90 protein-coding genes and 1 riboswitch are annotated in these 115343 nt (G+C 72.0%); of the genes, 53 read left to right on the top strand and 37 right to left on the bottom strand.

Features of this window, described 5'->3' with window-relative positions; translation table 11 throughout:
• Window positions 1-35: 35 nt before the first annotated feature.
• The 7 genes from ACFWZH_RS19080 to ACFWZH_RS19050 all read right to left on the bottom strand — a co-directional run bounded on the left by ACFWZH_RS19080 (window position 36) and on the right by ACFWZH_RS19050 (window position 14390).
• The gene (locus ACFWZH_RS19080; protein ID WP_384431988.1) at window positions 36-1517 is read right to left on the bottom strand and encodes a maltokinase; all 1482 of its coding nucleotides are present in this window, start codon (window positions 1515-1517) and stop codon (window positions 36-38) included.
• Between the two features lie 326 nt (window positions 1518-1843).
• Window positions 1844-3562, bottom strand: a complete 1719-nt coding sequence (gene treS, locus ACFWZH_RS19075; protein ID WP_384431986.1) for a maltose alpha-D-glucosyltransferase — start codon at window positions 3560-3562, stop codon at window positions 1844-1846.
• Window positions 3559-5562 carry a maltotransferase domain-containing protein gene (locus ACFWZH_RS19070; protein WP_384431983.1) on the bottom strand — a complete coding sequence of 668 codons (2004 nt, stop codon included), beginning with the start codon at window positions 5560-5562 and terminating at the stop codon, window positions 3559-3561. The genes treS and ACFWZH_RS19070 overlap by 4 nt, the downstream gene beginning before the upstream one ends.
• A gap of 683 nt (window positions 5563-6245) precedes the next feature.
• Window positions 6246-7877 carry a M4 family metallopeptidase gene (locus ACFWZH_RS19065; RefSeq protein WP_384431980.1) on the bottom strand — a complete coding sequence of 544 codons (1632 nt, stop codon included), beginning with the start codon at window positions 7875-7877 and terminating at the stop codon, window positions 6246-6248.
• A gap of 287 nt (window positions 7878-8164) precedes the next feature.
• On the bottom strand, window positions 8165-10441 hold the full coding sequence (locus ACFWZH_RS19060) for a M4 family metallopeptidase (RefSeq protein ID WP_384431977.1): 2277 nt from the start codon (window positions 10439-10441) through the stop codon (window positions 8165-8167).
• Window positions 10442-10767: 326 nt separating this feature from the next.
• The gene (locus ACFWZH_RS19055) at window positions 10768-12603 is read right to left on the bottom strand and encodes an ABC transporter ATP-binding protein (RefSeq protein ID WP_384431974.1); all 1836 of its coding nucleotides are present in this window, start codon (window positions 12601-12603) and stop codon (window positions 10768-10770) included.
• Window positions 12600-14390, bottom strand: a complete 1791-nt coding sequence (locus ACFWZH_RS19050; RefSeq protein WP_384431971.1) for an ABC transporter ATP-binding protein — start codon at window positions 14388-14390, stop codon at window positions 12600-12602. Before ACFWZH_RS19050 ends, ACFWZH_RS19055 begins: the two co-directional genes overlap by 4 nt.
• A gap of 345 nt (window positions 14391-14735) precedes the next feature.
• On the opposite strand from ACFWZH_RS19050, the gene ACFWZH_RS19045 reads away from it, so the two are divergent.
• Entirely contained in the window at window positions 14736-16325 is a 1590-nt protein-coding gene (locus ACFWZH_RS19045) for an FAD-dependent monooxygenase (protein WP_384431968.1), read from the top strand.
• 67 nt (window positions 16326-16392) lie between these two features.
• On the opposite strand, the gene ACFWZH_RS19040 is transcribed toward ACFWZH_RS19045, so the two are convergent.
• From ACFWZH_RS19040 to glgX, 3 genes are read right to left on the bottom strand one after another with little or no spacing between them, the layout of a single operon-like run.
• A complete protein-coding gene (locus ACFWZH_RS19040; RefSeq protein WP_384431965.1) occupies window positions 16393-18291 on the bottom strand; it encodes an ABC transporter ATP-binding protein in 1899 nt (632 codons plus the stop codon).
• Window positions 18288-20141: an ABC transporter ATP-binding protein gene (locus ACFWZH_RS19035; protein ID WP_384431962.1), complete on the bottom strand. Its 1854-nt coding sequence runs from the start codon at window positions 20139-20141 to the stop codon at window positions 18288-18290. Before ACFWZH_RS19035 ends, ACFWZH_RS19040 begins: the two co-directional genes overlap by 4 nt.
• Window positions 20142-20196: 55 nt before the next feature.
• Complete coding sequence (gene glgX, locus ACFWZH_RS19030) at window positions 20197-22452, bottom strand: glycogen debranching protein GlgX (RefSeq protein ID WP_384431959.1); 2256 nt, start codon at window positions 22450-22452, stop codon at window positions 20197-20199.
• 248 nt (window positions 22453-22700) lie between these two features.
• On the opposite strand from glgX, the gene ACFWZH_RS19025 reads away from it, so the two are divergent.
• The 7 genes from ACFWZH_RS19025 (at window position 22701) to ACFWZH_RS18995 (ending at window position 29288) form a co-directional block, all read left to right on the top strand.
• Entirely contained in the window at window positions 22701-24035 is a 1335-nt protein-coding gene (locus ACFWZH_RS19025; RefSeq protein ID WP_384431956.1) for an Ig-like domain-containing protein, read from the top strand.
• A 171-nt stretch (window positions 24036-24206) separates the two neighbouring features.
• The gene (locus ACFWZH_RS19020) at window positions 24207-25448 is read left to right on the top strand and encodes an Ig-like domain-containing protein (protein WP_384431954.1); all 1242 of its coding nucleotides are present in this window, start codon (window positions 24207-24209) and stop codon (window positions 25446-25448) included.
• 94 nt (window positions 25449-25542) lie between these two features.
• A complete protein-coding gene (locus tag ACFWZH_RS19015; protein ID WP_384431951.1) occupies window positions 25543-26310 on the top strand; it encodes an enoyl-CoA hydratase/isomerase family protein in 768 nt (255 codons plus the stop codon).
• A gap of 264 nt (window positions 26311-26574) precedes the next feature.
• Entirely contained in the window at window positions 26575-27114 is a 540-nt protein-coding gene (locus tag ACFWZH_RS19010; RefSeq protein WP_384431949.1) for an ATP-binding protein, read from the top strand.
• 109 nt (window positions 27115-27223) lie between these two features.
• Complete coding sequence (locus tag ACFWZH_RS19005; RefSeq protein WP_384431946.1) at window positions 27224-27631, top strand: hypothetical protein; 408 nt, start codon at window positions 27224-27226, stop codon at window positions 27629-27631.
• A 50-nt stretch (window positions 27632-27681) separates the two neighbouring features.
• Window positions 27682-28449: a DsbA family protein gene (locus ACFWZH_RS19000; RefSeq protein ID WP_384431943.1), complete on the top strand. Its 768-nt coding sequence runs from the start codon at window positions 27682-27684 to the stop codon at window positions 28447-28449.
• Window positions 28446-29288 (top strand): cytochrome c biogenesis CcdA family protein, encoded by an 843-nt coding sequence (locus ACFWZH_RS18995; RefSeq protein WP_384431940.1) that lies wholly within the window; start codon window positions 28446-28448, stop codon window positions 29286-29288. Before ACFWZH_RS19000 ends, ACFWZH_RS18995 begins: the two co-directional genes overlap by 4 nt.
• Window positions 29289-29378: 90 nt before the next feature.
• Here the strand turns inward: ACFWZH_RS18995 and dgt are convergent, their stop codons facing one another.
• The 4 genes from dgt to ACFWZH_RS18975 form a co-directional block, all read right to left on the bottom strand.
• A complete protein-coding gene (gene dgt / locus ACFWZH_RS18990; RefSeq protein WP_384431937.1) occupies window positions 29379-30704 on the bottom strand; it encodes a dGTP triphosphohydrolase in 1326 nt (441 codons plus the stop codon).
• 109 nt (window positions 30705-30813) lie between these two features.
• The gene (locus ACFWZH_RS18985) at window positions 30814-31167 is read right to left on the bottom strand and encodes a hypothetical protein (RefSeq protein WP_384431934.1); all 354 of its coding nucleotides are present in this window, start codon (window positions 31165-31167) and stop codon (window positions 30814-30816) included.
• A 197-nt stretch (window positions 31168-31364) separates the two neighbouring features.
• On the bottom strand, window positions 31365-32195 hold the full coding sequence (gene nadE / locus ACFWZH_RS18980) for an ammonia-dependent NAD(+) synthetase (RefSeq protein WP_384431931.1): 831 nt from the start codon (window positions 32193-32195) through the stop codon (window positions 31365-31367).
• A gap of 108 nt (window positions 32196-32303) precedes the next feature.
• A complete protein-coding gene (locus tag ACFWZH_RS18975; RefSeq protein ID WP_384431928.1) occupies window positions 32304-32858 on the bottom strand; it encodes a GH25 family lysozyme in 555 nt (184 codons plus the stop codon).
• A gap of 301 nt (window positions 32859-33159) precedes the next feature.
• On the opposite strand from ACFWZH_RS18975, the gene ACFWZH_RS18970 reads away from it, so the two are divergent.
• The gene (locus ACFWZH_RS18970) at window positions 33160-33927 is read left to right on the top strand and encodes a response regulator transcription factor (RefSeq protein WP_384431926.1); all 768 of its coding nucleotides are present in this window, start codon (window positions 33160-33162) and stop codon (window positions 33925-33927) included.
• A gap of 115 nt (window positions 33928-34042) precedes the next feature.
• Window positions 34043-35425 carry an ATP-binding protein gene (locus ACFWZH_RS18965; RefSeq protein WP_384432158.1) on the top strand — a complete coding sequence of 461 codons (1383 nt, stop codon included), beginning with the start codon at window positions 34043-34045 and terminating at the stop codon, window positions 35423-35425.
• Window positions 35426-35489: 64 nt separating this feature from the next.
• Here ACFWZH_RS18965 and ACFWZH_RS18960 read toward each other — a convergent pair whose 3' ends face one another.
• Together ACFWZH_RS18960 and ACFWZH_RS18955 are read right to left on the bottom strand one after the other, a co-directional pair.
• Window positions 35490-36467 carry a M56 family metallopeptidase gene (locus tag ACFWZH_RS18960; protein ID WP_384431923.1) on the bottom strand — a complete coding sequence of 326 codons (978 nt, stop codon included), beginning with the start codon at window positions 36465-36467 and terminating at the stop codon, window positions 35490-35492.
• On the bottom strand, window positions 36464-36892 hold the full coding sequence (locus ACFWZH_RS18955) for a BlaI/MecI/CopY family transcriptional regulator (protein WP_384431920.1): 429 nt from the start codon (window positions 36890-36892) through the stop codon (window positions 36464-36466). The genes ACFWZH_RS18960 and ACFWZH_RS18955 overlap by 4 nt, the downstream gene beginning before the upstream one ends.
• 305 nt (window positions 36893-37197) lie before the next feature.
• Here ACFWZH_RS18955 and ACFWZH_RS18950 point away from each other — a divergent pair, with 305 nt between their 5' ends.
• The gene (locus ACFWZH_RS18950; RefSeq protein ID WP_384431917.1) at window positions 37198-37914 is read left to right on the top strand and encodes a phosphatase PAP2 family protein; all 717 of its coding nucleotides are present in this window, start codon (window positions 37198-37200) and stop codon (window positions 37912-37914) included.
• Window positions 37915-38052: 138 nt separating this feature from the next.
• Window positions 38053-38364, top strand: coding sequence for a hypothetical protein (locus ACFWZH_RS18945; protein ID WP_384431914.1), 312 nt, complete (start codon window positions 38053-38055; stop codon window positions 38362-38364).
• 58 nt (window positions 38365-38422) lie between these two features.
• Here ACFWZH_RS18945 and ACFWZH_RS18940 read toward each other — a convergent pair whose 3' ends face one another.
• The 7 genes from ACFWZH_RS18940 to gcvT form a co-directional block, all read right to left on the bottom strand.
• The gene (locus tag ACFWZH_RS18940; protein WP_384431910.1) at window positions 38423-39259 is read right to left on the bottom strand and encodes an aldo/keto reductase; all 837 of its coding nucleotides are present in this window, start codon (window positions 39257-39259) and stop codon (window positions 38423-38425) included.
• 102 nt (window positions 39260-39361) lie between these two features.
• Complete coding sequence (gene rfbB / locus ACFWZH_RS18935; RefSeq protein ID WP_384431907.1) at window positions 39362-40351, bottom strand: dTDP-glucose 4,6-dehydratase; 990 nt, start codon at window positions 40349-40351, stop codon at window positions 39362-39364.
• A gap of 351 nt (window positions 40352-40702) precedes the next feature.
• On the bottom strand, window positions 40703-42085 hold the full coding sequence (locus ACFWZH_RS18930; protein WP_384431904.1) for an L-serine ammonia-lyase: 1383 nt from the start codon (window positions 42083-42085) through the stop codon (window positions 40703-40705).
• A 105-nt stretch (window positions 42086-42190) separates the two neighbouring features.
• Window positions 42191-43843, bottom strand: a complete 1653-nt coding sequence (locus tag ACFWZH_RS18925) for an APC family permease (protein ID WP_384431901.1) — start codon at window positions 43841-43843, stop codon at window positions 42191-42193.
• Window positions 43844-44084: 241 nt separating this feature from the next.
• Entirely contained in the window at window positions 44085-45344 is a 1260-nt protein-coding gene (gene glyA / locus ACFWZH_RS18920) for a serine hydroxymethyltransferase (protein WP_384431898.1), read from the bottom strand.
• A gap of 28 nt (window positions 45345-45372) precedes the next feature.
• The gene (gene gcvH / locus ACFWZH_RS18915) at window positions 45373-45750 is read right to left on the bottom strand and encodes a glycine cleavage system protein GcvH (protein ID WP_384431896.1); all 378 of its coding nucleotides are present in this window, start codon (window positions 45748-45750) and stop codon (window positions 45373-45375) included.
• A 130-nt stretch (window positions 45751-45880) separates the two neighbouring features.
• A complete protein-coding gene (gcvT, locus tag ACFWZH_RS18910) occupies window positions 45881-47008 on the bottom strand; it encodes a glycine cleavage system aminomethyltransferase GcvT (RefSeq protein WP_384431893.1) in 1128 nt (375 codons plus the stop codon).
• Window positions 47009-47160: 152 nt separating this feature from the next.
• Window positions 47161-47256, bottom strand: a riboswitch (glycine riboswitch).
• Window positions 47257-47479: 223 nt separating this feature from the next.
• Between gcvT and ACFWZH_RS18905 the strand changes: the two genes are divergently transcribed.
• From ACFWZH_RS18905 to ACFWZH_RS18865, 9 genes are all read left to right on the top strand, one after another.
• Window positions 47480-48208 (top strand): AAA family ATPase, encoded by a 729-nt coding sequence (locus tag ACFWZH_RS18905; RefSeq protein ID WP_384432155.1) that lies wholly within the window; start codon window positions 47480-47482, stop codon window positions 48206-48208.
• Between the two features lie 110 nt (window positions 48209-48318).
• Window positions 48319-49116, top strand: coding sequence for an enhanced serine sensitivity protein SseB (locus tag ACFWZH_RS18900; RefSeq protein ID WP_384431890.1), 798 nt, complete (start codon window positions 48319-48321; stop codon window positions 49114-49116).
• 62 nt (window positions 49117-49178) lie between these two features.
• Window positions 49179-49979 carry an enhanced serine sensitivity protein SseB C-terminal domain-containing protein gene (locus ACFWZH_RS18895; protein WP_384431887.1) on the top strand — a complete coding sequence of 267 codons (801 nt, stop codon included), beginning with the start codon at window positions 49179-49181 and terminating at the stop codon, window positions 49977-49979.
• A 449-nt stretch (window positions 49980-50428) separates the two neighbouring features.
• Window positions 50429-51427: an ABC transporter permease gene (locus ACFWZH_RS18890; RefSeq protein ID WP_384431884.1), complete on the top strand. Its 999-nt coding sequence runs from the start codon at window positions 50429-50431 to the stop codon at window positions 51425-51427.
• Window positions 51428-51520: 93 nt separating this feature from the next.
• Window positions 51521-53272: an ABC transporter substrate-binding protein gene (locus ACFWZH_RS18885; RefSeq protein WP_384431881.1), complete on the top strand. Its 1752-nt coding sequence runs from the start codon at window positions 51521-51523 to the stop codon at window positions 53270-53272.
• Window positions 53273-53350: 78 nt separating this feature from the next.
• Window positions 53351-54361, top strand: coding sequence for an ABC transporter permease (locus ACFWZH_RS18880; protein WP_384431879.1), 1011 nt, complete (start codon window positions 53351-53353; stop codon window positions 54359-54361).
• Window positions 54358-55473 (top strand): ABC transporter ATP-binding protein, encoded by a 1116-nt coding sequence (locus ACFWZH_RS18875; RefSeq protein WP_384431876.1) that lies wholly within the window; start codon window positions 54358-54360, stop codon window positions 55471-55473. Before ACFWZH_RS18880 ends, ACFWZH_RS18875 begins: the two co-directional genes overlap by 4 nt.
• Window positions 55470-56576 (top strand): ABC transporter ATP-binding protein, encoded by a 1107-nt coding sequence (locus ACFWZH_RS18870; RefSeq protein ID WP_384431873.1) that lies wholly within the window; start codon window positions 55470-55472, stop codon window positions 56574-56576. Before ACFWZH_RS18875 ends, ACFWZH_RS18870 begins: the two co-directional genes overlap by 4 nt.
• 96 nt (window positions 56577-56672) lie before the next feature.
• Entirely contained in the window at window positions 56673-58103 is a 1431-nt protein-coding gene (locus ACFWZH_RS18865; RefSeq protein WP_384431870.1) for a M1 family metallopeptidase, read from the top strand.
• Window positions 58104-58118: 15 nt separating this feature from the next.
• On the opposite strand, the gene ACFWZH_RS18860 is transcribed toward ACFWZH_RS18865, so the two are convergent.
• Window positions 58119-58754: a trimeric intracellular cation channel family protein gene (locus ACFWZH_RS18860; RefSeq protein WP_384431867.1), complete on the bottom strand. Its 636-nt coding sequence runs from the start codon at window positions 58752-58754 to the stop codon at window positions 58119-58121.
• Window positions 58755-58848: 94 nt separating this feature from the next.
• Here ACFWZH_RS18860 and ACFWZH_RS18855 point away from each other — a divergent pair, with 94 nt between their 5' ends.
• From ACFWZH_RS18855 to ACFWZH_RS18830, 6 genes are all read left to right on the top strand, one after another.
• On the top strand, window positions 58849-59697 hold the full coding sequence (locus ACFWZH_RS18855; RefSeq protein WP_384431864.1) for a thioesterase family protein: 849 nt from the start codon (window positions 58849-58851) through the stop codon (window positions 59695-59697).
• A gap of 138 nt (window positions 59698-59835) precedes the next feature.
• Window positions 59836-60273 (top strand): CU044_2847 family protein, encoded by a 438-nt coding sequence (locus tag ACFWZH_RS18850; protein ID WP_384431861.1) that lies wholly within the window; start codon window positions 59836-59838, stop codon window positions 60271-60273.
• An 8-nt stretch (window positions 60274-60281) separates the two neighbouring features.
• Window positions 60282-62456 carry a trypsin-like peptidase domain-containing protein gene (locus ACFWZH_RS18845; RefSeq protein ID WP_384431859.1) on the top strand — a complete coding sequence of 725 codons (2175 nt, stop codon included), beginning with the start codon at window positions 60282-60284 and terminating at the stop codon, window positions 62454-62456.
• Between the two features lie 43 nt (window positions 62457-62499).
• A complete protein-coding gene (locus ACFWZH_RS18840; protein WP_384431856.1) occupies window positions 62500-63513 on the top strand; it encodes an AAA family ATPase in 1014 nt (337 codons plus the stop codon).
• Window positions 63510-67934 (top strand): SAV_2336 N-terminal domain-related protein, encoded by a 4425-nt coding sequence (locus ACFWZH_RS18835; RefSeq protein ID WP_384431853.1) that lies wholly within the window; start codon window positions 63510-63512, stop codon window positions 67932-67934. The genes ACFWZH_RS18840 and ACFWZH_RS18835 overlap by 4 nt, the downstream gene beginning before the upstream one ends.
• A 513-nt stretch (window positions 67935-68447) precedes the next feature.
• Window positions 68448-69917 carry an amino acid permease gene (locus ACFWZH_RS18830; RefSeq protein WP_384431850.1) on the top strand — a complete coding sequence of 490 codons (1470 nt, stop codon included), beginning with the start codon at window positions 68448-68450 and terminating at the stop codon, window positions 69915-69917.
• Window positions 69918-70083: 166 nt separating this feature from the next.
• On the opposite strand, the gene ACFWZH_RS18825 is transcribed toward ACFWZH_RS18830, so the two are convergent.
• The gene (locus tag ACFWZH_RS18825) at window positions 70084-70926 is read right to left on the bottom strand and encodes an alpha/beta fold hydrolase (RefSeq protein WP_384431847.1); all 843 of its coding nucleotides are present in this window, start codon (window positions 70924-70926) and stop codon (window positions 70084-70086) included.
• 150 nt (window positions 70927-71076) lie between these two features.
• Between ACFWZH_RS18825 and ACFWZH_RS18820 the strand changes: the two genes are divergently transcribed.
• Window positions 71077-72246, top strand: coding sequence for a cysteine desulfurase family protein (locus tag ACFWZH_RS18820; protein WP_384431844.1), 1170 nt, complete (start codon window positions 71077-71079; stop codon window positions 72244-72246).
• Between the two features lie 38 nt (window positions 72247-72284).
• Here the strand turns inward: ACFWZH_RS18820 and ACFWZH_RS18815 are convergent, their stop codons facing one another.
• Complete coding sequence (locus ACFWZH_RS18815) at window positions 72285-73007, bottom strand: N-acetylmuramoyl-L-alanine amidase (RefSeq protein ID WP_384431841.1); 723 nt, start codon at window positions 73005-73007, stop codon at window positions 72285-72287.
• Between the two features lie 54 nt (window positions 73008-73061).
• Between ACFWZH_RS18815 and mnmA the strand changes: the two genes are divergently transcribed.
• A complete protein-coding gene (gene mnmA / locus ACFWZH_RS18810) occupies window positions 73062-74192 on the top strand; it encodes a tRNA 2-thiouridine(34) synthase MnmA (RefSeq protein WP_384431838.1) in 1131 nt (376 codons plus the stop codon).
• Window positions 74193-74208: 16 nt separating this feature from the next.
• On the opposite strand, the gene ACFWZH_RS18805 is transcribed toward mnmA, so the two are convergent.
• The 6 genes from ACFWZH_RS18805 to ACFWZH_RS18780 all read right to left on the bottom strand — a co-directional run bounded on the left by ACFWZH_RS18805 (window position 74209) and on the right by ACFWZH_RS18780 (window position 77665).
• Entirely contained in the window at window positions 74209-74637 is a 429-nt protein-coding gene (locus ACFWZH_RS18805; protein ID WP_384431835.1) for a type II toxin-antitoxin system VapC family toxin, read from the bottom strand.
• A complete protein-coding gene (locus tag ACFWZH_RS18800) occupies window positions 74634-74912 on the bottom strand; it encodes a hypothetical protein (RefSeq protein WP_384431832.1) in 279 nt (92 codons plus the stop codon). The genes ACFWZH_RS18805 and ACFWZH_RS18800 overlap by 4 nt, the downstream gene beginning before the upstream one ends.
• Window positions 74913-75123: 211 nt before the next feature.
• Window positions 75124-75375, bottom strand: a complete 252-nt coding sequence (locus ACFWZH_RS18795) for a hypothetical protein (protein ID WP_384431829.1) — start codon at window positions 75373-75375, stop codon at window positions 75124-75126.
• A gap of 96 nt (window positions 75376-75471) precedes the next feature.
• Window positions 75472-76323 (bottom strand): hypothetical protein, encoded by an 852-nt coding sequence (locus ACFWZH_RS18790; protein WP_384431827.1) that lies wholly within the window; start codon window positions 76321-76323, stop codon window positions 75472-75474.
• 275 nt (window positions 76324-76598) lie between these two features.
• Window positions 76599-76853, bottom strand: coding sequence for a DUF397 domain-containing protein (locus ACFWZH_RS18785; protein WP_384431824.1), 255 nt, complete (start codon window positions 76851-76853; stop codon window positions 76599-76601).
• Complete coding sequence (locus tag ACFWZH_RS18780) at window positions 76850-77665, bottom strand: Scr1 family TA system antitoxin-like transcriptional regulator (protein WP_384431822.1); 816 nt, start codon at window positions 77663-77665, stop codon at window positions 76850-76852. The genes ACFWZH_RS18785 and ACFWZH_RS18780 overlap by 4 nt, the downstream gene beginning before the upstream one ends.
• 87 nt (window positions 77666-77752) lie before the next feature.
• On the opposite strand from ACFWZH_RS18780, the gene ACFWZH_RS18775 reads away from it, so the two are divergent.
• The 14 genes from ACFWZH_RS18775 (at window position 77753) to gatB (ending at window position 93915) form a co-directional block, all read left to right on the top strand.
• Complete coding sequence (locus ACFWZH_RS18775; RefSeq protein WP_384431819.1) at window positions 77753-78064, top strand: hypothetical protein; 312 nt, start codon at window positions 77753-77755, stop codon at window positions 78062-78064.
• A gap of 159 nt (window positions 78065-78223) precedes the next feature.
• Window positions 78224-78946 (top strand): VC0807 family protein, encoded by a 723-nt coding sequence (locus ACFWZH_RS18770; RefSeq protein ID WP_384431816.1) that lies wholly within the window; start codon window positions 78224-78226, stop codon window positions 78944-78946.
• Window positions 78947-79313: 367 nt separating this feature from the next.
• Window positions 79314-80690, top strand: a complete 1377-nt coding sequence (gene gdhA, locus ACFWZH_RS18765; RefSeq protein WP_384431813.1) for an NADP-specific glutamate dehydrogenase — start codon at window positions 79314-79316, stop codon at window positions 80688-80690.
• A gap of 137 nt (window positions 80691-80827) precedes the next feature.
• Window positions 80828-81370 carry a TIGR00730 family Rossman fold protein gene (locus ACFWZH_RS18760; protein WP_384431811.1) on the top strand — a complete coding sequence of 181 codons (543 nt, stop codon included), beginning with the start codon at window positions 80828-80830 and terminating at the stop codon, window positions 81368-81370.
• An 86-nt stretch (window positions 81371-81456) separates the two neighbouring features.
• Window positions 81457-82146 (top strand): SDR family oxidoreductase, encoded by a 690-nt coding sequence (locus tag ACFWZH_RS18755; RefSeq protein WP_384431808.1) that lies wholly within the window; start codon window positions 81457-81459, stop codon window positions 82144-82146.
• A 207-nt stretch (window positions 82147-82353) separates the two neighbouring features.
• Window positions 82354-82725, top strand: coding sequence for a MarR family winged helix-turn-helix transcriptional regulator (locus ACFWZH_RS18750; protein WP_384432152.1), 372 nt, complete (start codon window positions 82354-82356; stop codon window positions 82723-82725).
• A 138-nt stretch (window positions 82726-82863) separates the two neighbouring features.
• On the top strand, window positions 82864-84285 hold the full coding sequence (locus ACFWZH_RS18745) for an MFS transporter (protein WP_384431805.1): 1422 nt from the start codon (window positions 82864-82866) through the stop codon (window positions 84283-84285).
• Between the two features lie 97 nt (window positions 84286-84382).
• Complete coding sequence (locus tag ACFWZH_RS18740) at window positions 84383-85396, top strand: methionine synthase (protein WP_384431802.1); 1014 nt, start codon at window positions 84383-84385, stop codon at window positions 85394-85396.
• Window positions 85397-85427: 31 nt separating this feature from the next.
• Window positions 85428-87644 carry an NAD-dependent DNA ligase LigA gene (gene ligA, locus ACFWZH_RS18735; protein WP_384431799.1) on the top strand — a complete coding sequence of 739 codons (2217 nt, stop codon included), beginning with the start codon at window positions 85428-85430 and terminating at the stop codon, window positions 87642-87644.
• Between the two features lie 156 nt (window positions 87645-87800).
• Window positions 87801-89909, top strand: coding sequence for a putative bifunctional diguanylate cyclase/phosphodiesterase (locus tag ACFWZH_RS18730; RefSeq protein ID WP_384431796.1), 2109 nt, complete (start codon window positions 87801-87803; stop codon window positions 89907-89909).
• Between the two features lie 430 nt (window positions 89910-90339).
• On the top strand, window positions 90340-90636 hold the full coding sequence (gene gatC / locus ACFWZH_RS18725; protein WP_384431793.1) for an Asp-tRNA(Asn)/Glu-tRNA(Gln) amidotransferase subunit GatC: 297 nt from the start codon (window positions 90340-90342) through the stop codon (window positions 90634-90636).
• Between the two features lie 5 nt (window positions 90637-90641).
• Complete coding sequence (gene gatA, locus ACFWZH_RS18720; RefSeq protein WP_384431790.1) at window positions 90642-92135, top strand: Asp-tRNA(Asn)/Glu-tRNA(Gln) amidotransferase subunit GatA; 1494 nt, start codon at window positions 90642-90644, stop codon at window positions 92133-92135.
• Entirely contained in the window at window positions 92132-92374 is a 243-nt protein-coding gene (locus ACFWZH_RS18715) for a hypothetical protein (protein WP_384431787.1), read from the top strand. Before gatA ends, ACFWZH_RS18715 begins: the two co-directional genes overlap by 4 nt.
• Before the next feature lie 32 nt (window positions 92375-92406).
• Window positions 92407-93915, top strand: coding sequence for an Asp-tRNA(Asn)/Glu-tRNA(Gln) amidotransferase subunit GatB (gene gatB / locus ACFWZH_RS18710; protein WP_384431784.1), 1509 nt, complete (start codon window positions 92407-92409; stop codon window positions 93913-93915).
• Between the two features lie 397 nt (window positions 93916-94312).
• Here gatB and ACFWZH_RS18705 read toward each other — a convergent pair whose 3' ends face one another.
• Window positions 94313-94834 (bottom strand): hypothetical protein, encoded by a 522-nt coding sequence (locus ACFWZH_RS18705; RefSeq protein WP_384431782.1) that lies wholly within the window; start codon window positions 94832-94834, stop codon window positions 94313-94315.
• 288 nt (window positions 94835-95122) lie between these two features.
• On the bottom strand, window positions 95123-96856 hold the full coding sequence (locus ACFWZH_RS18700; protein ID WP_384431779.1) for a chitinase: 1734 nt from the start codon (window positions 96854-96856) through the stop codon (window positions 95123-95125).
• A 359-nt stretch (window positions 96857-97215) separates the two neighbouring features.
• On the opposite strand from ACFWZH_RS18700, the gene ACFWZH_RS18695 reads away from it, so the two are divergent.
• The 5 genes from ACFWZH_RS18695 (at window position 97216) to ACFWZH_RS18675 (ending at window position 104330) form a co-directional block, all read left to right on the top strand.
• On the top strand, window positions 97216-99456 hold the full coding sequence (locus ACFWZH_RS18695) for an MMPL family transporter (protein WP_384431776.1): 2241 nt from the start codon (window positions 97216-97218) through the stop codon (window positions 99454-99456).
• A 112-nt stretch (window positions 99457-99568) separates the two neighbouring features.
• On the top strand, window positions 99569-100213 hold the full coding sequence (locus tag ACFWZH_RS18690; protein ID WP_384431773.1) for a hypothetical protein: 645 nt from the start codon (window positions 99569-99571) through the stop codon (window positions 100211-100213).
• 146 nt (window positions 100214-100359) lie between these two features.
• The gene (locus ACFWZH_RS18685; protein ID WP_384431770.1) at window positions 100360-100548 is read left to right on the top strand and encodes a hypothetical protein; all 189 of its coding nucleotides are present in this window, start codon (window positions 100360-100362) and stop codon (window positions 100546-100548) included.
• A 74-nt stretch (window positions 100549-100622) separates the two neighbouring features.
• On the top strand, window positions 100623-103727 hold the full coding sequence (locus tag ACFWZH_RS18680; RefSeq protein ID WP_384432149.1) for an AAA family ATPase: 3105 nt from the start codon (window positions 100623-100625) through the stop codon (window positions 103725-103727).
• Between the two features lie 108 nt (window positions 103728-103835).
• A complete protein-coding gene (locus ACFWZH_RS18675) occupies window positions 103836-104330 on the top strand; it encodes a hypothetical protein (RefSeq protein ID WP_384431767.1) in 495 nt (164 codons plus the stop codon).
• Here ACFWZH_RS18675 and ACFWZH_RS18670 read toward each other — a convergent pair.
• The 3 genes from ACFWZH_RS18670 to ACFWZH_RS18660 form a co-directional block, all read right to left on the bottom strand.
• Window positions 104269-104406, bottom strand: coding sequence for a DUF6191 domain-containing protein (locus ACFWZH_RS18670; RefSeq protein WP_384432146.1), 138 nt, complete (start codon window positions 104404-104406; stop codon window positions 104269-104271). The two genes, ACFWZH_RS18675 and ACFWZH_RS18670, sit on opposite strands and share 62 nt — an antisense overlap.
• A 152-nt stretch (window positions 104407-104558) precedes the next feature.
• On the bottom strand, window positions 104559-105746 hold the full coding sequence (locus tag ACFWZH_RS18665; protein ID WP_384431764.1) for a PQQ-dependent sugar dehydrogenase: 1188 nt from the start codon (window positions 105744-105746) through the stop codon (window positions 104559-104561).
• Window positions 105747-105867: 121 nt separating this feature from the next.
• Entirely contained in the window at window positions 105868-106914 is a 1047-nt protein-coding gene (locus ACFWZH_RS18660; protein WP_384431761.1) for an aldo/keto reductase, read from the bottom strand.
• An 88-nt stretch (window positions 106915-107002) separates the two neighbouring features.
• On the opposite strand from ACFWZH_RS18660, the gene ACFWZH_RS18655 reads away from it, so the two are divergent.
• The 5 genes from ACFWZH_RS18655 to ilvC all read left to right on the top strand — a co-directional run bounded on the left by ACFWZH_RS18655 (window position 107003) and on the right by ilvC (window position 114962).
• The gene (locus ACFWZH_RS18655; RefSeq protein WP_384431759.1) at window positions 107003-107980 is read left to right on the top strand and encodes a 2-hydroxyacid dehydrogenase; all 978 of its coding nucleotides are present in this window, start codon (window positions 107003-107005) and stop codon (window positions 107978-107980) included.
• A gap of 290 nt (window positions 107981-108270) precedes the next feature.
• Window positions 108271-111219 (top strand): putative bifunctional diguanylate cyclase/phosphodiesterase, encoded by a 2949-nt coding sequence (locus ACFWZH_RS18650; RefSeq protein ID WP_384431756.1) that lies wholly within the window; start codon window positions 108271-108273, stop codon window positions 111217-111219.
• Window positions 111220-111426: 207 nt separating this feature from the next.
• On the top strand, window positions 111427-113286 hold the full coding sequence (locus ACFWZH_RS18645; protein ID WP_384431753.1) for an acetolactate synthase large subunit: 1860 nt from the start codon (window positions 111427-111429) through the stop codon (window positions 113284-113286).
• A gap of 41 nt (window positions 113287-113327) precedes the next feature.
• Window positions 113328-113852, top strand: a complete 525-nt coding sequence (gene ilvN, locus ACFWZH_RS18640) for an acetolactate synthase small subunit (RefSeq protein ID WP_384431750.1) — start codon at window positions 113328-113330, stop codon at window positions 113850-113852.
• 111 nt (window positions 113853-113963) lie between these two features.
• A complete protein-coding gene (gene ilvC, locus ACFWZH_RS18635; RefSeq protein ID WP_384431747.1) occupies window positions 113964-114962 on the top strand; it encodes a ketol-acid reductoisomerase in 999 nt (332 codons plus the stop codon).
• Window positions 114963-115343 lie beyond the last annotated feature (381 nt).

The raw sequence follows: 115343 nt of genomic DNA, 5'->3' as shown, positions 1-115343 counted from the left end.
CTCCTCGGGGTGGTGGCGGGCGACGGGCGGGCGGATCACGGCGAGTCGTACGGGTGGGCCCCCACGGCCGGCTCCCCGCCCGCCGCCAGCCGCCGGACGGCGGCCATCGGGACGGCCAGCCAGTCGGGCCGGTGGCGGGCCTCGTAGAGCACCTCGTAGACGGCCTTGTCGGTCTCGTAGGCGCGCATCAGTTCGGGCGCGGAGCGCGGATCGAGCCCACCGGCCTCGGCGTAGCCCCGGCAGAAGGCGGCACGGGTGCGCCGCGCCCACTCCAGCGCCCAGGGGTCCCCGCCGGCCGGCCCGCCGCGCGCCGCGTAGTCGAAGGAGCGCAGCATCGCCGCGACATCGCGCACCGCCGGCTGCGGCCGTCGCCGCTCGGCCAGCGGGCGGGCCGGTTCGCCCTCGAAGTCGATCAGCGACCAGCGGCCCTCGTCGGCGGAGCGCAGGGTCTGCCCCAGGTGCAGATCGCCGTGGATGCGCTGGGCGGCCCAGCCGCGGCCGTCCCGGCCCATCGCGGCCAGCGCGTCGAAGGCGGTGCGCAGCCGGGTGCGGTAGGGCTGCAGCACGGGCACGGCGCGGGCGGTGGCCTCCAGCCGCTCGATCATCTGGGCCGCGATCACCTCCAGCTGCGGGCGGTGCAGCTCGGTGGTCGGCAGCGTCTGGGCGAGCGCGGTGTGCACCTCCGCGGTGGCGTGCCCGAGCGCCCGCGCCGAGCCGGTGAAGTCGGCGCGTACGGCCAGCGCGCCCCGGGCCAGCTGCCAGCCGTCCGCCGACCCCGGCAGGAACGGCTGGAGCACGCCCAGCGTCGTCGCCTCGCCGCTCTCCTCGGGGGTCGCCGACTCGAACCACGCGGCGGGCGCCGGTACCCGCGCGCACTTGGCGTCCGCCAGCGCTCGCGGCAGCTCCAGATCCGGGTTGACGCCCGGCTCGACCCGCCGGAAGACCTTCAGGATGAACGAATCGCCAAAGACGATGGAGGAGTTGGACTGCTCGACGGCGATCGGCCGGGCCGGCAGTCCGGTGGGGATGTCCACCCGCGGCTCGCGGCAGAACCGCAGCCCGCCGAGCCGCCCCGGTACCCGCAGCCGCTCCAGCAGCAGCCCGCACAGCCGGTTGTCCAGCAGCGCGTCGTAGACCGTACGGCCGCGCAGCGGACCGCCCCCCGGCCGGCCGATCACCGCCGGTGCCAGCTGCGGTGCCGGCGCCGGATGCACCCCCAGCAGGAGCTGGTAGCAGTCGCCGCCGGCCGGTGTGCGGCTCGGCGGGGCGCTCTGCTGGGCACGCACGAGCAGCTGCAGCAGCCCCGGAGTGGTGCCCGCGCCGGTGCACGGCAGCAGCTCGGTGGCCGAGAGCAGCGTGAACCCGGTCAGCGGCCGCCCCTTGCCGGCGAACCAGCGCTGGCGCGGCACCCACTCGGCGAGCAGCGGGGCCAGCGAGGACAGCAGATCGGGGGCGGTCACGAGCGGGCGGCGGTCAGGGGTGTTACGGGTGGCACGGGTCGGGGCGGTGTCCGACATGGCGTCGCGTCCTTTCCCCGGGCACACGACAGGTAGGGCAAAGTGTCCCGGAATGCGGCCTTCACTATGCGGTGGCGCGGTGGCGGTACCCCCGTACGGAGGCGGTGCGGGTCCCCCCGAAGGGAGCGGCTTGGGGAGTGTCTTCGGCGTGCGCGCTTCCGCCGTGCGGCGGTCACCCTCCCGAGCCGGGGGGACCGGCGATGGTTCGCCCGGCCGTGCGGTAGTAGGGAGACTGCCCGAGCGAAAGGTCGAAAAACGCCCGTACGCGCCATGCGGCCGCGTACGGGCGGGATGCTCGGCGCCCGTGCCCGGTCAGGGCCCGGGTACTAGGCGGAGTTCTTGCGCAGTCGGAACCAGTAGAAGCCGTGGCCCGCCAGCGTCAGCAGGTACGGCAGCTCCCCGATGGCCGGGAAGCGGACGCCGCCGATGAGCTCCACCGGATGCCGACCGCTGAACGAGCGCAGGTCCAGCTCCGTCGGCTGGGCGAACCGCGAGAAGTTGTGCACGCACAGCACCAGGTCGTCGTCCGCGCCGCCGGTGCCCGGCGACTCCCGCAGGAAGGCCAGCACCGCCGGATTGGTGGAGGACAGCTCGGTGTAGCTGCCGAGCCCGAACGCCGGGTTCTGCTTGCGGATCTCGATCATCCGGCGGGTCCAGTGCAGCAGCGAGGAGGGGGAACTCATCGCCGCCTCGACATTGGTGACCTGGTAGCCGTAGACCGGGTCCATGATGGTCGGCAGGAAGAGCCGGCCGGGGTCGCAGGAGGAGAACCCGGCGTTGCGGTCGGGCGTCCACTGCATCGGGGTGCGTACCGCGTCGCGGTCGCCGAGCCAGATGTTGTCGCCCATGCCGATCTCGTCGCCGTAGTAGAGGATCGGCGAGCCGGGCAGCGACAGCAGCAGGGCGGTGAAGAGCTCGATCTGGTTGCGGTCGTTGTCGAGCAGCGGGGCCAGTCGCCGGCGGATGCCGATGTTGGCGCGCATCCGCGGGTCCTTGGCGTACTCCGCGTACATGTAGTCGCGCTCTTCGTCCGTGACCATTTCCAGGGTCAGCTCGTCGTGGTTGCGCAGGAAGACGCCCCACTGGCAGCCGGACGGGATCGCCGGGGTCTTGGCGAGGATCTCCGACACCGGGTAGCGCGACTCGCGGCGCACCGCCATGAAGATGCGCGGCATGACCGGGAAGTGGAAGGCCATGTGGCACTCGTCGCCGCCGACGGCGTAGTCGCCGAAGTAGTCGACGACGTCCTCCGGCCACTGGTTGGCCTCGGCCAGCAGCACAGTGTCCGGGTAGTGCGCGTCGATCTCGGCCCGGACCCGCTTGAGGAAGGCGTGCGAGGCGGGCAGGTTCTCGCAGTTGGTGCCCTCCTCCGCGTAGAGGTACGGCACCGCGTCCAGCCGGAAACCGTCGATGCCCAGGTCCAGCCAGAACCGCAGGGCGGAGATCATCTCCTCCTGGACCGCCGGGTTCTCGTAGTTGAGGTCCGGCTGGTGGGAGAAGAACCGGTGCCAGTAGTACTGCTTGCGGACCGGGTCGAAGGTCCAGTTGGAGGCCTCGGTGTCGACGAAGATGATCCGCGCGTCGGCGTACTGCTTGTCGTCGTCCGCCCAGACGTAGTAGTCGCCGTACGGGCCTTCCGGGTCGGCGCGCGACTCCTGGAACCACGGGTGCTGATCGCTGGTGTGGTTCATCACCATGTCGATGATGACCCGCATGCCGCGGTGGTGCGCGGCGTCCACGAACTCGACGAAGTCCGCCAGGTCGCCGAACTCCGGGAGCACCGCGGTGTAGTCGGCGACGTCGTAACCGCCGTCCCGCAGCGGGGATTTGAAGAACGGCGGGAGCCAGAGACAGTCCACCCCCAGCCACTGCAGATAGTCGAGCTTGGCGGTGAGGCCCTTGAGGTCGCCGATGCCGTCGCCGTTGCTGTCCTGGAACGAGCGCACCAGGACTTCGTAGAAGACGGCCCGTTTGAACCAGTCGGGATCGCGGTCCTTCGCCGGGGTGTCCTCGAACGTGTCGGGGACTGGCTCATTGACGATCAATTGGGTGACCCTCCGATCGGTGAGGACGGTCGCAGCGACAGCACATGGGCGGGCGCCGGTGAGCGGCCCGGCTCCAGGCGCACATAGTTGTCCCTGCCCCAGTGGTAGGTATCGCCGGTGAGCTCGTCGCGCACCGGGAAGGACTCGTGCCGGCCGAGGCCGAGTTCCGGCATGTCCAACGACACCGTCGCCTCGTGGGTGTGGTGCGGGTCGAGGTTGACCACCGTGAGCACCGTGTCGGACCCCTCGCCGTGCCCGGCGCGTTTGGAGAACGCCAGCACGGCCTCGTTGTCGACCTGGTGGAAGCGCAGATTGCGCAGCTGCTGCAGGGCAGGGTGCCGGCGGCGGATGCGGTTGAGCGCGGTGATCAGCGGGGCGATGGTGCGCCCCTGCTTCGCCGCCGCATCCCAGTCGCGCGGCCTGAGTTGGTACTTCTCCGAGTCGCGGTACTCCTCGCTGCCGGGGCGTACCGGCGTCGACTCGCAGAGCTCGTATCCGGCGTAGACGCCCCAGGTGGGGGACAGGGTGGCGGCCAGCACGGCACGGATCTCGAAGGCGGGGCGGCCGCCTTGCTGGAGGTAGGCGTGGAGGATGTCCGGGGTGTTCACGAAGAAGTTGGGCCGCAGATAGGCGGCGGACTCGCCGGACAGCTCGGTGAGGTAGTCGGTCAGCTCCTGCTTGGTGTTGCGCCAGGTGAAGTACGTGTAGGACTGCTGGAAGCCGACCTGGGCGAGGGTGTGCAGCATGGCCGGGCGGGTGAACGCCTCGGCGAGGAAGAGCACGTCCGGGTCGGTGCGGTTGATCTCGCCGATCACCTTCTCCCAGAACGCCACGGGTTTGGTGTGCGGATTGTCCACCCGGAAGATCCGTACGCCCTTGGCCATCCAGAAGCGCAGCAGCCGCTGGGTCTCGCGGACGATCCCGCGGAAGTCGGCGTCGAAGGCGACGGGGTAGATGTCCTGGTACTTCTTCGGTGGGTTCTCGGCGTAGGCGATCGAGCCGTCCGGGCGGTGGTGGAACCACTGCGGGTGCAGGGTGACCCAGGGGTGGTCGGGGGAGCACTGCAGCGCGAAGTCCAGGGCCACCTCCATCCGCAGGTCGCGGGCCGTCCGCACGAAGTGCTCGAAGTCCTCGAAGGTGCCCAGGTCCGGGTGGAGGGCGTCGTGGCCGCCGGCCGCCGAGCCGATGGCCCAGGGGGAGCCGACGTCGTCCGGGCCGGCCGAAAGGGCGTTGTTGGGGCCCTTGCGGAAGGAGGTGCCGATGGGGTGGACGGGCGGGAGGTAGACCACGTCGAAGCCCATCGCGGCGACCGCCGGCAGCCGTTCGGCGGCGGTGCGCAGGGTGCCGCCGACGGCCGTGCCGGCCGGGGTGACGACGGCGCCCTCGGAGCGCGGGAAGAGCTCGTACCACGAGCCGTACAGGGCCCGTCGGCGCTCGACGACCAGCGGCATCGGACGTGAGACGGTGAGCAGTTCGCGCAGCGGATGGCGGTCCAGCGACTCGACGACCTCGGGGGAGAGCGCCGTGGCGAGGCGGGCGGCGGCGGGCAGGTCCGGGTCGCGCAGCGCGTCGACGGCGGCCAGCACCGCCTCCCGGCCCTCGCTCTTGGGGACGTCGACGGCCGCCCGCTCGTGCAGTTCGGCGCCCTCGGCGAGCACCAGCTCGGTGTCGATACCCGCCGGGATCTTGATCGAGGCGTGCTTGCGCCAGGTGGCCAGCGGGTCGGACCAGGCCTCGACGGTGAAGGTCCAGCGGCCCTCGATGTCCGGGGTGACCTCGGTGCTCCACCGGTCGGTGCCGGGCGCCCGCTCCCGCATCGGGTTCCAGGGGCCGCAGCGGCCGGCGGGGTTGCGCAGCACCACATTCGCCGCGACCGCGTCATGGCCTTCTCGGAAGACCGTGGCGGAGACCTCGAAGGTCTCGCCCACCACGGCCTTCGCCGGGCGGCGGCCGCAATCGATCTGCGGGCGGATGTCCAGAACAGGGATGCGACCGATCATGGGCTCACCTGGGCTTGTGATGCTTTGCGGGATTTTGTCCTTTGTATCCGTTTCACGGCAGGGGAACCGGGTGCGGGCAGGTGCGCTCCAGCCCGCTTTCACTCGGCTGGCGGATGGCACGGCCGGCCGGGGTCCACTCGGTGAGCCTTCCCTCGTGCGGCGGCTCGGAAATCCGATGGAATGTGAACTACCGGTTCGTAACCACGGGTCTGCCGTGACCCGGCGGACACGCGCCCGCCCGTTCGCGGGCGGCTGCGCGGGGGCGCTGACACGGTCGGCGTTCGCCTCCTCAACTCGGTGCGATCACAGCGGAGTTGCGGTGTGCGGATGTCCGGTGTCGCGCAAGCCTCCCCCTAGGAGGGAGTACGTACAAGAGCGCATGAGGGGGTGGAATCGGCCATATCGGCGGACTCGGCGGTAGCAACGCGCGGCAGAGTGTGGGGCTAGCACTCAACTCCCAGGAGAAGATGGGGAGTTGAGTGAGAGGTTGGGGGCGGGTCGGCCGGCAGTCGCGCCCCTGGGGGTGGCCGGGTCCCGGCGGTCGGCTCCCCGGGGGTGCTGCCCGGACCCCGCCACCCGCGCCGGCACGCGCGAAGGCGGTGCCCGGAGAGACTCCGGGCACCGCCTTCGTTCTTCCGGGGTCACCTCACCCCGGGACGATCAGCGCCTGTGGGCGTACCGCGTCACTTGACGGCGACACCGGTCCAGGCGGCCTCGACACCCTTGACCTCGGCGCTGTCCTTGCCGTAGAGGTCGGTGGCGGCCTTGACGGTCGCCTCACGGGCGGCCTTGTAGTCCGTGTTCGAGGTCATGTACTCGGTCAGGGCCTTGAACCAGATCTTCTCGGCCTTGTCCCGGCCGATGCCCTCGACCTTCTTGCCGTCCGCCGTCGGGCTGTCGTACTTGACGCCGTTGATCTCCTTCGCGCCGCTGCCCTCGGACAGCAGGTAGAAGAAGTGGTTGGCGACGCCCGAGGAGTAGTGCGGGTCGAGACCACCGGTGTTGGAGTCCCAGTTGTCCTGCGACTGGCCGTCCTTGCTGGGCTTGTCCATGTAGCGCAGCGGGGAGCCGTCACCGTTGATGTCGATCTTCTCACCGATGAGGTAGTCGCCCGGGTCCTTGTCGTTCTTGGCGTAGAACTCGACCGAGGTGCCGAAGATGTCCGAGGTGCCCTCGTTGAGGCCGCCGGACTCACCGCTGTAGGTGAGGTTGGCGGTCGCGGAGGTGACACCGTGCGACATCTCGTGGGCCGCGACGTCGATGGCGGTGAGCGGCTTCTTGTTGCCCTCGCCGTCGCCGTAGGTCATGCAGAAGCAGCTGTCGTCCCAGAAGGCGTTGACGTAGCTGTCGCCGTAGTGGACGCGCGAGGAGGCACCCTTGCCGTCGCCCTTGATGCCGGCGCGACCGTGCACGGTCTTGTAGTAGTCCCAGGTCTCGGCCGCGCCGTAGTGCGCGTCGACGGCCGCGGTCTGCGGGTCGTCGGGCTTGCCGGTGCCCCACTTGTCGTCCTCGTCCGTGAAGGCCTTGCCGTCGCCGGACTCGCCGTTCTCCAGGTTGGTGGTCTTGTGGCCACCGCGCTCGCCGTCGGTCAGCGTGAAGCCGTTGCCCTCCTTGGAGGTCCCCAGCTCGACGCTGCCGCTGTACTCGCTCTCGCCCTTGCCGGTGTGGATCTCGTCGTACTGGAACAGCTTCTTGCCGGTGTTGGCGTCGGTGATGACGTGCATCCGGCTGGGGGTGCCGTCCTTCTGGACGCCCTTGACGACGGTGTCGTAGGCGAGGACGGGGCTGCCGGAGGCGGCCCAGACGACCTTCTTCGGGGACTGCGCGTCGGCCTTCTTCGCGGCGAGCGACTTCGCGGCGGTGCCCTGCGCCGACTTCGCGGCGGCCTGCGGGGCGATCTTCGCCGTGGTGGAGGCGACCTTGATGGTCTTGTCCGTCGACTTGGTCGTCGACTTGACCGCGCCGCCCTTGGCGGTGTGCACGATCAGGTCGCCGCCCAGGACCGGCAGTCCGGCGTAGGTGCGGTCGTAGCGGGTGTGCGTGGTGCCGTCGGCGTCCTTGACGACGTCCTTGACGACCAGCTTCTCCTGCGAGCCGAGACCGAGCGCCTTGGCGGTCTGCGCCTTGGTGGCGCCGGCGTCGCGCAGCAGCTCCGCGCGGTGCGAGGCGCTGAGCTGGAGAGGAGAGGCGTCCTTCTTGGCGGCCGGGGCCGGCGAGGCGCCGGCGGTGCCGACGGTGATGCCCGCGGCCAGCAGGGCGGCGGCCGCGAGGGCGCCACCGGTCACACGGGTCTTACGAGATATGCGGGGGGTCACGCGTGCTCCTTCAACTTTGCCAAGTGGTGGGGGTGCAAAGCGATGCGGGTGTGACATGCGTCGGGAAGACTGCCATTCGAACGCGTGCATGTCAGGAGTTTGTTCACAGGTTGGCTGAAATTCGTTCGTAGAGAGGTGATCGCTGTTCGCATAACGGAGTCGGGCGCCGCCCCCGGAGATCCGGGGACGACGCCCAAGGTGCCTGTATGGAAGGCGAGTTGTGGAGCGGCGCGAAACGCCTGCCCGCCTATGTCATACGAAGATGACGCCTGAGTGCTGTGGCGAGGTCAGAACGTCAGCTTCCAGCCGTTGATGTAACCGGTGTCCTGAGAGTAGACGTCCTGGACCCGCAGCTTCCAGGTGCCGCTCGCCGCCTTCGAGGAGGCGTTGACGGTGTACGTCGTCTTCACGTCGGCCGCGGAGTCGAACGCGCTGGAGTTCTTCAGCCGGTAGGCCGTGCCGTCCGGGGCGATCAGGTCGATGACCAGGTCACCGCGGTAGGTGTGGACGATGTCCACGCCGACCTTCAGCGAGCTCGGCGCGTTGCCGCTGCGGCTGACGGTGATCGGCGAGGTGACCGCCGCGCCCGCGTCCGGGATCTGCACGTCGTCGGCGTTCTCGAAGACGCTGCCGCCGCCGGCCGGGTTGACCGTCCAGGTGAAGGACGTCGTACCGGTCTTCTTCGCGGCGTCGGTGACCGTCACCGTCACACTGCCGGTGCCGGCCGTGGTCGGCGTACCGGAGATCAGACCGGTGTTCGCGTCGATCGACAGCCCGGCGGGCAGCCCGGTCGCCGTGTACGACAGCGCGCCGGCGGTCCCGCTGGTGGCCTTGATCTGCAGGCTCGCCGCCTGGCCCACGGTGCTGGTCTGGTTGCCCGGGTTGGTGACGCTCACCGCGCCGTCCGGGACGCGGGTGCCGACGTTGACCGCCGCCCAGGTGTTGGCCACGGTGTTGTACGACGCGCTGCCCTGGCCGAACAGGTCCGCCGCCGCCTTCAGGGTGGCGGTGCGGGCGCCCGCGTAGTTGGTGTTGGCGCTCATGTACTGGCTGAGCGCCTTGAACCACACCTTCTCGGCGTTGGCCCGGCCGATGCCCGGCACCGGCAGGTTGTCGAAGGTCGGGCTGTCGTAGTGGACGCCGCCGATGTCCTTCGGGCCGCTGCCCTCGGACAGCAGGTAGAAGAAGTGGTTGGCGACACCGGAGGAGTAGTGCACGTCCTTGTTGCCGACGTTGCTCGACCAGTAGTCGGCCGAGGCGCCGTCCTTGCTGGGCTTGTCCATGTAGCGCAGCGGGGAGCCGTCGCCGTTGATGTCGATCTTCTCGCCGATGAGGTAGTCACCGGGGTCGGAGGCGTTGTTGGCGTAGAACTCCACCGCCGTGCCGAAGATGTCGGAGGTCGCCTCGTTCAGACCGCCGGACTCACCGCTGTAGGTGAGGTCGGCGGTGGCGGCCGTGACACCGTGCGACATCTCGTGGCCGGCCACGTCGATCGACGTCAGCGGGTGGCTGTTGCCGCTGCCGTCGCCGTAGGTCATGCAGAAGCAGCCGTCGTCCCAGAAGGCGTTGACGTAGCTGTTGCCGTAGTGGACGCGGGAGTAGGCGCCCACGCCGTCGCCCTTGATGCCGCTGCGGCCGTGCACGTTCTTGTAGTAGTCCCAGGTCACCTGGGCGCCGTAGGCCGCGTCGACACCGGCGGTCTGGGCGTTCTGCGGCGTACCGTCGCCCCAGGTGTCGTCGGCGTCGGTGAACAGCGAACCGGTGCCCGACGAACCGTGGTTGAGGTTGTACGTCTTGTGGTTGCCGCGGGTGGGGTCGGTCATCGAGAAGTTCGGCGCCGAGCCGGATGTCCCGATGGTGACCTTGCCGCTGTACTCGCTGTTGCCGACGCCCTGTTCGATCCCCTGGTACTGGAAGATCTTGGCGCCGGTGGTGGCGTCCGTGATGACGTGCAGCTCGTTGGGCGTGCCGTCCTCCTGCAGCCCGCCGACCACGGTCTCGTAGGCCAGGACCGGCTTGCCGTCGGCGACCCAGACCACCTTGCGCGGCGCCTTGGCGGCCTCGGTCTTCTTCGAGCCCAGGGCCCGCGCGGAGGTGACGGCCTTCGCCTCGGCGGTGGCCGGCTCGATCTTCGCGGTGGTGCCCGCCACCTTGAGCTGCGAGCGGACGGCCTTGGTGACGCCCTGGAACGTGCCGCCCTTGCTCGTGTGCACCACGAGGTCGCCGCCGAGGACCGGCAGCTTGTCGTAGGTGCGCTCGTAGCGGGTGTGCACGGTGCCGTCGGCGTCCTTCGAGACGTCCTTGACGACCAGGCGCTCCTTCGCGCCGAGCTTCAGCTGCCGCGCCGTCCGGGCGGTGGTGGCGCCGGCTTCCCGTATCAGCTCCGCACGCTGGGACGGGGACAGCTTGACCGGCAGTGCGCCGGGGTCGGGTACGGCGTGCGCGGTGCCCGGCCGCGGGGCGGCCGCCGTGCCGGTACCGGCCTGTACACCGACGGCCAGCATCGCCGTGACGGCGACCAGCGCGCCGGTCGCGACGGCGCGTCTATGGGGGGTGCGTCTCACACTGACTCCTTCTGCGGTGGCCGCTACGTGACGGTGCGGCCGAGGGGGACCGGGCGGCGAACGGCCGTCCGGGCAGAGCGAGGCAGAACTCATGGAGCGTGTGGGGGGAGACGTACGCACAAAGGTGCTTGACGTACTCGTGGAACGGGGGGTGGAGCCGGCCGTCGCGAGGCGTGGTGCCGTGGGGGCCGTGCGGCGGTTGCGGGGAAGAGTCCCACCACAGCCCGCCGGTTGTCAGGCTCCGATCAACTAATTGGCCGGAAAACGTCCGTTGCGCGGAATCGGCGTCCGTTTTCCGGACGATCCGTGCCCGTTCCCGCCCGGCCTCACCCGGCCGCGGTCCGCCCGTGCCAGGAGCGCCACAGGGCCGCGTAGGCGCCGTCGGCCGCCACCAGGTCGTCGTGGGTGCCCAGTTCGGTCAGCCGGCCGTTCTCCAGCACGGCCACCCGGTCCGCGTCGTGGGCGGTGTGCAGCCGGTGGGCGACGGCGATGACCGTACGGCCCTTGAGGACGGCTGCCAGCGCGCGCTCGGTGTGCCGGGCGGTGCGCGGGTCCAGCAGCGCGGTCGCCTCGTCCAGGATCACGGTGTGCGGATCGGCCAGCACCACGCGGGCCAGGGCGAGTTGCTGCGCCTGCGAGCCGTCGGGGCGGTGCCCGCCGGGGCCCAGCTCGGTGTCCAGGCCGGCCGGCAGCTCCGTGCACCAGTCGGCCCCCACGGCCGCCAGCGCGGCGTGCAGTGCGGCGTCGTCGGCGCCGGGCGCGGCGATCCGCAGGTTGTCGCGGACGGTCCCCAGGAACACATGGTGCTCCTGCGTGACGAGGACCACCTGGCGGCGCAGCACCTCGGGGCCCAGCTCGGCGATCGGCACCCGTCCGACGGTCACCGAACCGCCGCTCGGCGCCTCGATGCCGGCCAGCAGCCGCCCCAGGGTGGACTTGCCGGCTCCGGAGGGGCCGACCAGGGCTATCCGCTCGCCGGGGCGGATGGTGAGGGTGACGTCGTGCAGCACGTCGCGGCCGGGGGAGGCGGGGGCGCCGTCGCCGCCGGGCCTGGCGCCGTAGGCGTAGCGGACGGCCGTGACGTCGATGCGGTCGTCGGCCGGGACAACGGCGGGCGAGGGGGCGGACTTCGGGGTCGACGGGGCCTCGCGCAGCCCCTCGACGCGGGCGAAGGCGGCACCGCTGCTCTGGAGCTGCTCCACCCACAGCAGGATCGTGGCCAGCGGCTCGGCCAGCTGCCGCAGGTACAGCGCCGCGGAGACGACCACCCCCAGGCTGAGCCCGCCCCGCCCGTGCAGCACCCCGCCGACCAGCAGCACCCCGACCACCGGGAGGACGTAGGAGACCTCCACGGCGGGCAGCAGCACACTGCGCAGGAACAGCGTCCTGGTACGCGTACGCCGGCACCGCTCGATCGCCTGCTCGCTCGCCGCCCGCCGACGCTCCTGGAGCCCCAGCGCCTCGACGGTCCTGGCACCCGCCGCGGTGGCCGCCAACAGCTCGGCCAGCGCCGAGGTCGCCGCCCCCTCGGCCAGATACGCGCGGTGGGCCCGGCGCAGATACCACCGGACCGCCAGCAGGCCGCTCAGCAGACCCAGCCCGCACGCCCCGAGCAGGGGATCGAGCACCACCACCGCACCGAGCAGGAACAGCGCCTGCACCGACGCGATGAACACCTCGGGCGCGGCGTCCCGCAGCGTCCGGGCGACCGAGGTGACGTCCGTGGTGCCACGGGCCGTCAGATCACCGCTGCCGGCCCGCTCCACGGTCGCGGCCGGCAGCGCCAGCGCCCGGTCGACGAACTGCTCGCGCACCCGCGCCACGGTCCGCTCGCCGAAGCGGTGCCCGACGTACCGGGCGTACCGCGCCAGCAGCAGCTGCGCCAGCGCACACACCACGATGACCAGTGCCAGCCGGTCGACCGCGGCCACCCCGCCGCCGTCGCGCACCGTGTCCACGATCCGGCCGAGCAGCCACGGACCGGCCAGACCGGCGCCGGCGGCCAGCGCGTTGAGCGCGAGCATCAGGGCGAACGCCCGCCCGTCCAGCCGGATCAGGCTGAGCGCGGCCCGTCGGGTGGTGGCACGGTCGGCGACCGGCAGGGCCGCACCGCCGGGCAGGTCGTCGCCGCCTCGCGCGGGCCGGGTGGTGACCGCCGTCATCGTGCGCTCTCCTCTGCCAGGGACGCGGGCGGGGGCCCCGGGGCGCCGCCGTGTTCGTCGCCGAGTGTGCCGTCCTCGCCGCGCGCCACCAGACGGCGGTAGGCGGGCTGTTCGTCGAGCAGCCGGCGGTGGCTGCCGACGGCGGCGACCTTGCCGCCGACGAGGAAGCACACCGTGTCCGCCCGGTCGAGCAGCAGCGGTGAGGTGCTGGTGACGACGGTGGTACGGCCCGCGCGGGCGGCGTGCAGCCGGCCCGCGACGGCCGCCTCGGTGTGCGCGTCGAGGGCCGAGGTCGGCTCGACGGCCAGCAGCACCTCGGGGTCGGCCAGCAGCGCCCGCACCAGGCGCAGGCGCTGGCGCTGCCCGCCGGAGAGGTTGCGGCCCTGCGCCTCGATCGGCGAGCCGAGCCCGTCCGGCAGGCCACGGACGATGTCCTCGGCCAGCGCCGCATGGACGGCGCGGTCGATCACCGCGCCGGCCGGATCCCGGCGCCCGCCGATCACCTCGCGCAGCGTCCCGGCGAAGAGGTCCGCCTCGTTGTCCGCGACCAGGATGCGGTCGCGGACCTGCCGCAGCCCGATCTCGTCGAGGCGTACCGCACCCCAGGTCGCCGCGGAGTCCGCGAACCGGCCCAGCCGGTCGAGCACCGCCGCCGACTCGGCCGGGCGGGCGGCGACCAGCGCGGTCAGCAGCCCGGGCACCACCTCCACGCCGGACTCCGGATCCCGCAGCACGGCCGGCCCCTCGGGCGCCCGCCCCGCCTCGTCCCCGCCCCCCGCACCGCCTGCCGGGTCCGGCTCCCAGCGCAGGAAGCGCACGACCCGCCGGGCGGCGACCAGGCCCCGCGTCAGGTCGTAGCCGCCCTCGATGAAGAACGACACCGGCACCACCAGCGCCGCGGCATACCCGTAGACCGCCACCAACTCGCCGACGGAGATGTCACCTCGGGCGGCCATCCGCGCCGCGAGCCAGGTCACCGCGGCCAGGAACAGTGTCGGCAGGCCCACCCCGAGCGCCTGGATCCAGCTGGTCGTCGCGCCGACCCGATAGCCCTCGCGCCGCAGCGCCTGCGTATCGCGCCGGTAGCGGTCGGCGAACACCTCCTTGCCGCCCAGGCCGCCCAGCACCCGCAGCCCGCCGACCAGGTCCGTCAGCCGCGCCGCCAGCCCGCTCTGCCGCTCGCGATAGCGCGACTCCGCCCCCTGCAGCCGGCCCAGCAGCGGCCCGACCAGCACGGCGAGCAGCGGGACGCCCAGCAGCACCACCGCGGCGAGCAGCGGGGAGACGCCCAGCATCAGGACGGCGACGACCCCGTACGCCAGCACCGCGCCGACGCCGGGCCCGGTCATCGTCAAAGTCTGGCTGATCACCGCGACATCGCCGATGCCGATCGTGACGACCTCACCGGCCGTCACCTTCCGCGGCAGCGCCGCGCCCAGGCGCAGGGTGTGCGCCACCACGGCCCGCACCGTGCGGAACGTGGCGTCCATCCGGATCCTGGTCATCGTGCGATGCCGCAGCATCCCCAGCCAGGCGTTGAGCACCCCGACCCCCAGCAGCACCGCCGTCCACCCGACGAGCGCCGGCATCCGCCCCGGCGCCAGCCCCTCGTCGATCGCCCGCGACAGGACGTACGGCGGCAGCATCAGCCCCACCATCCACAGGCTCCCGTACGACGCGCCCGCCGCGACCCGCCACCGCTGACTGGTCACCAGCCACCACAGATACCGTCCGGCGCCGCGGTGGCGGGGCGCTCCCGTGCCCGGCTCCGCCGAGGTGTCCACCATCCCCGTCCCCCGTCTTCGTCCCTGCCGAGTCGGCCGATGCCCGGACCCTAACGCGTGCGAGAACACTGCGATCCGCACAAGAGGGCCCATCACGCCCCGCAGCGGGGGGGGGGCGGCCTCCGGCAGCGGGTCGGCGCGGCGGGCCAGGCCGACGAGGGCGTGCAGCGGGCCCTGGTCCGCGCCCGCCGGTGACGCCCGACGGCGTTCGGGTGTACCTCGACGCGCGGACGTTGCGGCCGGCCGCCGAGTGCGGATGATGGGCCTCATGGAGGTGCGGACCCTCGTCGCGGGCGGCGGGCTCGGCTGCGACCCGCCGGTCGCCGGGAGCCGGCCGAGGACCTCGCCATGCCCGTAGCGGACGCCCGCACGGAGGTGTTGATCGTCGGCGGCGGGCCGGTCGGGCTCACCGCCCGGGCGCTCCTGGAACGCTGGGGTGTGCGGGCACTGCTGGTCGAAAAGCACCGGGAGTTGTCGCCCTTTCCGCGATCCCGGCTGGTCAATGTGCGTTCGATGGAGATCTTCCGCCGGCTCGGGCTGGCTGCCGGGATCACCGCCGCCGCGTTCGCCCCCGAGTACGGCCGCATCCGCTTCCGCGACACCCTCTCCGACCGCGACTTCGCCACCGCGGCGATGGTCGGGGTGAACGCGCCGGTACCCGAGAGCCCCGTGACCGGTGTCGTCACCTCGCAGGACCGGTTGGAGCCCCTCCTGCTCGGCGCGGCGGACGCACCGGTGCGGTTCGGGTCCGAGCTGATCGACCTGGCCGAGGAGGCCGACGGTGTCGTGGCCCTGCTCGTCGACCGTCGCAGCGGTGACCAGACCCGCGTCCGCGCCCGCTACGTACTCGCCGCCGACGGCGCGAACTCCACCGTCCGGCAGCTGCTGGGCATCGACACCACGGGCCCCGGAGCGCTGGGGGACGTCACCACCGTCGTGTTCGACGCCGATCTCCGCCGCTGGTGCGCCCGCCGGCCCGCCGGGGTCTACTTCACCGCGCACGGCTCGTTCCTCCCGCTCTACCCGGAAGGAGGCTGGGCCTGGTTCGCCCCCACACCCGAGGACCCCGCGCGCGCCGACTGGCCCGGCTTCGTCCAACGCGCCCTCGGCCCCGGCGCCGGGGTACGGGCCGAGGTGCTGCGGGTCCAGCACTGGGTGATGAACGCGTTCGTCGCCGAACGCTTCGGCCATGGCCGGATCCTGCTGGCCGGCGACGCCGCGCACGCGATCCCCATCCTCGGCGGGCTGGGCATGAACGCCGGCGTCGCCGATGCGCACAACCTGTGCTGGAAACTGGCGGGCGTGCTCCACGGGTGGGCCGGACCGGGCCTGTTGGAGAGCTACGAGACGGAACGACGACCGGTCGCCCACCAGACCCTCCGCCAAGCAGTGGCCAACACCCAGCTGCTGCTCCAGGTGCAGGACCGGCGCCGCGCACAGCTCCGAAGCGGCGAAGTGACCCCGACCCGGATCGAACTGCCCTGGTCGGAGGAGTTCTTCGCCCAACTCGGTCTCGTGCTCGGCGTCTCCTACCGCTCCGACGCCGTCCTCGGCGACCACGGCACCCCGCCCGAGCCGTCCGACAGCGGCACGGACTACCTCCCCACCGCAGAGCCGGGCCGCCGCATGCCCCACCTCTGGCTCACACCCGACAGCTCCACGCTCGACACCCTCGGCGAATGGTTCACCCTCCTGACCCCGGACCCCGTCCACTGGGAGCGGCAGGCCACCGCCACCACACCCTGGCCGCTGCGCATCGAGCCGCTTCCGCACGAGCACCTCGACCTCTGCGGCCTCCGTCCGCACGGAGCGCTGCTCGTCCGACCCGACGGCCACATCGGCGCCCGCTGGCGCGACCGTCCACCGAGCGCGGCCACCCTCCACCACGCCCTCACCGCGATCACCCGCTCGACGCCCCCGGACGGCCAGGCACCCTAGGAGTCGCGGATCCTCCACGACCGACCGTCACCCCACCACTCCACCACTCCACCACCCCACCACCCCACTACTCCACGCTGTCCCGCCATGTGCGGTGCAGCTCGGCGAACCGGCCGCGGTCGGCGATGAGCCGGGCCGGCGGGCCGTCCTCGACGATCCTGCCGTCGGCCATGACCAGGACCCGGTCGGCGATCTCCACGGTCGACAGGCGGTGGGCGACGACCAGGGCCGTGCGGCCCCGCAGGACGGTGTCCATGGCGGCCTGCACCGCCCGCTCGCCGGGGATGTCCAGGGAGCTGGTCGCCTCGTCGAGGATCAGGACGGCGGGGTCGGCGAGCAGGGCGCGGGCGAAGCCGACGAGTTGGCGCTGCCCGGCCGAGATACGGCCGCCGCGCTTGCGGACGTCGGTGTCATAGCCGTCCGGCAGGGCGGTGATGAAGTCGTGGGCGCCGATGTGCTTCGCGGTGCGTTCGATCTCCTCGCGGGTGGCGTCCGGCCGGCCGATGGCGATGTTGTCGGCGACCGTCCCGGTGAACAGGAACGCCTCCTGGGTGACCATCACCACGCTCCGGCGCAGCTCGGCGGTGGACAGCTCGCGCAGATCGACGCCGTCGAGCAGCACCCGGCCCTCGGTGGGGTCGTAGAAGCGGGCCAGCAGCTTGGCGAGGGTGGACTTGCCGGCGCCGGTGGCGCCCACCACGGCGGTGGTCGTACCGGCCGCCAGGGTCAGATCGAAGTGCGGCAGCACCTCGCCGCCCGTGCGGTAGGCGAAGCGGACACCGCGGAAGGCGACCTCGCGCCCCGGCCGGCCGCCCGCCGGGGCCGGCAGCGCGGTGGGTGCCGCCGGCTCCGGGACGGTGGCCGGCTGGGCCAGCAGGCCGGCGATCTTCTGCAGCGAAGCGGCCGCGGACTCATAGGAGTTGAGGAACATCCCGAGCCGGTCGATGGGGTCGTACAGCCGGCGCAGGTACAGCACCGCGGCGGCGAGCACGCCGAGCGCCAGGTCTCCCGTGGCCACCCGGTAGGCGCCCCACAGGACGATCGCCGCCACCGCGGTGTTCGCCACCAGCCGGGAGGTGACGACATAGCGGGCCATCTCCAGCAGCGCGTCGCCGTTGACCCGTTCGTGGCGGTGGTTGAGCCGGTCGAACACGGCGTCGTTGAGCCGCTCGCGGCGGAACGCCTGCACCGGCCGGATGCCGTTGAGGGTCTCGGCGAACTTCACGATGAGGTCCGCCATCGCCGTGGACTTCGCGCCGTAGACCCGGTGCGTGCGGCGCCGGTAGGAGCGGACGAGGAGGTACAGGGGCGCGCCGGAGGCCAGGGCGGCCGCGCCGAAGCCCCAGTCCAAGGCGACCAGGGTCACGGTGATGTAGACCGCAGCGAGGGCGATCGTGATCAGCTCCTGCAGCCCCTCCTCCAGGAGCTCGCGCAGCGACTCGACGTCCGTCGTGGCACGGGAGATCAGCCGCCCGGACGTGTAGCGCTCGTGGAAGTCCAGGCTCAGCGCCTGCCCGTGCCGGAAGATCCGGCCCCGCAGGGCGAGCAGCACGTCCTGGCTGACCCGGGCGGAGAGCTGGATGAAGCCGAACTGCAGCCCGCCGGACGCCGCGGCGCACACCGCGGCCGCCAGCCCGACGGCGATCAGCGGCCCGAACCCGCCCGCCCGCACGGCCGGCACCGCGTGGTCCAGCGCATAGGCGACCAGCAGCGGCCCGGCCTGCACGGCGGCCTGCTGGAGGAGCAGCAGGACGGCCGCCGCCCAGACGCGGGGGCGGTGCGGGGCCAGCAAGGAGGCGAGGAGCGAGCGGGCGGCGCCCTTGGGGGCGGGCAGCCGGTCGTGTGCGAAGGAGTCGGCGGGCTCGGGCGACTGGGGTGCCTGCGGTGGGTGTGGCGGCTGCGGCTGATGCGGCCCCGGGCGCTCCTCGGGGTCGTCGGACGGGAGGCCGGGCGTGGTGGTCGTCATCGGGCGCCCTCTTCCTCGCCGGACATCAGAGCGGCGTACTCGGGGTGGTCCCGGAGGAGTTCGTGGTGGGTGCCGACGGCGGCGATCCGGCCGCCCGACAGCAGCGCGACCCGGTCGGCGAGCAGGACCGTGGACGGGCGGTGGGCGACCACCAGCGCCGTGGTGCCGGTCAGGACCTGGCGCAGCGCCGCCTCCACCGCGGCCTCGGTGCGCACGTCGAGGGCCGAGAGCGGATCGTCGAGGATCAGGAAGCGGGGCCGGCCGACGACGGCGCGGGCCAGGGCGAGCCGCTGCCGCTGCCCGCCGGACAGGCTCAGGCCCTGCTCGCCGACCTGGGTCGCGGCGCCCTCCGGGAGCGCACCGACGAACCCGTCGGCCTGCGCCACCTCCAACGCCCGCCGCAGATCCGCCTCCTGGGCGTGCTCCGCGCCCATCAGGACGTTCTCCGCGGCGGTCGCCGAGAAGAGCGTCGGGTCCTCGAAGGCCACCGCGACCAGGGAGCGGGCCTCGTCCCGGCCGATCGTCGCCAGGTCCCGCCCGTCGAGGGTGATCCGGCCGGCGGTGGGGTCGTACAGCCGCGGCACCAGCGCCGTGAGCGTGGTCTTTCCGCTGCCCGTCGCCCCGACCAGCGCCATGGTCTCGCCGGGGCGGATGTGCAGGGTGACGTCCTTGAGGGTGGGCGGGCTGTCCGGTGCCGCGTCGGGGTAGCGGAACGCGACACCGGAGAAGGCCAGGCCGCCGAGGGGGCCGCCGCCGCGGTCGCTCCCGTCGTCCCCGTCCCCGTCCCCGGCCTCGTTCTCGTCCCCGGCCTCGTTCTCGGCCACGTCGTCCGTGACCGCCGGCTCGTCCATCACCTCGAAGTAGCGCTCCGTGGCCGTCGCCGCCTCGCTGCTCATGGCCAGCAGGAAGCCGATCGACTCCACCGGCCAGCGCAGCGCCAGCGCGGTCGACAGGAACGCCACGAGGGTGCCCGCGGACAGCACGCCGTCGGCCACCTGGAGCGTGCCGAGCACCAGGGCGCCGGCGATCGCGATCTCCGGCAGCGCCGTGTTGACCCCCAGGATCCAGGCCAGCAGCCGCGCCTTGCGCAGCTCGGACGTGCGCAGCGAGCGGGTCAGCTCCTTGAAGGCGCGGGCCTGGCTGCGGTGCCGTCCGAAGCCCTTGATGACGCGGATGCCGAGCACCGACTCCTCGACCACCGTCGTCAGATCGCCCAGCTGGTCCTGGGTGCGGCGGGCCGCGCGCCCGTACTTCGCCTCGAAGACCGAGCACAGCACCATCAGCGGCAGCACCGGCGCCAGCAGCACCAGCCCCAGCGTCCAGTCCTGGGCCAGCAGCACCACCCAGCCCACCAGGATGGTCACGCCGTTGACCAGCAGGAACGTCAGGGGGAAGGTGAGGAACATGCGCAGCATCTGCAGGTCGGTCGTGCCCCGCGACAGCAGCTGGCCCGACGGCCAGCGGTCGTGGAAGGCGACCGGCAGCCGCTGGAGACGGCGGTAGAGCGCGGCACGCATCGCCGCCTCGACCCCCGCCAGCGGGCGCGCCACCAGCCAGCGCCGCAGCCCGAACAACAGCGCCTCCGCGACACCGAGCAGCAGCAGATATCCGCCGCCCAGCCACACCCCGCCCGCGTCGCGCTCCGCCACCGGACCGTCCACCAGCCACTTGAGCACCAGTGGAATGACCAGGCTCAGGCAGGAGGCGACCACCGCCACGAACGCGGCGGTGAACAGCCGCGCCCGCACCGGGCGCACGAAGGGCCACAGTCGCCACAGCGTGCGCACTGCGGAGCGTCGGGGTAAGTCGGTCCGGTCGGTCTGCTGCGTCGTGAGCGCGGTGTCAGCCATCACCCGCGAGCGTAAGGCGCACCACTGACAACGCTCCTGTGAATTTCCGCCCGCCTCAGCCCGGCACCGCCCGGAACAGCAGCACCGACCGCCCGCCGAGCGTGATCGTGCCGCCCGCCGCGTACGGCGGCTGCGCCGGCCCCGGTTGGTCCGTGCGGGCGGTGTCGACGAGGAGTTCGTACTCCCGTGCCCACGGCGGACCGGGCAGGACGAGCGGGCGGGGCTGGGCGGCGGCGTGCAGGACGGCGAGGAAGCTGTCGTCGACGATGCGGACGCCCCGGGCGTCGCGCTGGGAGATGTCGTTGCCGGAGAGGTACATGCCCAGGGTCGCTCCCGGGGTGTACCAGTCCTTCTCGGTCATCTCCGTCCCGTCCGCGGTGAACCAGGCCAGGTCGCGCAGACCGCCCTGCCGGTGCGGGCGACCGGAGAAGAACGCCCGGCGGCGCAGGACGGGGTGCGCGCGGCGCAGCGCGATCAGCCGGGCGGCGAGCTCGGCCAGCGGCCGCCATTCGGGGTCGTCCAGCAGCGACCAGTCCACCCAGCTGGTGGGGTTGTCCTGGCAGTAGGCGTTGTTGTTGCCGTGCTGGGTGCGGCCCATCTCGTCGCCGGCCACCAGCATCGGCACACCGGTGGACAGCAGCAGTGTGGTCAGCAGGTTGCGCAGCTGGCGGTGGCGCAGCGCGGTGACCTCCGCGTCGTCGGTCTCGCCCTCGGCGCCGCAGTTCCACGACCGGTTGTCGTGGGTGCCGTCGCGGTTGTTCTCGCCGTTGTCGGCGTTGCGCTTGTGCTCGTAGGTGACCAGGTCGCGCAGGGTGAAGCCGTCGTGCGCGGTGATGAAGTTGACCGAGGCGTACGGGCGGCGGCCGCCCCATGCGTAGAGGTCGCTGGATCCGGAGAGCCGGTAGCCCAGGTCGCGTACGTCGTGCTGGGCGCCGCGCCAGAAGTCGCGGACGGTGTCGCGGTAGCGGTCGTTCCACTCCGTCCACAGGGGTGGGAAGGCGCCGACCTGATAGCCGCCGGAGCCCACGTCCCACGGTTCGGCGATGAGCTTGACCCGGCGCAGTACGGGGTCCTGGGCGATCACGGCCAGGAACGGGGAGAGCATGTCCACGTCGTGCATGGAGCGGGCCAGCGCCGCCGCCAGGTCGAAGCGGAAGCCGTCCACGCCCATTTCGGTGACCCAGTAGCGCAGCGAGTCGGTGATCAGCCGCAGCACCTGGGGCTGGACGACGTGCAGGGTGTTGCCGCAGCCGGTGTAGTCGGCGTAGCGCCGGGCGTCGCCGGCCAGCCGGTAGTAGCCGCGGTTGTCGATGCCCCGTAGCGAGAGCGTCGGCCCCAGCTCGCCGGCCTCCGCGGTGTGGTTGTAGACGACGTCGAGGATCACCTCGATACCGGCGTCGTGCAGCGCCCGCACCATCCGTTTGAACTCGCCGACCTGCTGCCCGCGGGTGCCGGTGGCGGCGTAGCCGGCGTGCGGCGCGAAGTAGCCGATGGAGTTGTAGCCCCAGTAGTTGCGCAGCCCCCGGCGCACCAGATGGTCCTCGTGGGCGAACTGATGGACCGGCAGCAGCTCGACGGCGGTGACGCCGAGCCGGACCAGGTGTTCGAGGGCGGCCGGGTGCGCCAGTCCCGCGTAGGTGCCCCGCAGATGCTCGGGGATACCGGGGTGGCGCATGGTGAAGCCGCGCACATGCAGCTCGTAGAGGATGGAATCCGGCCAGGGCGTCTTGGGGCGCCGGTCGTCGCGCCACTCGTCCTCGCCGCCCTCGTCCCCGGCGTCCCCGCCGACCACGACGCCCTTGGGGACGTAAGGGGCGGAGTCGCGGTCGTCGCGTACGGTGTCCGCGATCTGCTGCTGCGGCCAGTCGCGGACGTGCCCGTAGAGCCGGGCGGGCAGTGCGACGCCGGCGCCGGCCGGCTCCGTACACGTCCCGAAGTCGCCGTCCACGGCCCTGGCGTACGGGTCCAGCAGCAGCTTCGCGGGGTTCCAGCGGGCCCCGCTCCAGGGGTCCCAGCGGCCGTGCACCCGGTAGCCGTAGCGGTGGCCGGGGCGGATGCCGGGCAGGAAGCCGTGCCAGATCTCATGGGTCAGCTCGGTGAGCGGATGGCGGGTCTCGCGCTCCTCCTCGTCGAACAGACACAGCTCCACGGCCTCGGCGCCGCCCGCCCACAGGGCGAAGTTGGTGCCCGCGACGCCGTCGGGCCCGGTGCGGTAGCGGGCCCCCAGTGGCGTCGGGCTGCCGGGGCGGACGTCCGCGGGTGGGGCGAGTGGTTCGTCCGCCACCGCCTCCTGCTCGGGTGCGCTCGACACGTGCCGGCCTCCTGCGGCTCATGGCTCGGTCGGGCGGTCCCCACCGGAGGGCGCCCCAGCGGCAGCTGGGGGCCCCGGCCGTGCGTGTGTCTCCGCCCTCCCCGTTGTTCTTCCCGCAACCGGGCGTTGCCTCACGCTTCCCGGCGCGGCGGCTCATTGTTCTGTCCATGCCTTGTCGGGAGATGTCCCTGACATTCCGTTACGCGGCATACCTCCCGACCCGGGGATCATCCGTCACAATCCGGTGTATGACCGTCCATCACCAGGGCCGAGCAGGAGACCGAGCGACGAGCCGCGGCGGCGTCCGTGTGCGGGCCCGGACGCCGGCCCGGGTGCGGGACCGGTCGGGCCGTCGGGGCGGTTCCCGCACCACCCGCCGGCTGCGTGCCGCGCTCGCCGCCGTGGCCGGGCTCGCCGGAGCGGTGGCGCTGGCGGGCTGCGCGGACTCGGTGCTGTTCGACAGCGGCCCCCCGCGCACCGTGGAGGAGATGATCCGCATCGTCCCGCACGACGGCGCCCACGGCGTGCGGACCGACGGGCGGTTCGAGATCCGGGTGCCGCAGGGCCGGCTGGAGCGGGTGGAGGTCAGCCGCGACGGGGACGCCGGCCGGCAGTCCGTCGCCGGCCGGATCTCCTCGGACGGCACGGTCTGGCGCCCGGCCTCCGGCCCGCTCCAGCCCGGTGCGCAGTACACCGTCGACGCGGTGGCGCTGGACGAGGCGGGGCACCGTGCGGCCCGCCACACCACCTTCACCACGGCCCTGCCCGCCCGGCGCGTCATCGGCCGCTTCTCGCCCCCGAGCGACACCACGGTCGGCACCGGCCTGATCTTCTCGATGGTCTTCAACCGGCCGGTCACCGACCGGGCGGCCGTCGAACGGGCCGTCCAGGTGAGCGCCCGGCCCGCCGTACCGGTCTCCGGCCACTGGTTCGGGCACCGGCGGCTGGACTTCCGGCCCCGCGAGCGCTGGCGTCCGGGCACCGAAGTCACCGTGCAACTTCGGCTGCGCGGGGTGAAGGCCGGACCGGACACCTACGGCACCCAGCACCGGACCGTCCACTACCGGGTGGGCCGGGACCAGGTCAGCACCATCGACGCCGCGCGGCACACCATGACCGTACGGCGCGACGGCCGGGTGGTGGCGGTGCTGCCGGTCACCGCGGGCGACACCCAGAACCCCACGTACAACGGGCGGATGGTGATTCTGGAGCGCCATTCGGTGACCCGGATGGACGGCGACACCGTCGGCTTCGGCAGCGAGTACGACATCGCGGACGTGCCGCACGCCATGCGCCTCACCAGGTCCGGGACCTTTCTGCACGGCAACTACTGGGCGCGCCCCGAGGTCTTCGGCGGCAGGAACACCAGCCATGGCTGCGTCGGCCTCAGGGACATCAAGGGCGGTGGCCGCGGCACCCCGGCGGGCTGGTTCTTCGGCCAGTCGGTCGTCGGCGACCTGGTGGTGGTCCACAACTCCCCGGAGCGCACGGTGGCGCCCGACAACGGCCTGGGTGGCTGGAACATGCCGTGGGAGCAGTGGCGGGCCGGTTCGGCGCTGGGCCGACCCGGCGGACATCCCTAGGGCGCGCACGCGTCCGCCAGTACCTCCGAGCACCCTCGCACTTGGGACTGAACGGTGACATCCGCGGGGAGTTCACTGTCATCGCGGTGTGGTTACCTAACGGCAAGCGCGCGGCTGCGGGCAGACGCGTGCGGGCGACCGCGGGCCGTGCGAGGGGGAAAGGGGCCGATCGTGAACGTCCAGCCGAATCCGGGGGTGCCGGCTCACCGGCGCCGGTGGCCACGCGGGGGCCGAGGCCCGCTCACACTTCTGCTCGGTGCGACGCTGCTGCTGGTGAGCGGGTGCGGCGGGGACGACACCGACGACCGCGGACCGGCCGGCAAGGCCGGCGGGGACAAGGCCGCCTCCCGGGCCACGGTGACGATTGCGCCCAAGGACGGCGCGGACGACGTCGCCACCAGTGGCGCGCTGAAGGTGACCGCCGAGAACGGCCGGCTCACCTCCGTCCGGGTCAAGGACGGCAAGGGCAACGAGGTCGACGGGAAGATATCCGGCGACGGCACCCAGTGGCGGCCCAGCGGCCATCTGGGCGCCTCGACGGAGTACACCGTCGACGCGGTCGCGGTGGACCGCCAGGGACGGGAGGCCGCCGAGCACGCCGGCTTCACCACCCTCGTCCCCAAGAACACCTTCATCGGCAGATACAGCCCCGAGAACGGCCAGCAGGTCGGCGTCGGGATGCCGGTCTCGATCCACTTCACCCGCGGCATCACCTCCCCCAAGGCCGTCGAGGACGCCATCAAGGTCACGGCCCGGCCGTCGGTCCCGATCGAGGGCCACTGGTTCGGCAACGACCGGCTCGACTTCCGCCCCGAGAAGTACTGGGCACCGGGCACCAAGGTCACCCTCAAGCTCGACCTCGACGGCGTCGAGGGCCGGCCCGGCGTCTACGGCACCCAGGCCAAGGAGGTCTCCTTCACGATCGGCCGCAGCCAGGTGAGCACGGTCGACGCCAAGTCCAAGCAGATGACCGTGGTCCGCGACGGCAAGAGGATCAAGACCATCCCGATCACGTCGGGCGCGCCGGGCACCGAGACCTACAACGGCAAGATGGTGATCAGCGAGAAGCACGTGGTGACGCGGATGAACGGCGACACCGTCGGCTTCGGCGGCGAGTACGACATCAAGGACGTACCGCACGCCATGCGGCTGAGCACGTCCGGCACCTTCATCCACGGCAACTACTGGTCGGGCCGGCCGACGTTCGGCACGCGCAACGCCAGCCACGGCTGTGTGGGCCTGTTCGACCAGCGCGGCGGCGGCGACGGGTCCACCCCGGCGGCCTGGTTCTTCCGCAACTCCCTCGTCGGCGATGTCGTCGTGGTCAGGAACTCGCATGATGAAACGATCCAGCCCGACAACGGCTTCAGCGACTGGAACATGTCCTGGGAGCAGTGGAAGGCCGGCCCGTAGGGGCGGACGCGCCGCATGACCCGTTGGGGCCCGGTCCCGCACTGTGACCAAGTGCACCGGGCCCCACTTCGTTAACGGGGACTAACCTTCCACCATGACTGTGAATCTCGAGGTCGCCGACGGCGTCGGCACCATCCGCCTGGACCGCCCGCCGATGAACGCACTGGACATCGCCACCCAGGACCGGCTGCGCGAGCTGGCCGAAGAGGTCACCCGCCGCGACGATGTGCGCTCCGTCGTCATCTGGGGCGGCGAGAAGGTGTTCGCGGCCGGCGCGGACATCAAGGAGATGCAGGCCATGGACCACACGGCCATGGTCCTGCGCTCCAAGGCCCTGCAGGACTCCTTCACCGCCGTGGCCCGGATCCCCAAGCCGGTGGTCGCCGCGGTCACCGGCTACGCGCTCGGCGGCGGCTGCGAGTTGGCGCTCTGCGCCGACTTCCGGATCGCCGCCGACAACGCCAAGCTCGGCCAGCCGGAGATCCTGCTCGGCCTCATCCCGGGCGCCGGCGGCACCCAGCGGCTGGCCCGCTTGGTGGGCCCGTCCAAGGCCAAGGACCTGATCTTCACCGGCCGCCACGTGAAGGCCGAGGAGGCGCTCACCATCGGCCTGGTCGACCGGGTCGTGCCGGCCGCCGAGGTCCACGCCCAGGCGCACGCCTGGGCCGCGCGGCTGGCGGCCGGTCCGGCGCTGGCGCTGCGCGCCGCGAAGGAGTCCGTCGACGCGGGCCTGGAGACGGACATCGACACCGGGCTGACGGTGGAACGCAACTGGTTCGCGGGGCTGTTCGCGACCGCGGACCGCGAGATCGGGATGCGCAGCTTCGTCGAGGAGGGGCCCGGCAAGGCCAAGTTCCTCTGAAACCTCTGGTGTTGGCGGGACGAATGAGGTTTGGCCGGGACTAGATGCCTCGTGTGGGCGAATTGCGGAAAACTTAATTGCGCCTTAAGGCAGCCTTGTTGACAGGTCTTGCCAAGTCTGCGATGGCCGAGCGTCAGCGCAGGTCAGGGCGTAAGTCCCGGAACCTTAAGCGGCGTTGGCAGATGTCCCGCAGGGGGTCCGGAACCGGCGATTCCGGGCAATGGATTCCGCCGGTTCCGCCCCCGTGACCGCCAAGTAGCAGCCATGATGGGGGGCATGGCGGGCCTCGAAGGAATGGAGCAGCCGCGGCCGCGGAGCGATCCGGCCGCCGCACGGTGGGACCTCCCCGGTGCGGACCGGAAACCGGCTCCGGCCCCCTGCGGCCCGGCGTCCGCGGCACTCGACCTCGTCGGCGACCCGAACATCGGCGAGGTCCGACTGCCCTCCCGCCCCCAGTCCGCCGGCATCGCCCGCCGCCTGACCGCCTCCGTACTCCTGCGGCAGTGGTCCCTCACGCCCCAGCTCGCCGAGCACGCCGTCCTGCTCGTCTCCGAGCTCGTCGGCAACGCCGTGCGCCACACCGGCGCCCGCACCTTCGGACTGCGGATGCTGCGCCGCCGCGGCTGGATCCGCATCGAGGTGCGCGACCCGTCCCGCGGCCTGCCCTGTCTCATGCCCGTCCAGGAAATGGACACCAGCGGCCGGGGCCTCTTCCTCGTCGACAAGCTCTCCGACCGCTGGGGCGTGGACCTGCTGCCCCGAGGCAAGACCACCTGGTTCGAGATGCGGGTCACCGAGCGCTGAGCAGCGGCTTTCGCGCGCCTGCGGCCGTGCGCCGGTCGGGGCTCGGGTCATCCGGCGACGGTCCGTAGGATGGGTTGCTCATACGCGCGGACGGTACGGAGGGAGGGACATGCACGCCATGCGCCGGTCGGCTGCGATGACGTTGCTGCTCCTCCTCGCGGTGGCCTTCGGGCCGCTGCTGTGCCGGGCCGGCGGGGACCAGGCCTGGGCGGGCGGCCGCGCCGCCGGCGCCGAGCGGGTGTGGCACGCCGTCGCCCAGGAGAGCCGGGCCGTCGACGGCCCGGCCGACGTCTCGGTGGCCGACGCGCCCAAGAGGTGCTCGGACCGGCACGCGCCCGGCCCCGAGGAGTCCGCCCCGCCGCCCGCGTCGCACCGCGGTGAGCCACTGGCCCCCGCGACCGTCGGCCCGGGGCCGCTCGCCGCCGATCTGCCCGCGCAGTTCGCGCTCGCCCGGCCGCCGACGGACGGCACCTCCGCCGTCGACCACACCGCGCTCCTCCCCGTACTGCGGATCTAGGCCCCGACGTACAAGGCCGCCATCCCTCTTCGTACGTCTGGAGCTTCCGCATGCCCACTTCCGCCTCACCCACCCGCAAACTCGCCGCCGTAGGCGCGGTCGTCGCCCTCGTCGTGGCCGTGATCGCCATCGGCATCGCCGTCGGCAAGGCCGTCGAGGGCGGCCGCGACACCGGCGAATCGGGGGCCGCCGCCTCCACCGGCTCCCAGGGGGACGCCGCACAGCAGAAGATGTTCGACGACCTCGCCGAGAAGACCAGCCGGCGGACGGCCGGCGATCCGCTGGCCGTCGGCAAGAAGGACGCCCCGGTGGTCCTGGTCGAGTACGCCGACTACGCGTGCTCGTTCTGCGGCCGCTTCACCCGCGAGACCCAGCCCGAGCTGGTCAAGAAGTACGTCGACGCGGGCACCCTGCGGATCGAGTTCCGCAACTTCCCCGTCTTCGGCGCCGACTCCGAGCGGGCCGCCCGCGCGTCGTGGGCCGCCGGGCAGCAGGGCAGGTTCTGGCAGCTGCACGACACGCTGTACGCCAAGACCCGCAAGGGCGGTGACCTGGCCGAGGACAAGCTCGTCGAGCTGGCCCGCGCGAGCGGTGTGCCGGACCTCGACAGGTTCCGTACGGACCTGGGCAGCGCGGGCGCCGAGCGCGCGCTGAAGAAGGACCAGGACGAGGGCTACCGGCTCGGCGTGCAGTCCACGCCGTCCTTCCTGGTCAACGGGCGGCCGATCAGCGGGGCCCAGCCCACCGAGGTCTTCGCGCAGGCCGTCGAGGACGCCGCGGCGAAGGCGGGTGCGAAGGGCTCGGGGGCCGGCGAGTGACCACCGACATCGGCTACCTCGCGGCGTTCCTGGGCGGGGCGCTCGCCCTGCTCAGTCCGTGCAGCGCGCTGCTGCTGCCGGCGTTCTTCGCGTACTCCCTCGCCACTCCGGGCCGGCTGCTGGCCCGCACCGCGGTGTTCTACCTCGGGCTGGCCGCCACGCTCGTGCCGCTCGGGGCGGCCAGTACGGCGGCCAGCCGGCTGTTCAACGGCCACCGCGAACTGCTGATCGCCGTCGGCGGCTGGGTCGTCATCGCGATGGGCCTCGCCCAGATCCTGGGCCTGGGCTTCGCCTCCCGGCGCGCCCAGGCGGCGGCGGCCAGGATCACCCCCCGCTCCGCCGTCTCGACCTTCCTCCTGGGCTGCGTCTACGGCCTGGCCGGCTTCTGCGCCGGCCCGATCCTGGGCGCGGTGCTGACGGTGACCGCGGTCAGCGGAAACGCCGTGTACGGGGCCTCGATGCTCGCCGTGTACGCGCTGGGCATGGCACTGCCGCTGTTCGTCCTGGCACTGCTGTGGGACCGCTTCGAGCTCGGCACCCGGGGCTGGCTGCGCGGCCGGGAACTGACCCTCGGCAGGCTGCGGCTGCACACCACCTCGCTGCTGTCCGGGGTCTTCTTCATCGGCATCGGTGTGCTGTTCCTGCGCTTCAACGGGACCAGCGCGCTGCCCGGGATCCTCGACGCGGACACCGAATTCCGGGTCGAGGAATGGGCGCGGCGGATCAGCAACGGCGTACCGGACTACGTGCTGATCGCGGTGGGGGCGCTGCTCGTCGCCGGGGTGCTGGGACGGATCGCGCTGCGACAGGAGCGAAAGCCGCGCGACGGGGCCGAGTAGCCGCGCGGCGCGCAGTGGCCGCGGGCCGGGGCGGACGGCGGCGGGCCGGGGGACGAGGCGTCCGTCGATGTCCCCCGGCCCCGCCCCGCCTCACCGCCACACGTTGTCGCTCACCGAGCCCAGGCCCGTGCCGGACAGCCGCCGGTGCAGGGCCAGCGCCTGGTCCTCGGTGAGCGAGGCGACATGGTCGGCCGCGGCGCGCAGCCGGTCGCCGTGCAGCGCCAGCTCCTCGGCGCGGTCCGGCGGCAGCAGTTCGGGGGCGTCATGGCTCCAGCGCAGCAGCTCGCCGACGATCCGTCGCTTGCCGTGCTGCTGGGTGGCCAGCGCGGGCCGGTCGATGACGTAACACCACACCAGCTCCTTGAGCAGATCGCAGGCGGCCCGCCGCTCCGGCGGGATCACCAGCCGCGCCCCGTAGCGGATCGCCGCCGCGCCGCCCACCTCCAGCTCGATCCCCCGGGTGAAGTACGAGATCAGATCGGCGGTGCGGCGGTTGACCGCGACCGCGTCCTCCTGGCTGCCGCTGTACGGGGCGGGCACCGCGAGCCGTTTGCCGATGTCCGCCATCAGCACCAGCGCCGCCTCCCGGTCGAAGGCCTCACCCGAGCGCGCCCGCTTGGCCTGCACATAGTCCAGGAAGCGGCGGGTCTCGCGCTCGGTCTCGCCGCCCGCGGCACCGTCCGGCGGAAAGAGCGCGGCCAGCGGGATCAGGCCCGTGCGGTAGAAGTCCTCGACGTCGTGGCAGGCGTAGGTGACGTCGTCCGCCCAGTCCATGACCTGCTCCTCGACCGGTACGGCGAGATCCGCGCGGCCGGCCCGCACCCAGGAGAACGCCTCCCGGTCGGCGACGTACACGCCCCACTTCACATGCCGCGCCGGGTCCTGGTCGACCGGCGCCCGCTCCCACGGGTACTTCGTGGCGGCGTCCAGGCAGGCACGGGTCAGATGCAGTCCGCGATGGCCCGGGTACTTGTGGGCGGCGAGGAAGGTCAGCACCCGCAGGGTCTGGGCATTGCCCTCGAAGCTGTCCAGCACGCCGTCGGCGAAGTGCAGCTCGTCCATCGTGGTGCGCAGCGCCATCTCGCCGGCGTGCCCGAAGGGCGGATGGCCGATGTCATGGGCCATGCACGCCGCCTCGACGAGCGCCGGGTTGGGGCCGCCGTACCGGCGCTCCAGCCGCTCCGCCATCCGGCGGCCGAGCTGGGCGACCTTCATCGAGTGCGTCAGCCGGGTGTGGTACGCGCCCAGCTCGGCACTCGCCACGACCTGGCTCTTGCCGGCCAGCGCCCGCCACTGCGTCGAGTACAGGATCCGGTCCACGTCGTGCTCGAACCCGGACCGCTGCCCGTCGTCGGGCACCCGTCGGCGCAGGGAGTGCTGCTCAAGGTCCTCATCGCTGTATGTGGCAGGTCGCATGCGCGGATGGTAGCCCTGCCCGGCCGCGGGGCGTCCGTCCCGCCGCCGGTCAGCCGCGACTGTGGCGGGACGGACGCCTAGGGCGTGTCCGATGGGTCATGGCCGGGTCCTAGGCGCTGAGCCGTCGCCGCCAGCGCGGATGCGGGCGGGTGTGCGGCCGGATGTGCGGGTGGTGGGCGTCGGCGCGGCGCCGGCGGTCGTTGCAGAGCAGGCACTTGCCGTATCCCGGCGGGAGGGGGTCCTCCGGGTCGCCGTACAGCGGGTCGACCGCGCCGCCCGGATGGAGGGCGCAGCCGGTCGGGCCGGTCTCGGCGCCCAGCGAGCTGGCGGCGGTCAGCGCCTGCCGGAGGACGTCGACGAGCTGGTCCGCGCCCTGCCGGGTCGGCGCGGACTGCAGAGTGGAGGCAAGGTCGGAGGCGGTGGTCAGCGCGGTCTGGAGTTCGCGCAGGTTTGCGTAACCCATGTCCTGGAGCGTAGGCGGACCCACTGACAGTTGATCTTTCGATCTCACTTCGCGGCTTCCCATGGCCGCATGCATGCCCGCCCCGGCCCATGATTTAGCACCGGGACGGTGACCGTCCCCTTGCCGGCTCATGACATGTCGGGTGGGGCGCCCGGTCGCCGGGCGGGTCACCCGGCGACCAGGCGCCCACCGGCGTCTCAGGGCGCGATCGGCAGGGCCCGCTTGTGCTCCGTGAGGCGGTAGCGGCGGACGATGGCCTCGAAGGCGGTGGCCTCGACCGGCTCGCCCTCCAGGAAGTCGTCGATCTGGTCGTAGCTCACGCCGAGCGCGACCTCGTCGGGCTTGCCCGGGTCGAGCGTCTCCAGGTCGGCGGTCGGCACCTTCGTCACCAGTTCCCGGGGGGCGCCCAGCACGGCCGCCACGGCGCGCACCCGGCGCTTGGTGAGCCCCGTCAGCGGTACGACGTCGGCCGCGCCGTCACCGAACTTGGTGAAGAACCCGGACACCGCCTCGGCCGCGTGGTCGGTGCCCACGACCAGGCCGTCGTGAGCCCCCGCGACCGCGTACTGCGCGATCATGCGCTGGCGGGCCTTGATGTTGCCCTGGACGAAGTCCTGGTGGTGGGCGTCGCGGAAGGTCAGTCCGCCGTCCAGCGCGGCCTGCAGCGCCGCGTCGCTCGCCGGGCGGATGTCGACGGTCAGCTCCCGGTCGGCACGGATGAACTCCAGCGCCCGCTGGGCGTCCTTCTCGTCCGCCTGGACGCCGTACGGCAGCCGCATCGCGTAGAACGTCGCCTCGTGCCCGGCGCCGCGGGCCCGCTCCACGGCCAGCTGGCAGAGCCGGCCGGTGGTGGTGGAGTCCACACCGCCGCTGATCCCCAGGACCAGCGAGCGCAGGCCCGTGGAGGTCAGCCGCTCTGTGAGGAAGGCCACCCGGCGCTCGATCTCCTGCTCGGCGTCGAAGGACGCGGTCACCTGGAGATCCCGGGCGATCTCCTGCTGCAGGGCCTTGGACGCCGGGTCGGTCACGAGTGCTCCTCTTGTTCTCCCGCCGCGCCGCGTGGTGTGCGGCACGGCCTGTCGCCTGGTGCGTACGCGCGGTTCCTGGAATATGTGAATCCGCGTGCCGGTAGGAAATTATGCCGGGTGCGCCCACTTCTTCAGGGCGGCCTTGCTGGAGAAGTCCGCCACGTCCTTGTCCAGCGGCCGGTCGGTGTACTGGTGGATGCGCCACTTCGCCTTGATCCGGGGGTGCCCGGCGGAGACGTAGTCGGCGATCCACAGGCCGTCGGCCGCGTAGGACGTGGTGTCGTGGTTCAGCCAGAAATCGCGGTTGCAGTAGAGCATCACGCGGTGTGTGGGGCGGAGCTTCTTCACCTCGACCAGGAACTGGTCCTTCTGTGCATTGCTCGCATAGGTGCCCTCGCCGGTGCGCTCCCAGTCGCAGGCCAGGATGTCGCCCTGGACCGACGCGCACTTCTCGACGAAATACCGGGCCTGGGCGGCGATATTCCCCGGCCACAGAAAGTGGTAGAAACCGACCACGCAGCCTGCTTTACGGGCCTTTGCGGCCTGAGCGTTCTGGTGCGGATTGATGTAGGACCGGCCTTCGGTGGCCTTGACGAAAACGAAGTCCAGTCCCTCCGCGGAATACGAGGTGTTGTAGGAGCTGACATCGACACCGTGCAGCATGAACGGCCTCCTGCCGATCGGACCTGCGGATTCGAAGCGCCAACTGGTCGAACTGGTCTCTGCGTTACGTTCTGTGTGCCCCGTGCGATGCGGTTTTGTTCCCGTTCGTGCCGTCCAGTTCGTTCCAGCAGTTCAGCATGTTCGTCAGTCAGGACGCCAGATCGTGGTGGGGAAGTTCCTTACGGCGCAGGCGTATTGAGGACGCGGAGGAAATCCGCCGGCGGCTTCGGACGGCCGCGGACCGGTGGTGCGGCCGCGACCGGCCCGCACCGCGCCGCCGGGCCCTTGGCAGACTTGCCGGGTGACCCGTTCCGTACTGCTCGCCGAGGACCACCGGCCCATCCGCACCGCACTGGCGCGCGCCCTGACCCTGGAGGGGTATCAGGTCACCGCCGTCGCCGACGGCATCCAGGCGCTCGCCGCCGCGCACCGCGAGCGGCCGGACGTGATCCTGCTGGACGTGATGATGCCGGGCATCGACGGGCTGCAGGTGTGCCAGGCGCTGCGGGCCGAGCGGGACCGCACCCCGATCCTGATGCTCACCGCGCGCGCCGGGACGGCGGACCGGATCGCCGGGCTGGACGCCGGGGCCGACGACTATGTGGTCAAGCCGTTCGAGGTCGAGGAGGTCTTCGCACGGCTGCGGGCGCTGCTGCGGCGGACGGCGGAGCGGGCGGAGGGCGGCACCGACGCGTCCGACGACGCCGAGGCCCCCGCCGGTGCCGAGGCCGCGGCAGGCGGGGCGGAGGACGCCCGGGCGGCCGGCGGCGGGGTCGTCGAGGCGGCCGATCTGCGGATCGACGGACCCTCGCGCCGAGCCTGGCGCGGCGGGCGGGAGCTGGAGCTGACCCGGACCGAGTTCGCCCTGCTGGAGCTGCTCGCCCGGAACGCCGGGACCGTGCTGGACCACTCGACGATCTACGACCGGATCTGGGGCTACGACTTCGGGCCGGGCTCCAAGAACCTCGCGGTGTACGTGGGATATCTGCGGCGCAAGGTCGACGTGCCGGGCAGCCGGCCGCTGATCCACACCGTGCGCGGGGTCGGCTACGTCCTGCGGGCGGACTGAGGTGTCCGTGCCACGGCGGCGCGGCCGTCCGGCCGGCTGGCCGCGTACCCCCGAGCCCGCCAGTCTGCGCACCGCCTTCGCGGTGTCGTTCGCCACCGGGGCCGCGGCGGTCAGCATGCTCGTCGGAGCCTTGAGCTACGACGCGGCGGCCCGGCTGGTGCGGGTGGACGAGAAGTCGGTGTTCTCCGAGGTCGTACGGGATCTGCGCACACAGGTCCGGGAGAGGCCGTACGGGCCGGGCGACTACGCCAGCTCCCACCCCGACCGCGACGGGCCGCGCGACGACCTCACCCGGCCCACCCGTACGGAGGTGCAGATCCTGGGCGCCGGCGGCCGGATCGTGGAGCCGGGGAGCCCGGCCCTGCCCGTGGGCGCCGCGGAGCGCCGGATCGCCATGGACGAGCGGGCCGGCTCGCACACCGGGCGCGAGGCGGACCTCGGCGACGGGGAGTACCACGTCGCGACCGTCGCGCTCGGCGGCGGCCGCGGGGCGGTCCAGGTCGCCCGGAAGTCCAGCGGGACCGAGGAGCTGCTCTCCGCGCTCCAGCACCGCACCGCCCTGCTGGCGGCCGCGGTCATCGCGCTGTCCGGCGCGGCCGGCTGGTGGCTGGCGCGCCGGATCACCGGCCGGCTGGTGCGGTTGACCTCGGTCGCCGAGAGCGTGGCGGAGCACGGACGGCTGGACGTCCCGGTGCCGGTGGCGGGGCGCGACGAGGTGGCCCGGCTGGGGCGGGCCTTCGACGAGATGCTCGGGCGGCTGGCCGGCGCGGTGCAGGACCAGCAGCGGCTCGTGCAGGACGCCGGACATGAGCTGCGCACCCCGCTGACCTCGCTGTGCACCAACATCTCGCTGCTCAAGCGGTTCGACGAGCTGCCGCCGGACGCCCGCGAGGAGCTGCTCACCGACCTGGCGGGCGAGGCCAGGGAGCTGAGCGGTCTGGTCGACGAGCTGGTCGACCTGGCGGCCGGACAGCGCGCCGACGATCCGCTGTCCGAGGTGAGCCTGGCCGAGGTCGCGCAGAAGGCGGCGGCCTCGGCCCGCCGCCGCACCGGCCGCGAGATCACCGTACGGAGCCTGCGTCCGGCGCTGGTGGAGGGGCGGTCCGCCGCGCTGAACCGGGCGCTGAGCAATCTGCTGGAGAACGCCGCGAAGTTCGACGCGGGCGGGACGGAGCCGATCGAGGTCGTGGTCACCGGCGCCCGCATCGAGGTCCTCGACCGCGGCCCCGGCATCGCGGAGGCCGACCTCACCCGGGTCTTCGACCGCTTCTACCGGGCTCCGGCCGCACGCGGCCTGCCCGGCTCCGGCCTGGGCCTGGCCATCGTCCACGAGATCGCCACCGCCCACGGCGGCCACGCCTTCGTCACCCACCGCCCGGGGGGCGGCGCCGTCCTGGGCTTCACGGTGGGCCGAGGGAAGGGGGCGGGCACGGGGGTCGGCGCGGGCGCGCGCCCCTGGACCGGTCCGCCGCCGGTGGCGCGGAACATCCGGATGTGACCGGGCGGCGGAGACGACCGGGTGGCGGAGTGAGGCGGGCGGCGGGTCGCGCCCGCCTCACTCCTCAGTGCGCCGCCGACTGCGCCTGGGCCGGCCGTGCCTGGGCCACCTCCACCGTCTCGTGCAGGTCGGCGGCGGCGTCCAGGGCGGCGGCCGCGGACAGCGAGACGCAGAGGAGCAGGGCCGCGGCGATCAGACGGCGGCCGCGCGGGCCGGTCCGTATCGGAGGGTGGCCGGGCGGCCGGCCGGGGGCCAGCAGGGCGGCGACCCGGCGCGGCACCGGGCCGGCCGTGGCGGCCAGGAGCGTGCGGGGGCGGTGCGGCGCCGGGGCGTACGGACGGGCGGCGAGGGCCGCGCGGCCGATGGCGCGGGCGGTGATCCGGCGGTCGCCCACCTGGGACGCCGCCGACTCGTCCGCCCAGCGCTCCAGCGCATAGCCGAGCGGTGCGCGCAGCGAGCGGAGCAGCGGATGGCAGGCCGCGGCGAGCGCGGCGGCGAGTTGGAAGAGATGGTGCCGCCCCGCGAGATGGGCGCGCTCATGGGCCAGCAGCGCCGCCCGCTCGGCGGGTTCCAGCGCCCGCAGCATGCCGTCGGTGACCACCACCCGGCCCGGCCGGCCCGGCAGGGCGTACGCGTCGGGCGCGGGGTCCGGGAGCACGCACAGGTCGCCGCGGACGGGGTGGGCGTCGGTGGCCCGCCGGGCCGTGCGCAGCTCGGTGTGGTGCCGGCGGGCGCGGTCCGCGACGGCGATCGCGCAGAGGGCGAGCAGGGCGCCGGCGAGGCAGGCGGCGGGGATCGACACGGCGGGATCGCCGCCGAGCAGCGGGAGGGAGAGATGGCCCAGGGCGGCGACCGGGGGCAGCCGCAGCGCTCCGGCGGCCAGCAGCAGGCCCAGCGCCACGGTCGTGCAGCCGGCCAGGGCCAGGGAGCAGCCGGTCAGCAGCCAGGCCGCGGTGCGCGGCGGCAGCGACTCGGCCAGCCGGCGGGCGGCCGGCACCGCGACCAGCGGCACCAGCAGCGGAATCCACACGGCGACGATCACGGCGCGCCCCCGGGGTCCGGCCCGGACCCGGCCGCCGGCCCCGCCGGGCCGGTGTCCTTGGCCCCCTCCAGCAGGGAGCGCAGCAACTGCTCGTCCTCATCGGTCAATTGGGAGACGAAGCGGGCGAGCGCGGTGCCGCGGTCGTCCTGCTTGTCCAGCTCGCTGCGCATCCGCCGGGCGGTCAGCCCCGCGGAGTCCTGTATGGGCGAGTACGCGAAGCCGCGGCCGGCCCGGGAGCGGGAGACCGCGCCCTTGTCGTGCAGCCGGGTCAGGATCGTCGTCACGGTCGTGCGGGCCAGCCGGCCGCCCAGCGCGCTCTGCACCGCGGCGGGGCTCAGCGGCCCCTCGGCCGCCCAGAGCGCCGCGAGCACGCTCGCCTCCAGCTCGCCTGAAGGGCGCCGCTGGGCGGGTGATGTCTCCGACATGGAACGCCCTTCACCGGTTCGTCGTCTACAGTGCCGTAGACCGTCTACGGGGCTGTAGTCGGTCGGGCCGGCCGCTCGACAGGCCCGCAACCCATTATGGGAGGGGCCACCGACATGGCCGCAGCCGCCACATCCGCGCAGGTGAGGGGCCGGCTCACGGGCGCCGCCCGGTCCGCCGGCGGCCTCGGCGCCGGCGCGCCGCCCACGGCTCCCGGCGCCCCGCATCCGCCCGCCGGCGCCGCCGTCCGCACCACTCGGCCGCACCCCCAGGCGGCCCCGCGGTGACGGCGCCGGGGCGGGGTCCGGTGGCGGAGCCGGAGCCGCGTCCGGTACCGGGCCCGCGCCCCCGTACCGGCCCGCTGCTCGCCGTCGCCGCGATCTGCGCGGCCCTCTTCGCCGCCGCGGCCGTCACCGTCTCCGTACGTCACGGCGCCCCCTTCGCCCCCGAACGGGCCGCCGTCCGCTGGTCCGTGGCGCACCACGGGGAGCCGGCGCTGTCGCTGGCCCGTGCGCTGACGGACACCGGGGGCGGCCCGATCCCGTATCTGGCGGCCGTGCTCGCGGGGCTGCTGGCCGGCCGGGGCACGCTCGACCGGATCCGCGCGGTCGCGTACGCCGTCGTCGTCCTCGCCGTGGGCCAGGCGATCCGTTTCGGCCTGATGCAGCTGCTCACCCGCCCCCGTCCACCGGTCACCGACTGGGCCCAGGCCGCTTCCGGTTACGCCTTCCCCTCGGGCCACGCCACCACCGCGGCGCTGGCGGCCGGGATCCTGGCCTGGGGCATCGCGCGCCGCGCCCGCCCCGCGGTCGCCCGCACCTGGTGCGCGGTGCTCGCCGTCTGGGCCGCCGCGGTCGGCCTGACCCGCCTCTACCTGGGCGTCCACTGGCCCGTCGACGTCCTCGCCGGCTGGTTCCTGGCCGCCGCCCTGCTCGCCCTCGCCCTGCTCCTGGAGCCGTACGCCGTCCCGCGCCCGGCCGGGCGGGGGGACCCGCCACCGCCCGGCATTCCCATGAACGGCTGACGATCGGTCCAGGTCTTCCCCAAGGCGGCATGGACGCCGCCCGCACCGAGCACCACTGTCCTGGGAGCCGGGACCGACGCGATCGCGCCACCGGCACCGCCACGGCCCGTACCGCCGCACCACCAGGGGGACATGCGCATGAACCAGCCGTTCGACGCCGCCATCCCGCACCCGCCGGCCGACGAGAGCGCCGCGCCGCCCGTACGCCGCCACCGCCGCTGCCCGGCCGCCGCGGCCAAGGATCCCGCCCCGTGCGAGGGGCCGCAGGACGCCGCCACCATCGTCGACCGGCACGGGAAGGAGGTCGCCGGCTGCGTCCAGCACTGCGCCCGGCTCCTGGCCGGCCTCGAAGGCGCCCGCGTCCACCCCTTCGTCCCCGCGCACCACGCCCTGGACATCTACTCCCGGGCCCGCGAACTCCCGCCCTTCGCCTGGGAGATCGGCCGGTAGACCGCCCTCGGCGCGCTCCGGTCACCCGGCCGGGCCGGCTGGCCGGAGCCGGTGTTGCTCACCGCGGCCGGAGCCGGTCGAGCCGCTGCCACTGATCCCTGGTCATCCGCAGGTCGGCCGCGGCGACGTTCTCCTCCAGGTGGTCGATCGAGCCGGTGCCGGGGATCGGCAGCACGACCGGCGAACGGTCGAGCAGCCAGGCGAGCGAGACCTGTGCCGCGGTGGCGCCGAGTTCGGCCGCCACGGCGGCGATCTCGCCGGTCGCCGAGGCCACCGAGGGATGGACCGGCCGCCAGGGCAGGAAGGCGATGCCCGCCGCGGCACAGGCGTCGAGCACGGCCTCGTGCTCGCGATCGAGCATGCTGTAGCGGTTCTGCACGCTCACCACATCGATGATCTTCCGGGCCTCTTCGAGCTCGGGGACGGTGACCTCGGACAGGCCGAGGTGGCCGATCTTCCCCTGGACCTGGAGTTCCCGCAGCGCCCCGAGCTGGTCGGCGAGCGGCACCTCCGGATCGATGCGATGGAGCTGGAGGAGTTCGAGGCGCTCGACCCTGAGCCGGCGCAGGCCCTCGTCGACCTGCTCCCGCAGGAACTCCGGTCGGCCGTGGGGCCCCGCTTCGCGGTCGCCGGTCGGTGGTGCGATCCCGACCTTCGTCGTGACGAGCAGGTCGTCCGGGTAGGGGTACAGCGCCTCGGCGAGCAGCTCCTCGTTGGCGCCCCACCCGTACAGATGCGCGGTGTCGATCAGCGTGACACCCAGCTCGACGGCGCGCCGGGCCACGGCGACGGAGGTCTCCCGGGCCGGCCCGGGAGCGGTGGGCAGGCGCATCGCCCCGAACCCCAGCCGCCGAACGGTGCGCTCACCGCCGATGCTGAACGTGCTCGATGCCATGGGTCGGTTCTGCCCCTCGCTTGCGGTCGTTCATGATCACAGCGTCAACTGCCCACGATAGCAATCCGGTTGAACGGCGATCACGGCTTGCATGTCGGGCGTTCACGCCGCCGCGTCCGTGCGGGGTCCCCTGAGCGGTTCCCACCAGTCGCGCCGGTCGACGTACCACTGGACGGTGGCGGCGAGACCGTCCTCGAACGAGACGCCCGGCGCGTAGCCGAGGCCGCGCAGCCTGGCGTCCGACAGGGAGTAGCGGCGGTCGTGGCCCAGCCGGTCGGCGACCCGCTCGACGCGGCCCCAGTCGGCATCCACCGCCCTCAGCAGGCGCTCGGTCAGATCGTTGTTGGTCAGCTCGGCGGTGCCCGCGATGTGGTAGACCTCCCCGGGCCGGCCGTGCTCGACGACGGTGTGGATGCCCCGGCAGTGGTCGTCCACATGGATCCAGTCGCGGACGTGGCGCCCGTCCCCGTAGAGCGGCACCGAACCCCCGTCGAGCAGGCTGGTCACGAAGAACGGGATGATCTTCTCCGGATACTGGTACGGCCCGTAGTTGTTGCCGCAGCGCGTGATCGACACCGGCAGACCGTGGGTGCGGGCGTAGGCGAGGGCGATCAGGTCGCCGCCCGCCTTGGCGGCCGCGTAGGGCGAGTTGGGCGCCAGCGGTGCCGACTCGTCCCAGGAGCCCTCGTCGATGCTCCCGTACACCTCGTCGGTGGATATCTGGACGACCCGTTCCACGCCCGCGTCCAGGCACGCCTGCATCAGCGTCTGGACGCCCTGGACGTTGGTCCGTACGAACTCGTCCGCACGGGCGATGGAGCGGTCGACGTGCGACTCCGCCGCGAAGTTGAGCACCGCCCGGTGGCCGGGGACCAGCGACGCGAGCAGTCCGGCGTCGCAGATGTCGCCTTGCACGAACGTGTGCCGGCCCCCGACCGGCGCCAGGTTGGCGGGGTTGCCCGCGTAGGTGAGCTTGTCCAGGACGGTGACCTCGGCGTCCTCCCACCCCGGATACGCCCCGCCCAGGAGCGAGCGCACATAGTGCGACCCGATGAAACCGGCCCCGCCGGTGACGAGAACGCGCTGCGCCATGCCTCGAACCGTTCCTTCCTCGCCGATCGGCGCCGGCATCGCCGCGTCCGGGCTCGGCCGTTCTCCTCGCCGCCGACCGCGACCTCGTACGCCGGCAGCGTATCCACGAACAACTTCCGCCCGTCCGGCGTCAGGGGAGCCGGCGCCTTGCGCCACGCGGCCACGCCCGGGGCGAGCCGGGCGGTGATCGCGGGGTGCTGATCGGCCGCGAGGGCGTCGCCTGCGCGGTGGCCTGACGCGCCCGCGCGCCGGGCAAGCATGCGTCGGCCCTGATCGGCGCCGAAGGGAACAGCGCTGATCAGGGCCGGGTGGGACGTCGCGGGCAGGACCCGGGGGGCTCCCGCTAGGACCTCAGCATTCGATGATGTTGACCGCGAGGCCGCCGCGGGCGGTCTCCTTGTACTTGACGCTCATGTCGGCGCCGGTGTCCTTCATGGTCTTGATGACCTTGTCGAGGGAGACGTGGTGGCGGCCGTCGCCGCGCAGGGCCATGCGGGCGGCGGTGACGGCCTTGACCGAGGCCATGCCGTTGCGCTCGATGCAGGGGATCTGGACGAGACCGCCGACGGGGTCGCAGGTCAGGCCGAGGTTGTGTTCCATGCCGATCTCGGCGGCGTTCTCGACCTGTTCCACCGAGCCGCCGAGGACCTCGGCCAGGCCGCCGGCGGCCATGGAGCAGGCGGAGCCGACCTCGCCCTGGCAGCCGACCTCGGCGCCGGAGATGGAGGCGTTCTCCTTGAAGAGCATGCCGATGGCGCCGGCGGCGAGCAGGAAGCGGACGATGCCGTCCTCGTCCGCACCGGGCACGAAGTTGAGGTAGTAGTGCAGGACGGCCGGGATGATGCCGGCGGCGCCGTTGGTGGGGGCGGTCACGACCCGGCCGCCGGCGGCGTTCTCCTCGTTGACGGCCATGGCGTAGAGAGTGACCCACTCCATGGCGTGGGCCTGCGCATCGCCTTCGGCGCGCAGTGCGCGGGCGGCGGTGGCGGCCCGGCGGCGGACCTTCAGCCCGCCGGGCAGGATGCCCTCGCGGGACATCCCGCGGGCCACGCAGGCCTGCATGACCTGCCAGATCTCCAGCAGCCCCGCGCGGATCTCCTCCTCGGTGCGCCAGGCCTTCTCGTTCTCCAGCATCAGCGCGGAGATGGACAGGCCGGTCTCCTGGGACAGGCGCAGCAGCTCGTCGCCGGTGCGGAAGGGGTACTTCAGCACGGTGTCGTCGAGCTTGATGCGGTCCTCGCCGACCGCGTCCTCGTCCACGACGAAGCCGCCGCCCACCGAGTAGTACGTCTTCTCCAGCAGCGGGGCGCCCGCGGCGTCGTAGGCGTAGAGGGTCATGCCGTTGGCGTGGTACGGCAGGGCGCGGCGGCGGTGCAGGATCAGTTCGGTCGACTCGTCGAAGTCGATCTCGTGATCGGTGCCTATCTCCGCGCCCAGCAGCCGCAGCCGCTTGGTGGTGCGGATGCGCTCCACCTCGTCGTCGGCGCTCTCCACATCCACGGTGCGCGGGGAGTGGCCCTCCAGGCCGAGGAGGACGGCCTTGGGGGTGCCGTGCCCGTGGCCGGTGGCGCCGAGGGAGCCGAAGAGTTCGGCGCGCACCTTGACCGTCTGGGCGAGCAGGCCGTCCTTCTTGAGCCGTCCGACGAACATCCGGGCGGCGCGCATGGGGCCGACGGTGTGGGAGCTGGAGGGGCCGATGCCGATGGAGAAGAGGTCGAAGACGGAGATGGCCACGGTGGCGGACTCCCTTGTCTGCTCGTGGTGGACGGTGGAGCAATGGGGCAGGAGGTACGTTTCTGCGCCGTTTGTCGAGCGTAACCCGGACCCGGCGCGGTGCCGTCAGACGGAAGCCATCGGGCGTTGGTCCTCGGGCGTAACAGTGGGTTGCGGAACGGATACACCGGTGGAGAACGAGCCGGTCAGGCCCGCTGTCCGCGCCCCGACTCCGGCGCGTACGGCCCAGAAGTAGAAGGCCGGGGCCGAGAGCGCGACCAGGGCGATGTCCAGGCCGCCGGGGATGATGCCACGGCCGCCGAAGTCCGGGCTGCCCAGCGCCGACAGCGCCGCCATCCAGACCAGGAAGAGGACCATCCACCAGGCCGGCGCGAACTGCCGCGCCAGCCGGGTCTCGCCCTTGCGCCGCAGCACCAGCGCCGCGATCGGCACGGACACCAGCGTCAGCACGGCGACCTTGCCGGTGTCCGGCCACTTCGACCAGTACAGGGCGCAGGCGGCGAAGGTGAAGGTGAGGGGGCACAGGAACCCGGCGGCGGGGAGCCGGAAGGGGCGCGGCAGCTCCGGCTCGGTCCGGCGCAGGACGCCCACCGCGATCGGGCCGATCAGATACGAGATGACCATGGCCGCCGAGACCACCCCGGCCAGCGCCTGCCAGCTGCGGCCGACGGTGAGCAGCAGCAGGACCGAGAAGCCGAGGTTGAGCCACATCGCGGGGCGTGCGGTGCCGTAGCGCGGGTGCACGGCCGCCAGCTTCCTGGGGAAGAAGCCGGTCTCGGCGAGATTGGTCACCATGTACGCGGCCGAGGCGACATTGGCGATGTTGGAACCGGCCGGCGAGATGAAGGCGCCGAACTGCAGCAGTGTGACCACCCAGTGCAGCATCAGCAGCTTGGCGAGGTCGGCGAACGGCGAGCTGAGGTTCACGCCCTGCCAGCCGCCGGCCCGCTGGAGCTGCTCGGGAGGCACGGAGCCGAGGTAGGCGGTCTGCAGCGCCAGATAGATCACCAGGCCCAGCGCGAGCGCGCCGACCAGGGCGATCGGGATGGCCCGGCCCGGGTTCCTGGCGGCCCCGCCGAGGTTGACCACGGCCTGGAAGCCGTTGAAGGCGAAGATCACGCCGCAGGTGGTGACGGCGGTGAGCACGGCCGGCCAGCCGTACGGGGCGAACCCGCCCTGCGAGGTGAAGTTCGAGGTGTGGAAGCCGGAACCGATCAGTGCCAGGACGGCGAGCACCGGGATGGCGAACTTGACCAGGGTGAGCACGGTGTTGGCACGGGCCAGCAGCTGGACCGACCAGTAGCAGGTCAGCCAGAGGGCGACGGTCAGCGCCAGTGCGGTGCAGATGCCGGAGAGGGTGAGCTGATGGGTGGCCGGGTCGACCAGACCCTTGGCCCAGTCGAAGCTCCAGGACGTCATGTACTGGGTGGCGGCGATCGACTCGATCGGGATGAGCGAGGCGACCGCGATCCACACGGCCCAGCCGGTGAGGAAGCCGAGCACCGGGCCGTGGGAGAGGTGGCCGTAGCGGGCCATGCCGCCGGGGATCGGGTAGGCCGAGCCGACCTCCGCGTAGGACATCGCGATCATGCCGATGAACACGGCGCCGATCACCCATGCGACCAGCGCCGCGGGGCCCGCCACCTGGGCGGCGGCACCGGCGCCGAAGAGCCAGCCGGAGCCGAAGATCGAGCCTATGCCGATCATGATGAGGGCGAAGAGGCTGAGCCCCTTGCGCTCGCCCGCGCTCATGTCCATGGGATGTGTCGTCCGTCCTGCCGTCGAGAAGTGCCCCCTTCACGGAGGAGGGGCGGCTGCATCTGCCGTGGGTCACCTTATTTCTCGCGAATCACCGGATTTTCCACGTGATTTCGCGAAAGGAGGGAGAAGAACAGGCACACAGACGGTGAGCCCGGGACCAACGGCCCCGGGCTCACGGCCCGTTCGGCCTCCGCGCCGCCGGTGACCGGCGGCGCGGAGGATCACCGCATGAGACGCGTCACAGCGACGGGTACAGCGGGTACTTGTCCGCGAGCGCCGTGACCCGGGCCTTGAGGGACTCGGCGTCGTAGGCGGGCTTGAGGGCCTCGGCGATGATGTCGGCGACCTCGCGGAAGTCCTCGGCCTGGAAACCGCGGGTGGCCAGGGCCGGGGTGCCGATGCGCAGGCCGGAGGTGACCATCGGCGGGCGGGGGTCGTTGGGGATCGCGTTGCGGTTGACGGTGATGCCGACCTCGTGGAGGCGGTCCTCGGCCTGCTGTCCGTCGAGTTCGGAGTCGCGCAGGTCGACCAGGACGAGGTGGACGTCGGTGCCGCCCGACAGGACGGAGACGCCGTGCTGCTTGACGTCGTCCTGGACGAGGCGCTCGGCGAGGATCTTGGCGCCTTCGAGGGTGCGCTGCTGGCGCTCCTTGAAGTCCTCGGAGGCGGCGACCTTGAAGGAGACCGCCTTCGCCGCGATGACGTGCTCCAGCGGACCGCCCTGCTGACCGGGGAAGACCGCGGAGTTGATCTTCTTGGCGAGCTCCTGGGTGGACAGGATGACGCCGCCGCGGGGGCCGCCGAGGGTCTTGTGGGTGGTGGTGGTCACGACGTGGGCGTGCGGCACCGGGTTGGGGTGCAGGCCCGCGGCCACCAGACCGGCGAAGTGCGCCATGTCGACCATGAGGTACGCGCCCACCTCGTCGGCGATCCGGCGGAAGGCGGCGAAGTCGAGCTGGCGCGGGTAGGCGGACCAGCCGGCCACGATCAGCTTGGGGCGGTGCTCCTTGGCGAGGCGCTCGACCTCCTCCATGTCGACCAGGTTGGTCTTCTCGTCGACGTGGTACGGCACGACGTTGTACAGCTTGCCGCTGAAGTTGATCTTCATGCCGTGGGTGAGGTGGCCGCCGTGGGCGAGGTTGAGGCCCAGGATGGTGTCGCCCGGCTTGATCAGGGCGAACATGGCGGCGGCGTTGGCCTGTGCGCCGGAGTGCGGCTGGACGTTGGCGGCCTCGGCGCCGAAGAGGGCCTTGATGCGGTCGATCGCGATCTGCTCGACCACGTCGACGTGCTCGCAGCCGCCGTAGTAGCGGCGGCCGGGGTAGCCCTCGGCGTACTTGTTGGTGAGGACGGAGCCCTGGGCCTCCATGACGGCGACGGGGGCGAAGTTCTCCGACGCGATCATCTCGAGGGTGGACTGCTGGCGGTGCAGCTCGGCGTCGACGGCGGCGGCGACGTCGGGGTCGAGCTCGTGCAGGGAGCTGTTGAGAAGCGACATGAGTCTTCCTGGGGAGAGGGGTCCGGGATCAGCCGGCGGCGAAGGCGGTGTACTCGTCGGCCGAGAGCAGGTCCTCCGGCTCGCCGCTGACCTTCACCTTGAACAGCCAACCGCCCTCGAACGGGGCGGAGTTCACCAGCGAGGGGTCGCCGACGACATCCTCGTTGATCTCGACGATCTCGCCGTCCACGGGCGAGTAGAGATCGCTGACGGACTTGGTCGACTCCAGCTCACCGCAGGACTCGCCCGCCGTGACCGTCGAGCCGACCGCGGGAAGCTCCACGAAGACCACATCGCCGAGCGCGTTGGCCGCGTGCTCGGTGATACCGACCGTCGAGACGCCCTCCACGGCGTCCGTCAGCCACTCGTGCTCCTTGCTGTAGCGCAGCTGCTGGGGGTTGCTCATGGCTCGATTCTCCTGTACGCGAGGGTGTGATCGTGCATGGGGGCGCCTCCCCGGGCGAAGTCCGGGGGAGGGTCTTGCACAGTGAGACACGCGGGCGCGCGCCACTGCCGTGCCTGCCGTGGGCGAACCGCTACTTCTGCCGCTTGTAGAAGGGCAGCGCGGTGACCTCGTACGGCTCATGGCTTCCACGGATGTCCACGCAGACACCCTCGGTGCCCGGTGTGGCGTAGGCCGCGTCGACGTAGGCGATGGCGATCGGCTTGCCGAGCGTGGGGGAGGGGGCCCCGGAGGTGACCTCGCCGATGACCGTGCCGTCGGCCGTGACGACCGGGTATCCGGCGCGCGGAACCCGGCGGCCCTCGGCGATCAGGCCGACCAGCTTGCGCGGCGGGTCGGTCTCGGCGCGCTCGGCGGCCGCCGCCAGCGCGGCGCGGCCCACGAAGTCGCCGTTGTTGGTGGTCTTCTCGAACTTCACGACCCGGCCCAGGCCCGCGTCGAACGGCGTGGTGGCGGTGGTCAGCTCGTGCCCGTACAGCGGCATGCCCGCCTCCAGGCGCAGCGTGTCGCGGCAGGACAGACCGCAGGGCACCAGACCGGCGTCCTTGCCGGCCGCGGCCAGCGCCTCCCACAGGGCCACCGCGTCCGCCGGTCGCACGAACAGCTCGAAGCCGTCCTCGCCGGTGTATCCCGTACGGGCGATCAGCGCGTCGACGCCGGCGACCGTGCCGGGCAGCCCGGCGTAGTACTTCAGGCCGTCCAGATCGGCGTCGGTCAGCGCCTTGAGGATCCCCGGGGACTGCGGGCCCTGCACCGCGAGCAGTGCGTAGGCGTCCCGGTCGTCGCGGATCGCGGCGTCGAAGCCGCCCGCTCGCGCGCTCAGCGCGTCCAGCACCACCTGGGCGTTGGAGGCGTTGGCGACGACCATGTACTCCTGGTCGGCGAGCCGGTAGACGATCAGGTCGTCCAGGATGCCGCCGCCGTCCTCGCAGATCATGGTGTAGCGGGCGCGGCCGGTACTGACGCCGCCGATGTTGCCGACCAGCGCGTAGTCGAGGAGGTCGGCGGCCTGCGGGCCGGTGACGGTGATCTCACCCATGTGGGAGAGGTCGAAGAGACCGGCGCGGGTGCGGACGGCGACGTGTTCGTCGCGCTCGCTGCCGTAGCGCAGCGGCATGTCCCAGCCGGCGAAGTCGGTCATGGTCGCGCCGAGCGCGCGGTGGGTGGCGTCCAGCGCGGTGCGGCGGGGGGCATCTGTCATGGTTCTGGGCTCCCAGGCATGGGTGACAAGACGTTCTCCCCATCTGTCATCGGAACCTGAGAGGTTCACCGGGATCCCGCGAACGGACCCGGTTTGCACCTTGGGTGGAGCCGCCCCATGCAACCGGGCAGTGGCTCGCTTTTCAGATCTGCCTCGCCCGCGCGGTATAGGGGCCTGAGAGATTCAAGGGAGGACTTGCTCCTTCGGCGCCCCGCCGTGGCGGCCGGGGACTCTCCCGCGCGGATTCAAGCGGCCGGTATGGAGTTGGCGGTGCACGGACGAGCTTCAGACGTGCACGTGGCGGCCACATCATTACACGGGAACGCCGGATCGAGGAGCCCCGGTCGCCGCCCGGTCCAGGAGCGGGCCCGCCACGCCGACAGATCGGACAATCGCCTTGATGGCCATTACCTTTTCTTGACACTCTGCGGGTAAGGGACGGACTCGGACCGGAACTGGACGGGGAGGGCGATCACGGTGCACAGGGAAGCGGCATTCGCGGCCACTTCAGGGGTCGTGCCCCCGGGCGCGCCGGTGGCGGCACCTGCCGCCGCGCCCCCGGCCCGGCGCGCGGCGCGGTCCGTCGTGCGGCCGGGGCGCGGTACTCGGGTGATGGACCTGCGCGGCCGCAGGCGTGCCCGCGGCACCGCGGAGCTGCGGTTCGCCGCCGGCGACCTGGTGGTGGTCTCCGGACTGCCGGGCAGCGGCAAGAGCACCCTGATGCACCGGGTGGTGCCGTCGTCGGACGGCCGCGGCACCGTGGTGCACCGCATCGATTCGCAGGACGTCCGCGAGCGCTGGGCGCGCGGCAGGCTGCGCCGGCTGCCGTACGGGCTGTACCGCCCGCTGGTGCGGGCCGCGCACTATCTCGCGCTGGGCCGTGCGCTCGCGTCGGGGGACAGCGTGGTGGTGCACGACTGCGGAACGCTGGCCTGGGTGCGCCGCTGGGTCGCCCGGTCGGCGGCGCGCGGCGGGCGCGGGCTGCATCTGGTGCTGCTCGACGTGCCGCCGGAGGTGGCGCGGTCCGGCCAGGAGGCGCGCGGGCGCGGGGTGTCGGGGTACGCCTTCGCGCGGCACCGCAGGGCGGTGGGCCGGCTGGTCGGCGCGGCGGAGACGGCCGGGCCGCCGAAGGGGTTCAGCTCGGTGGTCCTGCTGGACCGGCGGGCGGCGAGCGCACTGAAGACGGTCGCCTTCCACTGAGCGGACTGCGGCTTCCGGGCGTGCCGTACCCCGCCCCCGTATGAACCGCCTGCGGTATTTCTCGTCTAGGGTCGATGGGCGATGGGCGTGGTCGGAACGGGTGGGTACGGATGAGTCTTTCGGAGCAGGGGATACCGCAGCTGGCGTGGCCGGCGAACGAGCTCGAAGAGGTGCTCGCCGCGTCGGTCGGGCATCCGGGCGCCGGCGGCCGGATCGTCGAGGTACTGGGCCGCAGCCGGGTGTGGGTGCCGCTGCCCAACGGCGGTGGCCCGGAGAGCGCGGGCCCGGGCGCCCGCGGCCTGGACCTGCCCACCGTCGAGATCGGCGGGGTGGCCCATGTCCCGGTCTACAGCTCCGAGCAGGAGTTCCTGCGGGTGGTCGGCTCGCACATGTCCTTCACCGTCGCCCCGGCCGGGGAGTTCGCCCGCGGGCTGCCGCCGAGGATCGGGATCGCGGTCAACCCGGACGGCACGGTCGGGGTTCCGCTGCCGCCGCCCGCGGTGGCCGAGCTGTGCCGGCAAGGTCGCCACGGTGGCGAGGGGCTGCCGAGCGGCGGGCGGGTGCGGCTCTTCGAGCCGGACTGGCAGGAGGAGCCGGTGGACTTCCTTGCCGCCGCCGGACTGGAGTTCTCCGGTGCCGGAATTGTCCTGACTGCCCGGCGTGCCCTGGCTAGTGTCGAGGGCGACACGCCCACACTGTTCGTCGGTGTTCAGCTCGCGGTGGACCCTGCCGCGCTGCACGACGGCACCGCCCGCGAGACGGTCCTTGCGGCCCTGGGGCGTGCGCTCGGCGCGGTCCCGGTGCCCTGGCCGGTGCAGTTGGTGATGCTCGATCTCGCCCACGGCGACCCGGTCGCCGACTGGATGCTGGAGCGCGTGCGGCCCTTCTACTCTCGCGACCACTCGTAAGCTGGTTGGATGACGCGCGGGCGCACCCACACGTGCCCTGCCGAGATGAAGGGACGGACCACGTGAGCGCGGGTGCGCATCAGGGGCCGGCGGCGGCCGGAGCGCTGGAGCAGCTGCTCCAGCAGGTCTCGCCCGGCCGTTACGACGCCTATGAGGCGCTGCTGCAGGCGCTCGCCGCGGGCCAGGTCTGGATGCTGCTGTGGCACGGCCGGGCCGGCTCCCCCGACGCGCAGTACGGAAACATGGAGGTCGACGGCCTCGGCTACGCGCCGTGCGTGACCTCGGCGCCCGAACTCGCCGCCTCCGGCTGGAATCGCGACCACGAGGTCGTCAGCGGCCTGGAGATCGCCGGCGCGCTCTTCCCGGACCGCTGGGGCCTGTGGCTGAACCCGCACGCCCCCGGTGGCGGTGTCGGCATCCCCTGGCTGGACCTGCGCCGTATCGCCGGCGGCCTCGACCGGCTGCCGGCCGGTCCGCTGCGGATCTCCGAGCCGGTCATCGACATCCCGCAGTTCTACGCCCTGCTGGCCCAGAACGCCCACCGCACCCCCGCCGTACGGTCGTTGCGCCGGGCCTGGGTGCAGCCCGCGCTCGGCGCCCCGTATCTGGCGGTCGGGCTGGATCTGTACGACACCGGCCAACAAGCGGTGGATTCGGCCCGGTTGATGATCCAGCAGTCGATCGGTGCGGTTCCGGACGGATTGCCGGTCTCCACGGTCGCGATGAACGACGACTACGACCCGGTCGCGATGTGGATGCGGGCCTGTGCGCGGCCCTTCTTCGACCGTGACGGCTACGTCCAGCCGCAGGGCCAGCCGGCCCCCGCGCCCTCGTACGGCTACGGCTACCCGCGCCCTTACTGACCCGCCCGCCGGCCGCCCGGCCGGGGTCCCTCGGCGACGCCCTCCGGTGACGGAGCGGGTCGTCGAGGCGCCGGTTCCGGGGTGAATTCGCCCCGTATTCCCCACGGTTGAGGTCCTCTCCCGTGGACATTCGCCCCGCTCAGCCCGAACGTGCGTCCGTATAACGGAAAGCCGTGGAGCACATCACAGTTGCGCATCCTTTCCCGGTCAGGGCTGGTGACTGATCGCGAAGGGGATGAAGACTCCGGAAACACCGAGGGCCTCGGTCCTTTGTACGAGCGTCATCGAGCGTCATCCCATACGGCGTCGCGTGAATCTCCGACTTCCACTGTGTGAAGTTCCGCGATGCCCGCAGTACTTGCACCGAATTGCACCAGTGATGTGAATCAGGCCGCTTTTGCGGCGGGGCAGGGGCCGGCCATCGTCGGCCGAGAGGGGTCAAGGGCACCGTGACCGCACCGATCGAGACCACCGGGGCGGCTGCCGAGGCGCAGCCGGAAGCGGTGCTGAAAGGCGTGGAGGGCAAGCGCATCGAAGGGCGCTCGCTCGGCCAGATCGCATGGCTGCGCTTCAGGCGGGACAAGGTCGCGGTGGCGGGTGCCATCGTTGTCATCCTGCTCGTCGTCCTCGCCGCGCTCTCGCGCCCCCTCCAGGCCCTGCTCGGCCTGGACCCCAACACCCCCAACCAGTCGCTGATCGACCCCAACACCACGCTTCCCAAGGGGGACTTCGGCGGGATGAGCGGGGACCACCCGCTCGGCGTGGACCCCAAGTTCGGCCGCGACCTGCTCGCCCGGATCCTGGAGGGCTCCTGGGTGTCGCTGATCGTGGCGTTCGGCGCGACGCTGCTGTCGGTCGCCATCGGCACCGTGCTGGGTGTGGTCGCCGGCTTCTACCGCGGACGGGTGGACGCCTTCATCAGCCGGATGATGGACGTCTTCCTGGCCTTCCCGCTGCTGCTGTTCGCCATCGCCATCTCCGCCTCGCTGCAGGGCGGCGCCTTCGGCCTGGAGGGTCTGCCGCTGCACATCTCGGTGCTGATCTTCGTGATCGGCTTCTTCAACTGGCCGTACATGGGCCGCATCGTGCGCGCGCAGACGCTGTCGCTGCGCGAGCGTGAATTCGTGGACGCCGCCCGCGGCATGGGAGCGCGCGGCCCGTTCATCCTCTTCCGGGAGCTGCTGCCCAACCTGGTGGGTCCGGTCATCGTCTACTCGACGCTGCTGATCCCCTCCAACATCCTCTTCGAAGCGGCCCTGAGCTTCCTGGGCGTCGGCATCCAGCCGCCCCAGGCGTCCTGGGGCGGCATGCTCAACCAGGCCGTCAAGTACTACGAGGTCGACCCCCAGTACATGATCGTCCCCGGCCTCGCGATCTTCGTCACCGTGCTCGCGTTCAACCTGCTCGGTGACGGCCTGAGGGACGCGCTGGACCCGCGCAGCCGTTGACGGCCCGCCGGGCGCCGGCGCCCACAAATCTCCACCGCCAGTGAAGTTTTGACGTGTGAAGTTTCTCGACGAACGAAGGGGACACGGACCATCATGCGAAGGTCAGTTCCGGTCGCGGCGATAGCGGCCATCACCAGTGCGGGCCTTTTGCTGGCCGGCTGCAGCGGGGGCAAGGGTTCCTCGGACGGCTCGTCCGAGGCGAACGCCGCCACCAAGGGCGTCGTCAACGCCTCGGACGCGAAGGGCGGTACGGTCAACTACGCGATGAGCGACGCCCCCGAGTCGTTCGACCCGGGCAACACGTACTACGCCTTCATCTACAACTTCAGCCGGCTCTATGCGCGCCCGCTGACCACCTTCAAGCCGGGCCCCGGCACGAAGGGCAACGAGCTGGTCCCCGACCTCGCCGAGGAGATGGGCAAGCCCAGCGACGGCGGCCGGACCTGGACGTACAAGATCCGCAAGGGCGTGAAGTACGAGGACGGCTCCGCGGTCACCGCGCAGGACGTCAAGTACGCCGTCGAGCGTTCCAATTTCGCGCGCGACACCCTCTCGCTGGGCCCGAACTACTTCCAGCAGTTCCTCAAGGACAACGAGGGCGGCTACAAGGGGCCCTACAAGGACAAGAGCAAGGAAGGGCTCAAGTCCATCGAGACCCCGGACGACCACACGATCGTCTTCCACCTCAAGAAGCCGTTCGCGGAGTTCGACTACCTGGTCAGCGCCCCGCAGACCGCTCCGGTGCCGAAGGCCAAGGACAAGGGCGCGGACTACACCAAGTCCGTGCTGTCCACCGGCTCGTACAAGTTCGAGAGCTACGAGGAGGGCAAGCAGCTCACCCTCGTGCGCAACCCGCAGTGGTCCGCGAAGAGCGACCCGCTGCGCAAGCAGCTGCCCGACAAGATCGTCCTGAAGCTGAAGGTCGCCCAGTCGACCATCGACAAGGACCTCCAGTCCGGCAACACCCTGGTCGACCTGGCCGGCCGCGGTGTGGACGGCCAGACGCAGGCCCAGCTCCTGACGGACCCCAAGGAGAAGGCCAACACCGACAACGCGCTCGGTCAGCGCCTGGTCTACACGGCGATCAACACCAAGGCGAAGCCGTTCGACAACCTGGAGTGCCGCAAGGCCGTCGAGTACGCGATCGACAAGAAGGCCGTGCAGACCTCGCTCGGCGGCCCGATCCGCGGTGAGCTGGCCTCCACGGTCCTGCCGACCGACATCGACGGCTACCAGAAGTTCGACCTGTACCCGCAGAAGTACAACGGCGACAAGCTGGACCTGACCGAGGCCAAGAAGCACTGGGACAAGTGCGGCGCCGGCAAGACCACCACCACGATCCTGGCCCGCAACGACCGCCAGGACGAGGTCGACGCGGCCACCTCGGTCATCGAGTCGCTGAAGAAGATCGGCATCACGGCCAAGATCCAGTCGTACCCGACCAGCAAGTACTTCTCGGACTACGCCGGTGTGCCGGAGTTCAACAAGAAGAACAACGTCGGCCTGATCATGATGCAGTGGGGCTCGGACTTCCCGACCGGCTACGGCTACCTGCAGCAGATCCTCAACGGCAAGGCGATCAGCAAGTCCGGTAACACCAACCTGTCCGAGCTGGACGACCCGGAGATCAACAAGCTGCTCGAGACCGCCATCGCCAACACCGACAAGGCGGCCCGCGAGAAGGCGTACGCCGAGATCGACAAGAAGACGATGGAGCAGGCGGCGCTGGTCCCGCTCACCTACTTCAAGGTCCTGATGTACCGCTCGCCCAAGGCCACCAACCTGGTGTCCACCTCGGCCTTCAGCGGTCAGTACGACTACCTCAACATCGGCGTCAAGAAGTAGCAGCCCTGGAAGGCAGGTGAAGGCATTGGTGTCCGCGGGCCGGTTCCGGCCGGCCCGCGGCGCCGACGCCGCATCCCCGTGTTCTCGTACATCATCCGCAGGTTGATCAGCGCAGTGATCCTGCTGCTGATCGTCAGCGCGGTCACTTTCGGCATCTTCTTCCTGCTGCCGAAGCTGGCCGGGCAGAGCACCGACCAGCTTGCCCAGCAGTACATCGGAAAGGCCCCCACGCCCGCGGACATCGCCGCGGTCAAGAAGAACCTCGGCCTGGACAAGCCCGTGTACGAGCAGTACTGGGACTTCCTCAAGGGCATCTTCGTCGGCGTCGACTACAAGTTCGGTCCGGAAGCGGCCAAGTGCCATGTGCCGTGCTTCGGATACTCCTTCAAGACCCACATCGAGGTGTGGCCGGAGATCCAGTCCCGGCTCCCGGTGACGCTCTCGCTGGCCGCCGGCGCGGCCGTGCTGTGGGTCGTCTCCGGTGTCGCCACCGGCGTGCTCTCCGCACTGCGCCCCGGCTCGTTCTTCGACCGGATGGCGATGGGCGTCGCGCTGGCCGGCGTCTCCCTCCCGATGTTCTTCACCGGCGCGCTGGCGCTGGCCCTGTTCACCTACCAGTGGCCGATCTTCGAACGCAGCGACTACGTACCACTGCTGGAGGACCCGTTCCTGTGGGCCCGGACCCTGGTCCTGCCCTGGGTCACCCTGGCCTTCCTCTACTCCGCGCTCTACGCCCGGCTCACCCGGGCCGGCATGCTGGAGACGCTGAGCGAGGACTACATCCGTACGGCCCGCGCCAAGGGCCTGCGCGAGCGCAAGGTGGTGGTGCGGCACGGTCTGCGGGCCGCCCTCACCCCGATCATCACGGTCTTCGGCATGGACCTGGGCCTGCTGCTCGGTGGTGCGCTCATCACCGAACAGGTCTTCTCGCTCAAGGGAGTCGGCGCCTTCGCGGTCGAGGCGATCAACGCCAACGACCTGCCGAACATCCTCGGCGTCACCCTGCTCGCCGCGTTCTTCATCGTCATATGCAATCTGGTGGTGGACGTTCTGTACGCCGCCGTCGACCCGCGGGTGAGGCTCTCGTGACCGACTCCTCCGAGGACAAGACCGTAGAGAAGTCCCAGAACGCCGCGGCCGCCACCGAGGCGGGACCGCAGCCGGCGGCCTTCCTCCAGGTGCGGGACCTCAAGGTCCACTTCCCCACCGACGACGGCCTGGTGAAGTCCGTCGACGGGCTGACCTTCAGCCTGGAGAAGGGCAGGACGCTCGGCATCGTCGGCGAGTCCGGCTCCGGAAAGTCGGTGACCTCGCTCGCCGTCATGGGCCTGCACCGCGCCTCGCGCCAGCAGCGCAGCCGGGTGCGGATGTCCGGCGAGATCTGGCTGGACGGCAAGGAGCTGGTCTCCGCCGATCCCGACGAGGTGCGCCGGCTGCGCGGCCGCGAGATGGCGATGATCTTCCAGGATCCGCTGTCCGCGCTGCACCCCTTCTACTCGGTCGGCAAGCAGATCATGGAGGCCTACCGGGTCCACAACGACGTGGACAAGAAGACCGCGCGCAGGCGGGCGATCGAGATGCTCGACCGGGTCGGCATCCCGCAGCCCGACAAGCGCGTGGACGACCATCCGCACCAGTTCTCCGGCGGTATGCGCCAGCGCGCCATGATCGCGATGGCGCTGGTCAACAACCCCGAGCTGCTGATCGCGGACGAGCCGACCACCGCCCTGGACGTCACCGTCCAGGCGCAGATCCTGGACCTGATCCGCGATCTGCAGAAGGAGTTCGGCTCGGCGGTCATCATCATCACCCACGACCTCGGGGTGGTCGCCGAGCTCGCCGACGACCTGCTGGTGATGTACGGCGGGCGGTGCGTCGAGCGCGGCCCGGCCGAGAAGGTCTTCTACGCGCCGCAGCACCCCTACACCTGGGGCCTGCTCGGCTCCATGCCGCGCATCGACCGCGACCAGACCGAGCGGCTGATCCCGGTCAAGGGCTCGCCGCCCAGCCTGATCAACGTCCCGTCCGGCTGTGCCTTCAACCCTCGCTGCCCGTACGCGGATGTGCCCAAGGACAACCTCACCCGTACGGTCCGCCCCGAACTGCGCGAGGCCGGCGGGGGAGGGCACTTCTCCGCCTGCCACATGGCGCCGGAGGAGCGGGAGCGTATCTGGACCGAAGAGATTGCGCCGAAGCTGTGACCGAGACGACTGACGACCAGAACAACGAGATCCCGCTCCAGAAGGGGCCGAAGGCCTCGGCCGCGGCCGAGCAGCGCGCCGCCGACCCCGAGCCGCTGCTCAGGGTCCGCGGTCTGGTGCGGCACTTCCCGATCACCAAGGGCCTGCTCAAGCGGCAGGTCGGGGCGGTGCAGGCGGTCGACGGCATCGACTTCGACGTACGGCCGGGCGAGACGCTCGGCGTCGTCGGCGAGTCCGGCTGCGGCAAGTCGACGATGGGCCGGCTGATCACCCGGCTCGACGAGCCGACCGGCGGTTCGATCGAGTTCCAGGGCACGGACATCACCCATCTGTCGCCGGGCAGGCTGCGCCCGATGCGCCGCGACGTGCAGATGATCTTCCAGGACCCGTACGGTTCGCTGAACCCCCGCCACACCATCGGCGGGATCGTCTCCACCCCCTTCCGCCTCCAGGGCGTCGAGCCCGAGGGCGGTGTGAAGAAGGAGGTGCAGCGGCTGCTGGAGCTGGTGGGACTGAGCCCGGAGCACTACAACCGCTATCCGCACGAGTTCTCCGGCGGTCAGCGCCAGCGCATCGGCATCGCCCGCGCGCTCGCGCTCAAGCCCAAGCTGGTCGTCGCCGACGAGCCGGTCTCCGCGCTGGACGTGTCGATCCAGGCGCAGGTCGTCAACCTCATGGACGACCTCCAGGAGGAGCTGGGCCTGACCTACGTCATCATCGCCCACGACCTCTCGGTCATCCGGCACGTCTCGGACCGGATCGCGGTGATGTACCTCGGCAAGATCGTGGAGCTGGCGGACCGCAAGGCGCTCTACGAGACGCCGATGCACCCGTACACCAAGGCGCTGCTGTCCGCCGTGCCGGTGCCCGACCCCAAGCGGCGCACCCAGCGCGACCGGATCCTGCTCAAGGGCGATGTGCCCTCGCCGATCAACCCGCCCTCCGGCTGCCGGTTCCGTACCCGCTGCTGGAAGGCGACCGAGGTGTGCACCACCACCGAGCCGCCGCTGGTCGCGCTGCGGACGGGGCACCAAGTCGCCTGCCACCACCCGGAGAACGCGGCGGAGCCCGCCGCGGCCGGTAAGGCGTCAAGTGATCAGTAACACCTGAGGGCTTGGGAAAATCCCGGGCGAAACCGGCCGGGAGAGTGCAGAGTTGGCGCGATTGTTCCCTCATTCGCGTGTTCGAAAGGACGGCTCATGGCACTCTCCCGTTCCGTGCGTCGCACTCCCCGCCTGCTCGCCCTCGCCACCGCGGTCGCCTCGGCCGCCACCCTCGCCGCCGCGCCCGGGGTGTCGGCCGCCGCACCGGGTGCCTCGGGCGGTGCGCCCGGCGTCGGCGACCCGTACTTCCCCAAGCTGGGCAACGGCGGCTACGACGCCCTGCACTACGACCTCGGCGTCAGCTACGACCCCGAGAGCGGCCTCCTGGACGGCCGCACCACCCTCAAGGCCAAGGCCACCGAGAGCCTTCGCTCCTTCGATCTCGACCTGCACAAGCTCACCGTCGACGCGATCAAGGTGAACGGGCGCAAGGCCGCCTTCACCAGATCCGGGGACGAGATCACCGTCACCCCCGCCACCCGCCTGCGCAAGGGCGAGCGGTTCACCGTGACGGTGACCTACGGCGGCATACCGAAGCCGCTCAACGGTCCCATCCTGTTCGGCTCCGACTACGGCTGGATGAAGACCAAGGACGGCGTCTTCGTCGCCTGCCAGCCGAACGCCGCCTCGACGTGGTTCCCCTCCAGCGACCACCCGGGCGACAAGGCCACCTACGACATCCGCATCGACGCCCCCAAGGGGCTGACCGGCGTGTCCAACGGCCGTCTGGTCTCCTCGCGGGTCAAGGGGGACCGCTCGTACTCCCACTGGCGCGAGACCAAGCCGATGGCGACGTACCTGGCCACCGCCACCATCGGGAAGTTCGACGTGCGCACCGGCACCACCCCGGGCGGCATCCCCGTCTACGTCGCCACCGACCCCACGCTGCCCACCGGCAAGGTCGATGTCTACGGCGTCACGGCCGAGGCCACCGACTACTGGTCGAAGGTCTTCGGTCCGTACCCCTTCGAGGAGACCGGGGCCATCGTCGACGACATGCCCGACGCCGGCTTCTCCCTGGAGGTGCAGTCCAAGCCCGTCTACTCGGCGGTCCGCAGCGAGTCGACCATCGTCCACGAGCTGGCCCACCAGTGGTTCGGCGACTCGGTGTCGGTGAAGACCTGGCCCAACATCTGGCTGAACGAGGGCTTCGCCACGTACGCGCAGTGGCTGTGGGAGGAGCACAAGGGCCGCACCAGCGCCCACGACTCCTTCCTGAAGTCCTACGGCTCCCGTCCCGCCGACGACCCCTTCTGGAAGATCAAGGTCGGCGATCCGCAGCGGGACACGATGTTCGACGACGCTGTCTACCAGCGCGGCGCGATGACGCTGCAGATGCTGCGCGAGCGCATCGGCGACAAGGCGTTCTTCGACCTGCTGCCCACCTGGACGCGTCAGCACCGCTACGGCAACGCGGAGATCTCGCAGTTCATCACGCTGGCCGAGAGGATCTCGGGGCAGCAGCTGGACGATCTCTTCGACACCTGGCTGTACACGGGCAAGAAGCCGGCGCTGCCCGGCAAGTAGGCACCGCGGGCCGGGTCAGTCGGTGTGCTTCTGGCCCGGCCTCGGCCGCAGCTGCTGCGGCCGAGGCAGATGCAGCCCCAGGTAGACCGCGCCCATCCGGAGTGCGAAGACCACCCCCGCCGAGACCGCCGCGGCGGGGGTGGCGCCGACGCCGAGGTGGTGCAGCAGCAACAGGCAGCAGGCGCCCGCCATCGCGGCGATCGCGTACACGTCCTCGCGCAGCAGCAGCGGGGGGAACTCCCCGCACAGCACATCGCGGATGACCTCGCCGGCGACGCCGGTCAGTACGGCCAGGATGATCACGGCGAGTGGGGTGGCGCCCGCCTGGATGGCGGCGCGGGCGCCGATCACCGTGACGACGGAGAGTCCGATCGCGTCGACGACCAGCAGCGATTTGCGCGGCAGCGTCCAGAAGCGCAGATAGATCATGGTGCCGACGCCGACACAGATGATCACCGTCAGCAGCACCCAGTCGTGCGTCCAGTACAGCGGCTGCCGGTTGAGGATGAGGTCGCGCAGCGTCCCGCCGGAGATGGACGCGGCGAAGGCGAGCACCAGGCCGCCGAAGGGGTCCATGTTGGCGCGGTAGGCGGCCAGCACACCGCTCGCCGCGAAGGCCGCGACGCCGACCAGGTAGAGCACGTGAAGCATGGCGACATCATCGCAGGGCCGGACGGACCGCTTCCGGTGCGGTCGTCAAAACTGACACTACCGGTCGGTAACTATCCGGTGTAGCGTGCAACCCATGGCTCTGGTGACGCTTGGCAACAGTGAGTTCGACCGCGACACGGCGGTCACCCGTCGCGCCCCGGGCGTCTATGACGCCCACCTCTCCGCCGGCTGGACGATCATCCAGGCGGTCAACGGCGGCTACCTCCTCGCCCTCATGGGCCGCGCCCTGGGCGACGCCCTCCCGCACCCCGACCCGCTCTCGGTCACCGCGCACTACCTGACCGCCTCCGTCCCGGGCCCCGCCGTCATCCGCACCGAGGTGGTCCGCACCGGCCGCACGATGTCGACCGGCACCGCCACCCTCGTGCAGTTCGCCGACGACGGCAGCGAGGTCGAGCGGCTGCGGGTGCTGGCCTCCTACGGCGATCTCGACGCGCTGCCCGACGACGTCCGTACGACCGCCAAGCCGCCCGCCATCCCGCCGTACGAGCACTGCCTGGGTGCCGACAGCGCCCCTGGCGAACGCCCCGCCATCCCCGGGAGCACCGCGATCGCCGACCGGCTCGCCATCCGCCTGGACCCGGCGACCGCCGGCTGGGCCGTCGGCGCCCCGTCCGGCAGGGGCGAGATGCGTGCCTGGTTCGGCCTCGCCGACGGCCGCGACCCCGACCCGCTCTCCCTCCTGCTGACCGTCGACGCGCTGCCGCCCACCGCCTTCGACCTGGGCATCTCCGGCTGGGTGCCCACCGTCGAACTGACCACCCACGTCCGGCGGCGCCCGGCCCCCGGCCCGCTGCGGGTCGCCATCACCACCCGCAACATGGCGGGCGGCTTCCTGGAGGAGGACGCGGAGGTCTGGGACAGCGAGGACCGACTGGTGGCGCAGTCGCGCCAGTTGGCCAGGGTCCTGCTCGCGGAGTAGGCGCGACGCGCCTGCCCGCCATGTACCGCGCCGCCCCCTATGGAACCCCCTTTTCGCAGGTGGCCCCCGGTGCCGAAGGGTGGAGTGTGACGCAAAAGTGCGCGCGTTGGCCCTGCGCCTCATGTCAGACTGATCGTCATGGGGGACGTGGCACTGAAGTTGGATGACGGGACCGTCGTGTGGCTGCGGGCCGAGGAACCGGTCGCCAAGAGCCCTTCGGGCGCGGGCCGGTCCGTGCACCCTGACGACGGCGCCGACGGTGAGCTGGAGCTGCCCGACGCGTTCGGCTCCGCCCAGCCGGTCAGCGTGGACAGCCGGATGGGCCGCGCGCTGACCCGCGGCGGGGAGGTCCTGGAGGAGGCCCTGCGTCCGCTCGGCGGCGTCCTCGGCCAGATCCACCGCTCGATCGCCAGTGGCGAACACCGCCCGGACGAGGTCACGGTGGAGTTCGGCGTCACCCTCGGATCCGATCTGCGCCTGGGCGTGTTCTCCGGTAACGGCGAGGCGAGCTTCACGGTCTCCGCCACCTGGAACCTCGGCCGGGACCCGGGGGAACCGGGCGGGGCGACACCATGATCGCGGGCGTGGGTCCGGACACCCCGCTCCAGCTGTCCTTCGCCTCCGTGCGGCACGGCGAGCAGGCCGTCGGCGCGGGCGTACTGGTCGCCGAGCGACTCGTCCTGACCTGCGCCCATGTCGTCAACAGCGCACTGGGCAGGGAGCGTTTCACCCAGGACCTCCCCGACCGGAGCGAGACGGTCACGCTCAGGCTGCCGCATGTCGCGGCCGGCGCGGACCTGTCGGCCCGGGTCGTGGCGGAGATGTGGGTGCCGCCGAGGGCCAAGGCGGCCGGCAACGACCCCGTCCGGCCCGGACGGTTGCCCTACCACGGCGACCTCGCCGTACTGGAGCTGACCGACGCCCCGCCCCCGGGCGCCGAGCCGGCACCGTTCCTGCAGCACAACTACGCGGGCGAGACCATCGCGTTATGGGCCAGCGGCAATCCGCTGCCCACGGTCCGCGCGGTGCCCCGGGTCTCGGCGCCGCCGTGGATCGCGCTGGACGTGCTCGGCGGCGCCCAGGTCACCGAGGGGTTCAGCGGCGGGCCGCTGTGGGACCGCGAGCGGCAGGCCGTCGTCGGCCTCGTCGCGGCCGTGCACCGTGCCCCGGAGTCCGCCGCCCCCGGGTCGTCGCCGGCGACGATGTACGCCATCAGCGTCCCCGCCATCGAGGCCGAACTCCCCGCGCTGCCGCCCTCGGCGGTGCCCACCGCCCGCCGCGGCGTCCAGCAGCTGCTCACCGCACTGGAGCGGGTCCTCAAGGGCCGCGAGGCGGTGCTGGCCTGCGAGCAGCGGCTCGCCGCCCGGCTCGGCAGGCCCTCCGCGGGCCCGGCGGCCGACCTCGAACGGCTCGTCGGCCTCGCCGTGGGCGTCCGCCGCGGCATCCCCGAACTCCTCGACCTGGTACGGGACTACGAACCCCCCGCCCTCGCCGCCCCGTACGACCCCCATGCCCGACCCGGCCTCTACGGCGCCCGCGAGGACTGGGAACGGCTGCGCCGCGCCGCCCATACGGTCCGCCCCGGCGAGTACCTGACCACCCGCCAGCGCCGCGACCTGTCCGGCCTGCTGGCCCACTGCACACGTACCGACCCCCGGGCCCTGCTGGAACGGGTACTCCCGCACGCCCCGGAACTCCCCGCCGTCGCGGGCCTCGCCGACACCATGGACGCGCTGGAGGGCTTCAGCTCCACGACCGGCGCGCCGGTGCCGCCGCTGCTGCAGGCGGTGGTGCGGATCAGCGTCGAGGAACGCGCGGCCGGCGAGGTCTATCCGGCCGAGGACCTGGACGCCTGGGTCGAGCGGGTGGCCGCCCGCTCGGGGGTGGACGAGGCGGCGGTCAGCCAGTTCCGCGCCGACGTGGAGGCCACCCGGTCACCGGTGCGCACCCCCGGGGCCGCGCCCGCGGCCCCCGGCGCACGCCCCGCCGCCGCCCCGCCGCGCGTCCAGGTGGAGCTGCTGCCCACCGCCACGGGACGTCGCTTCACGTACCAGATCTGGACCTTCGCCGACGGCCAGGCGCACCGCCTCGCGCTGGTCCGGGACGCGGAGGCGGGCAGCGAGCAGGTCGTCGACGACATCCGCCGGGTGCTGCGCACCGAGGTCAGGGAGGACCCGGAGACCGCCCTGGTGGAGTACTTCCTGCCGTCCGCCTGGCTCGGCCTCGACGTCGACTCCTGGGAGTCGCCCGACAGCGACGAGGACGGGCCGTTCGCACCGGGCATCACCCGCCGGGTGGTGGTGCGCACCACCGAGCGCTCCCGGGAGAGCTACGCGGGCTGGAAACAGCGCACCGCGGCCCTGCCGCACGCCAAGCGCCTGGTCCTCGACCACCGGCACACCGACCGCAAAGTGGCCCGCGCCCAGCTGGAGGTGCACCGCGACGCCGGGACGGTGATCGTGTGCTGCGAACCGCACCACCACGGCACGCTGCTGCGCCAGTGCGTCCAGGCGGGCGTGCACACCGTGCTGTGGCATCGCGCCGAACACGGCGAGCACATCGCCCAGGACCTGCTGGCCCTGGTCGACGGCACGGACCACACCGAGGTCCCCGAAGCGGTGCGCCTGGAGCGGGCCAAGGCCGTGGCCGAGCCCGAGAGCGCCGCCCTCCACGGCCGGCGGCTGTCCCTGCTGTACGACGCCCCGGACCACCGTCCCCCGCAACTCGCCCCCGACGCCTGGGTGTTGACGCAACCATGAACACCTGTGCGTGGACGCACGCCACGAACGAGGAGAACCCGCGGTGACCGGACAGAGCGCAGCTGGCGCCCCCGACGGCCTGGTGCCGGAGCCGGAGGACTGGTGGGTCTTCCGCGGCCCCTCGGAGCTGCCCGCCCCGCCACCGTGGCGTCGCTTTCCGGCCACCCGCGGCGCGGCGGCCCAGGCGCCCTACCTCCTGGAGCGCAACGAGATCTCCGTCGTCAACGCCGCGCTGCATCTGCACCGCCCGCTGCTGGTCACCGGCCGGCCCGGCGCCGGCAAGAGCTCGCTGGCCCGCGCCGTCGCCGACGAGCTGGGCCTCGGCGACGTACTGCGCTGGTCGGTCAACAGCCGCTCCACGCTCCAGGACGCCCTCTACCGCTACGACGCCGTGGGCCGGCTGCGCGAGGCCTCGCTGCGGCGCGAGCGCGAGGCCCCCCGCGGCTCCGGCCGCCGACCCAGGGCCCGGCACGCCACCGCGGCCGGCGACATCGGCCAGTACCTGCGCCTGGGCCCGCTGGGCAGCGCACTGGCCGCCGACCGCCCCCGGGTGCTGCTCGTCGACGAGCTCGACAAGGCCGACATCGACCTGCCCAACGACCTGCTCGTCGTCCTGGAGGAGGGTGAGTTCGAGATCCCGGAGCTGGCCCGGCTGCCCGAGCACCAGCAGGAGGTGCAGGTCCTGCTGAGCGGAAGCCGCGAGCGGGTCGCGGTCCACCGCGGAGTGGTGCGCTGCGCCCACTTCCCGATCGTCATCATGACCAGCAACGGCGAACGCGACTTCCCGCCCGCGTTCATGCGCCGCTGCGTACGCCTGGACCTGCCGGAGCCGACCGGCGACCGGCTGCGCAAGATCATCGAGCACAATCTGGGCGAGGAGGCGGTGGCCGCCGCCGAGGACCTCATCGAGGTCTTCCACCAGCGCGCCAAGACCCAGACGCTCGCCACCGACCAGCTGCTGGCCGCCGTCCACCTGCGGATCAGCGGCGCCGACCTCACCAAGGAAGAGCTCCTCGCCGCCGTCCTGCACCGCCTCGACGAGCCCATGGCGCCATGATCGACCCATTGCGACAGGCGATGTCGGCCGCCGGCTACGACCTGGGGGCCACCGACCTCCTCGATGTGCTGTGGCTGGCCCGGGTGATGGAGGGCGCAGCGGCGCCCCGTCCGGCGGCGGAGCCGGGGGAGCAGGGGGCGGCGGCGCCGGGCGAGGGGGAGCGCGCCGAGCCGGCACACCCCGGTGAGGCCGCCGCCGAGCCCGTCGCCCCTGATGACCGTGCCGAAACCGCCCCGCACCCGGAGCACGCCGACCCGCTCCACCCCGCCGACCCCGCTCACCCCGACGAGCCCGCCGACGCCCCCGAGTCCGCCGGGCCTTCGGCCCCCGCCGGTCCGCCCCGCCGCGCCCTGTACGCCATGGGGAGCCAGGGCGGCGCGCGGGGCGCGGACCGCGCGCGCCCCGCCCGGGTCCCCGGTCAGCGCGCACTGCCCGACGCCCAGCAGCTCGGCCGGGCGCTGCGCCCGCTGCGCCGCTTCCGGGACCACCCGCACCGCACCGTCACCGACATCGAGGCCACCGTCCGCCTCGCCGCCGAGACCGGCTTCCTCGATGTCGTCGCCCGCCCGGAACAGGAGCGGCGCTGGTCGGCGGTGCTGCTGGTGGACTGCTCGCCGTCCATGCAGGTATGGGGCTCGCTCGCCACCGAACTGCGTGCGCTGCTCACCCGGAGCACCGCCTTCCGCTCCGTCCAGGTCCACCCGGTCGACCCCCGGGACCCCGGCGGCCCCCTGCCGCGCCGGCAGGCCGCGGGCGCGGCGGTGACCTTCCTGCTCACCGACGGGACGAACCCCGGATGGCGCGGCCCGCGGGCCGTTAGCGCCCTGGCCGCATGGAGCCGCGGCGGCCCGGTGGCCGTCCTCAACCCGCTGCCCCGCCGGCTGTGGCGCGGCACCGCCCTGGACGCCCGGCCCCGACTCCTCGCCGCGCCGGGCGAGTTCGAGCCCGTGGGGCGGCTGACCGTCTGCGACGCGCTGAGCGGCGAGCCCGACCCGGAGGCGGAGGGCTTCCTCGCGCTGCCCGTCCTGCATCCGACCGCCTCCGCGCTGGAGCAGTGGGCCGGGCTGCTCACCCGCCCCGGGGTGCCGCATCTGATCGAAACGGCGCTGCTGGCCGAGGCGCCGTCGCCGGCCGCGCCGCCCGAACCGCACGGCACCGCCGAGGAGTTGCTGGCCCGCTTCCGCGGTGCGTTCTCGCCCGAGGCCTACCGTCTCGCCGTCCGCCTCTCCGCCGTCCGCCCGCTGACCACCCCGCTGATGCAGCTGGTCCGCGCCGCCACGATGCGCGACGCGGGCCCCACCCATGTCGCGGAGATCCTGCTCGGCGGCCTGCTGGAGCGCACCGACGAGGTGCGGGACACCGCCGCCGCGCAGACCCTGGACCGCGCCCTGGGCGCACCAGCGGGCCAACTGGTCCAGCCCGTCTACGACTTCCGCCCCGGGGTGCGGGAGCTGCTGTTCAGCGGGCTCGGCACCGAACAGGCCGTGGAGGTCGTCGAGGCGGTCGGCCGGTCGCTGGAGCCGTATCTGGGGCGGCTGCCGGACTTCCCGGTCCTGATGGGCGACGAGGACGGCGAGCTGCGGCTGCAGGCGTCGGCCCGCGCCTTCGCCGTACTCGCCAGTCCGGTACTGGAGCGGATGGGCGGGGCGGTGCCGGAGCCACCGGCGGTCACCGCCGAGGCACCGCCGCCCCGGCCGCGCCGCCCGGTGGCCGGCCCGCCGCTGCGCTTCGGGGTGCTCGGCCCGGTGCGGGCCTGGCGGGGCGAGAGGGAGGTCTTCCTGGCCGGCCCGGAGGTCCGGGCGCTGCTGGCCTGCCTGCTGCTCCGGCCGGGCTACACGGCCACGGCGGACGAGCTGGTCGGCGACATCTGGGGCGCCGCGCCGCCGCGGGAGGCCCGTGAGCTGCTGGACGTCTACGCCACCCGGCTGGGCCGGCAGCTCGACTGGGACCTGGTGGCCGGCGACGCGGACGAGGGGTACGGGCTGCGCCGCCCCGACGGCCTGGCAGCCGTCGTCGACCTCGATCTGCATCTGGCCGAGCGACTGGTGGCCCACGCCCGCGACGCCACGGACCCGGCCGAGGCGCGCCGCCTGTGCGATGCCGCGCTGGCCCTGTGGGAGGGCGAACCGCTCGCCGGCCTCCCCGAGCCCTTCGCCCAGGCGCCCCGCGAGCGCCTGGCACGCTGGCGCGCCGACCTCCTGGCCGGGCGGTACCACCCCCTGGCCGAGGACGGCCCCGCGGCCCTGCCGCCCGTCCCCGAGCACTTCTTCGGCCGTACGCAGGAGATCGCCGAGCTGGCGGCGGCGCTGCGGTCCCACGACGCCGAGAAGCCCTGCTGGGCCGTCCACGGTCCGCCCGGTGCGGGCAAGACGGCGCTGGCGCTGCGGGTCGCGCACGAGGTCGCCGGGGACTTCCCCGACGGGCCGCACTTCGTCGACATGGGGGAGGCCGGCCCCGAGCGCTGGGCGCACTGCCGCGCGCTGCTGGCCCGGCGGCGGGTGCTGCTCGTCCTGGACGACGTCGGCGACGACGAGGAGGCGCTCGCCGCCCTCCTGCGGGAGCCGTCCGCCTGGGCCGGCGCCGTACTGATCACCGGCCGGCGCCGCCCACGGCTCGACGGGCTCACCGGCGACATCGCGCTGGCCAGGCTGCCGGCGACCGAGGCCCACGCCGCGCTGCCCGAGCATCTGCTGCTCCAGTGGCTCGACGCACAGCTCAGCCCGCCCGCACGGCGCGCCCTGGTGCTCCTGGCCGTACCGTCCGGCGACGGGCTGACGCTGCCGGCCGTCGCCGCGCTGCTGGCCACGACTCCGGAGCGGGCGCGGGCGCATCTCTACGAGCTGGCGACGATCGGCGCCGTGGAGCAGACCTCCGGCGGCCGCTACCGCCACGTCGGCCGGCTCCGCGCCTTCGCCGGGGGGATCGCCCACCGCGAGCTGCCCGGGCAGGTGCGCGACAAGGCGCTGTCCCGGCTGCTGGACCTGTATCTGGCCATGGGCCGCCGGCTGCACGAGACCCGGTATCCGGGCGAGCGGTGGCTGACCCGCCTCACCCGCGCTGCCTCCCCGTCCCTCCCGACGGCGCGGGAGGCCGCTGGGGAGCTGGCCGCCTGGGCCGAGGAGACGCCCCACCTCCTCGCGCTCGTCCGCCAGGTGGCGACGGGCGCCCCGGCCCTCCTGCGGCCCGCCGCCGACCTTCTCCTGCTGGCGCAGGTGACGGCGGACTGCGGGGCCCGCTCCGCCGCGTTCGAGACCGCCGGCCGGACCGTTGCCGCGCGGGCGGCCGCCGAGGGCGAGGGGCAGGCGGAGGCCCGGGCGCGGGTCGCGCTCGCCGAGGCCTACCTCGCCCTGGGCAAGGTCGCCGAGGCCGAGCCCCAGGCGCGGCGCGCGGAGAGCCTGGCGGACCGCTCCGGCGACGCCCTCACCCGCGCCCGTGCCCCGTACCTCCGCGGTCTGATCGCGCTCCACCAGGGGCGGCACGACGAAGCGGGGCGGTATCTCACCACGGCCTGTGTGCAGTGCCGCGACCGCAAGGACGAGGCGGGCGAGGCCGTCGCCCTCGCCGCCCTGGCGCGGCTGTGGGCCGCGGTGGGCAACAGTCAGGACGCGCTGCTGTTCGCCGAGCGCGGTGTGGACATCCACCGCCGCGGCGGCGACGGCTCGCCACGCCTGGCACACGGCCTGTACGCGCTGTCCGAGGCGCTGTCGTCGGCCGGCCGGCACACCGAGGCGCTGCGGACGCTGTTCCAGGCGCTGCCGCTCTTCGAGGAGGACCACCAGCGGATCTGGGCGGGCCGCACCCGCTGTCGGATGGCCGAGGAGATGGCCGCGCTGATCCGGCCCAACGAGGCGGCGGCCGCCGGTCAGGACGCCGCGAAGCGGCTGCTGGTGCCCGGCGGCGAGCGGTGGCGGGCCGACGCGCTGACCGCGCTGGGGCACGCCGAGACCGCCCTCGGCCGCAAACAGGGCGCCCGTGCGCACTGGCGCGACGCGCTCGGCGTCTACGAGGCCTTCGGCGCCCCGGAGGCCGACGGTGTACGAGCGCTGCTACGGGACAAACCGGCCGGGTCGGTGGGCGGCACGCGCAGGCCCGGGGCGTCGCGCACCACGGACATCGCGGCCCTCGGCACGGTCCTGCGCGACCTGACGGCGGCCGTCGGTGTCCTCGGCGACCGGCTCCGGGCCAAGGCCGCAGCCCAGGGCCCGATCGTCACCGCCCTCGCGTCCCTGGAGGCCGAACTCGCCCGCCACACGGACGAGTTCGCGCGCAGGGGCCGCCCCCCGCGGGCCGACTTCGCCCTCCTGCGCACGTCCCTGGCGGAGGCGGCCTCCCCCGAGGCCCTGCCGGAGTCGACCCGGGACCCCGACACCCTCGAAGCGGCCCACGCCGTGCGCACGCTCAGCAGTCGCCTCCCCGCATAGGCCACGGCCTTCGGCGCGGCCCCGCCCGTCGCCGACGTCCAGACGTCCGGATCTAGCCATCAGATCTAGCCACCAGGGCCGCGCCGCTCTTCTGGCCGGAGGGCGCGGCCCCCCTCCACCCGTTGCGCTCTGTCGCTTTTTGTTCGCAATGGTCGATTCTGTACCTCGGTATGACCGCAAAACCTCATCGGTAACGGGTGCGGGGTATCGGTTGTGGATCACTGTTCGCTGAACGGGTTGCTCGTACCGGATATCGATTCGGTCACACCGACCGGCGATTCACCTGGGTGCTTACGGTTTGCCCCCTTTGCCCTGTGAGGGGCGTCACGCTGGCTGGAATTCGACCGTGGTAAATCTTCACGACCACCTGCCGGGCGTCACCCATGTCCGCGTAGGGGGCGCTTGAGTCGGCCGATCGCCGGCATGCAACTCCATCAGTATCCGGGGGGATCGAGACCCGATCCGACGCCAAGCAAGGGCGCGGGTCGGCATGGAGCGGAAGGCGCACCACACATGACCTCAACGCAGGTCGGCACGAACCTCGGCGAAGGCAACGAGGCCTCGGGCAGCACACCGGAAGAGGGCTACGAGCGAGGTCTCGGCAGCCGTCAAGTCCAGATGATCGCCATCGGCGGCGCCATCGGCGTCGGCCTCTTCCTGGGCGCGGGCGCGAACATAGCGAAGGCCGGGCCCAGCCTCATCCTCATGTACGCCCTCGCCGGCGTGATTGTCTTCTTCATCATGCGAGCGCTCGGCGAGCTGCTCCTCTACCGCCCCGTGTCGGGTTCCTTCTCGGAGTACGCACGCGAGTTCCTCGGCCCGTTCTTCGGCTTCGTGACGGGCTGGACGTACTGGCTCATGTGGGTCGTCACCGGCATGGCCGAGCTGACGGCCGCCGCGATCTACGTGAACTTCTGGTTCCCAGACGTTCCACGGTGGGTCACCGCGCTGGTCTTCCTGGTCGTCCTGTACGTGGCGAACCTGATCTCGGTGAAGATCTTCGGTGAGATCGAGTTCTGGTTCTCGATGGTCAAGGTCACCGCGCTCATCGGCATGATCGTGATCGGTATCGGTGTCGTCACCTTCGGCTTCAGCCAGGCGGGAGACGCCGCCGCGGTCTCCAACATCTGGGCCCACGACGGGATCTTCCCCAAGGGCGTCGGCTCCAGCCTCATGACCCTCCAGGGCGTCATGTTCGCCTACCTCGCCGTCGAGCTCGTCGGTGTCACCGCGGGTGAGTCGGAGAACCCGGAGAAGACCCTTCCCAAGGCCATCAACACGCTGCCGTGGCGCATCATCGTCTTCTACGTCGGTGCGCTGAGCGTGATCCTGATGGTCGTCAAGTGGACCGAGTTCGAGCCCGGCGTCAGCCCGTTCGTGGCCGCCTTCGCGAAGATCGGCATCCCGGCCGGTGCGGCGATCGTCAACTTCGTCGTCCTGACCGCAGCCCTGTCGTCCTGCAACTCGGGTATGTACTCCACCGGGCGCATGCTCCGCGACCTCGCGTCCAACGCCGAGGCCCCGAAGGCGCTCGGCAAGCTGAGCACCTCCAAGACCCCGGCCATCGCCATCACCCTCTCCGCCGCCCTCATGGGCATCGGCGTGATCCTCAACTACGTCGTTCCGGAGAAGGCGTTCGGCTACGTCACCTCGGTGGCCACCGCGGCCGGCATCTGGACCTGGCTGATGATCCTCATCAGCCACATCCTCTACCGCCGCGCGGTCGTCGCCGGCCGCCTGCCCGCCTCGTCCTTCCCGGCGCCCGGCGGCACGGTGTGCAGCTGGATCGCGGTGGCGTTCCTGCTCCTGGTGACCGGCCTGATAGCCATCGACCCCGACAGCCGCGTGTCGCTGTACGTCGGCGCCGGCTGGGCCGTGTGCCTGGCGATCGGCTGGTTCGTCCTGAAGGCCCGCAACCCGCAGATCGCGGTGAAGGGGACCCAGGACAAGCAGCTGGAGAACGCCGGACAGCCGCGCGGCTGAACGCAGCGGGCTCCCGAGCTCCCCATGGACGGCCCTTGACGCCGTCGCGTCCCTGACGGGGGCACCCGGACACAGACGTCCGGGTGCCCCCGTCGGCCGTGTCCGGCGGCCCCTCCGATCGGTACGGCGGCCGACCCGGATCCGACCCCGATCCGCAGGACGGGCCCTACGGACGCAGGAACTCCGCCAGCGCCACGGCGAGTTCCGCGGGCGCGTCCTCCTGCACCAGATGCCCCGCGCCCTCGATGACCCGAAGCTGCGCGCCGGGTATACGGGAGGCCAGCTCGTGCCCCCTCGCCACCGGGATCCAGTCGTCCTGCGCGCCCCAGCAGACCAGCGTCGGCAGCTCGATCTCTCCGTAGCGCCCCTGGATCTCGTCGGTGAAGCGCTGGTCGTTCTGCTGGATCTGCCGGTAGAACGCCGGCTGTCCCTCGTCGGTGCACCAGGGCTCGACCAGCCGGTCGAGGACGGCGGGCGGCAGGCCCGGACGGCTCGCGGAGGAGATGTACTCGCGCACCAGCGCCCGGTGGAGCGCGGCCGGCAGCTGCCCGAAGACCTCGCGGTGACCGCCCAGCAGCCGGTATGCGGGCGAGCCCCAGGGGGCCAGTGCCACCGGGTCGACCAGCGCCAGCCGTGCGTACCGCGCGCCATGCAGCAGATGCGCCCGCAGGGCGACGCAGCCGCCGAAGTCATGCGCGACCACGGCCGGCCCGGACCGCTCCCCGGCCAGCCCCCAGTGCTCCAGCAGCTCCACGAACACCCGGGCCTGCGCGCCGAGTGAGACGTCCTGCCCGTCGCGCATCCCGGAGGCGCCGTAACCCGGCATGTCCCAGACGAACACCTGGTGCCGCGCGGCGAGGGCGGGGGCGACGCCCCGCCACACGTACGACGAGAACGGCGTCCCGTGCAGCAGGACGACCGGCGGCGCGCCGTCCTCCCCGAGGGCGGCCCACCGCACCTCGTCGCCGCTCGCAGCGCGGAACGTACGATCCAACAGCCACTGTGTCATGACCGTAAGCGTAGTGACTCCTTACATGCGCTGTCGAGGCCCCCAGGGGTGGACGGAACCGCGGGAAGGACCCCGGCGCGTGCGGCGCTTCCGCGCGCCGCGTATGCGCCCCCGGAGCCCACCGCGCCAGCTCGTAGAATCGTGCGCACCATGGTTTACCTCGACCACGCCGCCACCACCCCGATGCTCCCGGAGGCGGTGCAGGCGATGACCGCCCAGCTGACCGTCACCGGCAACGCGTCCTCGCTGCACGCCGACGGCCGGCGGGCCCGGCGCACCGTCGAGGAGGCGCGGGAATCCCTCGCCGACTCGCTCGGCGCGCGTCCCAGCGAGATCGTCTTCACCGCGGGCGGCACCGAGGCCGACAACCTCGCGGTCAAGGGCCTGTACTGGTCGCGCAGGGCGGCCGATCCGGCCCGTACCCGCGTGCTGGCCAGCCCCGTCGAGCACCACGCCGTCCTGGACGCCGTGGAGTGGCTCGCCGAGCACGAAGGCGCCCGCGTCGAGTGGCTGCCGGTCGACACCTACGGGCGGGTGCACGCCGACGCGCTGCGCGAGGCCATCGCAAGCAACCCCGCCGATGTCGCGCTGGCCACCGTCATGTGGGCCAACAACGAGATCGGCACCATCCAGCCGGTCGTCGAACTCGCCGCGGTGGCCAGGGAGTTCGAGGTCCCGCTGCACGCCGACGCGGTGCAGGCGTTCGGTCAGCTGGAGGTCGACTTCGCCGCCTCCGGGCTCGCCGCGATGACGGTTTCCGGCCACAAGATCGGCGGCCCGTACGGCATCGGCGCCCTGCTGCTGGGCCGTGAGTACGCCCCGGTGCCGGTGCTCCACGGCGGCGGCCAGGAGCGGCAGGTGCGCTCCGGCACCCTCGACACCCCCGCCATCGCCGCCTTCGCCGCCGCCGGCCGGTACGCCGTCGCGCACCGCGCGGACTTCGCCCGCGACATCGGCGCACTGCGCGACGACCTGATCAAGGCTGTCCGCGCCGCCGCCCCGGACGCCGTCCTCGGCGGCGACCCCGACCCCGCGGGCCGCCTGCCCGCCAACGCCCACTTCTCCTTCCCCGGCTGCGAGGGCGACTCCCTGCTGCTCCTCCTGGACGCCCAGGGCATCGCCTGCTCCACGGGCTCGGCCTGCACCGCCGGTGTGGCCCAGCCCAGCCATGTCCTGCTGGCGACGGGCATGTCACCGGACCTCGCCCGCGGCACCCTGCGCTTCTCCCTGGGGCACACCTCGACCGCGGAGGACGTGGCAGCACTGGCCCAGGCCATCGGCCCGGTGGTGGAACGCGCCCGCAGCGCGGGCCTGAGCTAGCCGGAGCCGGCGGAGGTCCCCAGGGTCTGCCCGATGGTTCAGGCCCGGCCCTTGCGCAGCTCCGCGCGGACGAGCCCCAGATAGCGGTCCCAGTCCCAGTGCGGCCCCGGGTCGGTGTGATCCGTGCCCGGCACCTCCACATGGCCCACGATGTGCTCCCGGTCGGCCGGGAAGCCGTAGCGGCGGCAGATCCCCGCGGTCAGCCGTGCCGACGACGCGTACATGGCGGCGGTGAACGACTCCGGCCGGTCCACGAACCCCTCGTGCTCGATGCCGATGCTCCGCTCGTTGTAGCCGCGGTCCCCGGCGTGGAAGGCCACATCGAGCTCCCGCACCATCTGGGCGAGCCGTCCGTCCCGGCCCACGACGTAGTGCGCGGCGGCCTCGTGATCCGGGTCCCGGAACACCTTCAGCGCGGTCGCGTAGCCGCCCTGGACGACATGGACGACCACGCGGTCGATGGCGTAGTCCGCCGGCCGGTCCGCCCGCCGGTAGTTCTCGTCGGACGCCGCCACCCACCGCGCGCCCCGGTGGTCGACCGCGCCCGGCGTACGCGGCTTGTCGTTGCCCGGCAGCTGCCACCACCAGTGCCGCAGCTCGTCCCGCGCCGCGAACGCCACCGCCCCGGCGGCCAGCGCCCCGCCGCCCCCGATCCACAGCGCCCGCCGCCGTGTGACCCCGGGCCGGCCGCTCCCGGCGCCGCTCTCACCTCTGCCTTCGCCGCTGCTCTCGCCGCCCGCGTCCCCTGCCCTGTTCCCCATGCGCTGCATAACGCTTTACGCACTGTCGGCGGTTCCGTCTACCCTGGACGGGCTATGACTGATGACGCCCCCCGCCGCCTCCGCGTACTCGCCGCCATGTCCGGCGGTGTCGACTCCGCCGTCGCCGCGGCCCGCGCCGCCGAGGCCGGCCATGATGTGACCGGCGTGCATCTCGCGCTCTCCGAGAACCCGAAATCGTTCCGTACGGGTGCCCGCGGCTGCTGCACGATCGAGGACTCGCACGACGCCCGCCGCGCCGCCGACGTCATCGGCATCCCCTTCTACGTCTGGGACCTCGCCGAGCGCTTCCGCGCCGACGTCGTCGACGACTTCATCGCCGAGTACGAGGCCGGGCGCACCCCGAACCCGTGTCTGCGCTGCAACGAGAAGATCAAGTTCGCCGCCCTCCTGGACAAGGCCCTCGCCCTCGGCTTCGACGCGGTGTGCACCGGCCATTACGCGACGGTGGTCGTGAACGAGGACGGCAGCCGCGAGCTGCACCGCGCCTCGGACATGGCCAAGGACCAGTCCTACGTCCTCGGCGTGCTCGACGACCGCCAGCTGGCGCACGCCATCTTCCCGCTCGGCGACACCCTCACCACCAAGGCCGAGATCCGCGAGGAGGCGGCCCGCCGCGGCCTGTTCGTGGCGAAGAAGCCCGACAGCCACGACATCTGCTTCATCGCCGACGGCGACACCCAGGGCTTCCTCGCCAAGCGGCTCGGCGCGGCGCCGGGCGACATCGTCGACGAGTCCGGCAACCGCCTCGGCACCCACGAGGGCGCGTACGGCTTCACCATCGGCCAGCGCAAGGGCCTGCGGATCGGCCACCCCGCGCCCGACGGCAAGCCGCGCTACGTCCTCGACATCTCCCCGGTGGACAACACCGTCACCGTCGGCCCCGCCGAGGCCCTCGACGTCACGGCCCTCACCGCCATCCGCCCCCGCTGGTGCGGCCGCCCCCCGGCCGCCGGCCCCGCCACGTACACCGCGCAGCTGCGCGCCCACGGCGGCGAGACCGAGGTCACCGCGGAGCTGGTCGACGGCGCGGAGCTCCAGGTCACGTTCACCGAGCCCGTCCGGGGCGTGGCGCCCGGCCAGGCGATCGTCCTGTACGACGGCACCCGGGTGGTCGGCTCGGCGACGATCGCGACTACGGAACGGCGGGTGCGGGCGGGGGCGTAGCCAGCGGCTGAGTGGCCTATGCGGCCTGCTCCCAAGGATTGACCACGGTGGCTCCGGTGCGCTCGAAGTGCTTGGCGTTCCGGGTTGCCACGGTCCAGTCGTTGGCGATTGCGGTAGCGGCAATCAGGGCGTCGGCCGGATCGATGTTCGTGCCTGCCGCCTTGAGTCGCCGGTGTAAGGCAATGTAGGCGATGGCCTCAGGCTCGCCGATGGCGACGATCCGGTCCCGGTACTCGTGCCGTACGTCAGCCAGGGTCTGGGCGTAGCGCTCTCGCCTGGTGGCGTCAGTTGTGGCCGCGACACCCGCCTCGATCTCCCCGACAGTAATGACGCTTACGTAGCGCCTGGGGCGTGGCGTCGTGTGGAACCAGGCGAGTACGCGTTCGTCCGGCTTGGGTCGGGTGGTGAGTTCCGCGATCACGTTCGTGTCGAACAGGAAGTTCACTCGCCCTCCTCCTGGTCGTCGTACGACCGGGCACCGAACTCCAGGCCCTCGAACGGTGCCGACAGGAGGAATTCTTCGAACCCGTCAAAGCCCAAGGTGATCCATCGGTGGACCATTTCAGGAAGGGCATCGATGTCTGTCTCTGCCAGCTCGGCGTCGAAGTGGCGTCGCTGATGCTCTGGCAACGCGTCGCGGATGTCACGAATGGTGCGGAGAGGGTGCGGGCTCTCATCGGCGGCAGAGGGTCGCGAGTCGTCGTGAGGTGCACGCGTCATGGGCGCCTCCCTCTTCGCAAGTGCGGAACTCATCCTGTCCTTGTCCTTTCAGGCTACGGCCTTGGCCGCTGACGTGGGTTGGTGATGGTCGGTGTGTGGACCGTTCAGGCGGCTCATCGCTCCTTGGCCGGGGCGCGGCAGTCGCGGCAGCGGCCTGGTCCGTCGGCCCGGACGGTGCCGGTCGCAGCCGTCCTACCGAGACGGCACGCGCTCACCCGGCCTCTATGGCCTCGACCTCACGCTGTGCGGTACGCACGATGGTCCCGATGTCTCGGATGGCAGCCTGTCTCTCCGCCCTGACATCGCTGGACTGCAGCGTGCGTTCCGCCGCGTGGAAGCGCGCTGCTTTGGCAGGGTCGCGCTCGATGGCGACAACGGTGGCCCAGCGGCGGCAGAACAGGTGGATCGGTGCTGTGCTGCTGTCCCGGCCTGCCTGGTCGAATGCCTGCTGCATCTCATCCACCAGTTCCGGCAGCTTGGCGGAGCGAGTGCGGCGACTGCTGAGCGCAGGGCGGGGAGAGTGCCGGGAATCCTGACGGCACCCGTGGCGCGGTTCGTGTCAGGCGGCACACCGCACCTCCGGCGAGCCGGAGCGACAGTCCCGGCAACGCCCGGGACGGTCCGCGCGGAAGCCGCGGTCGCAGCCGTCGCAGTTCTGGAGGGGGACGACGGGCGGCCGGTCGGGCTGCGGGGGATGGTCCGTACGGGCCGGTGGCCGCAGGGTGGTGAGCCGGTGGGCGAGGAGGCGGGCCGGGCGGCGGCTGAACCGGGCCGGGAGGCCCTCGGTAAGGGCCGCCGTGATCTCCTGCTCGGGTACGCCACGGTCGAGCCACTCCGTGACGGCCGGGGCGAGTGTCGTGATCTCGCGTTCCGAGAGGAGCAGGCGGCGGTCGCGGTGGTGGAGGCCGGCCAGGAGGCCGAGGGCCTCGGGGGCGGCTTCCGGTGAAGGGGCCGGGTGCGGGGGTGCGGCGGGCTCCTGCCCGGGTTCCGGTTCGGTCTCCCGGATACCGGCCGGCTCCTCCGGTACGGCTTGTTCCGCCGCTACCGCTGGCTGCTCCGGTACCGCCCCCGGCAGGTCGTACGCGAAGGTCCGCGTGATGATCCGGCCGCGTGGCCCACGCTCGATACGGCGCTCCAGCCAGCCCTCGTCCTCCAGCTCGCGTAACGCCTCGGCGATGGCCTTCTTGCCCTCGGCGAAGTGCGCACACAGGGCGGTGATGGTGATGGGCGCGCCATCGGGGAGCGACAGGATGTAGGCGGCGACGCCGACCGTGACCGCGCTACCGGCGCGCTGCGCAAGGCGGTTGGCGAGGATCGTGAAGTGGGAGGTCTGGCGCCTGCGGATGTGGATGACGCCGCTGGAGACGCACGGGGGCGCGGACGAGGGCGCGTTAGACTGCGCTGAAGTCATCGGGAAGCTCTTCTCTTCCTGGTGATCAGGCCCTCGGGTTGGGATTGCCGTCCCGCCGAGGGCCGTTCCATGTGCGGTTGTCGTGGGTGCCGTTGTTGTGGCCGGCTGCGGCGAGCGTAACCGCATTCCGGACACCGCCGCGCCCAGGTCACCCGATGGGGTGAGGAGTTGGGGCGGCGGTAGGGAGGTGGGTTCTCTCCCCGGGTTCTTTGGTAGTCGGCCGTCTCACCGCCGGACGGCGGGACGGCACCTCGTACCGCCCCGCCGGTATCCGCTCAGACGGCTTCCGGCGCGACCTGCGCATACGCGATGAAGGACGCCCAGGAGGCGGGGGTGACCGCTATGGACGGGAGCGAGGTGTCCTTGGAGTCGCGGATGTGGACGGTGTCGGGGCAGGTAGCCACCTCGATGCAGGCTTCGCCTTCGCCGCCGCTGTAGCTGGACTTGTGCCAGGCGACGGCGACTTCGATGCAGGCTTCGCCAGTACCGCCGCTGTAGCTGCTCTTGAACCAAGCCAGTTCGGTATTCATGCCTCTCCTGACAGCAGATGCCGAATGAGTGCTCGCGACGCCTCGGCGTCGAGGGCCTGTGAACGGAGTGTGCCGTACACATGACTCATTACGCTGACATCGTCCGGCTCCGTGAGGAAGTAGCTGCCACGGTGACCTTCGACGTATCCGATCGTGTGGTGGTCCGGCGTCTCCAGCAACGTCATCGGGCCATCCATCCCCGCATGCGTCTCGCGGGCGAGTGGCATGACCTGGAGCTGGAGGTTGTGCAGCTCGGACAGCTTGAGGAGATTCCTCAGCTCGCCCTCCCAGACAGTCCGTCCGCCCATCTTGCGCAGAAGTACGGACTCCTCCAGGACAAATGTCATGCGGCAGGCGGGCTTGCGGGCCAGCAGCGCCTGCGTCGCCAGTCGCGCCTGCACGGATCGCTCGATCTCGTCGTCCTCCATGCTGGGCCGCACGGACCGGAACACCGCCCGCGCATACTCCTCCGTCTGCAACAGCCCATGCAGGAAGTGCGTGGAGTAGGCGTGCAGCGCCAACGCCTCCGCCTGCAATTTGACGTACTCCTCCGCCCACGCCGGATGGTGCTTCTCCGCGACATCGGGGATCAGTACGCGCAGTACGCCGCCCGCGTCGAGGGCGGCGTCCACCGCGTCGACGTAACCCGGCTTCGGTGGCCGTTCGCTGCGTTCGACCATCGCGATCAGGGACTCGGAGTACGGGACGAGCGCGGCCAGTTCGCGGCGCGTCATCCCTCGTTGTTCGCGCAGGAACCGGGACTGCTTCCCGAAGATCCTGAGGCTGACGGGTGGTTCGTCGTTGTGGGGCATCGCACACCTCGCACAGTTGCGGCGTGGTGACGCACAGTCGCGTCGTTCGTGTGGTCAGGCTAGACGCGGGCGGAGAGGCTTGTCCGCATGACGAACGAACCACCAGGATCCGAACTTTCCGCGCCTTCCGAACGCTCCGTGCCGCCGCGTATGAGGCTGCTGCCGTGGAGCACTCCGGGCGACGACCGGCCCTGCTTCCTCATCACTGACGGTGGGGGCGGCCCGGTGTCCGACCTCGCCGACGGCATCGAGGAGATGCAGCTCGCCATCGGCGAGGAACTGCTGCGTCACGCGCGCGCGATGCACGCCGATCCGAAGGTGCCGGACCGCGAGTTCCGTTTTCTCTCGCGGCGGCTCAGCGAGGCGCTCGACGACGCGCTGCGCGTCGCCCGGAGCTGACTTTGGCGGCCCGGTTCCTGAAAGGTACTGACAAATGTCATGCCGAACGCAGGACAGACGGGACTGCCGGTGACTCGGGCCGTGCACGAAGCTGAAGGTGTCACGCGGACGCCGACACGAGCGAGCCGCCGTCCGTAGCCCAACTCGGGGGAGTACACCGTGAGTCAGAACCCGTCCGCCGCCGGAGGCAAGCCGGTCAACCCGCTCGTGGCGAGCCTGACGCCGCTCGTCGTGGACGCGGGGGTCCCGATCGCCTCGTACTACGTCCTCAGCGCCGGCTTCGGGCTGAGCACGGTGGCCGCGCTGGGCTGGAGCAGTGTGGTGCCCGCGCTGCGCACGGCGTGGGGGCTGGTCGGCGGACGCGGGGTCAACGGCCTCGCCCTGCTGATACTGATCGTCAACGTGGTCGGGCTGGCGATGAGCGCGGTGGCCGGCGACGCCCGGTTGATGCTGGCCAAGGACAGCGCCGTCAGCAGCGTCGTCGGCATCGCGGTCCTGCTCTCGGTGCGGACGAAGCGGCCGCTGATGACCGTGGGGCTCAAGCCGTGGGTCACCAAGGGGAGCGAGGCGGGCGAGGCCGCCTGGGAGCGGCTGATGGCGGGCTCGGAGCGGTTCCGGCGGGCGGAGCGGAGGTTCTCCGCGATATGGGGGACCGCGCTGCTGACCGAGTGCGTGCTGAAGGTCGTCGGCGCCTACACCGTGCCGGTGGACACGATGGTCTGGCTGGGCACGGTGCTGACCGTGGTGGCCGTCCTGCTGGCGATGCTCGTCGCCGGGGGCAGCTGCGCCGATCCGATGGAGAAGATGGTCAAGGCCGAGATCGAGGGCGGCGCGGCGACAGTCGCTGCCGAAACAGGGGCAGTTGTGGGGGTTGCGCCGTAGTGGCGTAGCGCGACGGCGTACGGGCCCGAGCCGGGGCCGGCCTGTGAGGTGGCGCACAGGGCGTGCCCGGCGGGTTCCCGTCCGTGCGGCGGTGGCGATGCGCTGACCTGCGGACATACGGCGAGGGGAGGGGGCGGGGGCGGAAGCCGGTGGCGGTGGCGAAACGGCGTACGGCAGCGAGGTGTCATCCATCCCACAGCCGCCGGGCCGGGCCGACACATAGTGTCGGCGCAGCGATGGACGTCAGAGACCGCTGAGCCGGGGATCGGTGACGCCAAGGGCTCGCGAGGAGTTGAACGCCCTGTGAGGGGGCGTCTCGGTCCGGACTGCGGGCAGCCTTTCCTCGGCCACGAAGGGAACGGAAGTCATGTCGACTGTGCACACTGAGGTCAAGCCCGGCGATCATCGGGCCGGACCGGCATCCCTGTACGCCGAGCTGGTCCGGCGGAACCCCGGGGAGCCCGAGTTCCACCAGGCGGCTCTTGAGGTGCTGGAGACGCTGGCCCCGGTGCTGGCCGCCCGTCCCGAGTTCGCCGAGGCGAGGATCCTGGAGCGGATCTGCGAGCCGGAGCGGCAGATCATGTTCCGGGTGCCCTGGCAGGACGACTCCGGGGCGGTGCACGTCAACCGCGGCTTCCGGGTGGAGTTCAACAGCGCGCTCGGCCCGTACAAGGGCGGTCTGCGCTTCCACGCGTCCGTGAACCTGGGGATCGTGAAGTTCCTCGGCTTCGAGCAGATCTTCAAGAACTCCCTGACCGGGCTGAACATCGGTGGCGGCAAGGGCGGCAGCGACTTCGATCCGCACGGCAGGTCGGACGCCGAAGTGATGCGGTTCTGCCAGTCGTTCATGACGGAGCTGCACCGCCATCTCGGCGAGCACACGGACGTACCGGCGGGCGACATCGGCGTCGGCGGCCGCGAGATCGGCTATCTCTTCGGCCAGTACCGGCGGATCACCAACCGCTGGGAGGCCGGTGTGCTCACCGGCAAGGGCCTGACCTGGGGCGGCTCCAAGGCCCGTACGGAGGCCACCGGCTACGGCAATGTGCTCTTCACCCAGGAGATGCTCAAGCAGCGCGGGGAGGAGCTGGACGGGCAGCAGGTGGTGGTCTCCGGATCCGGCAATGTCGCGATCTACACCATCGAGAAGGCCCAGGCGCTGGGCGCGCACGTACTGACATGTTCGGACTCGGGCGGCTATGTCGTCGACGAGAAGGGCATCGACCTGGCGCTGCTGCGGCAGATCAAGGAGGTCGAGCGCGGCCGGATCAGCGCGTACGCCGAGCGGCGCGGGGTGTCGGCGACGTACGTCCCCGGTGGCCGGGTGTGGGATGTCGCCTGCGATGTGGCGCTGCCGTCGGCGACCCAGAACGAGCTGGACGCGGACGCCGCCCGGGTCCTGGTCCGCAACGGCGTCAAGGCGGTCTCCGAGGGCGCGAACATGCCGACCACGCCGGAGGCGGTGACGCTCCTCAAGGAGGCCGGTGTGGCCTTCGGCCCCGGCAAGGCGGCCAACGCGGGCGGGGTCGCCACCAGCGCGCTGGAGATGCGGCAGAACTCCTCGCGCGAGGCGTGGTCCTTCGACCGTACGGAGGGCGAACTGGCGGCGATCATGCGCGGCATCCACCGCACCTGCTACGAGACCGCCGAGCGCTTCGGCCTGCCGGGCGACTACGTCGCGGGCGCCAACATCGCCGGCTTCGAGCGGGTGGCGGACGCGATGCTGGACCAGGGGCTGATCTGACCGGGGCGGCGCCCACGGAGTAGGGGGAGTAGGGGTACGGGCGGGGCCGGAGGGTGGAGGACGACGTCCTCGGGACGGGTGGCGGTGATCCCTCCGCGCCCCTGTGCGCTCCGGCTCCGGCTCGTAAGGTGAGGCGCATGAATATCTGCGTCTTCTGCTCCGCCAACGACCTCGACGACCGCTATGTGACCCCTGCCCGCCAGTTCGCCGAGCTGATCGGCAAGGGCGGACATGCGCTGGTCTGGGGCGGCTCGGACACCGGGCTGATGAAGGTCATGGCCGACGGGGTGCAGGAGGCCGGCGGGAAGCTGATCGGCGTCTCCGTGGAGTTCCTGGCGCACAAGGCGCGCGCGAACGCCGACGAGATGGTCGTCACCAAGGACCTCGCCGAGCGCAAGGCGCAGATGCTGATGCGCGCCGACGCCATCGTGATCATGGTCGGCGGTACGGGCACGCTGGACGAGGCGACCGAGATCCTGGAGCTGCGCAAGCACGGGATGCACACCAAGCCGGTGGTGCTGCTGAACACCGCCGGTTTCTACGACGGGTTGAAGGAGCAGTTCCAGCGGATGGAGTCGGAGGGGTTCCTGCCGCTGCCGCTGACCGACCTGGTCTTCTTCGCGTCGGACGGCGTCGGCGCGCTGGCCTATCTGGAGGAGCGCGCGGGCATCCAGGGCTGAGCCGTCGCGCCGGCGCGCAGGCCGTCGGCCGGGCCCGCCGCCCCGGGCACCCGCCCTCCGGCCGACCGATCGTTAGGATCGGCGCCATGGGTACGCACTTGATCACGGGCGCAGGGTCGGGCATCGGAGCGGCGGTCGCACGGCGGCTCGCCGAGCGCGGGGAGGACCTGTGGCTGCTGGCACGCAACGCGGTCCGGGCGAAGGAGCTGGCCGCACAGTTCCCCGGCGCCCGCACGATCGTGGGTGACCTCGCCAACCCCGAGAAGCTGTCCTGGGCCTTCGGGCAGCAGCCGCTGCCGGACCGCATCGACTCCCTCCAGCACATCGCGGGCGTCATCGAGCTGGGCGCGGTCGGTGATCTGCCGGCCAAGGCCTGGCAGCGCCAGCTCTCCGCCAACCTCGTCGCGCCCGCCGAGCTGACCCGGCTGCTGCTGCCGCTGGTGCGGGTCGCCCAGGGGCATGTGGTCTTCGTCAACTCCGGTGCGGGGCTGAACGCGCACGCCAACTGGAGCGCGTACGCCGCGAGCAAGCACGGTCTGAAGGCGCTGGCCGACTCGTTGCGGGCCGAGGAGCACGGCAACGGCGTACGAGTGACCTCGGTCTACCCGGGGCGTACGGCCACGCCGATGCAGGAGAGCACCCACCGGCAGGAGGGCAAGGACTACGACCCGTCCCGCTGGATCGACCCGGAGTCGGTCGCCACGGCGATCCTCACCGCCATCGATCTGCCGCGGGACGCGGAGATCAACGATGTCTCGGTGCGCCCGGGGCGCTGACCCCTCGGGGCGGCCCGTGCGCCGTACCGGCCATGGGGCCGCCCCTGCGCCGTGCCGACCACCGGGGGCGGCCCGTACCGTGCGCTGACGGGACGCCGCGGGCGCCCCGGGGTCCCGGCCGCGGCGACGTACGCTGCATGAGTGACCACTGAAGCGAAGTCGACCGCGGCGGCGGGGTGCGGGTTCCGCGAGATCCGGGGGCTCGTCATGGAGCTGGACCGCCGCCTGGACGCCCATCAGCGCAGCCGGATCGCCGAGCTGGACCTGACGCCGACGCAGGCCAAGGCGCTGGAGGAGCTCGGCGAGCCGAAGACCGCGCGCGAGCTGGCCGGGGTGCTGTGCTGCGAGCCGCCGAACGTCACCTATGTCATCTCCAAACTGGAGAAGCAGGGCATGGTCGTCCGGCAGCCGCACCCGTTGGACGGGCGGGCCAAACAGCTCGTACTGACCGAGGCGGGGCGGGAGTTGCGGCTCGATCTGCTGCGCAGGATGGGGACGGCGTCGCCGTTGGACCATCTCTCGCACGAGGAGCGGGCCGCGCTGCGCGACGACCTGTTGAAGGCCCTGGGACGGGGCTGACGGCCTGGGCGGGGCGACCGGGCCCTGCGCCCGGCGGGCCGGCCGTCGGCGGCGCGCTGCCCGCGGTTACGTATGCCTTGAGTAAAGTTATAGCTGTAACCATTGCCCGTCGCGATAGCTACAGCTTTAACTAAATGCATGATCGCTCAGAAGGCGGCTCCGCGCCGCGCCGCGCAGGAGGTACCGGCCGCACCGACCCCCGACCGGGCCCGGCGGCGACCCGGCGGCGGACTCCAACTCCTCGTCCTGGCACTCGGGTTCGTGATGGCCAGCCTGGACACCGGCATCATGAACGTCGCGGCGAGCGACCTGCGGGCCCGGCTCGGACTGAGCATGTCCGGCCTCACCTGGGTCGTCGACGGCTACGTCCTGGCCTTCGCCTCGCTGCTGCTGCTCGCGGGCTCGCTGGCCAAGCGGTACGGCGCCCGCCGGATCTACCTCGTCGGGCTCGCCGTGTTCACCGCCGCCTCCCTCCTGGGCGCGGTCGCACCGAACGGCGCGGTCCTGGTGGCGGCCCGCTTCGCGCAGGGGGTGGGCGCGGCCCTCTTCATGCCCAGCTCGCTGTCGCTGCTGATGAACGCCTTCCCCGAGCCGGCGCGCCGGGCGAGGATCCTCGGCCTCTGGTCCGCCATCGTCTCCACGTCCGTAGGGCTCGCGCCGACCATCGGCGGCCTCCTGGTGGGAACCCTCGGCTGGCGCTCGATCTTCCTGGTCAACCTCCCCATCGGCATCGTCGGGCTGCTGCTCACCCGCCGGGTCGTCGCGGCGGTCCCGGCCCGTGGCTCGGCGCTCGGCGGCAGCGGCCACGTCCTGGGCCTGCTCGCCCTCGGATCGCTGAGCTACGCGCTCATCGAGGGGCCCGACCTCGGCTGGTCCGCCCCCTTCGTCCTGGGGGCGTTCGCGGTGACGGCGCTGGCGGCGGCCGGCTTCCTCGTCCGTGAACGGACCGCCCGTACGCCGATCCTGCCGGTCTCGCTCTTCGCGGACAGCAGCTTCTCCACGGCCAACCTCGTCGGCTTCCTGTTCAACTTCGCCTTCTACGGGGCGCTGTTCGTCCTCGGGCTCTTCCTCCAGACGGCGCGCGGCGCGAGCTCGGTGGCGGCGGGGCTGCAGATGCTGCCGGCCGTACTGGTCATCCCGTTCGGCAACATGCTCTACGCCCGGATCGGGCCCCGCATCGGCGACCGGACCGCACTCACCGCTTCCCTGGTGCTCTCCGCCGCGGGCTATCTACTGCTCTTCCTGCTCCTCGCGCCCGGCCTGCCGTACTGGGCGATCGCGCTGCTCCTCGCCGTCGCCAACGTCGGCAGCGGGGTCAGCTCCCCGGCGATGACCGGTGTCCTGATGGCCGCCGCGGGCCGCGAGCACGCCGACATCGGCAGCGCGACCCTCAACGCCAACCGCCAGATCGGTTCCCTGGTCGGCATCGCCGGGATGGGCGCGGTGCTGACCGGGGCGGGCGCCGGCTATCAGGGCGCGACGTACGCCTTCGCCCTGGCGGCCCTCGCGCTGGCGGTCGCGGCGGTGGCCGGCCGGCTGGGGGTCCGCGGCCGGGGGTGAGCGGGCGGCCGCGGCCCGTCCCGGACGCGGCCCGGTGCCGCCGGGCCGCACCGCCACCCGTTCCGCCGTCCTCCCCGCCGCCGCATACCCTTCCTGGGTGAGCGAGAACAGCACGCAGAAGTGGGCCGCGGGCGCGGCGACCGGGATCGGGTCGATGCCGGGCGGGGACGCGCGGGAGGCGGCGAAGACGGTCACCGGTTCGCTGGAGGCCTTCCCGTATCTGCCGGAGCTCCCGGCGCGGGGGCCCGGCGCCGACATGATCGGGCGGACCCTGGGGCTGCTCGTCGAGGTCTACGGCCATGTGGAGCCCAGCGGCTGGCGGATCAGCGACCGGCCGGGCCGCGACACCCGGCGCGCCCGCTCCTGGCTCGGTGAGGACCTCGACGCCCTGGAGGAGTTCACCCAGGGGTACCAGGGGCCGTTGAAGGTCTCGGCGGTCGGGCCCTGGACGCTGGCCACCGCCCTGGAGCTGCGCAACGGCGAGGCGGCCCTGAGCGACCCCGGCGCCTGCCGTGATCTCGCGGCGTCGCTGGCCGAGGGGCTGCGCGGCCATCTCGCGGACGTACGGCGACGGGTGCCGGGTGCGCAGCTGGTGCTGCAGCTCGACGAGCCGTCGCTGACGGCCGTGCTCCAGGGGAGGGTGAAGTCCGCGAGCGGCTACCGCACCCACCGGGCCGTGGACCGGGCGGTCGTCGAGGACGCGCTGCGCGATCTCGTCGCGGTCGCGGACGGCGGGCCCGTGGTCGTCCACGCCTGCGCGCCCGAGGTGCCGTTCGGGCTGCTGCGGCGGGCGGGTGTCACGGGCATCTCGTTCGATTTCGCACTGCTCACCGAGCGTGAGGAAGAGGCGATCGGCGAGGCCGTCGAGGGCGGGACGACGCTGTTCGCAGGCGTGGTGCCGGGCGTGGACGGCCGATTGTCAGACCCTGCCGGTAGCGTCATGGGTGTCAGGACGCTGTGGCGCAGGCTGGGGCTGGCACCAGGGATTCTCGGCGAGTCCGTGGTCGTCACCCCGTCGTGCGGACTCGCGGGCGCTTCGCCCGCATATGCCCGCGCAGCCCTCGCCCACTGCGTCCGGGCGGCGAGATCACTCGCAGACAACCCTGAGTGACCGCACTCAAGGACCACGGGAGGACAAGACAGTGGCTGGCGAACAGCACGCAGCGGAGTCCAAGGTGCCCGCAGCGGCGCGGGAGAAGCACGCGCAGCTCGCTGAGCAGATCGAGGAGCATCGCTTCCGGTACTACGTGAAGGACGCCCCGATCGTCAGCGATGCGGAGTTCGACACGCTGCTGCGCTCCCTCCAGGCCCTGGAGGACGAGCACCCGGAGCTGCGCACGCCGGATTCCCCGACCCAGAAGGTCGCCGGCGCGTATGCCACGGAGTTCACCGAGGTCGAGCACCGCGAACGGATGCTCTCGCTCGACAACGCCTTCGACGACGAGGAGTTGGCGGCCTGGGCCGAGCGCCTCGCCGGCGAGCTGGGCGGTGACCCCAAGAGCGCCGGGTACCACTTCCTGTGCGAGCTGAAGGTCGACGGTCTCGCCGTCAACCTCACCTACGAGCACGGCCGGCTGACCCGGGCGGCCACCCGGGGCGACGGCCGTACGGGCGAGGACATCACCCCCAACGTCCGGACGATCGCCGAGATCCCGCACCGCCTCAAGGGCGACCGGATCCCCGATCTGGTCGAGGTGCGCGGCGAGGTCTACTTCCCGATGGAGAAGTTCCTCGAACTCAACGAGCGGTTGGTGGCCGACGGCAAGCCCCCGTTCGCCAACCCCCGTAACGCCGCGGCCGGTTCGCTGCGCCAGAAGGACCCCAAGGTCACCGCCACCCGGCCGCTGCACATGGTCGTCCACGGCCTCGGCGCCCGCGACGGCCTGGAGATCGACCGCCTGTCGGAGGCCTACGACCTGCTCAAGGAGTGGGGCCTGCCGACGGCCACCCACAACAGGGTGGTGGACTCCCTGGCGGAGGTCCGCGAGTTCATCGCCCATTACGGCGACCCCGAGACCCGCCGTACGGCCGTCGAGCACGAGATCGACGGGGTGGTCGTCAAGCTGGACGAGATCCGGCTGCAGGGCAGGCTGGGCTCCACCTCCCGGGCGCCGCGCTGGGCGATCGCCTGGAAGTACCCGCCGGAGGAGGTCAACACCAAGCTCGTCGACATCCGCGTCGGCGTCGGCCGTACGGGCCGGGTCACGCCGTACGCCGTGGTCGCGCCGGTGACCGTGGCCGGTTCGGAGGTGGAGTTCGCGACCCTGCACAACCAGGACGTGGTCAAGGCCAAGGGCGTACTCATCGGGGACACCGTCGTGATCCGCAAGGCCGGCGACGTCATCCCCGAGATCCTGGGGCCGGTCGTCGATCTGCGGGACGGCGGCGAGCGGGAGTTCGTGATGCCGGCCGAGTGCCCCGAGTGCGGGACGGCGCTGCAGCCGGCCAAGGAAGGCGATATCGACCTGCGCTGCCCCAACGCCCGCGCCTGCCCCGCGCAGATCCGCGAGCGGCTGTTCTATCTGGCCGGCCGCAAGTGCCTGGACATCGAGAACTTCGGCTATGTCGCGGCCACGGCGCTCAGCCAGCCGCTGGAGCCCGCGGAGCCGCCGCTGAAGGACGAAGGCGATCTTTTCGGCCTTTCCATCGAGCAGTTGCTGCCCATCAAGTCCCATGTCCTCGACCCCGACTCCGGTCTGCCCAAGCGCGATCCGAAGACCGGCGAGGAGAAGGTCGTCACGTTCTTCGCCAACCAAAAGGGCGAGCCGAAGAAGAACGCCCTGGCCATGCTGGAGAACATCCAGGCCGCCAAACAGCGCCCGCTGGCCCGCATCCTCACCGGCCTGTCGATCCGGCATGTGGGCCCGGTGGCGGCCGAGGCGCTGGCGCGGGAGTTCCGCTCCATCGACCGCATCCGGGAGGCGGACGAGACGGAACTGGCCGCGGTCGACGGCGTCGGGGCCACGATCGCCGCCTCGCTGAAGCAGTGGTTCGCCGAGGAATGGCATCAGCAGCTCATCGAGAAGTGGCGGGCCGCCGGCGTCCGGATGGAGGAGGAGCAGACGGGTGAGGAGGGCCCGCGCCCGCTCGAAGGCGTCACCGTCGTCGTAACGGGCACACTTCAGTCACACACCAGAGATGGCGCGAAAGAGGCCCTCCAGAACCTCGGAGCGAAGGTGACCGGTTCCGTTTCGAAGAAGACCGGTTTCGTAGTAGTGGGCGACAACCCCGGCTCGAAGTACGACAAGGCCATGCAATTGAAGGTCCCAGTACTGGACGATGACGGCTTTGCGGTGCTGCTGGAACAGGGTCCCGACGCGGCACGAGCGGTAGCCGTCACTCCGCCTGAGGAGGAGTGAGGTGTCACCCCATCAGCGCATACCAGATTGATCCCGGACGCCGGGTCGCATTCGGGCAACCGTCGCCGATCGCTGCCCGCGGCGGCCTTCCGCGGCCTAACCTTGAGGGGTGCGCCTGCCGTGGCGCGGGCTCAGCCGGCTGTGAGAGGGATCGGAATGAAACCGACCGACAGCGCCGCTCCGGCGTCGCGGCTCCGGCGGCTCGTCGTGCCCGCGCTGCCCGCGGCCATCGTCATCGTGGCGGGCCTCGCGCTCGCCACGGGCGTGATCTGGACTCTCGGCAAAGGTGACGCGCTGTTCCCGGCCGGCTCGGTGGGCTGGTCGCTGGCGATCCTCACGGGCGTCATCGTCGGCCATCTGGTCGCGCTCGGCCGGGACCGCTGGTGGGGCGGCACGGGATCCGGCGCCGCGCTCGCCCTCGCCGTCCTGCTGCTGTACGGCTGGGTGCCGGCCACCCTCGTCAGCCTCTCCGTCGTCGTCCTCGTCGGCGCCGCCCGCCGGCACCGCTGGCGACAGGCCGTGGTGCACGGCGCCGTGGACATCCTCGGCATCGGTGCCGCGGCCCTGGGCCTGGCCGCCTTCGGGGTGGTCTCCAGCGTCCGCCAGCCCTGGAGCCCCAAGGCCTGGGACCTGGCCGTCCTCCCCGAAGTCCTCGTCACCGCCGCCGGCTATCTGCTCGTCAGCCGCGCCCTGCTGTGGATCAGCCTCGCCCCCCGCAGCGGAACGCTGCCGGCGATCCCCCGCACGGCCGTCGTACGCCAGGCACTGGTCGGCATCGCGCTGTTGGGCATCTCCCCGCTGATCGCCGTCTGCGCCGTCCACGCGCCCCTGCTGCTGCCGCTGTTCGCGGTCCCGCTCATCGCGCTGGACTCCACCCTCTGGATAGCCCGCGCCCGCGCCGAGGAGCAGCTGCGCGATCCGCTCACGGGCCTGCCCAACCGCCAGTGGCTGCTGGAGCGTACCTGGACCGCGCTGGACGAGGCCGAGCGCGTGGGCGTCCGCTCGGCCCTGGTCCTGATCGACCTGGACCGCTTCCGGTCGGTCAACGACACCCTCGGCCACCTCGCCGGCGACCGCCTGCTGCTGCAGATCGCCGACCGGCTGCGGCACGCCCTCCCGCGCGGCGCCGAGGCGGCCCGGCTCGGCGGCGACGAGTTCGCCGTCCTGCTGCCCACCACCGACTCCCTCACCAGCTCCCAGCGCGTCGCCCGCAACCTCGTCGCCGCCCTCGGGTCCCCGCTGGACCTCGACGGACTGACCCTCGTGCTCGAAGCCAGCGCGGGGGTCGCCGTCTTCCCCGACCACGCCCTCGACGCCGAGGGGCTGCTGCGCCGCGCCGACGTGGCGATGTACCAGGCCAAGCGCGACCGCAGCGGCGTCGAGCTCTACGAGGCCAAGCGGGACGGCAACACCCCCGACCGGCTCGGGCTGCTGGGCGACCTGCGCCGCGCCCTGGACGCCGGCGACGTCGAGCTGCACTACCAGCCCAAGGTGGGCTTCGACGGGCACGTCGCCGGGCTGGAGGCGCTGGTGCGCTGGGTCCATCCGGACCGCGGCCGGGTCCCACCGGACGAGTTCATCGCCATCGCCGAGTCCTCCGGGCTGATGCCCAGGCTGACGGAGTACGTCCTGGAGACCGCGCTCGCCCAGGTGGCGCGCTGGCGCGCGATGGGCCTGGAGGTGCCGGTCGCGGTCAACGTCTCCCCCCGCGATGTGCACTCCCCGGGCTTCGCCGGTGCGGTCGCTGCCCGGCTCGCCCGACATCGGGTCCCACCAGGCGCCCTCCAACTGGAGATAACCGAGCATGTCCTCCTGGAGGATCCGCAGCGGGCCGCCGACACCCTCGCCGGGCTCACCGCCCACGGGGTGAAGATGTCCCTGGACGACTTCGGCACCGGCTACTCCTCGCTGGTCCACCTGCGGCGCCTCCCGGTCAGCGAGCTGAAGATCGACCGCTCCTTCGTCGCCCGGCTCGCCGTCGACACGGAGGACGCCGAGATCGTCCGCTGCACCCTGGACCTCGCCCACTCCCTCGGCCTCCTGGTCGTCGCCGAGGGCGTCGAGGACGACGAGACCTGGGAACGCCTGCGCGACCTCGGCTGCGACGCCGTACAGGGCTGGCTGGTGGCGGCGGCGATGCCACCGGACGAGACCACGGCCTGGCTGAGGGCCCGCGGAGAGCGCGGTTGGCACCGCGAGTCGGAGACGGCCGCCCTGGCGGCGGAGAAGGCAGCCGAGCGCCCTTCGGGACAGGTCTTGAACTGACCCGGCCACCGGCCGTCCCGTGTCCCCGCTCCGACAAAGACGACGACAGCGACCAGACCGACCACGACGACACAGGCGACGACGCCGACGATCAGAGTGCCGACGATCACGACGCCGGCGAAGACCACGCCGGCGAAGACCACGCCGAACGCGACCGGCACGCAGGGCACGCAGAGAGCGACGAAGGCGACGAAGGCAGCGAAGGCGACGCGTCCGGAGGCCCGCTCCCCCCGGCCTCCGAGGCCCCGTGACCGGTGCGACGCCGGGGCGCGCCCCCCTCATGGGCGGCGCCCCGGTGAAAGGGTTTCGCGGCAGCTCCGCCGTACGCCATAGGATTGGGCCGGAAAAGTTCACCGGAGCATTCGCCCAGAAGACTCCACCGGAACACTCCGCCCGGAACACTCCGCCAAGAACACCAGAGGATCGCTGCATGCCTGGCATCACGCGCGAGGAGGTCGCTCACCTCGCCCGGCTGGCACGTCTGGAGCTGCAGGACGAAGAGCTCGACCACTTCGCCGGACAGCTCGACGACATCATCGGCGCGGTCGCCCGCGTCTCCGAGGTCGCCGACCAAGACGTACCGCCGACCTCCCACCCGCTGCCCCTGACCAATGTCATGCGGCCGGACGAGGTCCGTCCGTCGCTCGCTCCCGAGCAGGCGCTCTCCGGCGCCCCGGCCCAGGAGCAGCAGCGTTTCAAGGTGCCGCAGATCCTGGGGGAGGAGTGACCGACATGGCAGACCTGATCAAGCTCACCGCCGCCGAGATCGCGGCGAAGATCGCCGCCGGCGAGCTCACCGCCGTCGAGGTGACCGAGGCCCACCTGGCGCGCATCGAAGCCGTCGACGAGAAGGTGAACGCCTTCCTGCACGTCGACCGCGAGGGCGCGCTCGCCCAGGCCCGCGCCGTGGACGCGAAGCGCGCCCGTGGCGAGAAGCTCGGCCCGCTGGCCGGCGTCCCGCTCGCGCTCAAGGACATCTTCACGACGGAGGGCATTCCCACCACCGTCGGCTCCAAGATCCTTGAAGGCTGGCTCCCGCCGTACGACGCGACGCTCACCAAGAAGCTCAAGGCCGCCGACGTCGTCATCCTCGGCAAGACCAACATGGACGAGTTCGCCATGGGGTCCTCGACCGAGAACAGCGCCTACGGGCCGACCGGCAACCCCTGGGACCTGACCAAGATCCCCGGCGGTTCGGGTGGCGGCTCCGCCGCCGCGCTCGCCGCCTTCCAGGCCCCGCTCGCCATCGGCACGGACACCGGCGGCTCCATCCGCCAGCCCGCCGCCGTCACCGGCACGGTCGGCGTCAAGCCCACCTACGGCGGCGTCTCCCGCTACGGCATGGTCGCCTTCTCCTCCTCCCTGGACCAGGGCGGCCCGTGCGCCCGTACGGTCCTGGACGCCGCGCTGCTCCACGAGGCCATCGCGGGCCACGACCCGCTCGACTCCACGTCCATCGACGCGCCCGTCCCGCCGGTCGTCGAGGCCGCGCGCAACGGCAGCGTCGAGGGCATGCGGGTCGGTGTCGTCAAGCAGTTCCGCGGCGAGGGCTACCAGGCCGGCGTCATCCAGCGGTTCGACGAGTCGGTCGAGCTGCTGAAGGAGCTGGGTGCCGAGATCGTCGAGCTGGACTGCCCGTCCTTCGACCTCGCGCTGTCGGCGTACTACCTGATCGCGCCGTCCGAGTGCTCCTCCAACCTGGCCCGCTTCGACGCCATGCGCTACGGCCTGCGGGTCGGCGACGACGGCTCGAAGTCGGCCGAGGAGGTCACCGCGCTGACCCGTGAGGCCGGTTTCGGCCCCGAGGTCAAGCGCCGGATCATGCTCGGCACGTACGCGCTCAGCTCCGGCTACTACGACGCGTACTACGGCTCCGCCCAGAAGGTGCGGACGCTGATCACCCGCGACTTCGAGAAGGCCTTCGAGCAGGTCGACGTGATCGTCTCGCCGACGACGCCGACCACCGCCTTCCCGATCGGCGAGCGGGCCGACGACCCGATGGCGATGTACCTCGCCGACCTGTGCACGATTCCCACCAACCTGGCGGGCAACGCGGCCATGTCGCTGCCCTGCGGTCTGGCCCCCGAGGACGGGCTGCCGGTGGGTCTCCAGATCATCGCCCCTGCCATGAAGGACGACCGGCTCTACAAGGTCGGTGCCGCGGTCGAGGCCGCGTTCACCGGGCGCTGGGGCCACCCGCTGCTCGAGGAGGCACCCGCACTGTGAGTGGAAAGCTGGCCAAGGCCAAGGGCTTCAAGAAGTCCAAGCCCGGTACGTATCTGTCCATCGGCACCACGCTGTTCGGCGCGGTGAGCGTCGTCAAGCAGGCGAAGAAGGCCAAGACGGAGCAGGACACGCTCCAGATGATCGACGCCGTCGTCTCCGCCGCCGCCATCGTCACCGGCGTCGCCCTGCTCATCCGCGAACTGCGCCGTCTTGGCGACGACGACGTCCTCGCGGACTGACCCGGCGCCGGACCTGAGAGGTTAGTTTCACCGTGACTGTCACCGACCTGGTGTCGTACGAGGACGCGCTGGCCGCCTACGACCCCGTCATGGGGCTCGAGGTACACGTCGAACTCGGCACCAAGACCAAGATGTTCTGCGGGTGCTCCACCACCCTGGGCGCGGAGCCCAACTCGCAGACCTGCCCCACGTGCCTGGGCCTGCCCGGCTCGCTGCCCGTCGTCAACGCGACCGGCGTCGAGTCCGCCGTCAAGATCGGCCTGGCCCTGAACTGCACCATCGCCGAATGGTGCCGTTTCGCCCGGAAGAACTACTTCTATCCGGACATGCCGAAGAACTTCCAGACCTCCCAGTACGACGAGCCGATCGCCTTCGACGGCTACCTCGACGTGCAGCTGGAGGACGGCGAGGTCTTCCGCGTGGAGATCGAGCGCGCGCACATGGAGGAGGACACCGGCAAGTCGACGCACGTCGGCGGCGCCACCGGCCGCATCCACGGCGCCCGGCACTCCCTCCTGGACTACAACCGCGCCGGCATCCCGCTCATCGAGATCGTCACCAAGCCCATCGAGGGCGCGGGCGAGCGGGCCCCCGAGGTCGCCAAGGCGTACGTCGCCGAGCTGCGCGAGCTCATCAAGGCGCTGGGCGTCTCCGAAGCCCGTATGGAGCAGGGCCAGATGCGCTGCGACGTGAACCTCTCGCTGCGCCCCAACGGCACGCAGAAGTTCGGTACCCGCTCGGAGACCAAGAACGTCAACTCCCTGCGCTCCGTGGAGCGCGCGGCCCGCTTCGAGATCCAGCGGCACGCGGCCGTGCTGAGCAGCGGCGGCACGATCGTCCAGGAGACCCGGCACTTCCACGAGGAGGACGGCTCCACGACCTCCGGCCGGATCAAGGAAGAGGCCGAGGACTACCGCTACTTCCCCGAGCCGGACCTGGTGCCGGTGGCCCCCTCCCGCGAGTGGGTCGAGGAGCTGCGCGGCCGGCTGCCCGAGCTGCCGCGGGTGCGCCGCAACCGCCTTCGCGAGGAGTGGGGCATCAGCGAGCACGACATGCAGTCGATCCTCAACGCGGGCGCGGTCGATCTGATCGTCGCCACCGTCGAGGCCGGCGCGGACGCCGCCGCGGCCCGCAAGTGGTGGATGGGCGAGCTGGCCCGCCGCGCCAACGAGGACGGCGTCGAGCCGGCCGCCCTGGCGATCACCCCCGAGCAGGTCGCCCGGGTCGCCGAGCTGGTCGCCAAGGGAGACCTGAACGACAAGCTGGCCCGTCAGGTCATCGAGGGCGTCCTCGCCGGCGAGGGCACCCCGGACGAGGTCGTCGACAAGCGCGGTCTGAAGGTCGTCTCCGACGAGGGCGCCCTGGGCACCGCCGTCGACGAGGCGATCGCCGCCAACGCCGCCATCGCCGACAAGATCCGCGGCGGCAAGGTGGCCGCGGCCGGCGCTCTGGTCGGCGCGGTCATGAAGGCCACGCGCGGTCAGGCGGACGCGGCCCGGGTGCGCGAACTGATCCTGGAGAAGCTGGGCGTCGAGGGCTGACGCACCACTTGTCCGGTACCACCGAGCGGCCGTCCTTCTCCGGAAGGGCGGCCGTTTTCCGTTGGGCGTGCGCGGAAGAGGCCCAACAGGTTCCTGTTGGGCCTCTTCGCATGCGCCATAGGCGTGCTGCGCGCGGTGTGTGTGATCCTGCTGATCCGCGTGCTGTGCGCAGGATTCGTCAGTGTTTCCGGAGCTGGTGAATGACGGCGGTAATGCATACGCCGGCAACGAGGCCTCCCAAGGCCCACGGGATGCTCGGCGTGCCACCGTTCTGTTCCCAGCCGATGGCGGAAAACACCCAGGTGATGAAGAGAACCGTAATAGGGGCCCAGCGTCGCGTGCGGATGCGTCGGCGCCCTGCTCCGTCCTGCGGCATTTTCTCCCCTTCCCTGGTGCCTTACATCGTCTTATTGAACTTCAGCTTGCAGTGCTTGTTCGTGCACTCGGGCTTCCAGTGTACCTTTCCCTTACCGCCGGCCACCGGACCGACAAAGCTGGAGCTGTACCAGGTCCCGCTGATCTTGAAGTCTTCCCCGAAGCTGCAGACCGGAATCTTGCCCGCCAGGCAGGTCTGCGCCTTTCCGGTGGCCGTCCACGTGGCTACGGTCTTGCTTTTCGTGGACTGGTAGGGCCCGTTGAGCTTCAGCTCCCAGCCGGTCAGCTTCGCGGGGGCGGTGGTCGAGTCCTCGCCCCAGGCCCGGCTGTCGGTGATGTCGCCCTTTGCGTTCTCGCAGATCTGGATCCGCAGCTTCACATGCCCAAGGCGCAGGGAAACGTCGCCCTCGGACGGGTAGTAGGCCTGTGAAAAAGTCTGGCAGCCGCCTGCTGCGGAAGCCGGTGCCGCAGACCCGAATATCATGCCGCCGGAAATTGCGGCAAGTGCGAGAGCCCCTGCCCCTGCGCGGCGTATTTTGGACACAAATCCCCCAGGTTTATTTTTGTCGGTCGGACGAGTCTTCACTGGTCGGGTGAAAACTCGCCGCGATCGTATGTACGGACTCCGGTCGAGGCAAGCCGAATGTCACTCGCCATATTTCACCCATGGGGTTTAAGTCCGACAAAGAGTTGCATTTGGCGGGTGGTGGGCGGACGGAATGCGGGGCCTCGGCCCACGGGGGAATTCCGTGTCGGCGCAGGGTTTGCGCGGAGGCTTTGTCACGGGCCTACGGCAGGATCCGTGGCCGGACCCATGACACAGCCCGTGGGCCTATGGCAGTCCGTGCACGTGCGGCCCCACCGCCGACGACCACGCGTTGCCGTTCGCCGCGTCCCAGTTGGTGGACCAGGTCATGGCGCCCCGGAGGCCGGGGTAGGTCTTCGCCGGCTTGAACGAGCCGCAGCCGGTGCCCTTGGTGAGGCAGTCCAGGGCGGCGTTCACCACGCTCGGGGCGACGTAGCCGCTGCCCGCGCCGCGGGTGGACGCGGGCAGGCCCAGGCCCACCTGCGAGGGGTCCAGCCCGCCTTCGAGCTGGATGCAGGCGAGCGCGGTGAGGAAGTCGACGCTGCCCTGGGAGTAGACCTTGCCGTCGCAGCCGAGCATGGAACCGCTGTTGTAGTACTGCATGTTGACGACCGTGAGGATGTCCTTGACGTTCAGCGCGGTCCGGAAGTAGCCGCCCGACGTGGACTGCATGTCGATGGTCTGCGGCGCCATGGTGAGCACGAGCCGGCCGCCCGCCTTCTGGGAGAGCGAGCGCAGGGCCTGCGTCATGTAGGTGGGATCGAGGCCGTTTTCGAGGTCGATGTCGACGCCGTCGAAGCCGTACTGCTGCATGAGGGCGTGGACGCTGCTCGCGAAGTTGGCCGCCGAGGCCGCGTCGTTGACCGACACCGTGCCCTTCTCGCCGCCGACGGAGATGATCACCGATGTGCCGGCGGCCTGCTTGGCCTTGATGTCGGCCTTGAACTGCTCGACGGTGTAGCCGCCCAGGCCCGCCGAGTCGAGGCGGAAGGTGACGGCGCCGGGTGTGGCGGTGGCGTCGGCGAAGGCGACCGCGATGATGTCGTACTGGCCGGGGACGTCGCTGATCTTCTGGACCGTGGCGCCGTTGTCGAAGTTCTGCCAGTAGCCGGTGACCGCGTGCCGGGGGACGGTGGGGTCGGTGCCGCCTCCGGAGGGCGCGGTGGTGGCCGTGACCTGCGCGGAGCGGGCCGACTCTCCGGCGGCGTTGGTGGCGGAGACCTGGAAGCGGTAGGCGGTCGAGGGGCTCAGGCCGCCGACCGTCGCCGAAGTGCCGCTCGCCGCACGGTCCTTGGCGCCGTCGCGGTAGACCGTGTAGCCGGTCGCGCCGGGTACCGGGTTCCAGGACAGGGCGACGGAGGACGCGGTCACGGCGCCGGCGGCCAGCCCGCCGGGGGCGGCGGGGACCTCGGGGCCGGGGTCGGTGCCGCCCCCGCCGTCAGGTCCCAGGACGCTGAAGTCGTCGGCGTGGTAGGCGGGTTGTCCGTACCAGCCGTGGGTGTAGACGGTGACGGAGGTGGTGCCGGGGCCGGTGGTGAAGGTGGTCGAGAGCTCCTGCCACCCCGTGGCGGACGGGGTCCAGGTGGAGACGTCCGTGGTGCCGGTGCCCGAGGCGCCCAGGTAGACGTAGGAGCCCTGGACGTATGCGCTGAGCCGGTACGTCGCGTTGGGCTTGACGGCGACGGTCTGGGAGCAGGCGGCGTTGTCCGAGGCGGTGGGGGCGGCCCGGAGGGCGGCGGCGCCGCTGTGGACGGGGGAGGTCACGGCGGCGCCGCTGCCCGCCGAGCAGGTCCAGCCGCTGAGGCCGGATTCGTAGCCGGCGTTCCTGGCGACGTTGACGTCGGCGGTGGCGGCCGCGGTGGGGGCGGGGGCGGGGGCGGCCGAGGCGGTCGTGCTCGCCGCGGCGGCGGCCACGACCGCGAGGAGCGTGGTGAGCAGGCGTCTGTGGCGGGACGGTCTGATGCGCGCGGTGCCAGGCATGGCTGTCTCCAGTGCCGAAGGGGAAACCCGGGAACTGTGCGAGACGGTGGCCACCGCCGCCAGGGCCGATCCGGCCCTGTGGCACAGAATGGTTCAGACCAATGTGCCGGTCAAGGGGGCGGACGGGACGGGGCGCGCACGGCGCGGGAGCGGCGCGGGACGAGTCCCCGCATCCCGGCTCTTTGTGGGGAATTCCACAAAGAGCGCAAAGGATCTCTTCGGGGTGTCACTCTGCTCTGTCAGGGGCCGCCGCTCGCCCGACCGGTTGGCGGCGCATCCGCCCGTCCCCGTACATCCGCGCTCGGCACCACCCGCACCCGGGAGTTATCGACGCACAACCCGGGAAGCAGTCGAGGTCCGTGACCGCTCTTGCTCGGTGGTGTCTCAGGCGCCGCATCGTGGTGATCGTTCTCTGGCTCGCCGCCTTCGCGGGTGTCGCCGTCGCCGCGGGCGTCACCGGGTCCGCCTACTCGAACGACTACGAGGTCCCCGGGACCGAATCCGGGCGGGCCGGCGCCCTGATGGCGAAGGCGTTCCCGGACCGGGCCGGGGACAGCGACACCCTCGTGTGGCACACCGACCGCGGAACGGTGCGCTCCGGCGCGGTCGAGAAGACCATGCGGCAGACCCTGGAGAAGGTCGCCGAGCTGCCCGGTGTCTCCGAGGTGCGGGGCCCCTACGGCGGCCGCGGCGACGGCGCCCACGGCGCGCGGCAGATCAGCGAGGACGGGCACACCGCCTACGCCTGGCTCGTCTTCGACCGGCCCGCCGACGAACTGGAGGCGGCCGAGGTCCAGCGGGTCGTCGACACCGCGCAGGGAGCGGCCGGCGACGGCCTCCAGGTCGAGCTGGGCGGCGCCGGCATCGCGCTCACCGAGGCGCCGCGGGCCCAGCTCCCGGAGATCATCGGGATCGGCGCCGCGGCCGTGGTGCTCTTCCTCGCCTTCGGCTCGCTCGCCGCGACGTTCCTGCCGATCGTCACCGCGGTGGCCGCCGTCGGCACCGCCTCGGCCGGCACCACGTTGCTCAGCCACACCATGACCGTCGCCGACTTCGCCCCGATGCTCGGCAGCCTGATCGGCCTCGGCGTCGGCATCGACTACGCACTGTTCATCGTCACCCGGCACCGCAAGGGCCTACGGGCGGGGATGTCGGTCCAGCAAGCCGCCGAGCGCGCCGTCTGCGTATCCGGGCGCGCCGTCGTCTTCGCCGGGGCCACGGTGTGCATCGCGCTGCTCGGCATGCTGATGCTGCGGCTGAACTTCCTCAACGGCGTCGCGCTGGCCGCCTCGCTCACCGTCGTCCTGACCGTGGCCGCGTCCGTGACGCTGCTCCCGGCGCTGCTCGGACTGATCGGGATGCGGGTGCTCGGCCGGCGGGAGCGGCGGCGGCTGGCCGAGGAGGGGCCGCGGCCCGAGCGGCGCGCCGGTATCGCCGCCCGCTGGGCCGGCTTCGTCGAGCGGCACCCCAAGCTGCTGGGCGTGACCGCGGCCGCCGTGATGCTCGCCCTCGCACTGCCCGCCTTCGGGCTCCACCTGGGCACCTCCGACCAGGGCAACAACCCGGCCACGTCCACGACCCGCAAGGCGTACGACCTGCTGGCGCGAGGCGGGCCGGGCGACGGCCACGGCAGCGGCTTCGGGCCCGGGTTCAACGGGCCGCTCACCCTCGTCGGCGCACTCGACGGCCCCGAGGACCGGATCGCCTTCGGCAAGCTGCCGCGTCAGCTGCGCACCACGCCCGGCGTCGCCGAGGTCAGCCGCCCGCAGCTCGACGGGAGCCGGAGCACCGGGCTGATCACCGTCGTACCGGACAGCTCACCGCAGTCCCGGCAGACCTCCGACCTGGTGGAGCGGCTGCGGACGGACGTGCTTCCCGAGGCCGCCGAGGGGACCACGATGCGGGTGCGGGTCGGCGGCATCACCGCGAGCTATGACGACTTCGCGTCCGTCATCGTCGGCAAGCTGCCGCTGTTCATCGGCGTGGTCGTGGCGCTCGGCTCGCTCCTGCTGCTGCTCGCCTTCCGCAGCATCGGCATACCCCTGAAGGCCGCGCTGATGAACGTCGCGGCCGTCGCCTCGTCCTTCGGCATCGTCGTCGCGGTCTTCCAGTGGGGGTGGGGCAGCGAGCTGCTGGGGCTGGGCAGCGCCGGGCCGATCGAGCCGTTCCTGCCGGTGATCATGGTGTCGGTGCTGTTCGGGCTGTCCATGGACTACCAGGTGTTCCTGGTGTCGCGGATGTACGAGGAGTGGCAGCTCACGCGCGACAACCGCCGGGCGGTACGGGTCGGCCTCGCCGAGACCAGCCGGGTGATCAACTCGGCGGCGGTCATCATGATCGCGGTGTTCGGGGCCTTCGTCCTCAGCGGCGACCGGACCATCGCGATGTTCGGCATCGGCCTGGCCTCCGCCGTCGCGCTGGACGCCTTCGTCCTCCGTACGCTGCTGGTCCCGGCGCTGATGCACATGCTGGGCGGCGCCAACTGGTGGCTGCCGTCCTGGCTCGGCCGTCTGCTGCCCCGGATCAGCATCGAGCCGCCGCCGGAGCCGGACGAGGCCGCGCCGGAGCCGGGCGGCGAACGTCCGCTGGTGGGCGTGTAGGACCTGCCGCAGGGCTGCCGTCCGGTTTCTCGGCACCTGCTGCCGGCCACCGAAGCCCCGCTCTCCCCGCGCTCTCATCTCCCTCTCAGACGCGGCACCTACGGTCGCGCCCATGGGAACGACCAGGACGACCGAGAAGCGAACCGACGACGAGACCGTGCCGGCGCAGGCCGCCGCCGCGGAGGAGGAGAAGGCGGCGGGCCCGGAGGGCGCGGAGACCGGGGGCGCCGAGGACACCGACGCCGCCGAGGAGGCGGTCGCAGCGGCCGGCCAGGATGACGACAACGGCGAGAACGGCCTCGGCGAGGACGGCCTCGGCGAGAACGGCCTCGGCGAGGACGGCGAGAACACCGCCTCCGCACCGCCCGCCACCGGGGTCGCCGCCGGTGCCGGTGCCGTCGTGGCCGCCGGGCTCGGCCTGGCGTCCGTCACCGGCACCTGGCTCGGCACGCTGATGGCCGAGCGGCAGGCCCTGCTGGGCCAGATCAAGCTCCAGACGGGCAAGGCCACCGACCAGATCGCCACCGTGTACGGCACTCCGTGGCACACCACCGCCCTGGTCAACGGCGTCTTCGCGGTGCTCGCCGCGATCGTGGCCGCGGTGGTGCTGACCCGCCCCCGCGCACCCTGGGTGCGCGCCGTGGCCTGGGCCGGACTGGCGCTCGCCGTGCTGGGGATCCTGATCTCCGCCGGTATGTACCTCGACCTGTTCGGGAGTCTGCCCAGCATCCCTAAGGGCCCCGGACCGGGCGCCTAAGGCGGCTAACGGCGCCTGAGGCACGCGCGGTCGGGTATCTAAGCACCGCCCGCGGGGAAAGATCGGGAACCCTCCCGATGCGGCCTACCCCCCTTGGCGACGAGGCTTGAGCACATCAACAAGCCCACGCCGTCAAGGGAGTCACCGTGTACACCTCCGAGCTGGACATGCGGGTCCGTTACGAAGAGCTGCGCCGCGAGGCCGACCGGCAGCGCCTGGTCCGCGAGGCGACCGACGCCCTGCGCGCCGCCGCCCGCTCCGGGGAGAACGAACCCGAAGGGCGGGTGAGCACCAGGCGGGGCCGGCGGTGGCGCGTACGCCGCGCCGCCGCCTGACCCTCCTCCAGGTCCTGAGGATCGGGAAACCCCGCGTGCCGAAGCCCCCTGCCGCAATGTCGGACCCCTGTGCGATGCTCGGCAGCGTGCAGAACAGGTCCGTCAGTCCCGTGTTCGTCGGCCGCGCGGCCGAACTCGCCGCGCTGGGCGACGCGCTCGCCCGTATCGCGGCCTCCGGCGAGCCGCAGGCCCTGCTGATCGGGGGCGAGGCCGGGGTCGGCAAGACCCGCCTCATCGAGGAGTTCAGCGAGGCCGCGCGCGCCCGGGGCGCGCTGGTCGCGCTCGGCGGCTGCATCGAGATCGGCTCCGAGGGCCTGCCCTTCGCACCGTTCTCCGCGATCCTGCACACCCTCAACTGGCATCTGCGGGACGAGCTCGCCGCCGCCGTCGCCGGCCAGGAGGGCGAACTGGCCCGCATCCTGCCCGAATTGGGGGAGACGCCGGGCGAGGCGCACGACGAGGAGATCGGCCGCGCCCGCCTCTTCGAGCTGACCGCCCGGCTCCTGGAGCGGCTCGCCTCCGACCGCACCCTCGTCGTCGTCATCGAGGACCTCCACTGGGCCGACCGCTCCACCCGCGAGCTGTTCGCCTACCTCCTGAGGGCCCTGCACGACGCCGGCATCCTGCTCGTGGCGACGTACCGTTCCGACGACATCCACCGACGCCATCCGCTGCGCCCCTTCCTCGCCGAGATCGACCGCATGCGGACGGTCCGGCGGGTCGAGCTGGCCCGCTTCAACAGGGACGAGGTCCGCTCCCAGATAGCCGGGATCAACGGCAGCGATCCCGAAGAGGCCACCGTCGACCGGGTCTTCAAGCGCTCAGAGGGCAACGCCTTCTTCGTCGAGGAGCTGGCCCGCAGCCTCGCCGAGGGCTGTCTGCACGGGCTGAGCGACCCGTTGCGCGATCTGCTGCTGGTGCGGGTCGAGGCGCTCCCCGAGGACGCCCAGCGGGTGGTGCGGATCGCCTCGGAGGGCGGCTCCACGATCGAACACGAACTCCTCTCCGCCGTCTGCCGGATGCCCGAGGACGACCTCATCGAGGCGCTGCGGTCCGCCGTCGGCAGCAACACCCTCGTGCCCACCGAGGACGGTACGGGCTACCGCTTCCGGCACGCCCTCGTGCGCGAGGCCGTCGTCGACGACCTGCTGCCCGGCGAGCGCACCCGCCTCAACCGCCGCTACGCCGAGGCCCTGGAGGCCGCCCCCTCCCTGGTGCGCGCCGACGCCTGCGCCGCCCGGCTGGCCAGCTACTGGTACAAGGCCCATGACGCCGCCAAGGCGCTGCCCGCCGTCCTCGCCGCCTCCGTCCAGGCCCGCCGCCGCCATGCCTACGCCGAGCAGCTGCGGCTGCTGGACCGCGCCCTGGAGCTGTGGGACGACGCGCCCCCGGAGGTACGCCAAGGGGTCCGCCCCGTGGACTACACCGAGGCCTATCCGGCCCGCGGCTGTGACGACGAGGCGCTGCGCTTCCTCGATCTGCTCGCCGAGATCGCGGTGGCCGCCCGGCTGTCCGGCGACGGCGAGCGGGCCTTCACGATCACCAAGCGCGCCCTGCGGTCCCTGCGCGAGGAGAACGACCCCCTGCGCACGGCCTGGTTCCTGGTCCAGCGCTCCCGGCTCTGCCAGGGCACCGGCCGCGGCAACGGCTGGGAGGACCTGGGCAGGGCGCAGGAGCTGGTGCGCGGTCTGCCGCCGTCCTCCGTCCACGCCGAGGTGCTCGCCTCCGTCGCCAGCTGGGCGGTGCTGCACGAGCCGGGCCCGGAGACCTTCGCCACGTCCGAACGCGCGGTGGAGCTGGCCCAGTTGGTGGGCGACGAGGAGGCCGAGCTGAACTCCCGGCTGACGCTGGCGGGGCTTCGGATCGACTCCGGCGCGGTCGACGAGGGCCTGGCCGATCTCCGCGGGGCGGTCGACCGCGCCGTCGAGCGCGGCTACTTCTCCGCCATCGGGCGCGGCCATGTCAACCTCCCGTCCTTCCTGGAGGGCGTGGGCCGCTCCCGGGAGGCCGCCGAGGTCACCGAGCAGGGCATCGAACTCACCACCCGCTACGGCCTCAAGGACAAGACCTGCTGGGTGATGGCCAACCGCGCCGAATCGCTCCAGTCGCTGGGCCGCTGGGAGGAGGCGAGCCGGGCCGCCGCCGACTGCCGCCGGCTCGCCCAGAGCGCCCGCTCGCTCGCCCTCGCGGCGAACCGCCTCACCGACCTCGCCCTGGACCAGGGCGACTTCGCCGCCGCCGAGCGCGAACTGGTCGTCGCCCGTGAGCACTACGGCACCCACGACCCCCAGCCGCAGCACGCCCTGCCGCTCGCGCGGCACGCCCTGCGCATCGCCGTGCACCAGAGCCGGATCCTCGACGCCCGAGCCGTCCTCGTACAGGCCCTGGACGCCGGCTGTCCGCCCGGTACCCAGCGCTACGCCTGGCCGCTGCTGTGGTCGGCCGTCGCCGCCGAGGCGGACGCCCGCGGACTGCCCGCCGCCGAGCCCGGCCGGGCCGCGGTGCTGGCCCGTGTGCGGGACACCGCTAAGAAGCTGCCCCGGCTCGCCCCCGTCTGGGAGGCGCACGCCCTCGCCGTCGACGCCGAACTCCTCCGCGCCGAGGGCCGCGAGACCCCCGACGCCTGGGCCGAGGTGGTCGCCGCCTTCAAGCCCCTGGAGCGCCCGCACGAACTCGCCCGGGCCTGCTACCGCTGGGCCGAATCCCTGCTGCACGGCGGCGAACGGGCCACCGCAGGGCTCGACGGCCGCACCCCGCGCGAGGCCGCCGCACTCCTGCTCACCCAGGCGCACACCGCCGCCACGGTCATGGGCGCCCGCCCGCTCGCCGAAGAACTCACCCTCCTCGCCCAGCGGGCCCGGATCCCACTGACCGGGCCGATACCGCAGCCCGCGGCCGCCACGACCGCCGGTGCCACCCGCCGCGCCACCGGGGACGGTTCCCCCGCCGACCCCGCCCCCGCCGCGGCGCTCGGTCTGACGCCGCGCGAACGGGACGTGCTCCGCCTGGTCGCCGAGGGCCGCAGCAACCGCCAGATAGCCGACACGCTGTTCATCTCCCCGAAGACCGCCAGCGTCCACGTCTCCAACATCCTCGCCAAGCTCGGTGTCTCCGGCCGCGGCGAGGCGGGCGCGGTGGCCCACCGGCTGCGCCTGTTCGGCGAACCGGCGGCCTCCTGACCCGGGCGGTACACCGCGCCAGGCCCGCCGCAGCCGGGCGGTGAGCTGCTGGGATACTGCGGACGCGGATGCCGGTGGTCGGCGGCGCGTTCGGGAGGCGGGGGCGAGATGGTCACGTCGCGCGCCGTGCTGCGGCGGGGGCTGGCGTTCGGTCTGCGGGCCGGGGCGATCCCGGCGGGGGCCGGCGCCCTGCTGTGGGTGCTCGTCATGGTGACGAGGTGTCTCAACGGCCCGACCGGCAGCACGCTGGAGGAGCCGGCGTCGGCCGCGGTCGCGGTGCTGGGGTCGCTGGCCGTCGGCGCGTCGATCGGCGCGGTCGTCGGCCTGGTGCTGGCCTACGCCCCGCTCCGACTGGTCGCCTCCGGGCCGTTGCGGGCACTGGTCTGTTGCGTGCTCGCCACGGCGCTGGCCTTCGGCGAGGTGGTGGTGATGGCGGTGTCCAGCAAGGGCGGCTACGGGCCGATCCTGTTGGCGCTGCTCGCCATGCCGGTGGTCGGTGGGGTCACCGCGGCCCGCAGCGGGCACCTCGCGGCCGCGCGGATCAGGCCTGAGGGCACGCGTCTCGGGCGTCCTGCGGGGCAGTGCCCCGTCCCGCCCGGATGACGACGACTCCGGAGGAGAGGTCTATCGGGCCCGTCCCGGGATCGCCGTCGCCCACGTCATCGACGACGAGCGACATCTTCTGCCGCTCCTCCTCGGTGTGCTGACGGCCCGGTGCGAACAGTTCCTCGGCGATGTTGAACATGGTGCCTGCCCCCTCTTCGGCGTGACGCGCACCCGTCCCCTGGCCCCGAGTGTAGGCAGCAGAGGCGAAAGAGGGGGCAGAAGTGGTCAGCTCACCTTGAGCCGGAGAATCCGGTCATCGCCCTTGTGCGGGGTGCCCCGGCCGTCCGTGTTGCTGGTGACCAGCCACAACCCGCCGTCGCCGGTCGCCACGACGGTCCGCAGCCGCCCGTAGGTGCCCTTCAGAAAGGCCTGCGGAGCCGCCACCGGCTTCGTCCCGTTCAGCGCGATCCGCCACAGCCGTTCGCCGCGCAGTGAGGCCATCCAGATCGAGCCCTTGGCGTAGGCGATGCCGCTGGGCGAGGCGTCCGCGGTCTTCCACACCTCGACCGGATCGACGAAACCGGCGCCGGTCCGCCCGCCCTTGGCCTTGCCCTCGATCTCCGGCCAGCCGTAGTTCCTGCCCGGCTCGATCAGATTGAGCTCGTCCCAGGTGTCCTGCCCGAACTCCGAGGCCCACAGCCGGCGGTCGCCGTCCCAGGCCAGGCCCTGCACATTGCGGTGGCCGTAGTCGTAGACGACGGAGTCGGCCGACGGGTTGCCGTGGGCCGGCTCGCCGTCCGGGGTCATCCGCAGGATCTTGCCGCCGAGCGACTTCTTGTCCTGGGCCAGTTGGCCGTCGCCGGTCTCGCCGGTGCCGGCGTAGAGCATCTTGTCCGGGCCGAACGCGATCCGCCCGCCGTTGTGGATCTGCCCCTTGGGAATCCCCCTCAGGATCGTGTCGGGAGCGCCGAGCTGATCGCCCTGGGGGCGCTTCTCGTCGTAGATCATCCGGGCGATGCGGTTGTCGGAGGCGGTGGTGAAGTACGCGTACACCTGGTGGTCGGTGCCGAACGTCGAGGACACCGCGATCCCCAGCAGCCCGCCCTCGCCCCCCGGGTCCACGCCCGGCACCGAGCCCAGCTCGGTGGTCTTCCCGCCGTCCGCGGCCACCCGGACGATCTTTCCGGTGTCGCGGGAGGCGACCAGCAGGTCCCCGCCCGGCAGCACCGCCACGCCCCACGGGGACGTCAGACCGGTGGTCAGCGTGGCGGCCACCTTCACCGAGCCCTTGGCGGGCGGCGCGGTCGAGGACGGCGTGGCGGCCGGCGAGCCGGCGCCCGCCGAGGCACCGGGGCTCTTCGCCGGAGTGGTGGCACGCCCGCCGTCCTGGGGCTTGCCGCCACCGGACGAGCAGCCCGCTGCCAGGAGCAGCGAAGCGGCAGCCAACACGGCGGTCTGGGAACGGCGTTGCACGGAAGTGGTCCTCTCGTCGGCGGGGCGTGCACAAGAACACCACATCGGGCCGCCGAACGCGCTCACTCGGCCCGTCCGGGCCCCGCCGCCAGCCGCCGGGCCGGCACCGGTACCGTCCCGGCTACCAGGACTGAAGCGCCGGCGGCAGCGCCGCGATCTCCGCCAGGTCCTCGCGGGTGAGCGCCAGATCCGCCGCCGCGGCGTTCTGCGCGGCCCACCGCTCCTTCTTCGTGCCGGGTACCGGGACGACATGACGGCCCTGGGCCAGCACCCAGGCCAGTGCCACCTGCCCCGGCGTCGCGCCGTACCGGTCGCCGACCCGCCGCAGCCCGGCCACCACCGGCTGGTTCGAGGCCATCATCTCGGCGGTGAAGCGGGGGTGGCGGGCCCGTATGTCCGCCGGTTCGAAGCCCTGCCCCGGGGTGAGGGTGCCGGTCAGAAAGCCGTTGCCCAGCGGCATCGCCGCCAGGAAGCCGATGCCCCGCGACGCGCACCACGGCAGCAGCTCCTCCAGCGCCTCCGGGGACCACACCGACAGCTCGGCCTGCACGCTGCTGACCGGGAACACCTGCTGGATGCGCTCCAGTTGGGCCAGCGTGCCGTCGTGCATCCGGGAGCGGGGGTGCACAGCCGCAGGTCCCGGCCGCCGCTGCGTACGGGCGGTGAGCGGCGGTCGTGCCTGCCGTACCGCCCGCGCGCCCACCGCGCACAGCCCCAGCGACCGCACCTTCCCGGCCGCCACCAGCTCCGCCATCGCCCCCCAGGTCTCCTCGATGGGCACCTCCGGGTCGGCCCGGTGCAGCTGGTAGAGGTCGATGTGGTCGGTCTGCAGCCGGCGCAGCGAGGCGTCGCAGGCCCGCTTGACGTACCCGGGCCGCCCGTTGGCGACGATGTGCTGCTCGCCGACCAGCAGCCCGCACTTGGTCGACACGAACGCCTCCGCACGCCGCTCCTTGAGCACCCGCCCCACCAGCAGTTCGTTGGTGAACGGCCCGTACATATCGGCGGTGTCCAACAGGCTGGAGCCCAGGTCCAGCGCGGTGTGCACGGCCCGCAGCGACCCCTCCTTGTTGCGCTGCGACTCGGTATACCCCCAACTCATCGGCATGCAGCCGAGCCCGATGGCACCCACTTCGAGGGCCGCCGCGCCGATAGTCCTGCGCTCCACCTGGTTGTGCCTCCGTCCCCTCGCCCCCGATCAAGGGCCAGACCAAACTAACGTCTGAGCAGAACATCTCTTCGCATAGCCTCTGGCCATGGCAACCGCAGAGCAGCGCACCGAAGCGAACGACGTCTGGCTCCCGATCCCGCCCGGCGAGATCGAGGGCCTGCCCGCCGGATTCCGCTACCTCCACTGGGACGCCGGCCCCGACTTCCCGGCCGATCCGGCCCGGTGCGCGTGCTACGTCGTCCCCTACATGAAGGGCACGGAGGCGAGCCTGCGCCCGCTGTCGCGGATGAGCCGGGTACGGGTCGTGCAGACCCTCACCGCCGGGATCGAGCACATGCTGCCCGGGCTGGCGCAGATGCCGCCCGGTGCCCAACTGTGCAACGCCCGCGGGCTGCACGACGCCAGCACCGCGGAGCTGGCGCTCACCCTGATCCTGGCGGCGCTGCGCGACATCCCCGGCTTCGTGCGGAGTCAGGACGCGGGGGAGTGGCGGCCGGGCTTCCGTCCCGCGCTCGCCGACAAGTCGATCCTCATTGTGGGCTATGGTTCGATCGGCAGTGCCATCGAAGACCGGCTCACGCCTTTTGAATGTGCGCGGGTGGTGCGCGTCGCACGCACCGCGCGTGACACTGTGCGCGGCCCTGTGCATCCACTCTCCGACCTGTCCGCCCTCCTGCCCGCGGCGGACGTCGTCGTGCTCGCCGCTCCGCTCACCGACGGCACCCGTGGCCTGGTCGGAGGCGATTTCCTGGCCCGGATGAAGGACGGCGCACTGCTGGTGAACATCGCGCGCGGCCCGATCGTCGACACCCAGGCGCTGCTCGGCGAACTGGAGTCCGGGCGGCTTCGTGCGGCGCTCGACGTCACCGATCCGGAACCCCTGCCCGCCGGACACCCGCTGTGGCACGCTCCCGGCGTGCTCATCACTCCACACGTCGGTGGCCCCAGCTCTGCCTTCCTGCCCCGCGCGAAGCGGCTGCTGCGCGAGCAGTTGACGCTTTTCGCGGCCGGCGAGCCCCTGCGCAACGTGGTCGCCACCGCCGGTGAAAGCGGTTGCGCGTAGCGCTACGAGGCCGTACGACTGCAGGGGGTATTCAAATCGCGCTCCCTGTCACGCTCCGTAGAGGTGCTATGTCCCTGAGTGACGGAACTGGTGTATCGTCCCGATCGGGGACGGCGCCGGACGAAAGCGGCGCGATGGGAAAGATCCGGAACGCGAGGGGGGCGACGGGCGATGTACGGCCGATGGACGATCCGCGAGATGCGTGATCCACGAGCGCCCGCGGGAACGCGGCGAGGCCCCCGGGCGCACCGTCCGCGACGAGGCCCCGCACGGGACACCGGGAGAGCACGGTGAGTGCCCCCGGGGCGATGCTCTCCCGGTCGTCCGCGCCGGCCGGCGGTCCGGCGAGCGCGGTGCCGCAGATCGTCCTGGCCGTGGTCTGCGGCGGCTACGCCGTCGGTGCCGCCTTCGGCTGGGGCTCACGCCAAGTCGCCATGTTCATGGGCGACTTCGGCCTCAGCTTCGCGGCTCTGGTCGCGGCGGTCTCCTGCGGTCTGTACGCGCGCCGGCACCGCAGCCGGTTCCGTCCGGCCTGGATGCTGTTCGCCGCCTCCTCGGGGATGGCGGGCATCGGCAACGGCGTATGGGGATGGTACGAGGTCATCGAGGGGACCACTGTGCCCAGCCCCTCGCTGGCCGACTTCTGCTTCCTGCTGTTCGCGCCGCCGGCCATCGTCGGTCTGCTGGTGCTCGCCAAACGGCCGGTCACCAGGGCCGGCTGGGTCTGCCTGGGGCTGGACTCCTGGCTGATCGCCGGGTCGCTGCTGACGCTCTCCTGGAGCCTCGCGCTCGCGCACACCGCCCACTTCCAGGGCCGCAGCGTGGCGCAGAGCGCACTGTCGCTGGCCTATCCGCTGCTGGACATCGTGCTGGTGAGCATGGTGCTCGCGCTGCACTTCCGGCGCTCGTCCGTACACCGTTCCGCCATCAACACCGCCGTCGCGGCGCTGGCGTTGACGGTGCTGTGCGACGCCCTGTTCAGCTCGCCGCTGCTGCGTGAGCACTACCGCTCCGGCCAGATCCTGGACGCCGGGTGGTTCGCCGGCTCGATACTGCTCGCGTACGCGCCCTGGGTGGCCCGCCGCGCGGGCGAGGAGGAGCCCGAGGAGGCCGAGCCCGCCCGCCGCCCGCAGCCGCACGGCAGCCGCCCCATCGCCGGCTCGCTCGCCGCGCTCACCCCGTACCTCGCCGCCGCGGTGTGCACCCTGGGCATCCTCACCAACGTCCTGGGCGGCCGGCGGATCGACCGCGTGGTGCTCTTCACCGGCTGCACGGTCGTCCTCGCGCTGGTCGTCCGCCAGGGCATCATGCTGCTCGACAACATCACCCTCACCCAGGAGCTGGCCCAGAAGGAGAACCACTTCCGCTCCCTGGTGCAGGGCTCCAGCGACGTCATCATGATCGCCGCCCCGTCCGGTGTGCTGCGCTATGTGAGCCCGGCCGCGGCCGGCGTCTACGGGCGGGACGCCGAGGAGCTGGTCGGCTCCGAACTGGCGTCGCTGATCCACCCCGAGGACCTGGGCCGGGTCGTCCACGAGGTCCGCAGGTTCCTCGCCGCCGACCCCGAGGACGAGCCGACCACCCGGATCGAATGCCGCTTCCGCGCCGGCGAGCGGCGCTCGGGCCGTGGGGGCACCTCCCGCTCGAGCGCAGTCGAGAGTGGGGGAGGCTGGCTGAACGTCGAATCCACGGTCAACCGCCATCACGGCGGCCTGATCTTCAACTCCCGCGACGTCACGGAGCGGGTCCGGCTGCAGGCCCAGCTCCAGCACAACGCCTCGCACGACGCGCTCACCGACCTGCCCAACCGCGCGCTGTTCACCGAACGCGTCACGAAGGCGGTCACCGGCCGCCGGGCCAGCGACCACGACACCGCCGTGCTCTACATCGACCTCGACGGCTTCAAGCAGGTCAACGACACCATCGGGCATCAGGCGGGCGACGAGCTGCTGGTGCAGGCCGCCCGCAGGCTCGGCGACTCGGTGCGCTCCGGGGACATAGCGGCGCGGCTGGGCGGCGACGAGTTCGCCGCGCTGATCACGGGCGACGGCACCCGCGACCGCGCCGCCCGTGAGTTCCGGATCCACGAGATCGCCGACCGCCTGCGCATCAAGCTCTCCGAGCCGTACCGCATCGACGGCCGGGACGTACGGGTCGCCGCCAGCATCGGCGTCGCCTTCGCCGAGCCCGGCGTCACCCCCGCGGGTCTGCTGCGCAACGCCGACCTGGCGATGTACCGCGCCAAGCAGGCCGGCAAGGGCCGGGTGGAGCTGTACGCCCCGCAGCTGCAGGACGAGGTCGCGCACCGCGCCGAACTCGCCACCAAGCTGCGTACGGCCCTCCAGGACGGCGAATTCGCGCTGCTGCACCAGCCGGTGGTCGAGCTGGCCAGCGGACGGGTCACCGCGGTCGCGGCCCACGCCCGCTGGCGCTCCGCCCAGGGCATCCTGTTCACCCCGGCCGAATTCCTGCGGGTCGGCGACCGCGGCCGCTACACCGAGGACGGCGATCGCGCCGCCGAGCTGGACCGCTGGCAGCTGCAGGAGGCGGTCGAGCAGGCCGCGGCGCGCCATCGCGCCGGCCATCAGATCCCGGTCGCGGTCCGGCTCTCGGCCCGGCGGCTGCTGGACCGCTCACTGTCCCCCAAGGGCGTCGAGTCGCTGCTCACCCGGCACGGCCTGCCCTCGCGCGCGCTCGTCCTGGAATTGTCCGAAAGTGATCCCCGGCTCCCGCTGGACGATCTGGAGCGCCGGCTGGTCGCGCTGCGCCGCATCGGCGTGCGGATCGCCCTGGACGGCTTCGGCAGCGGGTACGCCGCGATCAGCGCGCTGCGCCGGCTCCCGATCGACGTGCTGCGGCTGGACCGCGGGCTGGTCGACGGCGTGGTCGAGTCCTCCCGGCTGCACAAGATCACCGCCGGTCTGCTGCGGATCGCCGGCGACCTGGGCATGCAGTCCGTCGCCGACGGCGTCGACCTGCCCGAGCAGGTCCTGGCACTGCGCTCCATGGGCTGCACGCACGGCATGGGCGTGGCGTTCTCCGGACCGCTCGACGAGCACCGGCTGCGGCGCACGCTGACGCACTCCGGCTTCCCCGTTCCGGACCTGGCCGGGCAGAGCCGTGCGGTGGTGCTCAGCGGCAGCGGACTGCCCGTTCGGCGCGGCGGGCTGGCGGGCCCGGATTCGCTCGTGCATCCGCCATTGCGCTCAAATAGTGAGACCTCCGTCCCACCCACTTGACACTCGGTGCACGGCGGGGGGAGGGTCAGTGCCATGCGCACCCGAATTCTCGTACTTGGAAAGCGCGTCGGCTGAAGCTGGGCCCGATGAAACCCAGCTGACCGCACCGACGCGCTCCCCTCGCTTGCCTCACGGCACGAGGGGTTTTTTGTTGCATAGCAACCTCACAAATCCCGCCAAAACCCTCAGCTTCGAGAAGAGACGCAGATGACCGAGCAGGCCTCCGGGGCCCACCATCCGCAGCCGCGGGCCCGTAACTCCGGCGGACCGCAGCAGCCCGCCACCGTCGAGCACGTCACGGGCGCGCAATCCCTCATCCGTTCGCTGGAGGAGGTCGGGGCCGACACCGTGTTCGGCATTCCCGGCGGTGCGATCCTGCCTGCGTACGACCCGATGATGGACTCCTCGAAGGTCCGGCACATCCTGGTCCGCCACGAGCAGGGCGCCGGGCACGCCGCCACGGGGTACGCCCAGGCCACCGGCAAGGTCGGGGTGTGCATGGCGACCTCCGGTCCCGGTGCCACCAACCTCGTCACCCCGATCGCCGACGCGCACATGGACTCCGTCCCGCTGGTCGCGATCACCGGCCAGGTCGCCTCCAAGGCGATCGGCACGGACGCCTTCCAGGAGGCGGACATCTGCGGCATCACGATGCCGATCACCAAGCACAACTTCCTGGTCACCGACCCCGCCGAGATCCCCCGGACGATCGCCGAGGCGTTCCACATCGCCTCCACCGGCCGCCCCGGCCCGGTCCTGGTCGACATCGCCAAGGACGCCCTCCAGGCGCAGACCACGTTCGTCTGGCCGCCGCACACCGAGCTGCCCGGCTACCGCCCGGTCACCAAGCCGCACGCCAAGCAGATCCGCGAGGCGGCCCGGCTGATCGCCGAGTCCAAGCGCCCGGTGCTCTACGTCGGCGGCGGGGTGCTCAAGGCCGGCGCCACCGCCGAGCTGAAGGTGCTCGCCGAGCTGACCGGGGCGCCGGTCACCACCACGCTGATGGCGCTGGGCGCGTTCCCCGACAGCCACCCCCAGCACGTCGGCATGCCCGGTATGCACGGCGCGGTCACCGCGGTCACCGCGCTGCAGAAGTCGGACCTGCTGATCACCCTCGGCGCCCGCTTCGACGACCGGGTCACCGGCAAGCTGGACTCCTTCGCGCCGTACGCCAAGGTCGTGCACGCGGACATCGACCCGGCGGAGATCGGCAAGAACCGCGCCGCGGACGTGCCGATCGTCGGTGACGCCCGCGAGGTCATCGCCGACCTGATCGTCGCCGTCCAGGCCGAGCACGACGCCGGCCACAAGGGCGACTACAGCGCCTGGTGGAAGGACCTCAACCGCTGGCGCGAGACCTACCCGCTGGGCTACGACCTGCCGGACGACGGCAGCCTGTCCCCGCAGCAGGTCATCCAGCGGATCGGCCAGCTCGCCCCCGCCGACACCATCTACGCCGCGGGCGTCGGCCAGCACCAGATGTGGGCCGCCCACTTCATCGACTACGAGCAGCCCGCCACCTGGCTCAACTCCGGTGGCGCCGGCACGATGGGCTACGCCGTGCCCGCCGCCATGGGCGCCAAGGCGGGGCAGCCCGGCCGTACGGTCTGGGCGATCGACGGCGACGGCTGCTTCCAGATGACCAATCAGGAGCTGGTCACCTGCGCGCTGAACAACATCCCGATCAAGGTCGCGATCATCAACAACGGCGCGCTGGGCATGGTCCGCCAGTGGCAGACCCTGTTCTACAACCAGCGCTACTCCAACACCGTGCTGCACAGCGGCCCGGAGGCGGACGGCAAGCAGCCGAGCGCCGGTACCCGCATCCCGGACTTCGTGAAGCTGTCCGAGGCGATGGGCTGTGTGGCGATGCGCTGTGAGTCCCCGGACGAGCTGGACAAGGTCATCGCGGAGGCCAACGCCATCAACGACCGCCCGGTCGTGGTGGACTTCATCGTCCACGAGGACGCCCAGGTGTGGCCGATGGTCGCCGCCGGCACCTCCAACGACGAGGTCATGGCCGCCCGGGGCGTGCGTCCCGACTTCGGCGACAGCGAAGACGACTAGAGCCCAGGACGACACGGACGCACGGAAGAAGAGAGAAGACCATGTCCAAGCACACGCTCTCCGTCCTGGTGGAGAACACCCCCGGCATCCTCGCCCGGATCGCCGCGCTGTTCTCCCGCCGCGGCTTCAACATCGACTCGCTCGCGGTCGGGGTCACCGAGCACCCCGACATCTCCCGCATCACCATCGTGGTCAGCGTCGAGTCGCTGCCGCTGGAGCAGGTCACCAAGCAGCTCAACAAGCTCGTCAACGTCCTGAAGATCGTCGAGCTGGAGCCGGCCGCCGCGATCCAGCGCGAACTGGTCCTGGTCAAGGTCCGCGCGGACAACGAGACCCGCTCGCAGATCGTCGAGATCGTCCAGCTCTTCCGCGCCAAGACCGTGGACGTCTCCCCGGAGGCGGTCACCATCGAGGCCACCGGGTCCAGCGAGAAGCTGGAGGCGATGCTGAAGATGCTGGAGCCGTTCGGCATCAAGGAACTGGTGCAGTCCGGCACGATCGCCATAGGCCGTGGCGCCCGCTCCATCACGGACCGCTCGCTGCGCGCGCTGGACCGTTCGGCCTGACGGCCGATCCGCCCGCGGCCCGTTCGGACCGCATGGCGAGACCCACCGACCTTCCCGACCCTGCCCGACGTACTGTGTGGGCACCCCGCTAGATCCAAGGAGATACCCGAAGTGGCCGAGCTGTTCTACGACGACGACGCCGACCTGTCCATCATCCAGAACCGCAAGGTCGCGGTGATCGGCTACGGAAGCCAGGGCCACGCCCACGCGCTGTCCCTGCGCGACTCGGGCGTCGACGTGCGCGTCGGTCTGCACGAGGGCTCCAAGTCCAAGGCCAAGGCCGAGGAGCAGGGCCTGCGCGTGGTGACCCCGGCCGAGGCCGCGGCCGAGGCCGACGTCATCATGATCCTGGTCCCGGACCCGATCCAGGCCGAGGTCTACGAGGCGTCCATCAAGGACCACCTCAAGGACGGCGACGCGCTGTTCTTCGGCCACGGCTTCAACATCCGCTTCGGCTTCATCAAGGCCCCGGCCGGCGTGGACGTCTGCATGGTCGCCCCCAAGGGCCCGGGCCACCTCGTGCGCCGCCAGTACGAAGAGGGCCGCGGCGTGCCGTGCATCGCGGCCGTCGAGCAGGACGCGTCCGGCAAGGCCTTCGAGCTGGCGCTCTCCTACGCCAAGGGCATCGGCGGCACCCGCGCCGGCGTCATCAAGACCACCTTCACCGAGGAGACCGAGACCGACCTGTTCGGTGAGCAGGCGGTGCTCTGCGGTGGTGCCTCGGCGCTGGTCAAGGCCGGCTTCGAGACGCTGGTCGAGGCGGGTTACCAGCCGGAGATCGCGTACTTCGAGTGCCTCCACGAGCTGAAGCTGATCGTGGACCTGATGTACGAGGGCGGCCTGGAGAAGATGCGCTGGTCGGTCTCCGAGACCGCCGAGTGGGGCGACTACGTCACCGGTCCGCGCGTCGTCACCGACGCCACCAAGGCGGAGATGAAGAAGGTCCTCGCCGAGATCCAGGACGGCACCTTCGCCAACAACTGGATGGCGGAGTACAAGGCCGGACTGCCGAAGTACAACGAGTACAAGAAGGCCGACGAGGGCCACCTCCTGGAGACCACCGGCAAGCAGCTGCGCAAGCTGATGAGCTGGGTGGACGACGAGGCGTAAGCCCGACGGACAGGGGGCCGCGAAGCAACTCGCGGCCCCTCGTCCATGTGTCCGGCCGGGCGCCGACCAGGTGCCTTGTCCACCGCGTAGAACCACGCACGGGTGATCCTTCCGCAACGGCGCAGGACGCGCCCTCCACCGCCACTACACTGCCCATCACAAGCGCGTTCAGGCCCACAACGTCGTGCGTCTTCCACGCGGCTTTCCCCCTTCACCGCCTTCGGCCGTCGGGACGGCCGTCCGCGAAGGACTAGTGAGGACTGAAGACCACGTGAGCTCGAAACCTGTCGTACTGATCGCCGAAGAGCTGTCGCCCGCCACCGTCGACGCCCTCGGCCCGGACTTCGAGATCCGGCACTGCAACGGCGCGGACCGCGCCGA

The sequence above is a fragment of the Streptomyces sp. NPDC059008 genome (assembly GCF_042749045.1).
Classification (GTDB): Bacteria; Actinomycetota; Actinomycetes; order Streptomycetales; family Streptomycetaceae; genus Streptomyces.
This window is presented reverse-complemented; position numbering and strand designations above follow the sequence as displayed.

Excerpts from the sequence above, each read along its gene's own strand:
- ACFWZH_RS19080 (WP_384431988.1), bottom strand. The coding sequence starts at position 1,517 with ATGTCGGACACCGCCCCGACCCGTGCCACCCGTAACACCCCTGACCGC.
- ACFWZH_RS19070 (WP_384431983.1), bottom strand. The coding sequence starts at position 5,562 with ATGATCGGTCGCATCCCTGTTCTGGACATCCGCCCGCAGATCGATTGC.
- ACFWZH_RS19055 (WP_384431974.1), bottom strand. The coding sequence starts at position 12,603 with ATGACGGCGGTCACCACCCGGCCCGCGCGAGGCGGCGACGACCTGCCC.
- ACFWZH_RS19050 (WP_384431971.1), bottom strand. The coding sequence starts at position 14,390 with ATGGTGGACACCTCGGCGGAGCCGGGCACGGGAGCGCCCCGCCACCGC.
- ACFWZH_RS19045 (WP_384431968.1), top strand. The coding sequence starts at position 14,736 with ATGCCCGTAGCGGACGCCCGCACGGAGGTGTTGATCGTCGGCGGCGGG.
- ACFWZH_RS19040 (WP_384431965.1), bottom strand. The coding sequence starts at position 18,291 with ATGACGACCACCACGCCCGGCCTCCCGTCCGACGACCCCGAGGAGCGC.
- ACFWZH_RS19035 (WP_384431962.1), bottom strand. The coding sequence starts at position 20,141 with ATGGCTGACACCGCGCTCACGACGCAGCAGACCGACCGGACCGACTTA.
- ACFWZH_RS19025 (WP_384431956.1), top strand. The coding sequence starts at position 22,701 with ATGACCGTCCATCACCAGGGCCGAGCAGGAGACCGAGCGACGAGCCGC.
- ACFWZH_RS19015 (WP_384431951.1), top strand. The coding sequence starts at position 25,543 with ATGACTGTGAATCTCGAGGTCGCCGACGGCGTCGGCACCATCCGCCTG.
- ACFWZH_RS19010 (WP_384431949.1), top strand. The coding sequence starts at position 26,575 with ATGATGGGGGGCATGGCGGGCCTCGAAGGAATGGAGCAGCCGCGGCCG.
- ACFWZH_RS19005 (WP_384431946.1), top strand. The coding sequence starts at position 27,224 with ATGCACGCCATGCGCCGGTCGGCTGCGATGACGTTGCTGCTCCTCCTC.
- ACFWZH_RS19000 (WP_384431943.1), top strand. The coding sequence starts at position 27,682 with ATGCCCACTTCCGCCTCACCCACCCGCAAACTCGCCGCCGTAGGCGCG.
- dgt (WP_384431937.1), bottom strand. The coding sequence starts at position 30,704 with ATGCGACCTGCCACATACAGCGATGAGGACCTTGAGCAGCACTCCCTG.
- ACFWZH_RS18985 (WP_384431934.1), bottom strand. The coding sequence starts at position 31,167 with ATGGGTTACGCAAACCTGCGCGAACTCCAGACCGCGCTGACCACCGCC.
- ACFWZH_RS18975 (WP_384431928.1), bottom strand. The coding sequence starts at position 32,858 with ATGCTGCACGGTGTCGATGTCAGCTCCTACAACACCTCGTATTCCGCG.
- ACFWZH_RS18965 (WP_384432158.1), top strand. The coding sequence starts at position 34,043 with ATGCTCGTCGGAGCCTTGAGCTACGACGCGGCGGCCCGGCTGGTGCGG.
- ACFWZH_RS18955 (WP_384431920.1), bottom strand. The coding sequence starts at position 36,892 with ATGTCGGAGACATCACCCGCCCAGCGGCGCCCTTCAGGCGAGCTGGAG.
- ACFWZH_RS18945 (WP_384431914.1), top strand. The coding sequence starts at position 38,053 with ATGAACCAGCCGTTCGACGCCGCCATCCCGCACCCGCCGGCCGACGAG.
- ACFWZH_RS18940 (WP_384431910.1), bottom strand. The coding sequence starts at position 39,259 with ATGGCATCGAGCACGTTCAGCATCGGCGGTGAGCGCACCGTTCGGCGG.
- rfbB (WP_384431907.1), bottom strand. The coding sequence starts at position 40,351 with ATGGCGCAGCGCGTTCTCGTCACCGGCGGGGCCGGTTTCATCGGGTCG.
- ACFWZH_RS18925 (WP_384431901.1), bottom strand. The coding sequence starts at position 43,843 with ATGGACATGAGCGCGGGCGAGCGCAAGGGGCTCAGCCTCTTCGCCCTC.
- glyA (WP_384431898.1), bottom strand. The coding sequence starts at position 45,344 with ATGTCGCTTCTCAACAGCTCCCTGCACGAGCTCGACCCCGACGTCGCC.
- gcvH (WP_384431896.1), bottom strand. The coding sequence starts at position 45,750 with ATGAGCAACCCCCAGCAGCTGCGCTACAGCAAGGAGCACGAGTGGCTG.
- gcvT (WP_384431893.1), bottom strand. The coding sequence starts at position 47,008 with ATGACAGATGCCCCCCGCCGCACCGCGCTGGACGCCACCCACCGCGCG.
- ACFWZH_RS18900 (WP_384431890.1), top strand. The coding sequence starts at position 48,319 with ATGAGTCTTTCGGAGCAGGGGATACCGCAGCTGGCGTGGCCGGCGAAC.
- ACFWZH_RS18885 (WP_384431881.1), top strand. The coding sequence starts at position 51,521 with ATGCGAAGGTCAGTTCCGGTCGCGGCGATAGCGGCCATCACCAGTGCG.
- ACFWZH_RS18865 (WP_384431870.1), top strand. The coding sequence starts at position 56,673 with ATGGCACTCTCCCGTTCCGTGCGTCGCACTCCCCGCCTGCTCGCCCTC.
- ACFWZH_RS18860 (WP_384431867.1), bottom strand. The coding sequence starts at position 58,754 with ATGCTTCACGTGCTCTACCTGGTCGGCGTCGCGGCCTTCGCGGCGAGC.
- ACFWZH_RS18855 (WP_384431864.1), top strand. The coding sequence starts at position 58,849 with ATGGCTCTGGTGACGCTTGGCAACAGTGAGTTCGACCGCGACACGGCG.
- ACFWZH_RS18850 (WP_384431861.1), top strand. The coding sequence starts at position 59,836 with ATGGGGGACGTGGCACTGAAGTTGGATGACGGGACCGTCGTGTGGCTG.
- ACFWZH_RS18835 (WP_384431853.1), top strand. The coding sequence starts at position 63,510 with ATGATCGACCCATTGCGACAGGCGATGTCGGCCGCCGGCTACGACCTG.
- ACFWZH_RS18830 (WP_384431850.1), top strand. The coding sequence starts at position 68,448 with ATGACCTCAACGCAGGTCGGCACGAACCTCGGCGAAGGCAACGAGGCC.
- ACFWZH_RS18825 (WP_384431847.1), bottom strand. The coding sequence starts at position 70,926 with ATGACACAGTGGCTGTTGGATCGTACGTTCCGCGCTGCGAGCGGCGAC.
- ACFWZH_RS18820 (WP_384431844.1), top strand. The coding sequence starts at position 71,077 with ATGGTTTACCTCGACCACGCCGCCACCACCCCGATGCTCCCGGAGGCG.
- ACFWZH_RS18815 (WP_384431841.1), bottom strand. The coding sequence starts at position 73,007 with ATGGGGAACAGGGCAGGGGACGCGGGCGGCGAGAGCAGCGGCGAAGGC.
- mnmA (WP_384431838.1), top strand. The coding sequence starts at position 73,062 with ATGACTGATGACGCCCCCCGCCGCCTCCGCGTACTCGCCGCCATGTCC.
- ACFWZH_RS18800 (WP_384431832.1), bottom strand. The coding sequence starts at position 74,912 with ATGACGCGTGCACCTCACGACGACTCGCGACCCTCTGCCGCCGATGAG.
- ACFWZH_RS18790 (WP_384431827.1), bottom strand. The coding sequence starts at position 76,323 with ATGACTTCAGCGCAGTCTAACGCGCCCTCGTCCGCGCCCCCGTGCGTC.
- ACFWZH_RS18785 (WP_384431824.1), bottom strand. The coding sequence starts at position 76,853 with ATGAATACCGAACTGGCTTGGTTCAAGAGCAGCTACAGCGGCGGTACT.
- ACFWZH_RS18780 (WP_384431822.1), bottom strand. The coding sequence starts at position 77,665 with ATGCCCCACAACGACGAACCACCCGTCAGCCTCAGGATCTTCGGGAAG.
- ACFWZH_RS18775 (WP_384431819.1), top strand. The coding sequence starts at position 77,753 with ATGACGAACGAACCACCAGGATCCGAACTTTCCGCGCCTTCCGAACGC.
- gdhA (WP_384431813.1), top strand. The coding sequence starts at position 79,314 with ATGTCGACTGTGCACACTGAGGTCAAGCCCGGCGATCATCGGGCCGGA.
- ACFWZH_RS18760 (WP_384431811.1), top strand. The coding sequence starts at position 80,828 with ATGAATATCTGCGTCTTCTGCTCCGCCAACGACCTCGACGACCGCTAT.
- ACFWZH_RS18755 (WP_384431808.1), top strand. The coding sequence starts at position 81,457 with ATGGGTACGCACTTGATCACGGGCGCAGGGTCGGGCATCGGAGCGGCG.
- ACFWZH_RS18750 (WP_384432152.1), top strand. The coding sequence starts at position 82,354 with ATGGAGCTGGACCGCCGCCTGGACGCCCATCAGCGCAGCCGGATCGCC.
- ACFWZH_RS18745 (WP_384431805.1), top strand. The coding sequence starts at position 82,864 with ATGATCGCTCAGAAGGCGGCTCCGCGCCGCGCCGCGCAGGAGGTACCG.
- ACFWZH_RS18730 (WP_384431796.1), top strand. The coding sequence starts at position 87,801 with ATGAAACCGACCGACAGCGCCGCTCCGGCGTCGCGGCTCCGGCGGCTC.
- gatC (WP_384431793.1), top strand. The coding sequence starts at position 90,340 with ATGCCTGGCATCACGCGCGAGGAGGTCGCTCACCTCGCCCGGCTGGCA.
- gatA (WP_384431790.1), top strand. The coding sequence starts at position 90,642 with ATGGCAGACCTGATCAAGCTCACCGCCGCCGAGATCGCGGCGAAGATC.
- ACFWZH_RS18700 (WP_384431779.1), bottom strand. The coding sequence starts at position 96,856 with ATGCCTGGCACCGCGCGCATCAGACCGTCCCGCCACAGACGCCTGCTC.
- ACFWZH_RS18690 (WP_384431773.1), top strand. The coding sequence starts at position 99,569 with ATGGGAACGACCAGGACGACCGAGAAGCGAACCGACGACGAGACCGTG.
- ACFWZH_RS18680 (WP_384432149.1), top strand. The coding sequence starts at position 100,623 with ATGCTCGGCAGCGTGCAGAACAGGTCCGTCAGTCCCGTGTTCGTCGGC.
- ACFWZH_RS18675 (WP_384431767.1), top strand. The coding sequence starts at position 103,836 with ATGGTCACGTCGCGCGCCGTGCTGCGGCGGGGGCTGGCGTTCGGTCTG.
- ACFWZH_RS18670 (WP_384432146.1), bottom strand. The coding sequence starts at position 104,406 with ATGTCGCTCGTCGTCGATGACGTGGGCGACGGCGATCCCGGGACGGGC.
- ACFWZH_RS18655 (WP_384431759.1), top strand. The coding sequence starts at position 107,003 with ATGGCAACCGCAGAGCAGCGCACCGAAGCGAACGACGTCTGGCTCCCG.
- ACFWZH_RS18645 (WP_384431753.1), top strand. The coding sequence starts at position 111,427 with ATGACCGAGCAGGCCTCCGGGGCCCACCATCCGCAGCCGCGGGCCCGT.
- ilvN (WP_384431750.1), top strand. The coding sequence starts at position 113,328 with ATGTCCAAGCACACGCTCTCCGTCCTGGTGGAGAACACCCCCGGCATC.